This window comes from Enterobacter cloacae complex sp. SHL022 (assembly GCF_049237785.1).
In the GTDB taxonomy this organism is placed as follows: domain Bacteria; phylum Pseudomonadota; class Gammaproteobacteria; order Enterobacterales; family Enterobacteriaceae; genus Enterobacter; species Enterobacter hormaechei_C.
The window spans coordinates 57,333-172,349 of record NZ_JBMKJH010000002.1; the positions used below are offsets into that span (position 1 = coordinate 57,333).

Annotated in this window: 104 protein-coding genes and 6 tRNA genes (2 of these 110 running past the window's edge); 52 read left to right on the plus strand and 58 right to left on the minus strand. The window is 58.0% G+C overall.

Annotated elements, in window-relative coordinates:
- From ACOTZD_RS04490 to ACOTZD_RS04520, 7 genes are all read left to right on the plus strand, one after another.
- Positions 1-277, plus strand: the 3' portion of a protein-coding gene (locus tag ACOTZD_RS04490; protein ID WP_023323641.1) for a LysR family transcriptional regulator. The gene continues 641 nt to the left of window position 1, outside the view; 277 of the gene's 918 nt are visible here — the last part of the coding sequence; its start codon lies beyond the left edge, outside the window; its stop codon occupies positions 275-277.
- An 894-nt stretch (positions 278-1,171) separates the two neighbouring features.
- The gene (locus tag ACOTZD_RS04495) at positions 1,172-12,595 is read left to right on the plus strand and encodes a BapA/Bap/LapF family large adhesin (RefSeq protein WP_421636253.1); all 11,424 of its coding nucleotides are present in this window, start codon (positions 1,172-1,174) and stop codon (positions 12,593-12,595) included.
- An 82-nt stretch (positions 12,596-12,677) separates the two neighbouring features.
- Positions 12,678-14,081 (plus strand): TolC family outer membrane protein, encoded by a 1,404-nt coding sequence (locus ACOTZD_RS04500; protein WP_023295304.1) that lies wholly within the window; start codon positions 12,678-12,680, stop codon positions 14,079-14,081.
- Positions 14,078-16,270, plus strand: a complete 2,193-nt coding sequence (locus ACOTZD_RS04505; RefSeq protein ID WP_048210580.1) for a type I secretion system permease/ATPase — start codon at positions 14,078-14,080, stop codon at positions 16,268-16,270. The genes ACOTZD_RS04500 and ACOTZD_RS04505 overlap by 4 nt, the downstream gene beginning before the upstream one ends.
- Positions 16,251-17,450 carry an HlyD family efflux transporter periplasmic adaptor subunit gene (locus tag ACOTZD_RS04510; RefSeq protein WP_234903197.1) on the plus strand — a complete coding sequence of 400 codons (1,200 nt, stop codon included), beginning with the start codon at positions 16,251-16,253 and terminating at the stop codon, positions 17,448-17,450. The genes ACOTZD_RS04505 and ACOTZD_RS04510 overlap by 20 nt, the downstream gene beginning before the upstream one ends.
- Before the next feature lie 250 nt (positions 17,451-17,700).
- On the plus strand, positions 17,701-18,000 hold the full coding sequence (locus ACOTZD_RS04515; RefSeq protein ID WP_015571638.1) for a type II toxin-antitoxin system RelE/ParE family toxin: 300 nt from the start codon (positions 17,701-17,703) through the stop codon (positions 17,998-18,000).
- Positions 18,001-18,010: 10 nt separating this feature from the next.
- Positions 18,011-18,358 (plus strand): HigA family addiction module antitoxin, encoded by a 348-nt coding sequence (locus ACOTZD_RS04520; RefSeq protein ID WP_022651701.1) that lies wholly within the window; start codon positions 18,011-18,013, stop codon positions 18,356-18,358.
- 75 nt (positions 18,359-18,433) lie between these two features.
- On the opposite strand, the gene ACOTZD_RS04525 is transcribed toward ACOTZD_RS04520, so the two are convergent.
- Complete coding sequence (locus ACOTZD_RS04525; RefSeq protein WP_022651702.1) at positions 18,434-19,615, minus strand: PLP-dependent aminotransferase family protein; 1,182 nt, start codon at positions 19,613-19,615, stop codon at positions 18,434-18,436.
- A gap of 20 nt (positions 19,616-19,635) precedes the next feature.
- A complete protein-coding gene (locus ACOTZD_RS04530; RefSeq protein ID WP_048241982.1) occupies positions 19,636-20,523 on the minus strand; it encodes a LysR substrate-binding domain-containing protein in 888 nt (295 codons plus the stop codon).
- Between the two features lie 97 nt (positions 20,524-20,620).
- Here ACOTZD_RS04530 and ACOTZD_RS04535 point away from each other — a divergent pair, with 97 nt between their 5' ends.
- Positions 20,621-21,223 carry a short chain dehydrogenase gene (locus tag ACOTZD_RS04535; protein ID WP_050870896.1) on the plus strand — a complete coding sequence of 201 codons (603 nt, stop codon included), beginning with the start codon at positions 20,621-20,623 and terminating at the stop codon, positions 21,221-21,223.
- Here the strand turns inward: ACOTZD_RS04535 and ACOTZD_RS04540 are convergent.
- The 5 genes from ACOTZD_RS04540 to ACOTZD_RS04560 all read right to left on the minus strand — a co-directional run bounded on the left by ACOTZD_RS04540 (position 21,220) and on the right by ACOTZD_RS04560 (position 25,999).
- Positions 21,220-21,951, minus strand: coding sequence for a class I SAM-dependent methyltransferase (locus tag ACOTZD_RS04540; RefSeq protein ID WP_174401909.1), 732 nt, complete (start codon positions 21,949-21,951; stop codon positions 21,220-21,222). The two genes, ACOTZD_RS04535 and ACOTZD_RS04540, sit on opposite strands and share 4 nt — an antisense overlap.
- A 74-nt stretch (positions 21,952-22,025) precedes the next feature.
- Positions 22,026-23,024, minus strand: a complete 999-nt coding sequence (locus ACOTZD_RS04545) for a transketolase family protein (RefSeq protein WP_022651706.1) — start codon at positions 23,022-23,024, stop codon at positions 22,026-22,028.
- On the minus strand, positions 23,024-23,869 hold the full coding sequence (locus ACOTZD_RS04550; protein ID WP_032609986.1) for a transketolase: 846 nt from the start codon (positions 23,867-23,869) through the stop codon (positions 23,024-23,026). The genes ACOTZD_RS04545 and ACOTZD_RS04550 overlap by 1 nt, the downstream gene beginning before the upstream one ends.
- Before the next feature lie 12 nt (positions 23,870-23,881).
- Positions 23,882-24,631, minus strand: coding sequence for an SDR family NAD(P)-dependent oxidoreductase (locus tag ACOTZD_RS04555; protein ID WP_003862216.1), 750 nt, complete (start codon positions 24,629-24,631; stop codon positions 23,882-23,884).
- A gap of 36 nt (positions 24,632-24,667) precedes the next feature.
- Positions 24,668-25,999 carry an MFS transporter gene (locus ACOTZD_RS04560; RefSeq protein WP_050870892.1) on the minus strand — a complete coding sequence of 444 codons (1,332 nt, stop codon included), beginning with the start codon at positions 25,997-25,999 and terminating at the stop codon, positions 24,668-24,670.
- A 215-nt stretch (positions 26,000-26,214) separates the two neighbouring features.
- Between ACOTZD_RS04560 and ACOTZD_RS04565 the strand changes: the two genes are divergently transcribed.
- The gene (locus ACOTZD_RS04565) at positions 26,215-27,135 is read left to right on the plus strand and encodes a LysR substrate-binding domain-containing protein (protein ID WP_003862214.1); all 921 of its coding nucleotides are present in this window, start codon (positions 26,215-26,217) and stop codon (positions 27,133-27,135) included.
- An 18-nt stretch (positions 27,136-27,153) separates the two neighbouring features.
- On the opposite strand, the gene ACOTZD_RS04570 is transcribed toward ACOTZD_RS04565, so the two are convergent.
- From ACOTZD_RS04570 to ACOTZD_RS04595, 6 genes are all read right to left on the minus strand, one after another.
- Positions 27,154-28,533 carry an amidohydrolase family protein gene (locus ACOTZD_RS04570; RefSeq protein ID WP_023314699.1) on the minus strand — a complete coding sequence of 460 codons (1,380 nt, stop codon included), beginning with the start codon at positions 28,531-28,533 and terminating at the stop codon, positions 27,154-27,156.
- Position 28,534: 1 nt separating this feature from the next.
- Entirely contained in the window at positions 28,535-29,491 is a 957-nt protein-coding gene (locus ACOTZD_RS04575) for a carbamate kinase family protein (protein WP_022651711.1), read from the minus strand.
- Positions 29,488-31,068, minus strand: a complete 1,581-nt coding sequence (locus tag ACOTZD_RS04580) for a hypothetical protein (protein WP_022651712.1) — start codon at positions 31,066-31,068, stop codon at positions 29,488-29,490. The genes ACOTZD_RS04575 and ACOTZD_RS04580 overlap by 4 nt, the downstream gene beginning before the upstream one ends.
- A gap of 11 nt (positions 31,069-31,079) precedes the next feature.
- Positions 31,080-32,495 (minus strand): DUF1116 domain-containing protein, encoded by a 1,416-nt coding sequence (locus ACOTZD_RS04585; protein WP_414946668.1) that lies wholly within the window; start codon positions 32,493-32,495, stop codon positions 31,080-31,082.
- Positions 32,495-34,036 (minus strand): acyl-CoA synthetase FdrA, encoded by a 1,542-nt coding sequence (gene fdrA, locus ACOTZD_RS04590; protein WP_129329314.1) that lies wholly within the window; start codon positions 34,034-34,036, stop codon positions 32,495-32,497. Before fdrA ends, ACOTZD_RS04585 begins: the two co-directional genes overlap by 1 nt.
- Before the next feature lie 108 nt (positions 34,037-34,144).
- Positions 34,145-34,750, minus strand: coding sequence for an ankyrin repeat domain-containing protein (locus ACOTZD_RS04595; protein ID WP_023323649.1), 606 nt, complete (start codon positions 34,748-34,750; stop codon positions 34,145-34,147).
- A gap of 320 nt (positions 34,751-35,070) precedes the next feature.
- Between ACOTZD_RS04595 and ACOTZD_RS04600 the strand changes: the two genes are divergently transcribed.
- A complete protein-coding gene (locus tag ACOTZD_RS04600; protein ID WP_015571650.1) occupies positions 35,071-36,000 on the plus strand; it encodes a LysR substrate-binding domain-containing protein in 930 nt (309 codons plus the stop codon).
- Here ACOTZD_RS04600 and ACOTZD_RS04605 read toward each other — a convergent pair.
- A complete protein-coding gene (locus ACOTZD_RS04605) occupies positions 35,997-36,155 on the minus strand; it encodes a YqaE/Pmp3 family membrane protein (RefSeq protein WP_003862203.1) in 159 nt (52 codons plus the stop codon). The genes ACOTZD_RS04600 and ACOTZD_RS04605 overlap by 4 nt on opposite strands.
- Positions 36,156-36,334: 179 nt before the next feature.
- Between ACOTZD_RS04605 and ACOTZD_RS04610 the strand changes: the two genes are divergently transcribed.
- Entirely contained in the window at positions 36,335-36,853 is a 519-nt protein-coding gene (locus ACOTZD_RS04610) for a rhodanese family protein (protein WP_032609995.1), read from the plus strand.
- 82 nt (positions 36,854-36,935) lie between these two features.
- The gene (locus ACOTZD_RS04615) at positions 36,936-37,115 is read left to right on the plus strand and encodes a hypothetical protein (RefSeq protein WP_003862199.1); all 180 of its coding nucleotides are present in this window, start codon (positions 36,936-36,938) and stop codon (positions 37,113-37,115) included.
- Positions 37,116-37,152: 37 nt separating this feature from the next.
- Here the strand turns inward: ACOTZD_RS04615 and stpA are convergent, their stop codons facing one another.
- Positions 37,153-37,557: a DNA-binding protein StpA gene (gene stpA / locus ACOTZD_RS04620; RefSeq protein WP_022651717.1), complete on the minus strand. Its 405-nt coding sequence runs from the start codon at positions 37,555-37,557 to the stop codon at positions 37,153-37,155.
- 496 nt (positions 37,558-38,053) lie between these two features.
- On the opposite strand from stpA, the gene alaE reads away from it, so the two are divergent.
- Entirely contained in the window at positions 38,054-38,503 is a 450-nt protein-coding gene (gene alaE / locus ACOTZD_RS04625; protein WP_022651718.1) for an L-alanine exporter AlaE, read from the plus strand.
- Positions 38,504-38,535: 32 nt separating this feature from the next.
- On the opposite strand, the gene ACOTZD_RS04630 is transcribed toward alaE, so the two are convergent.
- A complete protein-coding gene (locus ACOTZD_RS04630; RefSeq protein WP_006811693.1) occupies positions 38,536-38,880 on the minus strand; it encodes a DUF2002 family protein in 345 nt (114 codons plus the stop codon).
- 158 nt (positions 38,881-39,038) lie between these two features.
- Here ACOTZD_RS04630 and ACOTZD_RS04635 point away from each other — a divergent pair, with 158 nt between their 5' ends.
- The 13 genes from ACOTZD_RS04635 (at position 39,039) to leuA (ending at position 53,846) form a co-directional block, all read left to right on the plus strand.
- Entirely contained in the window at positions 39,039-39,365 is a 327-nt protein-coding gene (locus tag ACOTZD_RS04635) for a DUF883 domain-containing protein (RefSeq protein WP_017382769.1), read from the plus strand.
- A 243-nt stretch (positions 39,366-39,608) separates the two neighbouring features.
- On the plus strand, positions 39,609-39,848 hold the full coding sequence (gene nrdH, locus ACOTZD_RS04640) for a glutaredoxin-like protein NrdH (protein WP_017382770.1): 240 nt from the start codon (positions 39,609-39,611) through the stop codon (positions 39,846-39,848).
- On the plus strand, positions 39,845-40,255 hold the full coding sequence (nrdI, locus tag ACOTZD_RS04645) for a class Ib ribonucleoside-diphosphate reductase assembly flavoprotein NrdI (protein WP_003862188.1): 411 nt from the start codon (positions 39,845-39,847) through the stop codon (positions 40,253-40,255). Before nrdH ends, nrdI begins: the two co-directional genes overlap by 4 nt.
- Complete coding sequence (nrdE, locus tag ACOTZD_RS04650; protein WP_022651719.1) at positions 40,228-42,372, plus strand: class 1b ribonucleoside-diphosphate reductase subunit alpha; 2,145 nt, start codon at positions 40,228-40,230, stop codon at positions 42,370-42,372. The genes nrdI and nrdE overlap by 28 nt, the downstream gene beginning before the upstream one ends.
- A gap of 9 nt (positions 42,373-42,381) precedes the next feature.
- Complete coding sequence (gene nrdF / locus ACOTZD_RS04655) at positions 42,382-43,341, plus strand: class 1b ribonucleoside-diphosphate reductase subunit beta (protein WP_022649130.1); 960 nt, start codon at positions 42,382-42,384, stop codon at positions 43,339-43,341.
- Positions 43,342-43,674: 333 nt separating this feature from the next.
- Positions 43,675-44,877: a glycine betaine/L-proline ABC transporter ATP-binding protein ProV gene (gene proV / locus ACOTZD_RS04660; RefSeq protein WP_022651720.1), complete on the plus strand. Its 1,203-nt coding sequence runs from the start codon at positions 43,675-43,677 to the stop codon at positions 44,875-44,877.
- Positions 44,870-45,934, plus strand: coding sequence for a glycine betaine/L-proline ABC transporter permease ProW (proW, locus tag ACOTZD_RS04665; protein WP_015571659.1), 1,065 nt, complete (start codon positions 44,870-44,872; stop codon positions 45,932-45,934). Before proV ends, proW begins: the two co-directional genes overlap by 8 nt.
- Positions 45,935-45,943: 9 nt before the next feature.
- Complete coding sequence (proX, locus tag ACOTZD_RS04670; RefSeq protein WP_174401910.1) at positions 45,944-46,939, plus strand: glycine betaine/L-proline ABC transporter substrate-binding protein ProX; 996 nt, start codon at positions 45,944-45,946, stop codon at positions 46,937-46,939.
- Positions 46,940-47,127: 188 nt separating this feature from the next.
- Entirely contained in the window at positions 47,128-48,312 is a 1,185-nt protein-coding gene (locus ACOTZD_RS04675) for an MFS transporter (RefSeq protein ID WP_174401911.1), read from the plus strand.
- Positions 48,313-48,626: 314 nt separating this feature from the next.
- A complete protein-coding gene (gene emrR, locus ACOTZD_RS04680) occupies positions 48,627-49,157 on the plus strand; it encodes a multidrug efflux transporter EmrAB transcriptional repressor EmrR (RefSeq protein WP_017694792.1) in 531 nt (176 codons plus the stop codon).
- 130 nt (positions 49,158-49,287) lie between these two features.
- The gene (emrA, locus tag ACOTZD_RS04685) at positions 49,288-50,460 is read left to right on the plus strand and encodes a multidrug efflux MFS transporter periplasmic adaptor subunit EmrA (protein ID WP_022651722.1); all 1,173 of its coding nucleotides are present in this window, start codon (positions 49,288-49,290) and stop codon (positions 50,458-50,460) included.
- Between the two features lie 16 nt (positions 50,461-50,476).
- The gene (gene emrB, locus ACOTZD_RS04690) at positions 50,477-52,024 is read left to right on the plus strand and encodes a multidrug efflux MFS transporter permease subunit EmrB (RefSeq protein WP_006811709.1); all 1,548 of its coding nucleotides are present in this window, start codon (positions 50,477-50,479) and stop codon (positions 52,022-52,024) included.
- Positions 52,025-52,190: 166 nt separating this feature from the next.
- Complete coding sequence (gene leuA, locus ACOTZD_RS04695) at positions 52,191-53,846, plus strand: 2-isopropylmalate synthase (protein WP_032610003.1); 1,656 nt, start codon at positions 52,191-52,193, stop codon at positions 53,844-53,846.
- Here leuA and ACOTZD_RS04700 read toward each other — a convergent pair.
- The 20 genes from ACOTZD_RS04700 to mltB all read right to left on the minus strand — a co-directional run bounded on the left by ACOTZD_RS04700 (position 53,833) and on the right by mltB (position 68,571).
- Entirely contained in the window at positions 53,833-54,597 is a 765-nt protein-coding gene (locus ACOTZD_RS04700) for an AraC family transcriptional regulator (protein ID WP_003862181.1), read from the minus strand. The two genes, leuA and ACOTZD_RS04700, sit on opposite strands and share 14 nt — an antisense overlap.
- Before the next feature lie 53 nt (positions 54,598-54,650).
- Entirely contained in the window at positions 54,651-55,166 is a 516-nt protein-coding gene (gene luxS / locus ACOTZD_RS04705) for an S-ribosylhomocysteine lyase (RefSeq protein ID WP_003862180.1), read from the minus strand.
- A gap of 152 nt (positions 55,167-55,318) precedes the next feature.
- Positions 55,319-56,863, minus strand: coding sequence for a glutamate--cysteine ligase (gene gshA, locus ACOTZD_RS04710; protein WP_022649137.1), 1,545 nt, complete (start codon positions 56,861-56,863; stop codon positions 55,319-55,321).
- Positions 56,864-56,946: 83 nt separating this feature from the next.
- A complete protein-coding gene (locus ACOTZD_RS04715; RefSeq protein WP_017692791.1) occupies positions 56,947-57,375 on the minus strand; it encodes a YqaA family protein in 429 nt (142 codons plus the stop codon).
- On the minus strand, positions 57,372-57,938 hold the full coding sequence (gene yqaB, locus ACOTZD_RS04720; RefSeq protein ID WP_015571665.1) for a fructose-1-phosphate/6-phosphogluconate phosphatase: 567 nt from the start codon (positions 57,936-57,938) through the stop codon (positions 57,372-57,374). Before yqaB ends, ACOTZD_RS04715 begins: the two co-directional genes overlap by 4 nt.
- Before the next feature lie 250 nt (positions 57,939-58,188).
- Positions 58,189-58,265: transfer RNA gene (locus ACOTZD_RS04725), tRNA-Arg, on the minus strand.
- Positions 58,266-58,330: 65 nt separating this feature from the next.
- Positions 58,331-58,407, minus strand: a tRNA-Arg gene (locus tag ACOTZD_RS04730).
- 64 nt (positions 58,408-58,471) lie between these two features.
- Positions 58,472-58,548, minus strand: a tRNA-Arg gene (locus tag ACOTZD_RS04735).
- A 64-nt stretch (positions 58,549-58,612) separates the two neighbouring features.
- A tRNA-Arg gene (locus ACOTZD_RS04740) sits at positions 58,613-58,689 on the minus strand.
- A gap of 64 nt (positions 58,690-58,753) precedes the next feature.
- Positions 58,754-58,830 (minus strand) — tRNA-Arg (locus tag ACOTZD_RS04745).
- A 4-nt stretch (positions 58,831-58,834) separates the two neighbouring features.
- Positions 58,835-58,927: transfer RNA gene (locus ACOTZD_RS04750), tRNA-Ser, on the minus strand.
- A gap of 342 nt (positions 58,928-59,269) precedes the next feature.
- Positions 59,270-59,455, minus strand: coding sequence for a carbon storage regulator CsrA (gene csrA, locus ACOTZD_RS04755; RefSeq protein ID WP_000906486.1), 186 nt, complete (start codon positions 59,453-59,455; stop codon positions 59,270-59,272).
- A gap of 241 nt (positions 59,456-59,696) precedes the next feature.
- A complete protein-coding gene (alaS, locus tag ACOTZD_RS04760; RefSeq protein WP_022651724.1) occupies positions 59,697-62,324 on the minus strand; it encodes an alanine--tRNA ligase in 2,628 nt (875 codons plus the stop codon).
- A 131-nt stretch (positions 62,325-62,455) separates the two neighbouring features.
- Positions 62,456-62,956 carry a recombination regulator RecX gene (gene recX / locus ACOTZD_RS04765; RefSeq protein ID WP_129329315.1) on the minus strand — a complete coding sequence of 167 codons (501 nt, stop codon included), beginning with the start codon at positions 62,954-62,956 and terminating at the stop codon, positions 62,456-62,458.
- A gap of 68 nt (positions 62,957-63,024) precedes the next feature.
- Complete coding sequence (gene recA, locus ACOTZD_RS04770) at positions 63,025-64,083, minus strand: recombinase RecA (protein ID WP_015571667.1); 1,059 nt, start codon at positions 64,081-64,083, stop codon at positions 63,025-63,027.
- 89 nt (positions 64,084-64,172) lie between these two features.
- Positions 64,173-64,670, minus strand: a complete 498-nt coding sequence (pncC, locus tag ACOTZD_RS04775; RefSeq protein WP_003862172.1) for a nicotinamide-nucleotide amidase — start codon at positions 64,668-64,670, stop codon at positions 64,173-64,175.
- 130 nt (positions 64,671-64,800) lie between these two features.
- Complete coding sequence (locus tag ACOTZD_RS04780) at positions 64,801-65,679, minus strand: metal ABC transporter substrate-binding protein (RefSeq protein WP_022651725.1); 879 nt, start codon at positions 65,677-65,679, stop codon at positions 64,801-64,803.
- A 14-nt stretch (positions 65,680-65,693) separates the two neighbouring features.
- Positions 65,694-66,554: a metal ABC transporter permease gene (locus ACOTZD_RS04785; RefSeq protein ID WP_015571669.1), complete on the minus strand. Its 861-nt coding sequence runs from the start codon at positions 66,552-66,554 to the stop codon at positions 65,694-65,696.
- Positions 66,551-67,204, minus strand: coding sequence for a metal ABC transporter ATP-binding protein (locus tag ACOTZD_RS04790; protein ID WP_023323655.1), 654 nt, complete (start codon positions 67,202-67,204; stop codon positions 66,551-66,553). The genes ACOTZD_RS04785 and ACOTZD_RS04790 overlap by 4 nt, the downstream gene beginning before the upstream one ends.
- Before the next feature lie 266 nt (positions 67,205-67,470).
- A complete protein-coding gene (gene mltB / locus ACOTZD_RS04795) occupies positions 67,471-68,571 on the minus strand; it encodes a lytic murein transglycosylase B (protein ID WP_057979986.1) in 1,101 nt (366 codons plus the stop codon).
- A gap of 251 nt (positions 68,572-68,822) precedes the next feature.
- On the opposite strand from mltB, the gene srlA reads away from it, so the two are divergent.
- From srlA to gutQ, 7 genes are all read left to right on the plus strand, one after another.
- Positions 68,823-69,386, plus strand: coding sequence for a PTS glucitol/sorbitol transporter subunit IIC (srlA, locus tag ACOTZD_RS04800; RefSeq protein ID WP_003862164.1), 564 nt, complete (start codon positions 68,823-68,825; stop codon positions 69,384-69,386).
- Positions 69,383-70,342 (plus strand): PTS glucitol/sorbitol transporter subunit IIB, encoded by a 960-nt coding sequence (gene srlE / locus ACOTZD_RS04805; protein WP_032610009.1) that lies wholly within the window; start codon positions 69,383-69,385, stop codon positions 70,340-70,342. The genes srlA and srlE overlap by 4 nt, the downstream gene beginning before the upstream one ends.
- Before the next feature lie 12 nt (positions 70,343-70,354).
- Positions 70,355-70,717: a PTS glucitol/sorbitol transporter subunit IIA gene (gene srlB, locus ACOTZD_RS04810; RefSeq protein ID WP_045346954.1), complete on the plus strand. Its 363-nt coding sequence runs from the start codon at positions 70,355-70,357 to the stop codon at positions 70,715-70,717.
- Between the two features lie 14 nt (positions 70,718-70,731).
- Positions 70,732-71,511: a sorbitol-6-phosphate dehydrogenase gene (gene srlD / locus ACOTZD_RS04815; protein ID WP_003862162.1), complete on the plus strand. Its 780-nt coding sequence runs from the start codon at positions 70,732-70,734 to the stop codon at positions 71,509-71,511.
- A 67-nt stretch (positions 71,512-71,578) separates the two neighbouring features.
- Positions 71,579-71,938 carry a transcriptional regulator GutM gene (gutM, locus tag ACOTZD_RS04820; RefSeq protein ID WP_023323656.1) on the plus strand — a complete coding sequence of 120 codons (360 nt, stop codon included), beginning with the start codon at positions 71,579-71,581 and terminating at the stop codon, positions 71,936-71,938.
- 63 nt (positions 71,939-72,001) lie between these two features.
- The gene (gene srlR, locus ACOTZD_RS04825) at positions 72,002-72,775 is read left to right on the plus strand and encodes a glucitol operon DNA-binding transcriptional repressor SrlR (protein ID WP_022651731.1); all 774 of its coding nucleotides are present in this window, start codon (positions 72,002-72,004) and stop codon (positions 72,773-72,775) included.
- Positions 72,768-73,733: an arabinose-5-phosphate isomerase GutQ gene (gene gutQ / locus ACOTZD_RS04830; protein WP_015571677.1), complete on the plus strand. Its 966-nt coding sequence runs from the start codon at positions 72,768-72,770 to the stop codon at positions 73,731-73,733. Before srlR ends, gutQ begins: the two co-directional genes overlap by 8 nt.
- Here gutQ and norR read toward each other — a convergent pair.
- Positions 73,730-75,244 carry a nitric oxide reductase transcriptional regulator NorR gene (gene norR / locus ACOTZD_RS04835; protein WP_022651733.1) on the minus strand — a complete coding sequence of 505 codons (1,515 nt, stop codon included), beginning with the start codon at positions 75,242-75,244 and terminating at the stop codon, positions 73,730-73,732. The genes gutQ and norR overlap by 4 nt on opposite strands.
- Positions 75,245-75,431: 187 nt before the next feature.
- Here norR and norV point away from each other — a divergent pair, with 187 nt between their 5' ends.
- A complete protein-coding gene (gene norV, locus ACOTZD_RS04840) occupies positions 75,432-76,880 on the plus strand; it encodes an anaerobic nitric oxide reductase flavorubredoxin (protein WP_022651734.1) in 1,449 nt (482 codons plus the stop codon).
- Positions 76,877-78,010 carry an NADH:flavorubredoxin reductase NorW gene (norW, locus tag ACOTZD_RS04845; RefSeq protein ID WP_023323659.1) on the plus strand — a complete coding sequence of 378 codons (1,134 nt, stop codon included), beginning with the start codon at positions 76,877-76,879 and terminating at the stop codon, positions 78,008-78,010. The genes norV and norW overlap by 4 nt, the downstream gene beginning before the upstream one ends.
- 126 nt (positions 78,011-78,136) lie before the next feature.
- Here norW and ACOTZD_RS04850 read toward each other — a convergent pair whose 3' ends face one another.
- The 4 genes from ACOTZD_RS04850 to ACOTZD_RS04865 all read right to left on the minus strand — a co-directional run bounded on the left by ACOTZD_RS04850 (position 78,137) and on the right by ACOTZD_RS04865 (position 83,074).
- Entirely contained in the window at positions 78,137-79,159 is a 1,023-nt protein-coding gene (locus ACOTZD_RS04850; protein WP_023314717.1) for a HoxN/HupN/NixA family nickel/cobalt transporter, read from the minus strand.
- A gap of 1 nt (position 79,160) precedes the next feature.
- Positions 79,161-81,377 (minus strand): carbamoyltransferase HypF, encoded by a 2,217-nt coding sequence (gene hypF, locus ACOTZD_RS04855; protein ID WP_421636254.1) that lies wholly within the window; start codon positions 81,375-81,377, stop codon positions 79,161-79,163.
- Positions 81,378-81,382: 5 nt separating this feature from the next.
- Positions 81,383-81,928 carry an electron transport protein HydN gene (gene hydN / locus ACOTZD_RS04860; RefSeq protein ID WP_017382793.1) on the minus strand — a complete coding sequence of 182 codons (546 nt, stop codon included), beginning with the start codon at positions 81,926-81,928 and terminating at the stop codon, positions 81,383-81,385.
- 132 nt (positions 81,929-82,060) lie between these two features.
- On the minus strand, positions 82,061-83,074 hold the full coding sequence (locus ACOTZD_RS04865; RefSeq protein WP_032610022.1) for a LacI family DNA-binding transcriptional regulator: 1,014 nt from the start codon (positions 83,072-83,074) through the stop codon (positions 82,061-82,063).
- Between the two features lie 214 nt (positions 83,075-83,288).
- Between ACOTZD_RS04865 and ascF the strand changes: the two genes are divergently transcribed.
- Both ascF and ACOTZD_RS04875 read left to right on the plus strand, forming a co-directional pair.
- Positions 83,289-84,740, plus strand: coding sequence for a PTS cellobiose/arbutin/salicin transporter subunit IIBC (gene ascF, locus ACOTZD_RS04870; RefSeq protein ID WP_023314719.1), 1,452 nt, complete (start codon positions 83,289-83,291; stop codon positions 84,738-84,740).
- Positions 84,741-84,758: 18 nt separating this feature from the next.
- The gene (locus ACOTZD_RS04875) at positions 84,759-86,183 is read left to right on the plus strand and encodes a 6-phospho-beta-glucosidase (RefSeq protein ID WP_045897694.1); all 1,425 of its coding nucleotides are present in this window, start codon (positions 84,759-84,761) and stop codon (positions 86,181-86,183) included.
- A gap of 88 nt (positions 86,184-86,271) precedes the next feature.
- Here the strand turns inward: ACOTZD_RS04875 and hycI are convergent, their stop codons facing one another.
- The 9 genes from hycI to hycA form a co-directional block, all read right to left on the minus strand.
- On the minus strand, positions 86,272-86,727 hold the full coding sequence (hycI, locus tag ACOTZD_RS04880) for a hydrogenase maturation peptidase HycI (RefSeq protein WP_003862145.1): 456 nt from the start codon (positions 86,725-86,727) through the stop codon (positions 86,272-86,274).
- Positions 86,720-87,130, minus strand: a complete 411-nt coding sequence (locus ACOTZD_RS04885) for a formate hydrogenlyase maturation HycH family protein (RefSeq protein WP_003862143.1) — start codon at positions 87,128-87,130, stop codon at positions 86,720-86,722. The genes hycI and ACOTZD_RS04885 overlap by 8 nt, the downstream gene beginning before the upstream one ends.
- Positions 87,127-87,894: an NADH-quinone oxidoreductase subunit B family protein gene (locus tag ACOTZD_RS04890; RefSeq protein ID WP_174401915.1), complete on the minus strand. Its 768-nt coding sequence runs from the start codon at positions 87,892-87,894 to the stop codon at positions 87,127-87,129. The genes ACOTZD_RS04885 and ACOTZD_RS04890 overlap by 4 nt, the downstream gene beginning before the upstream one ends.
- A complete protein-coding gene (locus ACOTZD_RS04895) occupies positions 87,894-88,436 on the minus strand; it encodes a formate hydrogenlyase complex iron-sulfur subunit (protein WP_129259213.1) in 543 nt (180 codons plus the stop codon). The genes ACOTZD_RS04890 and ACOTZD_RS04895 overlap by 1 nt, the downstream gene beginning before the upstream one ends.
- 9 nt (positions 88,437-88,445) lie before the next feature.
- Positions 88,446-90,155, minus strand: coding sequence for a formate hydrogenlyase subunit HycE (gene hycE, locus ACOTZD_RS04900; protein ID WP_022651741.1), 1,710 nt, complete (start codon positions 90,153-90,155; stop codon positions 88,446-88,448).
- 15 nt (positions 90,156-90,170) lie between these two features.
- Positions 90,171-91,094 carry a respiratory chain complex I subunit 1 family protein gene (locus ACOTZD_RS04905; protein ID WP_022651742.1) on the minus strand — a complete coding sequence of 308 codons (924 nt, stop codon included), beginning with the start codon at positions 91,092-91,094 and terminating at the stop codon, positions 90,171-90,173.
- 1 nt (position 91,095) lies between these two features.
- Complete coding sequence (gene hycC / locus ACOTZD_RS04910; RefSeq protein ID WP_112018041.1) at positions 91,096-92,910, minus strand: formate hydrogenlyase subunit 3; 1,815 nt, start codon at positions 92,908-92,910, stop codon at positions 91,096-91,098.
- Positions 92,907-93,515, minus strand: a complete 609-nt coding sequence (locus ACOTZD_RS04915) for a 4Fe-4S dicluster domain-containing protein (protein WP_017692772.1) — start codon at positions 93,513-93,515, stop codon at positions 92,907-92,909. The genes hycC and ACOTZD_RS04915 overlap by 4 nt, the downstream gene beginning before the upstream one ends.
- A gap of 73 nt (positions 93,516-93,588) precedes the next feature.
- A complete protein-coding gene (gene hycA / locus ACOTZD_RS04920; RefSeq protein ID WP_174401916.1) occupies positions 93,589-94,053 on the minus strand; it encodes a formate hydrogenlyase regulator HycA in 465 nt (154 codons plus the stop codon).
- Between the two features lie 210 nt (positions 94,054-94,263).
- Here hycA and hypA point away from each other — a divergent pair, with 210 nt between their 5' ends.
- The 10 genes from hypA (at position 94,264) to ACOTZD_RS04970 (ending at position 104,193) form a co-directional block, all read left to right on the plus strand.
- On the plus strand, positions 94,264-94,614 hold the full coding sequence (hypA, locus tag ACOTZD_RS04925; protein ID WP_022651745.1) for a hydrogenase maturation nickel metallochaperone HypA: 351 nt from the start codon (positions 94,264-94,266) through the stop codon (positions 94,612-94,614).
- A 3-nt stretch (positions 94,615-94,617) separates the two neighbouring features.
- On the plus strand, positions 94,618-95,481 hold the full coding sequence (gene hypB / locus ACOTZD_RS04930; RefSeq protein ID WP_023323665.1) for a hydrogenase nickel incorporation protein HypB: 864 nt from the start codon (positions 94,618-94,620) through the stop codon (positions 95,479-95,481).
- On the plus strand, positions 95,472-95,744 hold the full coding sequence (locus ACOTZD_RS04935; protein ID WP_003862132.1) for a HypC/HybG/HupF family hydrogenase formation chaperone: 273 nt from the start codon (positions 95,472-95,474) through the stop codon (positions 95,742-95,744). Before hypB ends, ACOTZD_RS04935 begins: the two co-directional genes overlap by 10 nt.
- Before the next feature lie 3 nt (positions 95,745-95,747).
- A complete protein-coding gene (hypD, locus tag ACOTZD_RS04940) occupies positions 95,748-96,869 on the plus strand; it encodes a hydrogenase formation protein HypD (protein WP_045346943.1) in 1,122 nt (373 codons plus the stop codon).
- Complete coding sequence (hypE, locus tag ACOTZD_RS04945) at positions 96,866-97,876, plus strand: hydrogenase expression/formation protein HypE (RefSeq protein ID WP_045331299.1); 1,011 nt, start codon at positions 96,866-96,868, stop codon at positions 97,874-97,876. Before hypD ends, hypE begins: the two co-directional genes overlap by 4 nt.
- Before the next feature lie 62 nt (positions 97,877-97,938).
- Positions 97,939-100,011: a formate hydrogenlyase transcriptional activator FlhA gene (flhA, locus tag ACOTZD_RS04950; RefSeq protein ID WP_022651748.1), complete on the plus strand. Its 2,073-nt coding sequence runs from the start codon at positions 97,939-97,941 to the stop codon at positions 100,009-100,011.
- A 149-nt stretch (positions 100,012-100,160) separates the two neighbouring features.
- The gene (locus ACOTZD_RS04955; protein WP_022651749.1) at positions 100,161-101,159 is read left to right on the plus strand and encodes an ABC transporter substrate-binding protein; all 999 of its coding nucleotides are present in this window, start codon (positions 100,161-100,163) and stop codon (positions 101,157-101,159) included.
- On the plus strand, positions 101,159-102,196 hold the full coding sequence (locus ACOTZD_RS04960; RefSeq protein WP_022651750.1) for a FecCD family ABC transporter permease: 1,038 nt from the start codon (positions 101,159-101,161) through the stop codon (positions 102,194-102,196). Before ACOTZD_RS04955 ends, ACOTZD_RS04960 begins: the two co-directional genes overlap by 1 nt.
- The gene (locus tag ACOTZD_RS04965; protein ID WP_048209525.1) at positions 102,196-102,957 is read left to right on the plus strand and encodes an ABC transporter ATP-binding protein; all 762 of its coding nucleotides are present in this window, start codon (positions 102,196-102,198) and stop codon (positions 102,955-102,957) included. Before ACOTZD_RS04960 ends, ACOTZD_RS04965 begins: the two co-directional genes overlap by 1 nt.
- A gap of 15 nt (positions 102,958-102,972) precedes the next feature.
- Positions 102,973-104,193, plus strand: coding sequence for an MDR family MFS transporter (locus tag ACOTZD_RS04970; RefSeq protein ID WP_059294520.1), 1,221 nt, complete (start codon positions 102,973-102,975; stop codon positions 104,191-104,193).
- Positions 104,194-104,198: 5 nt separating this feature from the next.
- Here ACOTZD_RS04970 and ACOTZD_RS04975 read toward each other — a convergent pair whose 3' ends face one another.
- Positions 104,199-104,543: a nitrous oxide-stimulated promoter family protein gene (locus tag ACOTZD_RS04975; protein ID WP_032610039.1), complete on the minus strand. Its 345-nt coding sequence runs from the start codon at positions 104,541-104,543 to the stop codon at positions 104,199-104,201.
- A 174-nt stretch (positions 104,544-104,717) separates the two neighbouring features.
- On the opposite strand from ACOTZD_RS04975, the gene ACOTZD_RS04980 reads away from it, so the two are divergent.
- A complete protein-coding gene (locus tag ACOTZD_RS04980) occupies positions 104,718-104,981 on the plus strand; it encodes a SymE family type I addiction module toxin (protein WP_023314732.1) in 264 nt (87 codons plus the stop codon).
- Here ACOTZD_RS04980 and ACOTZD_RS04985 read toward each other — a convergent pair.
- Positions 104,966-105,448, minus strand: coding sequence for a hypothetical protein (locus ACOTZD_RS04985; RefSeq protein WP_023314733.1), 483 nt, complete (start codon positions 105,446-105,448; stop codon positions 104,966-104,968). The genes ACOTZD_RS04980 and ACOTZD_RS04985 overlap by 16 nt on opposite strands.
- On the minus strand, positions 105,448-106,272 hold the full coding sequence (locus ACOTZD_RS04990) for a winged helix-turn-helix domain-containing protein (protein WP_023323670.1): 825 nt from the start codon (positions 106,270-106,272) through the stop codon (positions 105,448-105,450). The genes ACOTZD_RS04985 and ACOTZD_RS04990 overlap by 1 nt, the downstream gene beginning before the upstream one ends.
- Before the next feature lie 504 nt (positions 106,273-106,776).
- On the opposite strand from ACOTZD_RS04990, the gene mutS reads away from it, so the two are divergent.
- The gene (gene mutS, locus ACOTZD_RS04995) at positions 106,777-109,338 is read left to right on the plus strand and encodes a DNA mismatch repair protein MutS (protein ID WP_023323671.1); all 2,562 of its coding nucleotides are present in this window, start codon (positions 106,777-106,779) and stop codon (positions 109,336-109,338) included.
- A gap of 90 nt (positions 109,339-109,428) precedes the next feature.
- On the opposite strand, the gene ACOTZD_RS05000 is transcribed toward mutS, so the two are convergent.
- Genes ACOTZD_RS05000 through ACOTZD_RS05010 form a run of 3 tightly spaced genes read right to left on the minus strand, consistent with a single transcriptional unit; the run spans position 109,429 to position 111,680 of the window.
- On the minus strand, positions 109,429-109,650 hold the full coding sequence (locus tag ACOTZD_RS05000) for a non-oxidative hydroxyarylic acid decarboxylases subunit D (RefSeq protein ID WP_003862116.1): 222 nt from the start codon (positions 109,648-109,650) through the stop codon (positions 109,429-109,431).
- Between the two features lie 10 nt (positions 109,651-109,660).
- Positions 109,661-111,088, minus strand: a complete 1,428-nt coding sequence (locus ACOTZD_RS05005; protein WP_023314736.1) for a non-oxidative hydroxyarylic acid decarboxylases subunit C — start codon at positions 111,086-111,088, stop codon at positions 109,661-109,663.
- Positions 111,078-111,680, minus strand: coding sequence for a non-oxidative hydroxyarylic acid decarboxylases subunit B (locus tag ACOTZD_RS05010; RefSeq protein ID WP_003862111.1), 603 nt, complete (start codon positions 111,678-111,680; stop codon positions 111,078-111,080). Before ACOTZD_RS05010 ends, ACOTZD_RS05005 begins: the two co-directional genes overlap by 11 nt.
- Positions 111,681-111,853: 173 nt before the next feature.
- On the opposite strand from ACOTZD_RS05010, the gene ACOTZD_RS05015 reads away from it, so the two are divergent.
- Positions 111,854-112,261, plus strand: coding sequence for a MarR family winged helix-turn-helix transcriptional regulator (locus ACOTZD_RS05015; RefSeq protein WP_022651767.1), 408 nt, complete (start codon positions 111,854-111,856; stop codon positions 112,259-112,261).
- Here ACOTZD_RS05015 and ACOTZD_RS05020 read toward each other — a convergent pair.
- Positions 112,258-113,145 carry a LysR family transcriptional regulator gene (locus tag ACOTZD_RS05020; RefSeq protein WP_003862107.1) on the minus strand — a complete coding sequence of 296 codons (888 nt, stop codon included), beginning with the start codon at positions 113,143-113,145 and terminating at the stop codon, positions 112,258-112,260. The two genes, ACOTZD_RS05015 and ACOTZD_RS05020, sit on opposite strands and share 4 nt — an antisense overlap.
- Before the next feature lie 109 nt (positions 113,146-113,254).
- On the opposite strand from ACOTZD_RS05020, the gene ACOTZD_RS05025 reads away from it, so the two are divergent.
- Both ACOTZD_RS05025 and ACOTZD_RS05030 read left to right on the plus strand, forming a co-directional pair.
- The gene (locus tag ACOTZD_RS05025) at positions 113,255-114,457 is read left to right on the plus strand and encodes an MFS transporter (RefSeq protein ID WP_174401917.1); all 1,203 of its coding nucleotides are present in this window, start codon (positions 113,255-113,257) and stop codon (positions 114,455-114,457) included.
- Positions 114,454-114,831, plus strand: coding sequence for a DUF4440 domain-containing protein (locus ACOTZD_RS05030; protein WP_022651771.1), 378 nt, complete (start codon positions 114,454-114,456; stop codon positions 114,829-114,831). Before ACOTZD_RS05025 ends, ACOTZD_RS05030 begins: the two co-directional genes overlap by 4 nt.
- Before the next feature lie 50 nt (positions 114,832-114,881).
- Here the strand turns inward: ACOTZD_RS05030 and rpoS are convergent, their stop codons facing one another.
- Positions 114,882-115,017, minus strand: partial view of an RNA polymerase sigma factor RpoS gene (gene rpoS, locus ACOTZD_RS05035; protein WP_013098493.1) — the 3' end only. The gene runs 857 nt beyond the window's last position; only the last 136 of its 993 coding nucleotides appear in the window; its start codon lies off the right edge, out of view; it ends in the stop codon at positions 114,882-114,884.

Consider the following 115,017-nt stretch of genomic DNA (forward strand, 5'->3'; position numbering starts at 1 on the left):
TGTGGCAATTGAACCACAAATCACCACTAACGATCTGCGTCTTATGCTCAGCCTCGCGCTGGCCGGCGGTGGTATAACCTTTGCCACCGAGGACACCTTCACACCGTACATTGAATCAGGACAGCTGGTTTCCTTACTGGATGCGTTTCTTCCATCTTTTCCTGGTTTTTATCTCTATTTTCCCCAGCGCCACAATATGGCCCCCAAGCTCAGAGCCCTGATCGAGCACATCCGCCAGTGGCGACAGCTCCCCGCCACGCAACCCACACAGCGTTGAATGGTTCCAACCCTGAATGCAGATTTTCCTCAATCTGCTGCGTCCCTTTGATGAGCATCAACGACAGCACGTCATTACCATGGAAAATGACAACGGACACGATGGGCAGGACTTCACACAAGGATGGAACCTTAAAAATGTACAGACCAATAGTTGTTATCCTCTTTATTCTTTTGACATTAGCCGCCCTCGTGGAAATCGGCTTAATTTCTTTAGGCTAATACCGATTGCCTCTGAAAGGCCACGCTTGCGGCCTTTTATTTATTAAACATGAGAAGAAATCACGTTATTTTTGGAGTAGCAGAAATTAACCCGCACGTAAAAATATATTTTATAAATGAGAGAATTTAAAATATATCATACACCAGATATTTCACCCTAACTTAAATTACTATTAAGCAGAAATTAAACCTAACCAAAATTAAATATTTACCGCACATTTTAATTATTATTATCGCCCCACCAGCACCGTTTTAAGGGTTTCACCTTTAACGCCAAAACCCTTTTACCCACGCGCCCTCATAGCTAACGAAATATATTAATGCTATCAATTAATCGCCCCTGCAATAGCCGTGCTGGGTTTACGAACACTTAATTTGCATATTCAGACATTTATAGCTATATCATTTTCATAACGAAATAAATCAATACCTGCACAAATAATAAGGCTTATAAATCGCAAACATATAAATAAACAACTATTTCCTGTGTAAATAATTAGCTTTGCCCTGAGGTTGCCACTTTTAATCCTGGCGGGCATCGGTCGCGCTAAAGAAAGTAACGGTAAATCCTGTTTATTAAACAGTATTTTCGCCGGGAGCGCGTTCGTCTCTTCAGAAACGATGGCTTTGTTTTACACGCCGTAACCAATCACTCAGCTGGAGTAATAATTGTATGAGCCAAATATCTGTTATATCTAAATTAACTGGCGTGGAAACGACCACGGAAGGGACACAGATAACACTCGATCACTCCTCAATCGTTAAACTTAACGTGGATCGCGCCGACATCTCAGGTTACTCCCGCAGCGGAAACGATCTGGTGATTACCCTCAACTCGGGCGAAGTGATTACCCTCAAGAATTTCTACGTCACCGACGCGCAGGGCGTGAGCCAGCTGGTGCTTGAGGAGAGCGACGGTGCGCTGTGGTGGATTGAAGATCCAACCGGTGCCGCAACCTATGAATCCATCGCCTCCACCGATGCATTACTGGCGGCGTCAGGGAGTGATGCCGGCGGCGCCGCTGCGTGGCCCTGGGTGCTGGGTGGCCTGGCCGCCGCAGGTGGGATTGCCATTGCGGCGGGAACTGGCGGTGGAGGTGGCGGAGATGACGATAACAACAGCCCGAATCCCGGCAATCCGGGAAATCCTTCCGAGCCAGATACCACGCCTCCGGATGCCCCCACCAATCTACAGGTCTCACCTGACGGCAAAACCGTCACCGGTACCGCTGAGCCGGGCAGCACGATTACCCTGAAAGATGCCGATGGCAACACCATCGGAACGGGCAAGGCGGGCAGCGACGGAAAATTTACGATTGATCTCGGTACGCCACTCACCAACGGGGAACAGATCACCGCCACCGCCACCGATCCATCCGGCAATACCAGCCAGGGCGGTCAGGTCACGGCACCGGATCTCACCGCACCGGATGCCCCGGCCAATCTGGAGGTCTCCCCTGACGGCAAAACCGTCACCGGTACCGCTGAGCCGGGCAGCACCGTTACCCTGAAAGATGCCGATGGCAACACCATCGGAACGGGCAAAGCGGGTAGCGACGGGCAATTTACGATTGATCTGGGTCCGCCGCTCACCAACGGGGAACAGATCACCGCTACCGCCACCGATCCGTCCGGCAATACCAGCCCGGGCGTTCAGGTCACGGCACCGGATTTAACCGCGCCGGATGCACCGGAGATTGTCACCGTCAATGATAACGTAGGCGCCGAAACAGGCCCGCTGAGCAACGGACAACGCACGGACGATGCCCGCCCGACCTTCAGCGGCATTAGTGAAGCCGGCACCGTCATTACCTTCTATGACAACGGGAAACCGATTGGCACCGCCACAGCCGATGCCACCGGGAAATGGAGCTTTACCCCGTCGACCAACCTGTCTGAAGGCAACCACGCCATTACCACCACCGCGACCGATGCCGCAGGCAATACTAGCCCGGCGTCCACGGCGGTAAGCTTCGTGGTCGATACCGTCGCGCCTGGCGCGCCAGCGATCGTCAGCATCACCGATGATGTTGCGCCTGGCACCGGCACACTCGGGAGTGGAAGCAGCACCAACGACCCACGGCCACAGCTCACCGGTACGGCGGAAGCGGGCTCGACGATCACCATCTATGATAACGGCATTGCTATTGGCACAGCGATTGTGGGCAGCAACGGAAGCTGGAGCTTTACGCCGTCGGTGAACCTGAGCGAAGGCAGCCACCAGCTTACCGTGCGCGCCACCGACGTCGCCGGTAACACTGGCCCAGCCTCGCCGGTCTTTACCGTCACGGTAGATGTCACCGCGCCGCAAACGCCTTCCGGGTTTATCATTAACGACGACACGGGCGTACTGAAAGGAGCGATCGGTGCCGGGCAGTTTACCGATGCCTCAGAGCCACGTCTGACGGGCAGAGGCGAACCGGGCAGCACGATCACGGTTTACGATAACGGCGTTGTTATCGGCACCACCACCGTTCTGCCGAACGGCACCTGGAGCATCACGCCGACGAGTCCACTGGCAGAAGGCGCACACTCGATTACCCTGCGGGAAACCGATGCGGCAGGCAACCAGAGCGGTCTGTCTCAGCCGATCAACTTTACCGTCGATCTTACGCCGCCAGACATGCCGGTTGCGACGCTCAACTCCGCAGGCACCCAGATCACCGGTACCGCCGAGCCGGGCAGTAAAATCGTCATCACCAACAATGCCGGGCTGCAAATCGGGACCGCCACTGCCGACAGCAACGGCAACTATGTCGTCAACCTGAACCCTGCGCAGACCAACGGCGAGATTATCTCCGTGGTCGCCTCCGATGCCGCAGGCAACCAGAGCTCACCGGCGCTGGTCAACGCAGCGGATATCACCCCACCTGCCGCACCGGGCAACCTGGTGGTGTCGGAAGACGGGGCCAGCGTCAGCGGAACCGCCGAGCCAAACAGCACAATCATCATTAAAGCGCCGGACGGTACGATCATCGGCCAGGCCACCGCCGGACCGGACGGCACCTTCACCATCCCGATTTCGCCAGCCCAGACCAACGGCGAAGCCCTTGAAGTGACGGCCACCGACGGCAGCGGCAACACCAGCCCGTCGGGCTTTGCCGACGCGCCAGACAGCACCCCACCGCTGGCACCGGAAAACGTGGTGATCTCTGCCGACGGCACCACCGTAACCGGTACAGCCGAGCCGGGCAGCACCGTCACCATCCGTGAAAATGGCGTGAAGGTCGGGGAAACGGTCGCCGACGATCAGGGGAATTTCAGCGTTGAACTGATCCCGCCGAAAGCCAACGGCGAAGCCCTGACCGCCGATGCCACCGATACCGCCGGAAACACCGGCCCGACCGCGCCGTTTGACGCGCCGGACATCACCGCGGCACAAACCCCGGTCATCACGGGCGTGGTGGATGATGCCCCAGGCGTCACCGGTCCTGTCAGCCAGAACGGTCTCACCAACGACAACACGCCAACCATCAACGGAACGGGCGAGCCTGGCACCACCATTACCCTCTACAGCGGTACTACCGTGCTTGGCACCGCGCTGGTTTCGGCGAACGGTCAGTGGTCCATCACGCTGCAAACCGCGCTACCGGACGGCGGGCACGTGCTGACGGCGACGGCGGTTGACGCCAATAATAACCTCAGCGGGACATCGAACACCTGGAGCATCACGGTGGATACCGCCGCGCCGGGCGCGCCGGCCATTACGCAGGTCATTGATGACGTACCGGGCCGCACGGGTGCGCTCGACACCAATGAAACTACCAACGACACGCTCCCGACGCTGAACGGTACCGGTGAGCCGGGCTCCACCGTGACGATCCGCCTGGACGGACAGGATATTGGTACTGCCGTTGTTAACAGCGGTGGCGCATGGACCTTCACACCTGCTACCCCATTAGTGAACGGGCAGCATACGTTCACCGTCGTCGCGAGCGATGCGGCCGGTAACGCCAGCGCACCATCAGCCGGCTTTACCCTTACCGTCGATACCACCCCGCCACCAGCGGCCACCATTGACACCGTCTCCGATAACGTGGGGCCCGTGCAGCTTCCGCTTAACAGCGGGGACACCACCGACGACACGCTGCCGCAGTTGCAGGGAACCGCACCGGACGGCACCACCATCACGATCTATGACGGAACCACCCTGCTCGGCACGGCGGTGCTCGACGGCAGCGGCGGCTGGAGCTTTACGCCAACCACGCCGCTGACGGACGGCCCGCACTCGCTGACGGTCCACGCAACGGATGAGGCGGGTAACACCACCATTTCGCCGCCGTTTGAACTGGCGATCGACACGACCGCGCCTGCAACGCCGGATATTCCTGAGATCACCGTCAACCCGGACGGCGGCACGCCGGGGACGGCCCTGAATCCAGGGGAGACCACCCGGGATACCACGCCAACCCTGAGCGGCTCGGGCACGCCGGGGGATATCGTGAACATTTACGATGGCGCTACTAAAATTGGTGAAGCCGAGATCGATGGCGACGGTAACTGGAGCTGGACGCCGGATGATCCGCTCCCTGACGGCACCTACGATCTCTCCCTGACGGTCACTAACCAGGACAGCGCCGGGAACGAAAGCGCGCCGTCCACGCCGGTGACCATTACCATTGATACTGACGCGCCTGCCCAACCGGGAACCCCAACGGTGACAGACAGCGTAAGCCAGATCACCGGACCCGTGCTGGATGGCGAATCCACCAACGATCCGCGTCCGGTCCTGAGTGGCACCGGTACGCCGAATGACGTCATTACCATCTATGACCAGGTGGGTACAGGCGAGCCGCAGGCCGTGGGCAGCGTTACGGTGGACGGTAACGGTAACTGGAGCTGGCGTCCTGAGAGCAACATTGGCGAAGGGACGCACGAATACACGGCGACCGCCACCGATGAAGCCGGGAATGAATCTGTGCCATCAGCCGGTATCACGATAACGGTCGATACCCTCGCCCCGGATACTCCGGTTATCAGTGCCATTGGTGGCGTGCAGAATGGCGAGTCTACCAACGACACTACGCCAGGCATCGGCGGAACCGGCACCACCGGCGAGACGGTGATCATCTACAACAACGGCGTGGAAGTCGCGCGCGTAGAGGTCGTCAATAATGAATGGTCCTATACCCTGCCGACACAAACCGACGGCCCGCTGAATATCACCGTCGCCGCGGTGGACGATGCCGGTAACGTTAGCCCGGTAAGTCCGGTCTTTACGGTGGAGGTTGATACGCAGGCGCCAACCGTGCCGCAAATTGACGCCGTCTCTGACAGCCAGCTGACCAACAGCGTGCTTTACACCCGCGACGGTACGCCAACCCTCACCGGGATTGGCGAGCCGGGTTCGAGCGTCACCGTCTCCGTTGATGGTGTCGCCTCGCCGGTGGTCGTGGAGGTTCAGCCGAACGGGACATGGTCCTGGACCGCCGACCCTGCGCTCACCGAGGGGCCGCATACCTTCTCAGTGGTCGCGAGTGACGCGGCGGGGAATACCTCCGCCAGCTCCGGCGATCTCAGCGTGACGGTGGATACCCTGCCGCCTGCAACGCCAACGAATATGACCATTGCCGCGGAGGGCACCCCGCTGACCGGGACGGCGGATGACGGAACCACGGTGACGGTTCGTGACGCCAACGGCAATATCATCGGGACCGGGGTCGCGACGGGAGGCTCCTTCTCCATTGCCCTCTCCCCGGCCCAGTTGGATGCCGCGACGCTGACGCTGATCGCCACGGACCCCGCAGGCAATGCCAGCCCGTCAACCACCTTTGACGTGCCGGACTCTCCGCTCGAGCTGCCTGCGGTGCCGGTGATTACGGCGATCAACGATGACGTCGATCCCGTCACGGGCGACGTGAAAGATAAAACCACCAATGACACCACGCCTACCCTTACCGGCACCGCCGATCCGGGCAGCGTGATCGCCATTTATCAGGATGGATCGCTGCTTCCGGTGACCACTGTCGTTGCGGATACCAACGGCAACTGGAGCTACACGCCGCTGTTGCCGCTGACGGAAGGGCCACACACCTTCGCCGTGACCGCTACAAACACCACCACCGGCGCGACCAGCGGGCAGTCGCCTGTCGCGACCGTCACCGTCGACCTTACCGCCCCGACAGCGCCAGCCATCGGTGCGGTGACCGATGACGTAGGTCCGATCACCGGGCCAATCGCCGACGAGCAGAGCACCAACGATAACCGTCCTACCCTGACCGGGACAGGCACGGCCGGGGACACCATTACGGTGTACGATGACGGCGACCCGCTGGGCACCGTTATTGTCGGTCCGACTGGCACCTGGAGCTACACGCCGCCTGCGCTGGACGACGGCAGCCACACCCTGACCGTGACCGCCACCGATCCGGCAGGCAATGAGAGCACCCCGTCGGCCGGGATCACCATTGTGGTCGACACCGTCTCTACCACGCCGGTGATTACCAGCGTGACGGATAACGCAGGCAATGCGGCAACGCCTGTTCCAAGCGGCGATCCAACCAACGACACCACGCCAACCCTGACCGGTACCGCTGAGCCGAACAGCGTCGTCGCCATTTTTGATGGCACCACGCAGATTGGTACCGTGGCAGCAGACGGTACCGGCGCCTGGACATTTACTCCTGAAACCGCCCTCGGCGAAGGGACGCATGACTTTACCGTCAGAGCCACGGATCCGCAGGGCAACGTCAGCCAGCCGTCCAACGCCTGGAGCGTCGAAATCGATCTTACTGCGCCACAGGTGCCGACGATCGTTACGGTCAGCGACAACGCCCCGGGTGGCGTAACCGGCCCGCTTACCGCCGGGCAGGTGACAAATGACACCACGCCAACCCTGAGCGGCACCGGCCAGGCGGGCACCACTATTCACGTTCTGAATAACGGCGTGGAGATTGGTACCACTACGGTCGACGGCAACGGTAACTGGACCTTTACGCCGGATCCGGTCCTGACGGACGGGACGTATAACCTGCGCGTAAACGCCAGCGATGATGTTGGAAACGTCTCCGCCAACTCGCCAGTGTTCGCCTTTACGGTGGATACCACTGGCCCTGCGGCCCCGGTGGTCACCACGGTGATAGACGATGTCAGCCCGGGAACGGGAATCATCGCCAGCAACGGTTCCACCAACGACACCCGTCCAACCTTCAACGGTACGGGGGAAGTGGGCGCAACGGTGCACGTTATTGTCGATGATGTGGAAATCGGCACGGCGGTCGTCAACGCCCAGGGTAACTGGACCTTCACGCCGACCACCGCGCTGGGTGAAGGGCCGCATACCATTACCTTTAACGCCACCGATGCCGCAGGCAATACCGGGGTCACCTCGCCACCGTTCAACCTGACGGTGGATACGACGGTGCCCGAAGCACCGGTCTTTACCCCCGCCACCGACAATGCCGGTCCCGTGCTGGGCCCGGTCGCCTCGGGACAAAGCACAGACGACACCACGCCAACGCTGAACGGCACCGCGGCAGCCAACGCGACCATCACCATCTATGAGAATGGTCAGCAGGTGGGCACCGCCGTGGCGGATGCCAACGGCGTATGGAGCTTCACCACCGGCACGCTGGCAAACGGCAGCCACACCTGGACCGCCACGGCAACCGATGCCGCGGGCAACATCAGTCCTGCCTCACCGGGCTTTACGCTGGTTGTGGATACAACTGTGCCTGCCGCGCCGGTTATCACCCAGGCGATAGACGATGTTGGCACCATCACCGGGGCGATTGGCTCCGGCCAGACCACGAACGATCCTCTCCCGCGGCTGGTGGGGACCAGCGAGCCGCTGGCCACCGTGAATATCTACGAGGGCACTACGCTGGTGGGCACCGGTACTGCCGATGCTAACGGCAACTGGACCGTCGATATCACCGTGCCGCTGGGCACCGGGTCACACACCTTTACCGCAGAAGCAACGGATCAGGCGGGTAACACCGGCGCGCCGTCCGCCGACTTCAGCCTGATCATTGACACCACGCCGCCAGCGCTACCGGTGCTGACCAGTGTCACCGACGACGTCGGTAATGCTGCGACGCCTGTCGCCAACGGCGGGTTAACCAACGATGCACGACCAACGCTCACCGGTACGGCAGAAGCCGGCGCGACGGTAACCATCTACGACAATGGGGTACAGATTGGCACCGCGGTCGCCACCGGCGGCGCGTGGAGCTTTACGCCGTCCACCCCGCTGGCTGACGGGCCGCATAATCTGACCTTCTCCGCCACCGACGCCGTGGGCAACGCCAGCGCACAGACCGGGGGTTACACCATCAATGTGGATGCCACCGCCCCTGTCGCACCGGCAATCACCTCGATTGTGGATGATGTGGGAACCGTCACCGGCCCTGTCACCGGCACCAACCCAACCAACGACACCCGTCCGACCTTAAACGGTACGGCGGAAGCCAATGCCACCGTACGTATTTACGACGGCACGACGCTGGTGGGAACCGTCACTGCCGATGCCAACGGCAACTGGACGCTGCCGCAAACCAGCACCACGCTGATCGAAGGCGCGCATAGCTTCACCGCCACCGCCACCGATGCCGCGGGCAATACCAGCGCGCCATCGCCGATTATCACGATCAACGTTGACCTGACGCCGCCAGCAGCCCCAACCGGGCTGGCGGTGATCACCAACGGGACGCAGGTTACCGGTACGGCGGAAGCGGGAAGTACCGTCACCATCACCAGCAGCACCGGAACCGTGCTTGGCACAGCCGTTGCGGACGGCAGCGGAAACTTCAGCGCCACCCTCACCCCTCCACAGACCGGCGGGGAGTCACTGATTGTCTTTGCTACCGATAAGGCCGGTAACGCGGGTATCACCACCTCCGTGATTGCCCCGATCACCACGATCCCGAACGCGCCGGTTATCGCTAACATCGACGATAACGTCGGCACGGTGACGGGCAACCTGACCAACGGGAAAACCACCGATGACACCACGCCAACCCTGAGCGGCACGGCGCAGCCGAACGCGACCATCACCCTCTATAACAACGGGGTGCTGATGGGCACGGTCACCGCGAATGCCAGCGGCAACTGGAGCTTCACCACGCCGGTGCTGAGCGAAGGGCCACATGCCTTCACCGCCACGGCGAGCAACGGCTCGGGCACCAGCCCGATTTCCACGTCGACCACCGTCATTGTCGATCTCACTGCGCCAACGGCTCCAACCGGGACCTTCAACGCAGACGGCAGCGTACTGACCGGTAGCGCCGAAGCGGGCAGCACCGTCACCATCCGTCTGGCGGACAATTCAACGGTCACCGCCACGGCAGACAGCAACGGATCCTGGAGCTACACCTTCCTCAATAAACAGACGGAAGGCCAGACGCTGCAAATCACCGCCACCGATGCGGCAGGTAACGTCTCGCTGCCCGGCTCAGCCCTTGCGCCGGTGGTGCCGCTCTCTGCCAGCACCAACGTTGAAGAGCTGGCGCTGACGACCACCGCAACGGTGACCAACTCGCAGTACAGCGACTATGGTTTCCTGCTGGTGGGCGCCGTAGGTAACGTGCTGACGCTGCTCGGCAACGACACCGCGCAGGTAGGTTTCACCGTCGGCAACGGCGGCAGTGCGGATATTGCCGTGAACGCCAACGCCACGGGTGCCGTTCTTTCCCTGCTCAATACCCTTGAGCTGGTGGTACAGCGCTTTGACGCCGCCAACAACACCTGGACCACCGTGGTCGATACCGGACAGCCGCAGTTCGCTGACCTGCTGACCCTCGGCGCGACGGGGGTGTCGCTGAACCTGAACGGTCTGGCGGATGGTCAGTATCGCGTCCTGAGCTACAACACTAACCTGCTGGCAACCGGCTCTTACACCAGCCTCGATGTGGCGGTGAAAGAGACCAGCGCAGGCACCGTGTCCGGCGAAACCAACATTGTCGGTAACGTCATCACCGACGTGGATCCAACCGCAGGCAGCGACAACGCCCCGGCGGGCACCACCGTCACTGCGGTCACCAACGCCCAGGGCACCACCACCAGCGTTACGGCTGACGGCACGGTGATTCAGGGGCAGTACGGCACGCTGACCATCAACCTGGACGGCAGCTATACCTATAACCTGACCAACACCAGCGCCGCCGTCATTGGCCGCACGGAGAACTTTACCTACACCATCACCCACAACGGCACCAGCGCCTCGGCAAATCTGGTGCTGTCGCTGGGCGAAGGCACCAGCAGCAGCGGTATCGTGGCCGTGGACGATACCGCCTCGCTGACCTTCGATACCACCGTGGAGGCGATCAACAACGGCACCTCGTCGCAGGGCGGCTTTACCCTGGTGGGGATCAACCTTGGCAATACGCTGGGGCTGAACCTGCTGGACGATCTGGCCAACCCGATCATCTATAACGTGGAAGAAGGCACCACCCGCACCATGACCGTTCAGGCGTCCGTGGGCGGCGTCGCGCTGGCCTCGGTGTTCGACCTTTACATCTATAAGTTCAACAATGCGACGCAGACCTTCGAGCAGATGCGCGTTGAACCCGGCTGGCTGCGCGCGCCGCTGCTGGGCGGCACCTCCCCGCAGCTGACGCTGAATCTGCCCGCCGGTGAGTACCTGTTCCTGCTCAATACGGCGGCGGGGATCACCGCGCTGACGGCCTACACGCTGAACGTCTTGCAGGATCATGTCTACAGCGTGGCAAGCGTGAGCGAGAGCACCACCGGCGATGTGCTGGCGGATGATATTGCGCCAGCGGGTACCGTAGTCTCCGACGTTAACGGCGTGGCGGTGAACAGCAGCGGTCTGACGGAGATCACCGGCGAGTACGGTACGCTGCGGATCAACGCGGCCGGAGAGTACACCTACACCCTGAACAGCGGGGTCGGCGCGGACCATATCAGCACGCCGGATACCTTCGTTTACACCATCACCGCGCCTGACGGCTCGAAAGACACGGCATCGTTGAACATCACCCCAACCGCGCGCCCAATGGATGCGGTAAACGATGTCAGCACCGCGATGGACGTCACGTCGGTTCACCATACGGCCGCCTATTCCGATACGACGGTCGGGTCGGCGAGCTGGAACGCTGCGCTGCTTGCCTCAACCCAGGGCAGCGGGAGCGGGACCTTCGTGGTGGATCCTAATACCGCGCTGCATAACGTGGTTCTGTCGTTTAACGTCGCCTCGCTGCTGACGCTTACCGGGTTAACGGTGGACTGGACGCTGTCCAACGGCGCAACCACCGTCAGAACCGGCTCGTTTAACGGTGGGTTACTGCTGGGCGGCACGGCGACCATCAACCTGACGGGTCTCGATCTGGAGGCGGGAACCTATACGCTGAGCTATACGGGCAAAATGGGGCCATTGGGGGTAGGAAATATCACCATCACCCCAAGCGTGACCGGCACCAGCTACTCGCTGTCGCAGTTCGACGCGACGGGTACCCACACCGTTGACGGCAATATCTTCGACGGCACCGACTCCGCAGGGGCGATGGACCAGCTCCACTCGGTTGATACCCGCGTGAGCATTACCGGCTACGACGGCGTTACCACTACGCTGGATCCGTACACCGGCAGCACGATGTCAAACATCACGGGCCACTACGGGACGCTGGCGATTGCCGCTGACGGCAGTTACACCTACACCCTCAACCCGGGTATCTCGCTCTCTACCATTACCAGCAAGGAGGTCTTTAACTACACCCTGACCGATGCCAACGGTGTTAAAGATACCGCGTCGCTGACCATTGACATGGCGCCGAAATTTGTCAGTTCGGAGCATAACGATGTGATTAGCGGTACGGCCTACGGCGACACGTTGATTTATCAGGTGTTGAACAACACGGCGGGTAACGCCACCGCAGGTAACAGCACGGGCGACCACTGGACGAACTTCTCCCTCACGCAGGGAGACAAGATCGACATTGGCGATCTGCTGGTGGGGTGGAACGGTAGCGCGTCGACGCTGGGGAACTATGTCTCTGTTTCACAAAGCGGTAACAATACTGTGATCTCCATCGACCGTGACGGCACGGGAGCCGCCTACACTAAATCTACACTCGTTACGCTGGACAATGTTCAGACCACCTACGACGAGCTTGTAAACCAGCAACACATCATTACCTGATAGCACCTGCAAGAAATGACCCGGGCGCGCGCAGCGCCCGGGCATAAACAAAAAAGCAGTACTTTTTTATTAGGGACAAGACATGGGAAAGAAGATGCCTTACTGGTGGCTCTCGTGCTGCCTGATATCTGTGCCCGCTATCGCGGCAAACCCTGCGGCGATGATTAATACCGGACAATTAAGCGAAACGCAGGAACTCCCCTCTTTAAATGGCCGCGTGGCGCCCGTAGCCAGCAAAGCCGCCCCCGGCACGCTACAGCTGAATGAAGCGGTTAACCGCGCCGTGACCTGGCATCCGGCCATCAGTGAAGCCGTCGGCAAACTTTATCAGCAGAGCGAAAATGTGGACGTCGCTAAATCGAAATATTATCCGCAAATTAACGCTGGCATGGATAACGGCTATAGCCACGACGGTGACGATAATGGCTTTACCCCCTCGCTGGTGCTTTCTCTTTCGCAAATGCTGTACGACTTCGGCAAAGTCGCAAGCCAGGTGCGCGCGGAAAACGCGGGCGTCGCCCAGCAGCAGGCCAACGTGCTGGTGAGCATCGACACCATCGCCCACGATACCGCCATCGCCATGGTGCAGGTGCAGACCTGGCAGCAGATGGTCGAGACCGCCAAAGAACAGCTGGATGCCCTGTCCTCCATCGGCACCCTGACGAAACAACGTAATGATGAAGGCGCAACGTCACTCTCTGACGTGGTCCAGACCGATGCCCGTATCGAAGGGGCGCGTGCGCAGCTGATGCAGTATCAGGCGAGCCTCGACAGCTCGCGCGCCACGCTGATGAGCTTGCTGGGCTGGGACAGCCTGAACGCGGTCAGCAATGACTTTCCGCAAAGCCTGGCCCGCAGCTGCGACATCGCCGAGCCGGACGATCGTCTGGTGCCCTCGGTATTAGCGGCCTGGGCGCAGGCCAACGTCGCGCAGGCAAATCTCGATTATGCCAACGCGCAAATGACCCCTACCGTTTCTCTGGAGCCGGAAGTTCGTCACTACCTGAACGACCGCTACGCGGGCAACGAAACGCGGGACCGCACCCAGTACTCCGCGTGGGTTAAAGTGCAAATGCCGCTCTATCAGGGTGGCGGCCTCACCGCCCGGCGTAACGCCGCCGGACACGCGGTGGAATCCGCCCAGTCCACCATCCAGCGCACCCGTCTTGAGGTGCGGCAAAAACTGCTGGAAGCGCGCAGCCAGGTGATGAGCCTGATGAGCACGCTTCAGATCCAGGGCCGTCAGGAAGCGCTCAGCGCCCGCACCCGCGAGCTGTATCAGCAGCAGTATCTCGATCTTGGTTCCCGCCCACTGCTCGACGTGCTCAACGCCGAGCAGGAGGTGTATCAGGCGCGCTTTACCCAACAGCAAACCGCCGGACAGCTGCATCAGCTTCAGCTCAACTGTCTGTACAACACCGGGCGCCTGCGTCACGCGTTCGATCTTGAAAACCGCACCATCCAGACCGTGGAGATCCAGCCATGAAGCAACGCGATATCCCGCAGGGTGAAAACATGACGGATGAGGCGCTGGAGCAGTGGGCGCAGGCGTTTGGCTACGTGGCGACGCGCTATCGCGTTGCCTGCTCGCCAGGCTCGCTCGTCGCAGGCGCGCCGTGGCTGAAAGGCAAACCGATGGTGCCCGCGCTGACGCAGCTCGCCCGTGAAGCCGGGCTGACATTCCAGTTGCTGACGGCCGATCAGCACGCTATCAACAGCTGGCGTCTGCCGGTGGTGGTGGAGCTGAACGACGGTAAAATCGGCGTCATCGACAATTTCGACGGCGAGGATACGCTTGAGGTCAGCTTTTTCGACGACAGCACGCACACCAACCGCCTGTCGATGAGCGCGATGCTGCCTGCCATCCGCCACGTCATCGCCCTGCGTCCGCTGGCGGCGCTGAAGGACAGCCGCGTGGATGCCTATATATCAAAATACCGCCCGGACTGGCTCTACCGGCTGGTGATGCGCGACCTTCGCCCTTACAGCTGGGTGATGCTGGCTGCACTGTTCATTAACGTGCTCTCCCTCTCGGGCATCGTCTTTTCCATGCAGGTGTATGACCGGGTGATCCCCGCCCAGTCCTATCCGACGCTCTATGTGCTGACTATCGGGGTGCTGATCGCCACGCTGTTTGGCTTTGTGCTGCGCGTGGCGCGCGGACACATTATGGATCTGCTGGGCAAACGCTCGGATCTGCGCGTCTCGGATCGGGTGTTCGGCCACGCGCTGCGGCTGCGCCACAGCGCCATTCCGCGATCCACCGGCAGCTTTATCTCCCAGCTGCGCGAGCTGGAGCAGATCCGCGAGATGGTCACCTCCTCCACCATCTCCACCATCGTCGATCTGCCGTTTTTTATCCTGTTTGTGATTGTGCTGGCGATCATCGCGCCGCAGCTGGCGTGGATCGCTCCGGTGGCGGCGGTGATCATGGTCCTGCCTGGCCTGCTGCTGCAAAAGAAGCTGGCGGAGCTGGCGAAGCAGTCGGCGCACGAATCAACCCTGCGCAACGCGGTGCTGGTGGAAAGCGTGCAGGGGCTGGAGGACATCAAGCTGATGCAGGCAGAGAACCGCTTTTTGCAGCAGTGGAACAGCTATATCCAGATCACCGCCGAATCCGGCCTGCGCACCCGCGAACTGACGCAGAACCTGATCAGTTGGGGGATGACTATTCAGAGCCTGGTCTATGCCGGGGTGATCGTGGTGGGCGCGCCGATGGTGATTGACGGCACCTTAACCACCGGTTCGGTGGTGGCCGCCTCGATGCTCGCCTCACGGATGATCGCCCCGATGGCGACGCTGTGCGGCGTGCTGGCCCGCTGGCAGCAGGTGAAGGCGGCCAAAGAGGGGCTGGACAGCATTATGCAGCTGCCGACCGAGAACCAGCGCGAAGAGACGCCGATCCGCCAGGACGTGTTGCGCGGCCACTATCTTTTCGAGCAGGCGCAGTTCCGCTATCACCCGGAAGATCCCCGCATGGCGCTGCGCATTAACCGCCTGGAGATCAAAGCGGGCGAAAAAGTGGCGATCCTCGGGCGCAACGGCGCGGGCAAATCAACCCTGTTGCAGGCGATGGCGGGCGGGATGGATCTGGCGGGTGGTGAACTGCGGCTCGACAACCTCAGCCTGCCGCATCTGGACGTGGCTGACGTGCGGAGAAACGTCGGCTTTATGACCCAAAACGCCCGGCTGTTTTATGGCACCCTGCGCGAGAACATTACGCTCGGCATGCCGCGCGCCACCGATAAAGAGATCTTCGAGGTGCTGGAGATGTGCGGCGCGGCCAGCTTTGTGCAGAAGCTGCCAAAGGGGCTGGATTACCCGATTATGGAGAACGGCGTCGGGCTGTCCGGCGGGCAGCGGCAGTCTATTCTGCTGGCGCGGATGCTGCTGCGCGACCCGAATATCGTGCTGATGGATGAACCGACCGCCTCCCTTGATGAACATACCGAGCGGGAATTTATTCAACGTCTCGGGGCGTGGCTCGGCAACCGCACGCTGGTTGTCGCGACCCACCGCGTGCCGGTGCTGGAGCTGGTGGAGCGCGTGGTGGTACTCAAAGATGGCATGCTGGTGATGGACGCGCCAAAAGCCCAGGCGCTGAACAACAGCCGTATGCAGCAACAGCAGCAGGCAACCGGACGGGAGTGGAAAAATGAAAATCAGTCAGCGTGACGTTGCCGCAGTAGAAGATCTGGATAACGCGCTCGACTCCGAAAGCGGTTATACCGGCGCCCGGCGCATTGTTTTCTTCTCCCTGGTGATGTTTGTGGTGCTCGGCGTCTGGGCGTGGTTCGGCGTGCTGGACGAAGTCTCAACCGGCACCGGAAAAGTGATCCCCAGCTCACGCGAGCAGGTGTTGCAGTCGCTGGATGGGGGGATCCTCACCGAGCTGAACGTGCACGAAGGGGATCAGGTGCAGGCCGGACAGGTGCTGGCGCGGCTGGATCCTACCCGCTCGGAATCTAACGTCGGCGAAAGCGCGGCGCGTTACCGCGCGTCGCTGGCATCCAGCGCGCGTCTGTATGCCGAGGTGAACGATCTGCCGCTCAAATTCCCGCCGTCCCTGGAGAAATGGACCGACCTGACCGCCGCCGAAACGCGGCTCTACAACTCGCGCCGCGCCCAGCTGGAGGATACCCAGCGGGAGTTGCGCGCCGCGTTAGATCTCGCGAACAAAGAACTGGCGATCACCCAGCGGCTGGTGAAAACCGGGGCCGCCAGCCACGTGGAAGTGCTGCGCCTGCAACGGCAGAAAAGCGACCTGGAGCTGAAGCTCACCGACGTACGTTCCCAGTATTACGTGCAGGCCCGTGAAGCGCTGTCGAAGGCCAACGCCGAGGTGGATATGGTGTCAGCGATCCTGAAAGGCCGCGAGGATTCCGTTACCCGCCTGACGGTGAAGTCTCCGGTGCGCGGGATCGTGAAAAACATCAAGGTGACCACCATCGGCGGCGTCATACCGCCCAACGGCGAGTTAATGGAGATTGTGCCGGTGGACGATCACCTGCTGATTGAAACCCGCCTCTCGCCGCGGGATATCGCCTTTATCCACCCTAATCAGGAGGCGCTGGTGAAAATCACTGCCTACGATTACGCGATTTACGGTGGGCTGCACGGGGTGGTGGAGACCATTTCGCCGGACACCATTCAGGACGAAGCGAAGCCGGAGGTGTTCTATTACCGGGTATTTATCCGTACCAGCCAGGATTATCTGGTGAATAAGGCGGGCAGGCACTTCTCGATCGTGCCGGGGATGATAGCGACGGTGGATATTAAGACCGGAGAGAAAACGGTGCTGGATTATATGATCAAACCGTTTAACCGGGCGAAGGAGGCGCTGAGGGAGCGGTAGTCAAACGCCGGGTGGCGGCTGCGCCTTACCCGGCCTACATTCTCGCAGGCCCGCGCAAGCGCAGCGCCGCCGGGCATTAATCCGCACGCAAGACGTGGAATCCGCCTCGAAGAATTAACCTTTAGTCATGCATCACACTTCCCTTCAGCCATGACCAGGGTAATATTACTCGCAGAAAAAACGCACTTGCGCACAGTGCAGGAGTGCATTACTATCCACTCAGCTTCAAGGACTGGAGCTTACCAGCATTATGATTAATCATTTTCGGGATCAATGGCTTGAGGATTTTTTTCTCTACGGGAGATCGAGCAATGTTATTCCTTTGAATCTGGAAACAGCGCTTGCAAGAAAGCTCGACATCATCAATGCGGCCATGTCGCACCTGGATTTACGATCGCCACCGGGCAATATGTATGAAGCATTGAGTCCTCCGTTGAAGGGATACTCCTCTATCCGGGTAAACAGACAATACAGGCTTGTATTTCGCTGGTCAGAGGGAAAAGCAGACGATCTCTATCTCTCTCCACACAAGTACACGCAACACAAGTGAGGCATCACCTATGACACTTCAACAGGCACTCCGCAAACCCACCACGCCGGGCGAGGTGTTGCAGTATGAGTATCTTGAACCGCTCAATCTGAAAATCAACGATCTGGCAGAGATGCTAAATGTACACCGCAATACCGTAAGCGCGTTGGTCAATAACAATCGCAAACTTACTGCCGATATGGCGATCAAACTGGCAAAAGCCTTTAATACCACTATTGAATTTTGGCTGAACTTACAGCTAAACGTTGATATCTGGGAAGCGCAATCTAACTCCCGCACGCAGGAGGAGTTAAGCCGGATAAAAACCGTTGCGGAAGTCATGGCGAAGCGAAAATCCGGCAAGCCGGACGTTGCCTGATCCGCTCGCGCCACGCAATACGCTTACCCGACACGGGAACGGCGCATAACGGCATCTGCCATTATGCGCATCCGGTTACAGGGAAATTCTCAGGCGTCGAACCGCTTCTTTAAGCTGCTCATCCGTTGGGGTAACGAAAGACATGCGCAGCGTGGTGTGGTCCGGCTCGTTGCAGTAGAAGAACTCACCCGGCACAAACACGACGCCGTTGCTCAACGTTTTTTCCAGCCATTTCGTCGTATTGATGCCGTTATTCATTTTCGCCCACAGGAACATGCCGCCCTTTGGCTTGTGGAACGACATCACATCGCCCAGCTCCGCTTCCAGTCCACTGGCAAAGGTCTGGTATTTCTGGCGGTAGGCTTCGCGGATCATTTTAATCTGATTCGCCAGACGACCGGTTTTCAGATATTCGTACGTCATCAGCTGCGACAGCGTGCTGGTGTGCAGATCGGTGGTTTGCTTGAGGTTCACTACCGCGCGCTTTAGCCACTCCGGCACCAGCACCCAGCCCACGCGGGTGCCCGGCGCGAGGATTTTAGAGAAGGTGGAGGTGTACACCACGTTATCCTCATTGCCGATATCTTTGGCATGAGCAATCAGCGGGCGGAACGCTTCGTCGGTGTAGTTGATCTCGCTGTACGGGTCGTCTTCGATAATCACGAAGTCATAGCGCTTCGATAATTCCACCAGCTGTTTACGACGCGCTTCGGAGAGCGTCACGCCGCCCGGGTTACCAAAGGTTGGCACGATATAAACCGCTTTGATGGTTTTAGTTGCCACCAGCGCTTCTAGTTCATCCACTTTCATGCCGTCGCCGTCGGTACCGACGGATTCAAATTTCGCCTGCGCCAGGCCAAAGACCTGCAACGCGGCGAGGTAGGTAGGCCGCTCCACGACGACCGTATCGCCCGGGTTGATTAACGCCCGCGCCAGCACGTCAAGCGACTGTTGCGAGCCGGAAGTAATGACCACATCATCGGCTTTACAGGCGATGCCGCGACCTTCAGAGATGCGTTGGATCTCTTCGCGCAGCCCCGGGACGCCTTCCGTCAGACCGTACTGGAATGCTTCGCCAAAATGCTGAGACAGCACGGCATCAGCGGCGATTTTTAAACCTTCATGATCGAACAGGTCCGGATTTGGAATACCGCCACCCAGCGAAATCACGCCTGCCATTTTGCTATGTTTTAATAATTCACGGATGGCAGAGGATTGCAGGCCCTGCGCGCTGCTGGCGAGTTTGTTTGCAGACATTCTTTACTTACCTTCTTTTTTTATATTGTGCCCAATCTTAGCAGAATATGGGCAATAAATTCCGTTAGCTTAGGCAGCGGCCGCAAATCCTGGCGCCACAGTAAATGCACCGGCCTCGGCGCGGGCGTAAACGCTTCCAGAACCCGAACCAGCCTGCCGCTCGCCAGCTCTTCCGCCACCAGCACTTCCGGTTGCAGCAGAAGTCCCGCCCCGGCTCGCGCCGCCATGCGTAAGCCGTAGCCGTCATTGCATCGTAAGACGGCATCACGCTTCCAGCGCACTTCGCCTTCCACACCCGGCAGCCGCCACTCGTTACGCGCCGTCCATACCGTGTGCGACAGGCACAGGTGATCCACCAGATCGGCTGGCGTTTGCGGCGTACCGTGACGCGCCAGATAATCCGGCGCGGCGCAGATCGTCATGTTGTAGGGACACAGATATTTCGCCACCAGGTCCTCATTACGGATCTCACCGATACGAATGGCCAGATCGACCCCTTCCTCGACCAGATCAACCATTCGGTTGGTGAGATCCAGTTCGATGCGCACTTCCGGGTAACGCTGCAAAAACGTGGCCGTCAGAGGCGCGATAACGCAGCCGCCAAACGAGGTGGGCGCTGTCACGCGCAGGGTGCCGGCGGGTGTGGCTCGCAGGCGCTCAACCGCGTTTTCAGCAATCGAGACCTGCTCCAGCACGCGCCTGGCCTCTTCGAAATAAACGCGTCCGGCGTCGGTCAGGCTCTGGCGACGGGTGTTGCGCTCCAGCAGCCGCGTACCGAGCTGCGATTCCAGCTGCGTAATATACTTCCCGACCATCACCGCCGACATCTCCAGCCGGGCCGCCGCGCCGGTAAAGCTGCCGCTTTCCACCACCGTGATGAACGTCTCCATGCCGCGAAGCTTATCCATATTCCGAACCTCTGGTTAGCAATCTTCTAACATCAACCCAGTTTATCTGAATTTTTATTTATTAAAGAATGAAGGCTCACAACATAAGGAGTCTGCTATGAAAATCGTCATTATTGGTGCCAGCGGTACGGTCGGTCGTGCTGTGACAGATGAGCTAAGCCGTCGTCACGAGGTGATCAGCGTGGGTCGCACGCAGGGCGACCATCAGGTGGATATCACCTCGCAGGCGAGCGTACAGGCGCTGTTCGAAAAGATCGGCCCGGTGGATGCGATTGTCTCCGCCAGCGGTGGGGTACACTTCGGCCCGCTCGCAACCATGACCGACGGCGAGTTCAACCGGGGCTTACAGGATAAGCTGCTGGGGCAGATTCGTCTGGCGCTGACCGGCCAGCACTACCTGAACGAAGGCGGCTCGATTACGCTGATAAGCGGCATTGTGGCTCACGAGCCGATTGCTCAGGGCGTCAATGCCACCACGGTCAATGCGGCGCTGGAAGGGTTTGTGCGCGCCGCAGCCTGTGAACTGCCGCGCGGCATTCGCATTAATCTGATCAGCCCGACGGTGCTGACCGAATCCGCCGAAGCGTACGACGGCTTCTTCCCCGGGTTTGAAAGCGTTCCCGCTGCGACCGTTGCGCAGGCCTACCGCCGCAGCGTGGAAGGGGTACAGAGCGGGCGGGTATATAAAGTCGGCTATTAAGCCTTACGGGCGGCGATCAGCACCAGCATCGGGCGTTCCGCCTCTTCGGCCAGCGCGGGCCAGGCGTCAACCTGCGTCTGCGTTGGTCCCCACTCATTGACTTCGCTTATCGTTAACCCCGCTTTGATCAGTGCGTTAAGCGTGGTGCCCAGCGTGCGGTGGTATTTAATCACCCCGTCCGCCAGCCAGTTGCTGACGCGCTGGCTTTCGTCCTGATAATGGTTCACGCCCCAGAACCGCTCGCCGTTGTCGTCGGTGAGCCAGCCCTGACGGGTGGCGCAGGTATAAATCGGGTGCTCCATCGAGAAGACCAGGCTGCCGCCGGGTTTAAGCGCGCGCTGCACCCTGGCGAATAGCGTGTCCAGTTCCGGCAGATAGTGCAGCGCCAGCGAGCTGTAGACCAGATCGAGGCTATTCGCTTTCAGCGCCAGAGATTCCAGATCGCTAAGCTGATAGTGAATCCGATTGTCATCAGTCAGTTCAGCCGCGCGGGCGAGCATTTTTTCTGAAATATCAACACCCGTGACGTCAGACGCGCCCAGCTCGCGCGCTGCGCGACAGAACCATCCGTAGCCGCAGCCGAGATCGACAACCGCTTTACCGGTTAAATCTGGCAGCATTGCCTTGAGCGCGGGCCACTCCGGCGCGCCGTTCAGGCCCTGAACCGAGCGCGGAAGCTGGGTATAGCCTTCAAAAAATGCCGGGTTGTCGTAGATGTTTTGTGCCATAACGGACTCCTTTATCGCAACAGTGGCGAGGGTAAAGCACCCCTCGCCCGTTGACAACGTATCCGTCTTATAAATCACAGCCTGCGCCGGATTTTCTCCACCATGGCTGTGGTTGAGATCCCGTAGCGGTCATGGAGGGTGGGCAACGCGCCCGCATCAAGGAACGCGTCCGGCAGCGCGACGGTATCGAAATCCACGTTCACGCGGTTGCGCATCAACAGCGACGCGACGGCTTCGCACAACCCGCCTACGCTGCTGTGGTTTTCCGCCACGATGACCAGCCGTCCCGGCTTCGCAGCCTGCGCCAGGATCGTCTCTTCGTCCAGCGGCTTAATGGTGGGCGAGTGCAGCACCGCCACGCTGACGTTATCCTTACGCAGCTGCTTCGCCGCCTCCAGCGCACGCATGGTCATCAGGCCTGAGGCGACGATCAGGACATCGTTCCCCTCTTCCAGCAGCGCAGCTTTGCCAATCTTAAACTGGTAGTTGTACTGGTCCAGCACCACCGGCACCTTGCCGCGCAGCAGGCGCATATAGACAGGGCCATCGTGCGCTGCCATCGCCGGCACCGCCTGTTCGGTGTCGATTGCGTCACAGGGATCGATAATCGTCATGCCCGGAATACCGCGCATAATCGCAATATCTTCCGTCGCCTGGTGGCTCGGCCCGTAACCGGTGGTTAGCCCCGGCAGCGCCGCGCAGATCTTCACGTTCAGGTGCTCTTCAGCAATCACCTGATGGATAAAATCGTAGGCGCGGCGGGTGGCGAAGACGGCATAGGTGGTGGCGAAAGGAATAAAACCCTCTTTCGCCATGCCGCCCGCGGCCCCCATTAACAACTGCTCGGCCATGCCCATCTGAAAGAAGCGTTCCGGGTAGGCCTGAGCGAAAATATGCAGATCGGTGTACTTCGACAGATCCGCAGTCATGCCTACGACCTCCGGTCGCTGTTCCGCCAGCTTCACCAGCGCGTGGCCGAACGGTGCGGCTCGCGTCTCCTGGCCCTCTTCCGCGATAGAGGCAATCATCGCCGACGTGGTTAAACGCGGTTTTTTCTCCGTGGTCTGGCTCATTACAGCACTCCTTCAGGTTTGTTGGCATCCAGCACAGCGAGTGCCTTTTGCCACTCGTCAGCATCCACGCGAATAAAATGGTTCTTGTCACGCTTTTCGAGGAACGGCACGCCCTTGCCCATCAGCGTGTCGCACAAAATGACGCGCGGCTGGTTTTCCGGGTAGCGTTTGGCGTTATCAAACGCCGTTACCAGTGAAGGGACATCGTTGCCGTTGACGCGCTGCACGTACCAGCCGAAGGAGGTCCATTTATCTTCCAGCGGCTCAAAGCCGAGGATCGCGTGCGAGTTGCCATCCGCCTGCTGGCGGTTAATGTCCACCAGCACGATCAGGTTCGACAGGCCGTGATGTGCCGCCGACATCGCAGCTTCCCAGGTTGACCCTTCGTCCAGCTCGCCGTCCGACATGGAGTTAACGACCCATGCCGCGCTCTGCTTACGCTTCAGCCCCAGCGCCATGCCAACGCCAATGCTTAAGCCCTGCCCCAGCGAACCGCCGGAGATCTCCATGCCCGGCGTGTAGGTTGCCATGCCGGACATCGGCAGGCGGCTGTCGTCCGCGCCGTAGGTCTCCAGCTCCTCTTCAGGAACGATCCCCGCTTCAATCAGAGCGGCGTAACAGGCAATGGCGTAGTGGCCGTGAGAGAGCAAAAAACGGTCACGCCCCTCCCACTCCGGCTCGCCCGGCTTAAGGTTCATTCCATGGGTAAACGCGGTGGCCAGCACATCGGCATAGCCCAGCGCCTGCCCGATGTAGCCCTGCCCCTGCACTTCGCCCATGCGCAGCGCGTAGCGGCGAATGCGCCAGGCCGCGGCGGCAACCTGTTGAACTGTGGTATCCGTCATCGTCGTATCTCCTTAATGGATCAGCATCCCGCCGTTCACGTCGAGCGTGATACCGGTGGAGTAAGAAGAGAGGTCGCTGCCGAGGAACAGCGCGGCGCGGGCAATATCCTGCGCGTCTCCGAGGCGGTTAAGCGGAATGCCCGCCAGAATGGACGTTTTCATCTCATCGCTCAGCTTGCCTGCGGTAATGTCCGTCTGGATAAGACCCGGCGTGATGCAGTTTACGCGCACATTGTCGGGCCCCAGCTCACGCGCCATGGCTTTTGCCAGCCCCAGCACACCCGCTTTTGCAGCGCTGTAGTGTGGGCCGCCAAAGATGCCGCCGCCGCGCTGGGCCGATACCGATGAAATGCAGACGATGCTGCCCGACTTTTGCGCGCGCATAGTGGGAATAACCGCCTGGGACATTAGCAGCGTGCCGCGCAGGCTGACGTCAAGCACCGCATCGTAATTTTCGCGTTTGATATCCATCAGCTTGATCGGCTGAGTTATGCCGGCGTTATTCACCAGAATATCGATGCGCCCGTATTTCCCCAGCACCTGCTCAATGGCGGCATTAACCTGTAATTCATTGCTGACGTTCGCCGCAAGGCCCAGATGTTCGTCGCCAAGGCTCGCGGCGGCAGCCCGGCTGGCTTCAGCGTTTAAATCGATAATCACCACTTTCGCACCCTGTTCAGCATATAATTTCGCCGTAGCGAAACCCAAACCGCGTACGGAAGCCGCGCCGGTAATAACGGCGACTTTATTTTTCAGTAGCATACATTTACTCCATTAGGACAAGAGAGATTTAATGTTTTATTTCGGCTCTTCCAGCAGCATAATCATTATTAAGCCAATGGCTGCGCAAATACCGAAATAAATAAACACGGTATTAAAACTACCTGTTTTATCCAGCAGATAACCTGCCAGCATCGGGGAAACAAATCCGCCGAGATTACCGCCGCTATTGATAATGGACGCGGCAATCGGATAGGTTTTACTGTCCGCAACAGCCATTCCATAAGCCGTAAAAGCGGGCCAGCCGATATTCAGACAGAGGCCGACAAAAAATAACCCGACGCAAACCGCGACGGTGCTTTGCGGAATATTCAGCATAATAACCATCATTAAAACGGTGCTGATGGCGGTAAACATCATGGTCGGTTTACGTCGGCGGCCGAGCAGTTTGTCGGAGACGTAGCCGCCAAAAATCGCACCGATAAATCCACCGATGCACGGCATGCTGGCGACCAGCCCCATGCTCATAAACGTAAAGCCTTTCTCTTTCACCAGATAGAGCGGGATCCACGTCAACAGTCCGTACAGCACGCTGACCATCATAAAATAGGCCAGGCAGTCGCCGAGAATATTCTTCGAGGTAAACAGCCCTTTCACCGTGCTTACCGGGGCTAATTCCCGCACGCGGATCAGCCGATCGAGGCGTGCAAAGCCCGGTGAAATCACGATGTTTTCCCGTCTGGCGTCCGGCGTCTCCTGACCGGCGGTAATGGTCTCCAGCTCCGCTTTCGAGACGAATGCGCTCTCGGACGGCTTCGTGCGTACCAGCAGATACCACAGGACGGCAATGACCAGGCCGGGGATCGCAAAGGAGAAGAAGACCCAGCGCCAGCCCCAGGTCATGGCGATCCACACTGCCAGCGGCGGCACGAGGATGGGCGCGAACATGGTGGCGGCGATGTAGACGCCCGTGGCCGTGGCCTTCTCCTTTGGCGGAAACCAGTTATTGATGGTGGAGGCCAGCCCGACCGGGCACGGCCCCTCTGTTAACCCCAGCCCCAGGCGGATACACTTCAGGCCCAGAACCGAGGTTGCGGTGCCCATCAGCCAGGTAAAGGCAGAGAAGCCGAATATCGACAGTGCCACCATGCCGCGAATTCCCTTTTTGGCAATAAAAAAGCCCGCAGGAATTTGGCTCAGGGCGTATCCCAAAAAAAACATGCTGGCGATGGCACCGGCTTCGAAATTATTGATATGAAATTCGTCAATGATAAACGGCAGTACTGCACCAATATTTGTTCGGTCAGCATAGTTAATGGCATAAACAATAAAAATTAATGCCAGCACAACGAAACGGTAATTGGTTTTTTTAGTCTTTATGTAGGGGACAGCTTGTTCTATACGAGACATAACTTACCTCATTATTCGAACACCGTGAGTCGTTTTATTATTGCGTTCAACGTCAATATATCGGCTCACCCATGAAACGCCATTCAATAAAGCTCATTTATTGCTGAGATAAATTTGATTCGCGATACAGCTCAAAAAAATAACATCGGGATAAAATTGCCCGCTCGCAGTCTCAATGTTATGTTTTTTATCAATTATCGTGTAAGGAGTAGGCCATGTCCGCGCAGGATCGCCAGACGTTATCGCTGCCCTCGCTCAGAAATTTGCAGGCGTTTATCGCCGTTGCTAACGCCCTGAGCATCCATCAGGCGGCGGAACAGCTCAACGTCACGCCTTCGGCGGTAAGCCACCAGATCGCGTCGCTGGAATCGTGGCTGGGCAAGAAATTATTTATCCGCAGCGGCAAAGGGGTTCAACTCACCCCGACGGGAGAACAATATCTGCGGGAGGTCTCGGCGGCGATGAGCGCCATCGGGCGCGCCACCGATCAAATCGTGAAAGAAAAAGACAATGCTGTGCTTCGCGTGCACTCTTCCCCCACCTTCGGGCTGTCCTGGCTGTTGCGCCGTCTGGGCAGATTCCGCGCCGAATATCCTGATATCACCATCAATCTCACCTGCTCCTATGAGAACCTACAGTTCGCCAGAGATAATATCGACATTGATATCCGTCACGGTATTCCGGACTGGGACGCCTACCGGGTGATGACCATTAAAAACGACACGCTGGTGGTATTGGCCTCGCCGGACTATGCAGAAGAGCATCCCATCAGCACGCCCGCCGATCTGCTGCAACAGTCGCTTATCTCGTCCACCAGCACTCTGGTGAACTGGGAGAAATGGTTCGCCTGGCACAATATCGACAGGCCCTGGCTTAATTTCAGCCTCAGCTTCGACCGCTCCTACATGAGCTTTGAAGCGGCGCGCATGGGGCTTGGGTTTATTCTGGAGAGCAAAATGATGGCTACCGATCACCTGAAGGATGGCTCGCTGGTGCAGGTGCTGCCTGATGAAATGGGTATCGCCATCAACGCGCACCATCTGGTGATGCCGCACATGAACGAACGCGCGTGGAAGATCCAGCAGTTCGTCGAGTGGATTGACCGTGAGTTGCGATTGTCGGGGTATCACCTGTAGCGATACCCCAACGTGGCGTCAGGCGACCGTGCCCCAGACCAGATTCCCCTTGTGGAACGTCGCGGTGCGCGGAGAAATGCGCGCCACCGCCTCGGCGGAACAGGAGGCGTCAACCAGCACAAAGCTGGCGTCGTCCTGCGCTTTAGGCCACACGCGCTCACCTTTGTCGTTCAGCGGCAGCACGTCGCCGGTGGCGATGCCCAGCGCCCGCGAAAGCGTCTGCTCGTTCGGGCGAATATAGAGCTGGGCGTAGAGGTTGGCTTTCTCCAGCATGTCCCCCAGACCGTACGGCGACCAGTGGTCGATCACGCTGTCGGTACCGGTCATGACAAACACGCCTTTATCACGTAACTGCTTCAGCGGCATGTGCAGGGTGCCAATCGGCACGGTCGAGGCGATGGTTACCTGCTGTGCCGCCATGCGGGTGGCGATCTCATCCACCTGCTGTTCGTTAAGCGTGGCCAGCGCGAAGGCGTGGCTGATGGTCAGCTTCCCCTTCAGCGCCGGCGTTTTCTCCACGGTTTCTACCATGTAGTTCACCGCCGCCACGCCCGCCGGGCTGGTTTCATGCAGGTGAATATCCACCCCTTTGTCGTAATCCAGCGCAATCTGGAACATGGTATCTAGCGATTTCTCCATCGCGCCGTCGACGCTGGTTGGGTCCAGCCCGCCCACATAATGCGCCCCCGCCTGCATCGCCTCGCGCATCAGCTTTTCAGAATTCGACAGCAGCAGGCCGTGCTGCGGGAAGGCAACGATTTCGCAGTCAAAGCCTGCGCCCCGGCGCGCCAGTACCGCCTGCAAATTTTCCAGGTTTTTCAGGCCGGAAACCGGCTCTATGTTGCAGTGGCTGCGGGCGATGGTGGACCCTTTGGACTGGATCAGGTCGATCAGCTTTTCGGCGCGTTCTTGCGTGTAGGGCTGTAACTCCGGCAGCAGCTTCTGCTCCAGGCGGATCATGTCCTGAATGGTGGTGCCCGCCGGACGGTTCAGGGAGCGCCACGGGCCGCCGTAGAAGGTTTTATCCAGGTGAATGTGCATGTCGCGCATCGCCGGAAGCATCAGCTTTTTACCCGCGTCGTAGTGCGGCAGGGTCGCGTCGGCGTGGCTGCCGTTATCGCGCAGGGCGACGATTTTCCCGTCTTTGATCTCCAGCGTTTTCAGCTCGGTGCGGGTGCTTGTCGCCACGCTGCCGTCGTAGTTAAACCCGGCTTCCAGCAGCACGTTGTCGAGATAGTAATGTTTTGCGGTGATGTTCATCGGTTTACCCGTCTCGCAGGTTGCCTTTACAGAATCGGCAGCATACGCGACGGAACCCGTGGCGCCAAACAGCGCGCAGGCAGTAACCATTTTGCCGCTCTGGCTGATAAACTCGCGGCGGCTTTTATTCTCACTCATCTTATCTTCCTTCATTAATAATATGGGTACCCGTTTCACCGCGCAGCGCTGCGGGCAGGCAGTCCGGCGAGGTGATGATTACGCGCCTGCCGCCATGGCGTAAAAATTCCAGCGAAGCGACGATTTTTGGCAACATGCTACCTGCCGGGAAGTGGCCTTCATCCATGTAGCGCGTCATCTGCGCCACGTTGACGGTATCCAGCGCCTGCTGGTTCGGCTTGCCGAAGTTCACGCACACTTTCTCCACGCCGGTGGTGATCACCAGCACGTCGGCGCGGATCTCGCGCGCCAGCAGCGCGGTGGAGAGATCTTTATCGATAACCGCATCCACGCTCTGGTAATCGCCCTGTTCACTGCGCACCACGGGAATGCCTCCACCGCCCGCGCCGATGACCACAAAACCTTTCTGCGTTAGCGCCTTAATCGCATCCGCCTCGACGATGCGCCGCGGCTGGGGCGAGGCCACCACGCGGCGATAGCCCCGGCCTGAATCCTCGACAAAATGCCAGTCCGGGTGCGCGAGCTGTAGCTCGTCGCGCTGCGCCTCGCTGAAGAACGCGCCGATCGGTTTTGTCGGGTGCGTAAAGCCGGGATCGTTTTTATCCACCTCCACCTGGGTGACGACCGTGACCGCCTTTTGCTCGCCACGCGCCGCCAGGCGGTTGTTGAGCGCCTGCTGGATCAGGTAGCCGATGCCGCCCTGGGTATCCGCCACGCAGTTTGCCAGCGGGGTCAGCGGCAGCCCTTCCCGCTCGTGGGCGATTTCGGCGCGGCGCAGATCCAGCCCCACCTGCGGGCCATTGCCATGGGTGAGCACGATGTCATAGTCCGAGGCCAGCATTTCGAGCACCGACTCAGCCACCGCTTTGACCGCCTGCGCCTGATGCTCAATCGACTGGCTGGCGTTGTCTTTGATAATGCTGTTGCCGCCGATGGCGACGACCATAAGCTCTTTCATTTTGTTTCCTTTAGAAGGTGCGTTCTGGTGCCCTCACCCCGGCCCTCTCCCACAGGGAGAGGGGGATTAACAGAGGTATCCAGCACATGCTTCACCACAAACATCCCGCCCATCATCAGGTAGGCCGTGACAAACATCAGGGAACTGCCCTCGGCAAAGCCCACCACCGGGGCGTGGATCACGCCAAACAGCGCCAGCAGCGCGCCTCCTGCGGCGGCGACGGCCCCGCGCAGCGGTTTGTTGATAATGGCGAAGATGGCGATACAGCCCCAGAGCATGCTGGCGAGCGGCGCGCCGTTGCCGAGATGCATCAGGCCTTCGTAGTAGATCCCCTTGCTGTGCAGCACGTCGGTGCCGATTTTCGCCGCGCTGGTCCCCGCGGCGCTCATCACGCTGTTCATCATGGTCAGCGCCCAGTTGGCGATCCACGGGAACAGGCAGATGAAGATAACGGGCACCTCCACTTTCGGGGTTTCCCTCACCACCTGGTTGGCGGTGACGACGCCGATAAACACCAGAATCGGCACGATGGCGGTCATCGGTATGATGGCGAGCATAAAGGCCCCCAGCCCGAACAGCGGCACGATGAACATGGTCACGCCGGACGCCAGGGTGTAGCCGATGCTGGCGCCCATCGCTTTCCAGCCAGGATGGCCGACGTAGACCGTGACCGGGAACGGATTGCCCATCAGGCAGCCGAGCATCGAGGCCAGACCGTTCGCCAGCATTACCTTGCGGGTCGGGTATTCATCCCCTGCCGCGTGGGCGCTTTCGATGTTCTCCAGGTCAAAGATGTAGTTCGCCAGCCCCAGCGGTACGGCGGACGCCAGATACGGCAGCGCGTGCGGCAGCCCCTGCATAAAGCTGTCCACGTGCACTTCCGGCGGGTTAAAGCCGAAGGATGACATGGACGCTTTAATGGCATCCGGGCTTTGCAGGCCGGAGATCCACGCAAGTAGAGTACCGGCAATTAACAACAGCAGGCCGGTCGGGATACGGGCGAAAATCGGCTTTTTACCGAACCAGTTAATGAAGATCAGCAGCAGGACGATAAACGATACGGTCGGCGCTTCGAACGCCTGCAACATCGGGTTCATCGCCAGCAGCAGCAAGCCAAGACCGGACAGGCACGACAGCAGCACGGTACGCGGGATCATCTTGCGAATGGTTTCCCCAAGGAAGGAACCGCCCGCGAGGATCATCGCTTCCACAAAGCACCACACCAGGCCAATCTGAATCGCGAAATCCGCATCGCCGGTTTGCTGGTAAACCGGCATTAAGACCAGGAAGGTCACGGTAAAAATCGACGGCGCGCTCGGGCCGGACGGCAACGCGGTGACGTCCGTTCGTCCGGTAGCGCGCGCCATTTGCAGGCCAAACCACGTATAGCAAAGACTCGCCACCAGCACCGCCAGCCCGAAGGCTGGCGCGATGCGTCCATAAACAATCTCCTTCGGGATGCCGACGACAAAAATGAGCAACCCCATCATGGTCAGCAAATTGGTCAGGTTGTTGGTCATCAACCCGAAATAAGCTGCCCAGTCACCTCTTTTCCACTCCAGTTTCATGTTTTTCATGGATGCATGCCTTATAAAAAGTAGCGATCGCGGAAGGTCAACAGCGCCTTTTCAAAACAGCTAAACGGCGGGTGAACGATGCCCGCCCCAATCATGCCGATCCCGGCGTCCTTGTGGGCAATGGCGGTATTGATGACCGGCAGAATGCCGCTGCCCGCAACCTTCGTGATGTCGATGGCGGTCGGGATCCCCATAAAGGAGAGCAGCGGAATGGTGACGTTCGGGTTTTCGCCGAGGGTGATTTCGCGCATCTGGCGAGAAAAATCGATGGCTTCCTCCACCGTGCCGCCCACCAGTGCCACGATTGCCGGGGCCGTCGCCATCGCAAAGCCGCCGATGCCGTAGGTTTCGGTGATGGCGCTGTCGCCGATATCCAGCCCGGAGTCTTGCGGCTTATAGCCCGCGAACATCGGACCGATCACCTGCTGCGCCGGGCCGGTGAACCACTGCCCCGGCAGGCCAGAAACGCGCAGGCCGAACTCGTAGCCGTTGCGCGCCATGGTGGTGACGACGGTGCTGTACTCAATGCCGTGGGCAGCATCCAGCGCGGCCTTACACATCGCCATCCACGTCGGACCGGAGAAATAGTCGCTGCTGGCGACAAACTCGAACACTTCACGCTGCTGCGCCACCGAATAGCCCGCCTGGATCAGCCCCGGCGTCAGCGCCTGAATAAGCAGCGTGGTGCCCGCGTTGTTGCGGTTGTGGCACTCGTCGCCCATGTGCAGCGCCTGGGCCAGCATCAGGCGCAGGTCGATTTCGCCGATAATGTTCATGGCGTCGCGCAGCATCGGGCCGAGCACGTCGCACATCCAGTTCAGGCGCTCGATCACGCTCTGGTCGTTGGCCCCCATGCGCAGGATCTTCGCCATCTGCTCGCTGAGGTTGGTGAAGGCGCGGTTGCCGTAAGTTTTGTTCTCAACGATGTGCATAAACATCGACGCGGAGGTGACGCCCGCCATAGAGCCCACACAGTCGTGCTCGTGGCACGGCGAGAAGGTGATGTCGCCTGACGCCGCCAGCCTTGCGGCGTCCTCCAGATCCGTCGCCAGCCCTTCAAACACCAGCGCGCCGGTAACCGCGCCTTTCATCGCCCCGCACATGTTTTCCCAGGTAACTGGCGGACCGGCGTGCAGAATGGTCGTGCGGGTCATGCCCGGCACCACGTTGATGGCCTGGTCATAGCCCACCAGCACCGGATGGGACTGAATAATCCGCTCCAGGGCAATTTTGTTCGCGGCGGCAATTTTCTTCGCCAGCGGTTTTTCCGCCAGCTGGTCGAGCGCTTCAACAACCTGCATATTGCCCTGCCCCGGCGGCGTCCAGTCGAGCTGGGTCACGGGAACGTGCTGCTTTTTGAGGTCGTCGCTGAACATCGCAATGCCGACGTTAATGACGTTTAGCGGCTGGTTGAATAAAGTGGTCATTATGCTTTCTCCCCTTTGCAGACAAATTCGCGTGCCAGTAATCCGGTGTTGGTGCTGCTGCTGGCCCAGATGACGCCTGCGTCGGTCAGCAGCTGGCACTGCTGCGCCAGCGACTGCGGATCCTGATCGGTGCCGAGCACGTAGCCGAGAATTTCCAGCGGACGGTTGTCGGCGTTCGCGATCGCCTGTGCCTCTTTGATCGCCTCGATCATCACCCCCACCGGATCGTCGTGCGCGCCAAAGCCCAGCACGAAGTCCATCACGATGACGCCCACCTGCGGATCGCGCGCCTCCTGTAGCAGGCGGCTGATGCGGTTGGTCGGGTCGATCATTGGGTGTGGCTTGCCGTTGGTGAAATCATCGTCACCGAAATCAAGGAAGGTGTGGGCCTGGCTGACGCTGATATCTTTCAGACGCCTGGCCGGGTCCGGCTGGATGTTGCTGTAAACATCGTCAAACTTCTCCAGCGCGGCAAACATCGCTTCGTCGCACAGGGTGCCGCCGCAGAACAGGCCGCGAATGTATTTCTGCTGCGACGTCAGGCGGGTGCGTACCTCTTCGATCAGCGGCCAGTTGAGCGGATGTAAATCCAGGTCGTCTTTTTTAATGCCGGTAAGCAGCACCGCTTTCAGGGCCGCCTCTTTGGTGCCACGAGCAAACTGCAAACCGTCTTCATCGGCAGGCGGTTCGTTGCGGCCCAGGAAGCACACAACTACAGGCTTGCGGCAGGCGCGTGCCCGGGCCAGCACCTTCTCAGCCACCGCGGGTGCTGGCGGTTTGGAGATGAGCGCTATCACCCGAGTCGCGTCGTCCGCCTCCAGCATGTCGATGGCGTCGAGCATCATCAGGCCGCCGATCTTCTCGCTAAGATCGCGCCCGCCGGTGCCGATCAACTGCGACACGCCGCCGCCGAACTCATGAATGCGCACGCTCAGCTCCTGGCTGCCGGTACCGGAGGCGCCAACGATGCCAATCGGCCCGCGACGCACCGTGTTGGCGAAGCACAGCCCCGCGCCGTTGATAATGGCGGTGCCGCAGTCTGGCCCCATCATCAGCAGACCCTTTTCATGCGCCAACTGCTTCAGCGCCAGCTCGTCGTCGAGCGATACGTTATCGGAGAAAAGCATCACGTTAAGATCGTTTTCCAGCGCCTGACGCGCTTCCCGGGCGGCGAAGGTGCCGTTGACGGAAATCACCGCCAGGTTGCTGTCCGGACGATGGGTTTTGGCGCTGGCAATCGACGCGTAGCGTGCTTCATGGGAGCCCGTGCGCTCTTTACGCGTGAACAGCGCTTCAATGGCGGCCAGGGTTTCATCATTTGCCGCGTCGCCTTTAATCACGATCATCAGGTCGCCATTTTTCGCGTCCGCTAATTCCGGCGTTAATAGCCCGAGGTTTTTTAATACGCCTTTGTTCATTTCCGTCGCCATCGCCACAAACGCCTGCTCGACGCCCGGCAATTTATTGGCTTTGGTGGAAACCGACATTAAGGAAACCGAATCGAAATACGTATTCTTTTTTATGACGATTTTGGTTGGCATTATTTTCACCTGTTTAAGATAAAAGGGGGCCGCCGTCGTGCTAAATGCACGTCGGTAACAATGCGTTTTTTCAGTAACGGCCAGCCAGGGGAAGGCTGACCGAATGCGCTACGCGCCTGCCGCCAGCAGCAGGTCTGCGATCGCGTTGAAGCCTTTTTCCCGCGCCAGTTCGAGCGGGGTTTTGCCGTATTTATCGGTCATGTGCGGGTTCGCGCCGTGATCCAGCAGCAGCTTCACAATTTCTTGCTGCTTTGCGCCGCCGTCGTTTAATACGATGGCCTCCAGCAACGGCGTCCAGCCGACAAAATTGGTGTGGTTGACGTTGATGTCGGTTTTTTCCAGCAGCTCACGCACGATTTCAACGTGCCCTTTTTCACTGGCAGGGGTAATGCCCACGCCGCCAAAGCGCGTCAGACGGTCGAGATCCGGATCCGCCGGAAGGAGAATGCGCAGCAGGGTTAAATCATTGGTCAGGCAGCTGATCAGGAAGGGGTTAAAACAGGTCTGGTCCTGTTTATCAATATCCGCCCCGGCGGCAATTAAAAATTCCACACAGGCGTAATGCTTTTTCAGGCTGGCAATAATAATGGCGGTTCTTTTCTGGCGGTTGGTTACGTTAATATCCACGCCTTTTTCCAGGCAGGCTTTTAGCGCGTCGATATTGCCCTCTTCTGCCGCCAGCAGAAATTCTGTAACCAGTGCAGTTGCAGACATATTCAGACTCCCTATGTTTCACTTCTGATGACCTGAGAATAGCAACAGCCTGGTCATAAAAGAATCCGCTTAAAAATGATTCATCGACACGCAATTCATTGTTGAGTTAAATTCAACGGTCCGGCAGAAACGTGCGTCTGTGCAACCTTTTTCTTATGTTTTACCGCTTTTACACGCTTCAGGCTGCATTATCCTTATGGCTGAAAAAGCCTTACACAGCGCGGCCCTACGTAAAAATACAGAACTGTGACCAACATCAACTATGATGTAACGCCAGTGTTAAAATATGTTCAAAACTGATGGTCACCAGGAGCCATAATATGAATTCCATCTTTACCGAAGAGAATTTGCTGGCCTTCACCACCGCGGCACGTTTTGGCAGTTTTAGCAAAGCGGCTGCCGAGCTGGGCGTAACCACCTCGGCAATCAGTTACACCATCAAACGCATGGAGACCGGCCTGGACGTGGTGCTGTTTGTACGCAACACGCGCAGCATTGAGCTGACCGAATCCGGTTTTTATTTTTATCGTAAAGCGACCGACCTGCTGAATGACTTTCATGCCATCAAGCGCGGGATTGATACCATTTCTCAGGGCATTGAGACGCGAGTGCGCATCTGCATAAATCAGCTTTTGTATACGCCACGCCATACCGCGCGTTTGCTCCAGGTGCTGAAAAAACAGTTTCCCACCTGCCAGATCACGGTGACGACCGAGGTGTATAACGGCGTCTGGGATTCCATCATTAATAATCAGGCCAATATCGCCATTGGCGCGCCGGATACGCTGCTGGACGGCGGCGGCATTGATTATACCGAGATAGGCGCGATCCGCTGGGTATTTGCCATCGCGCCCACGCATCCGCTGGCGTTCGCCCCGGAGCCCATCTCCGAAAGTCAGCTGCGTCTGTATCCCAATATCATGGTCGAGGATACCGCGCATACCATCAATAAGAAGGTGGGCTGGCTGCTTCACGGTCAGGAGGCGATTCTGGTGCCGGACTTCAACACGAAATGCCAGTGTCAGATCCTGGGGGAAGGTATTGGATTTTTACCGGAATACATGACGCGTGAGGCGGTGGAGGATGGGCTGCTGGTAACGCGGCGAATCAATAATCCGCGCCAGGATTCGCGCATGCTGCTCGCCACGCAGCATGCGGCGACCGGTCAGGTCACGCGCTGGATAAAACAGCAATTTGGCCCCGAAGGCGTGCTGACCCGGATCTACAGTGACTTACTGTGGCGTACCTAGCTCTTCGTCTGAACCCAAAATGCGTGGATAAGACCGGGGAAGTAGCCCAGGATGGTCAGAAGGATATTCAGAATAAACGCCCAGCCCAGCCCCTTGCCAAGCAGCACGCCCAGCGGCGGGAGAATAATCGTAAAAACAACGCGCCAAAAACCCATAAATAACTCCGTGCAAGCTAACCAATTGAAAATTATAAAAGACACTTCTCTAAGCGTAGCCAGTTTACGGGTAACTGCCATTCGTCTCTCGCGCTTTTACCTGCCTTTACCCTCTTTACACTGGCTTAAACCCGGCCTTAAATGCTCTACTGTTTTGAAATTGACCGTAAGGAAACATAATGTCTCTTCCTCTTATTTCGCCGCAGCAGGCAAACGCGCTTATTGCTGAAGGCGCCAAACTTATCGATATTCGCGACCCCGACGAGTATGCCCGCGAGCATATTCCGGCGGCGCACTCCATTCCGCTGGATTCGTTACCCGGCGGGCTTAACGCGGCGCCGGGAGAAACGGTGATTTTCCACTGTCAGTCCGGCGCACGAACCTCAAACAATGCTGCTCGTCTGGCGCAGGCAGCATCCCCTGCGAACGCCTGTGTGGTTGAGGGAGGCATTCAGGGCTGGAAACAGGCCGGACTGCTGACCGTTGAAGATCGATCGCAGCCGCTTCCGCTGATGCGTCAGGTGCAGATCGCTGCCGGGCTGCTGATCCTCTGCGGCGTGGTGTTGGGTTACAGCGTCTCCAGCGGTTTTTTCCTGCTGAGCGGTTTTGTGGGCGCCGGGCTGCTGTTCGCCGGAGTGACAGGTTTTTGCGGTATGGCGCGACTTCTGAAAGTGATGCCGTGGAACCGACGTACCTGATAAGGAGTATCTGAAAGATTAGGCTGTACCCCGTCCCGGACGTGGGCTATGGTGAAGATCATGACAATGATGAGGAGGTGCTATGTTTTCTGTCGGTGATTATGTCCAACCGCGTCAGGGCGGTCCGAAACTGAAAGTGCTCGAAGTGAATGGTGAAAACATTGTGGCCGTGCAGGCCAGCGATGAGCAGGGCGAGAAATATCACCTGAAAGCGGCGGACGTAGTTCTGTACTCCGAAGAAGGTGACTTTGGCGTCTGCTAAGTCAATAATCGGGCGGAATACACCGCCCGAATAATCATCAGATCAGGAAATCGTCCAGCGATTTACCGTTTGCCAGTGCGGTCGCAATTGGCTTTGGCGTACGTCCCTGACCGGTCCAGGTTTTTTCTTCACCGTTCGCGTCAATAAAACGATATTTCGCCGCACGCGCTTTACGTTTTTTCGTCGGCTGACCCGCCTGCGCCAGGTCACTGCCTAACAGATCGCTCGGAGAAATACCGTCAGCTTTCATCAGTTCCAGCAGAGCATTAATTTTATCCTGCTGTTCAGCGCGTTGACGCTCTAATTCAGCCTGCTCGCTGCGTTTTTCTTCAGTGACAATCCGGAATTTTTCCAGCACTTCTTCCAGAACATCCATGGATAATTCACGTGCCAGCGCCCGGAGGGTACGAATATTATTAAGATTCTGTAACGTTAAAGCCATAATAATGAAAAACCTTTCTTCGTGTGTATAACATAAATCAGGCAACAGAATAATTGATTTTGGTTCTGATATCTACCCACCCTGACGTTTTGACATTATTGTAAATGTTTTAGAATATCCCGTAAATATAACCCTGAAATATATGTCTGTTTTAAAGCGTAATATACCGCCCTTCCCCAGGCCAAAAAACCCTGTTTTAAACCGTTCAAAAAGCCGCCTCCAAAATCCCACACAACAAAGGTTTCACACGCGCATAGATAATCTAATTCATTGATATATTTCACTAAAATAGGCACGAGGAGAGAAAATAACGAAGCGCGCAAAAAACGCACAATGTTAGAGAATTTTATGGCTAAAGCGCCAGTAAATAAAAATTAATCACTACTTGTTAGTTAAAAGTCAGAGAGATACGCTATACACTCAAAACAAACCAACCTAAAGCACTAAAGGCTGCAGGTAAAACGCCACTTTTTTGTCCTGTTCGAGGAGTTCAGACATGTTCTCACCGCAGTCTCGCCTGCGCCATGCGGTAGCGGATACGTTCGCGATGGTCGTTTACTGTTCCGTCGTGAATATGCTGATTGAAATTTTCCTGTCGGGAATGTCCTTTGAGCAATCTCTCTCGTCGCGCCTGGTGGCCATTCCGGTGAATATCATGATCGCCTGGCCGTACGGCCTGTACCGCGATGCAGTGATGCGTTTAGCCCGGCGTATTAGCCCGGCGGGTTGGGTAAAAAACCTGGCGGACGTGCTGGCTTACGTGACGTTCCAGTCCCCGGTGTATGTGTTTATTTTGCTGACGGTGGGCGCAGACTGGCATCAAATCGCCGCTGCGGTAAGTTCAAATATCGTGGTATCCATGCTGATGGGTGCGGTGTACGGTTACTTTCTTGACTACTGCCGCCGCCTGTTCAAAGTCAGCCCTTATAGCCAGGCAAAAGCGTAAGGTAAGGCGACTGGCTCATGCCAGTCGCAGAGTTATTGTACGTCGCCAAACAGCCCTTTCAGGAATCGCTCCAGCGCCATACGCGAGCTGAAACCGTGCGGAATACCATAATGTTCATGCGTCTCGCCGCCTAAATAGAGCGGAAATTGCTGATAATGATCGCAGGTTTTAATATCCGAGGCGGGCTCAGCAAATGACAGGCTTCTGTCTTTGAGTGTCGGGTGAATAATGAGAGCAGTACGCCCCATTCTTGCTTCACGGTTGACGTAAACATAATTCTCACCACGGCGATATCCGTATGCTTTTGATGTTACCTCATCCATGGTGAACCCTTCTTTTTCAAGAACGCGCGCCACCTCATCGGGTCGTAAATACATATCTTTTCCTCATTATCATTCCTGCCCGGCAACCTTACAGTATTCAGCATTAGCAGGGCTTTCAGAATATTCCATAAACTGCCCGATAAGCCGTGACTCGCTTCAGATATTACATTTCTGGACTAAACTAAACGGGAACACAAATTATGGAGGATCGTATGTTTAACAGACCGAACCGAAACGATATTAATGACGACACACAGGATATTCGTAACGATGTCAGCCAATTAGCGGACACGCTGGAAGCCGTATTGAAATCCTGGGGCTCTGACGCGAAGGACGAAGCAGATGCCGCGAAACGTAAGGCTCAGTCTCTGCTGCGTGAAACGCGGGCAAGGATGAATGGCCGCTCACGTACCACTCAGGCGGCCTGCGACATGGCCAGCTGCGCCACCACCTTCGTACGTGAAAAACCGCTTTGTACGCTGGGAACGGTCGCGGCGGTCGGGATTTTTGTCGGCGCCCTGCTTAGTCTGCGTAAGTAAGCGCGCGTTCTTAGCCCCGGTAGCCTCAGGCGCCGGGGCTTTTCTTTGTCTGACAACCTGAAAAAACCGTACAGCCCGCCCTGCCCCGCCAGGCTCATCATCGGGGCCTTATTAATCTGAATTTCCCATATCTTGTGTGGTTGAAACTTATATAAACTACATCTAGTATCCCCTTTAGTAAGACACACACAATATGACGCGTTTACTCGCGCCGTCCTCTCATTCTAAATGGAAATGCGAATCATGAGCATTATTATTTACACTCGTAACGATTGTGTTCAGTGCCACGCCACGAAACGGGCGATGGAGAGCCGCGGCGTGGCATTTGAGATGGTCAATATTGATCAGGTGCCCGATGCGGCAGACACCCTGCGGGCGCAGGGTTTCCGTCAGCTTCCGGTTGTGGTTGCCGGCGACACCAGCTGGTCTGGCTTCCGTCCGGACATGATCAACCGCCTTGCCGCTCAGGGCGTCAGTGCATGAGCACGCTGGTCTACTTTTCCAGCAGCTCGGAAAACACGCTTCGGTTTATGGAGCGTCTCGGGCTGCCCGCGATACGCATTCCGCTGAACGAGCGGGAGCGTATTCAGGTAGACGAACCCTACATTCTGGTGGTGCCCAGCTATGGCGGTGGCGGCACCGCAGGGGCTGTGCCTCGTCAGGTGATCCGCTTTCTGAACGATCCCCATAACCGACAGCTTATTCGCGGCGTGATCGCCGCAGGCAATCGCAACTTCGGCGAGGCCTTTGCCCGCGCCGGGGATGTCATCTCTCAAAAATGCGGCGTGCCGTATCTCTATCGTTTTGAACTGATGGGGACACAGCAGGACGTAGAGAACGTGCGTAAAGGAGTGAACGAATTTTGGCAACGACAACCGCAGAGCGCGTGATTCAGGCAACGCCGGATTACCACGCATTAAACGCCATGCTAAACCTCTATGACCGGGAGGGGCGCATTCAGTTTGATAAAGATCGTGAGGCGGTGGACGCCTTTTTTGCCGCTCATGTGCGCCCGAACAGCATCGTTTTTGGCAGCCAGCAGGAACGTCTCGACTGGCTGGTAAAAGAGGGTTATTACGAAGAGCGTGTCCTGACCCGCTACGACCGCGCCTTCGTGGTGGCATTGTTTGAACGGGCGCACGCCAGCGGTTTTCGCTTCCAGACGTTTCTCGGCGCGTGGAAGTATTACACCAGCTACACCCTGAAAACCTTTGACGGCAAACGCTATTTAGAAAGCTTTGAAGATCGGGTGGTGATGGTGGCGCTGACGCTGGCGCAGGGCGATGAAGTGCTGGCCGAAAGTCTCACGGAGGAGATCCTCTCCGGCCGCTTCCAGCCCGCCACGCCAACGTTCCTTAACTGCGGGAAAGCCCAGCGCGGCGAGCTGGTCTCCTGCTTCCTGCTGCGTATTGAAGACAATATGGAGTCGATTGGCCGTGCGGTAAATTCGGCGCTACAGCTTTCGAAACGCGGCGGCGGTGTGGCATTTCTGCTTTCGAACCTGCGGGAAGCGGGCGCGCCGATTAAGCGCATCGAAAATCAGTCCTCCGGCGTCATCCCGGTGATGAAGATGCTGGAAGATGCCTTTTCGTACGCCAACCAGCTTGGCGCGCGTCAGGGCGCGGGTGCGGTTTATCTGCACGCGCACCACCCGGACATTCTGCGTTTTCTGGATACCAAACGTGAAAACGCCGATGAAAAGATCCGCATTAAAACCCTGTCGCTCGGCGTGGTGATCCCGGATATCACGTTTAAGCTGGCTAAAGAGAATGCCGACATGGCGCTCTTCTCACCGTATGATGTTGAGCGGATTTACGGCAAAGCCTTTGGCGACGTGGCGATAAGCGAGCTGTACGACGAGCTGGTGGCCGACGATCGCATTCGTAAAAAAACCATCAACGCCCGGGATTTCTTCCAGACGCTGGCTGAAATTCAGTTTGAATCCGGTTATCCGTACATCATGTACGAGGATACGGTGAACCGCGCCAACCCGATTGGCGGGCGCATCAACATGAGCAATCTGTGCTCGGAGATTTTGCAAGTCAACAGCGCGTCCAGCTACGACGAGAACCTCGACTACGCGGACGTGGGCAAGGATATCTCCTGTAACCTCGGGTCGCTGAATATTGCCCACACCATGGACTCTCCCGATTTTGGCCGCACGGTAGAGACCGCCATTCGCGGACTGACGGCGGTATCAGACATGAGCCACATCCGCAGCGTACCGTCTATTGAAGCGGGCAACGCCGCGTCGCATGCCATCGGCCTTGGGCAGATGAACCTGCACGGCTATCTGGCGCGGGAGGGCATCGCCTACGGCAGCCCCGAAGGGCTGGATTTCACCAACCTTTATTTCTACACCGTCACCTGGCATGCGGTGCATACCTCGATGATGCTGGCGCGCGAACGCCACCAGCGGTTCGCAGGCTTTGAGCAGTCCCGCTACGCCAGCGGAGAGTATTTCAGCCAGTATCTGGAAGGCGACTGGCAGCCGAAAACCGAAAAAGTACGCGCGCTGTTTGCCCGCGCTGGCATCACCCTGCCGACGCGTGAGATGTGGCAACAGCTGCGTGAAGAGGTGATGCGCTACGGCATTTATAACCAGAACCTTCAGGCGGTGCCGCCAACCGGCTCCATTTCCTATATCAATCACGCCACGTCGAGCATCCACCCCATCGTGTCGAAGATTGAAATCCGTAAGGAAGGCAAAACCGGGCGCGTCTACTACCCTGCCCCGTTTATGACCAATGAGAATCTGGCTCTGTACCAGGACGCCTATGAAATTGGCCCGGAAAAGATCATTGATACCTACGCCGAGGCGACTAAACATGTGGATCAGGGGCTGTCGCTGACGCTCTTCTTCCCGGACACCGCCACCACGCGGGATATCAACAAAGCGCAGATCTACGCCTGGAAGAAAGGCATCAAAACGCTGTACTACATTCGCCTGCGCCAGCTCGCGCTGGAAGGCACCGAAATTGAAGGCTGCGTGTCCTGCGCGCTGTAAGGAGAAAGGATGAAACTGTCACGCGTAAGCGCCGTTAACTGGAACAAAATTCAGGATGATAAAGACCTGGAGGTATGGAACCGCCTGACCAGCAACTTCTGGCTGCCGGAAAAGGTGCCGCTCTCCAACGATATTCCGGCCTGGCAAACTCTGAGCCATGCCGAGCAGCAGCTGACAATCCGCGTCTTCACCGGCCTGACGCTGCTGGACACCATTCAGAATACCGTGGGTGCGCCCGCGCTGATGAGTGATGCGCTGACCCCGCACGAGGAGGCGGTAATGTCGAATATCAGCTTTATGGAGGCGGTGCATGCCCGCTCTTACAGCTCGATTTTCTCCACTCTGTGCCAGACCAGGGACGTGGACGCCGCCTACGCCTGGAGTGAAGAGAGCGCGTCATTGCAGCGCAAGGCAGATCTGGTGCTGGAATATTACCGGGCCGACGAGCCGCTGAAGAAGAAGATCGCCAGCGTATTCCTGGAATCTTTCCTCTTCTATTCCGGCTTCTGGCTGCCTATGTACTGGTCGAGCCGGGGCAAGCTCACCAACACCGCCGATTTGATTCGCCTCATCATCCGCGATGAAGCGGTACACGGGTATTACATCGGCTATAAGTACCAGAAAGGACTGGAGAAAGTCACCCCGGAAAAACGCGAGGAACTCAAAGGTTTTGCCCTCGATTTACTGATGGATCTGTATGACAACGAGCTGAGTTATACCGAGGAGCTGTACGCCGGAACGGGCTGGGAAGAGGACGTAAAAGCCTTCCTCTGCTACAACGCCAACAAGGCGCTGATGAACCTGGGCTACGAAGCGTTATTCCCACCGGAAATGGCGGAAGTGAACCCGGCGATCCTCGCGGCGCTGTCGCCCAACGCCGATGAAAACCACGACTTCTTTTCCGGGTCCGGCTCGTCGTACGTGATGGGTAAAGCGGTGGAGACGCAAGACGAGGACTGGGATTTTTAATGAATGAATTAACGTTCATTAATTAACTCTGCATTTCATTATTTTCAGCCGAATATTCCACTACGTACTACACTGTAATTTCCCCGTCATATTCGCCTGAATCACACCGATTCAGGCGAAATTTCCCCATGCAGCAGCAAAAAATTGAGAAAAATTCAAACCGCCCTCAGCCCTTTATTCATGGGAAATTCAGCCGTTTCGCTTGCGGCAAAATTCTGGCCTTCGGCTGGCCCAGGGTTGTCTCAGATTCTGAGTATGTTAGGGTAATGCCAGTTAACTATTTACCATGGTAATCATATCGACATAAACAAATAACAGGACACTCTCTATTGCATGGCAATTAAATTAGAAGTGAAAAATCTTTATAAAGTATTTGGCGAGCACCCGCAGCGTGCTTTCAAATATATTGAGAAAGGCCTTTCGAAAGAGCAAATTCTGGAAAAAACCGGGCTATCGCTTGGCGTTAAAGACGCCAGTCTGGCCATTGAAGAAGGCGAGATTTTTGTCATCATGGGATTATCCGGTTCGGGTAAATCCACTATGGTTCGCCTTCTCAATCGCCTGATTGAACCCACCCGCGGACAGGTGCTGATTGACGGCGTTGATATCGCCAGAATATCAGACGCGGAACTCCGCGAGGTGCGCAGAAAGAAAATTGCGATGGTGTTTCAGTCATTTGCACTGATGCCGCACATGACGGTACTCGATAATACCGCCTTTGGCATGGAGTTAGCCGGTATCCCCGCTCAGGAACGTCAGGAAAAAGCCCTTGATGCACTGCGTCAGGTCGGGCTGGAAAATTATGCTCATGCGTATCCGGATGAACTCTCCGGCGGTATGCGTCAGCGTGTGGGATTAGCGCGCGCATTAGCGATTAATCCGGATATTTTATTAATGGACGAAGCCTTCTCGGCGCTCGATCCCTTAATTCGCACCGAGATGCAGGATGAGCTGGTAAAATTACAGGCCAAACATCAGCGCACCATTGTTTTTATTTCTCACGATTTGGATGAAGCCATGCGTATTGGTGACCGTATCGCCATTATGCAAAATGGTGAAGTGGTGCAGGTCGGCACACCGGATGAAATTCTCAATAATCCGGCGAATGATTATGTGCGCACCTTCTTTCGCGGCGTGGATATTAGCCACGTATTCAGTGCGAAAGATATTGCCCGTCGAACACCAAACGGCATTATTCGAAAAACGCCAGGTTTTGGTCCGCGCTCCGCGCTGAAGCTGTTGCAGGACGAAGACCGTGAATACGGTTATCTGGTTGAACGCGGCAATAAATTTGTCGGCGTTGTCTCCATCGACTCCCTGAAAACCGCCCTGAGCGAAAACCAGGGAATCGATGCAGCGTTGATTGACGCTCCGCTTGCCGTGGACGCCGAAACGCCGCTCAGCGAGTTGCTCTCTCACGTGGGTCAGGCGCCGTGCGCCGTGCCGGTCGTCGGTGAAGAACAACAGTACGTTGGCATCATCTCAAAACGGATGCTGCTACAGGCTTTAGATCGCGAGGGGACAAACAATGGCTGATCAATCAAACCCATGGGGCACCACTGAAGCAGCGGACAGCGCGGCGCAATCTGCCGATGCGTGGGGTTCGACGCCTGCGCCTGCCGATGGCGGCGGCGCGGCAGACTGGCTCAACAGCGCACCAGCGCCTGCCCCAGAGCATTTCAATATTATGGATCCGTTCCACAAGACGCTGATCCCGCTGGATAGCTGGGTAACGGAGGGGATTGACTGGGTCGTTACCCACTTCCGTCCGGTGTTCCAGGGGATCCGCATCCCGGTGGATTACATCCTGAACGGCTTCCAGCAGCTGATGCTGGGCATGCCCGCGCCGGTGGCGATTATCCTGTTCTCGCTGATCGCATGGCAGTTCGGCAGCGCGGGTATGGGGATCGCCACGCTGATCTCCCTGATTGCCATCGGCGCGATTGGCGCGTGGTCTCAGGCGATGATCACCCTGGCGCTGGTGCTGACCGCCCTGCTGTTCTGCGTGGTGATCGGCCTGCCGATGGGGATCTGGCTGGCGCGCAGCCCCCGGGCCGCGAAAATTATCCGCCCGCTGCTGGATGCGATGCAGACCACGCCAGCGTTCGTTTACCTGGTGCCTATCGTGATGCTGTTCGGCATCGGTAACGTACCGGGGGTGGTCGTGACCATTATCTTCGCCCTTCCGCCAATTATTCGTCTGACCATTCTGGGCATTAACCAGGTGCCTGCGGATCTGATAGAGGCATCGCGCTCGTTCGGCGCCAGCCCGCGTCAGATGCTGTTTAAGGTTCAGCTTCCGCTGGCGATGCCGACCATTATGGCAGGTGTTAACCAGACGCTGATGCTGGCGCTGTCGATGGTGGTGATCGCCTCAATGATTGCCGTTGGCGGGTTAGGTCAGATGGTACTGCGCGGCATTGGCCGTCTCGATATGGGGCTGGCGACCGTCGGCGGCGTCGGGATTGTGATCCTCGCCATCATTCTTGACCGCCTGACCCAGGCTGTCGGTCGTGATTCACGCAGTCGCGGCAACCGTCGCTGGTACACCACCGGCCCTGTCGGGTTACTCACCCGCCCATTCACAAAATAAGGAACAACGATGCGACATAACGTACTTTTTGCCACAGCGTTTGCGACCCTTGTCTCCACCAGCGCAGTTGCCGCTGACCTGCCGGGCAAAGGCATTACCGTGCAGCCGGTGCAGAGCACCATTTCGGAAGAGTCCTTCCAGACCCAGATTGTCAGCCGTGCGCTGGAGAAACTGGGCTATACGGTGAATACCGCCAGCGAAGTGGATTACAACGTGGGCTATACCTCCATTGCCTCCGGCGATGCCACCTTTACCGCCGTGAACTGGCAGCCGCTGCACGACGATATGTATGCCGCCGCAGGCGGTGACAAGAAATTCTACCGTGAAAGCACCTTTGTGACCGGCGCTGCGCAGGGATATTTGATCGACAAGAAAACCGCCGATAAGTATCACATCACCAATATTGAACAGCTGAAAGATCCGAAGATCGCCAAACTCTTTGATACCAACGGTGACGGTAAAGCCGACATGATGGGCTGCTCGCCGGGCTGGGGCTGTGAAGCGGTGATTAACCACCAGAACAAAGCCTTCGATCTGGCTAAGACCGTCGACGTGAGCCACGGCAATTACTCTGCGATGATGGCCGACACCATCGCCCGCTTTAAAGAAGGCAAGCCAGTGATCTACTACACCTGGACGCCGTACTGGGTGAGCGACGTGCTGAAGCCGGGCAAAGACGTGGTGTGGTTGCAGGTGCCCTTCTCTTCCCTGCCGGGCGAGCAGAAAGATATCGACACCAAACTGCCAAATGGCATGAACTATGGCTTCCCGGTGAATACCATGCATATCGTGGCGAACAAAGCCTGGGCCGAGAAAAACCCTGCGGCGGCGAAGCTGTTCTCGGTGATGAAACTGCCGCTGGCTGACATTAACGCCCAGAACGCGATGATGCACGCGGGTAAATCATCCGAAGCAGATATCAAAGGCCACGTGGATGGCTGGATCAAAGCCCACCAGCAGCAGTTCGATGGCTGGGTGAAAGAGGCGCTTGAGGCGCAGAAGTAAGGTACTTTCCCCTCACCCCAGCCCTCTCCCGAAGGGAGAGGGTGTTAGCGTTCTCTCTCCCTTCGGGAGAGGGTTAGGGTGAGGGGCTTAACCGCACAAACACACACATAACAATTCCCCAACATTCACCACCATTGGTTATTATGTTTCCGGAAAAATAATCACTTAACTCACGATTCCTGAAACTAATGACAAAAACAACTCAAGGGCTTAGCCCCGCACTCATCCTTTTAATGTCCGTGGCAACGGGTCTGGCCGTCGCCAGCAACTATTACGCACAACCACTGCTCGACACCATCGCACGCGCCTTCGATCTTTCAGCCAGCTCCGCCGGCTTTATTGTCACCGCAGCACAGCTCGGCTATGCGGTTGGGCTGCTGTTCCTGGTGCCATTAGGCGATATGTTTGAGCGCCGGATGCTTATCGTCTCCATGACGCTGCTGGCGGCGGGCGGAATGTTGATCACCGCCAGCAGCCAGTCGTTAACGATGATGATTATCGGCACCGCGCTGACGGGGCTGTTCTCGGTGGTGGCGCAAATTCTGGTTCCCCTCGCCGCGACGCTGGCTTCCCCGGAAAAACGCGGCAAAGTGGTCGGTACTATCATGAGCGGCCTGCTGCTGGGCATCCTGCTGGCGCGAACCGTTGCCGGGCTGCTGGCGAGCCTCGGCGGCTGGCGCACCGTTTACTGGGTGGCGAGCGTGCTGATGGTTATCATGGCGCTGGCCCTGTGGCGCGGCCTGCCAAAGGTGAAGCAGGAAAATCACCTGAACTATCCGCAGCTCCTCGCCTCCGTTTTCAGCCTCTTCACCCGGGATAAACTCCTGCGCACGCGCGCCATTCTGGGGTGTCTCACCTTCGCCAACTTCAGCATCTTATGGACGTCGATGGCGTTTCTGCTCGCCGCGCCACCGTTTAACTACTCAGAAGGCGTGATTGGCCTGTTCGGGCTGGCAGGCGCGGCTGGCGCACTGGGCGCGCGCCCGGCGGGTGGGCTGGCCGATAAAGGTAAATCTCATATGACCACCTCCGCAGGGCTGGTTTTACTCCTGCTCTCCTGGGCGGCCATCTGGTACGGACACGTCTCCGTGCTGGCGCTGATTGTCGGTATTCTGGTGCTAGACCTCACCGTGCAGGGCGTACACATCACCAACCAGACCGTGATTTACCGCGTGAAGCCGGACGCCCGTAACCGTCTGACGGCCGGGTACATGACCAGCTACTTTATCGGCGGCGCGGCGGGCTCGCTCATCTCAGCCTCCGCCTGGCAGCATGCGGGCTGGACGGGAGTGTGCGCCATCGGCGCCATCGTCGCGGCGATAAATCTGCTGGTATGGTGGCGCGGCTATCACCGTCAGGAAGCAATTCACTAAGTTTTACATTGCTTTGGGTCCCCTGGGGTGTAAAGGGGGCCTGCATCTGTTAAGGTAACAGCAATCATTTATCCCAGAAATTTTATTGTGGGTGACATATTTACTACCGGCATGAATAGTTCAGACCCCTGTCCTCACATCCCCTCTTTCGCGGGTACACACCCCACACTCTCTGTGCTCACCGGGTCACGGATTTACCCGGCGCTTTCTGATGGTGACATACGTTTGGCGGATATAACCGCACAAATAATTCATTTACATTATTTGTCACTGTCGTTACTATATCGGCTGTAATTAATGAGGTTATGCCCAAAATGGATAGTTCGTTTACGCCCATTGAACAAATGCTTAAGTTCCGCGCCAGTCGTCATGAGGACTTCCCGTATCAGGAAATTCTGCTGACCCGCCTGTGCATGCACATGCAGGGTAAGCTGCTGGAAAATCGTAACAAGATGCTGAAAGCGCAAGGGATTAACGAGACGTTGTTTATGGCGTTGATTACGCTGGAGTCTCAGGAAAATCACAGCATTCAGCCATCGGAACTGAGCTGTGCGCTGGGGTCATCCCGTACCAATGCAACCCGTATCGCGGATGAACTGGAAAAGCGCGGCTGGATTGAACGACGTGAAAGCGATAACGATCGCCGCTGCCTGCATCTGCAACTGACCGAGAAAGGTCACGAATTCTTGCGCGAAGTGCTGCCACCGCAGCACAACTGCCTGCACCAGCTCTGGTCTGCCCTCAGCACCGCCGAGCGCGACCAGCTTGAGCATATTACTCGCAAGCTGCTCACCCGTCTGGACCAGATGGATGAAGATGGCGTCATCCTTGAGGCGCTGCGCTAACGCGACGATCCGCTCAACATTCCAGATTGCTAAAAAGAAAAACTGACAGGCCAGCACGTGAAACTGCTGGCCTTTCTGACAACAGGTCGGCTCAGCCGATGTGAAAATAAAAAGATCGTGGAGAACAACAATGAGCGCAAATGCGGAGAACACCCCCCCGCAGCAACCGGTCAACAAAAAGGGCAAACGTAAGAGCGCCCTTATTCTGCTGACCTTGCTCTTTATTATTATTGCCGTGGCATATGGGATCTATTGGTTTTTAGTCTTGCGTCATGTTGAAGAGACAGACGATGCATACGTGGCAGGGAATCAGGTTCAAATCATGGCCCAGGTGTCAGGCAGCGTGACGAAAGTCTGGGCTGATAACACCGACTTTGTGAAAAAAGGCGATGTGCTGGTCACGCTCGATCCAACCGACGCCCAACAGGCCTTTGAAAAAGCACAGACGGCGCTGGCCTCCAGCGTTCGCCAGACCCGCCAGCTGATGATCAACAGCAAGCAGCTTCAGGCCAATATCGACGTGCAGAAAACGGCGCTGGCTCAGGCGCAGAGCGACCTCAATCGTCGTGTTCCTCTCGGCACCGCCAACCTGATTGGCCGTGAAGAGTTGCAGCACGCCCGCGATGCGGTGGCCAGCGCACAGGCGCAGCTGGACGTGGCGATCCAACAGTACAACGCTAATCAGGCGATGGTGCTGGGTACTTCTCTGGAAAACCAGCCGGCGGTGAAACAGGCGGCGACCGAAGTGCGTAACGCGTGGCTTGCCCTGCAACGTACCAAAATCGTCAGCCCGATGACCGGCTACGTTTCCCGTCGTTCCGTACAGCCAGGGGCGCAGATTAGCACCACCACGCCGCTGATGGCGGTCGTTCCGGCGAACAATCTGTGGGTCGATGCGAACTTCAAAGAGACCCAACTGGCGCATATGCGTATCGGCCAAACCGCAACCGTGGTCAGCGATATTTACGGCGATGACATCAAGTACACCGGGAAAGTGGTCGGTCTGGACATGGGGACCGGCAGCGCGTTTAGCCTGCTGCCTGCACAGAACGCCACCGGCAACTGGATCAAAGTGGTACAGCGCTTGCCTGTGCGTATCGAACTGGATCCTAAGCAGCTGGCAGACCATCCGCTGCGAATTGGCCTTTCCACGCTGGTGACGGTCGATACCGCCAACCGCGACGGTCAGATCCTCGCAAGCCAGGTGCGCAGTACGCCAGCTTATGAAAGTAACGCCCGTGAAATTAGCCTCGATCCGGTCAATAAGCTGATCGATGACATCGTGAAGGCAAACGCCGGTTAAGCCGAAGGTGAGCGTTATGCAACAGCAAAAGCCGCAAAAACCGCTGGAGGGGGCGCAACTGGTCATTATGACCATTGCGCTGTCGCTGGCGACATTCATGCAGGTGCTGGACTCCACCATCGCAAACGTGGCGATCCCTACGATCGCCGGGAACCTTGGCTCATCGCTGAGCCAGGGGACCTGGGTCATTACCTCGTTCGGGGTGGCGAACGCCATCTCCATTCCCATCACCGGCTGGCTGGCGAAGCGCGTCGGTGAAGTGAAGCTGTTCCTTTGGTCGACGATCCTGTTCGTGCTGGCCTCCTGGGCCTGCGGCATGTCCAGCAGCCTGACGATGCTGATTTTCTTCCGCGTCATCCAGGGGATTGTCGCCGGGCCGTTGATTCCGCTGTCTCAGAGTTTGCTGCTGAACAACTATCCGCCCGCCAAACGCTCCATCGCGCTCGCGCTGTGGTCGATGACGGTGATCGTCGCTCCGATTTGCGGGCCAATCCTCGGCGGCTATATCAGCGATAACTATCACTGGGGCTGGATCTTCTTCATCAACGTGCCCATCGGTGCGCTGGTGGTACTGATGACGCTACAGTCTCTGCGTGGTCGCGAAACGCGGACCGAACAGCGGCGGATCGACGGCATCGGACTGGCACTGCTGGTTGTCGGCATCGGCAGCCTGCAAATCATGCTCGACCGCGGTAAAGAGCTGGACTGGTTCGCCTCTACGGAAATCATCGTACTGACGGTGGTCGCTGTGGTGGCCATCAGCTTCCTGATTGTCTGGGAGCTGACGGACGATAACCCGATAGTCGACCTCTCGTTGTTTAAATCGCGAAACTTCACCATCGGCTGCCTGTGTATCAGCCTCGCCTATATGCTCTACTTCGGCGCGATTGTTCTGCTGCCGCAGCTGTTGCAGGAGGTGTACGGCTATACCGCAACCTGGGCGGGGCTGGCCTCCGCGCCGGTGGGGTTAATTCCGGTTCTGCTGTCGCCGATTATTGGCCGTTTCGCCCATAAGCTCGACATGCGCAGGCTGGTGACGTTCAGCTTCATCATGTACGCCGTGTGCTTCTACTGGCGCGCGTATACGTTTGAACCGGGAATGGACTTTGGCGCCTCCGCGTGGCCACAGTTTATTCAGGGCTTCGCCGTAGCGTGCTTCTTCATGCCGCTAACCACCATTACGCTTTCCGGCTTGCCGCCTGAGCGGATGGCGGCGGCATCGAGCCTGTCGAACTTCACCCGTACGCTGGCGGGCTCCATCGGGACATCGATCACCACCACGCTGTGGACCAACCGGGAATCGATGCACCATGCTCAACTCACCGAAGCGGTGAACCCGTTCAACCCTAACGCTCAGCAGATGTATAGCCAGCTTGAGGGGATGGGGATGACGGAGCAGCAGGCGTCCGGCTGGCTTGCCCAGCAGATCACCAACCAGGGGCTGATTATCTCGGCAAACGAGATTTTCTGGATATCGGCGGGGATCTTTATCGTCCTGCTGGGGCTGGTGTGGTTTGCCAAACCACCGTTTGGGGCCGGTAGCGGGGGCGGTGGGGCGCATTAGCCCTCATTACAGGACGCCTTACCCGGCCTACGATCGTAGGCCCGGTAAGCGCAGCGCCACCGGGCAACTTCTACGGTTGTCCAAAACGCGACAGCGATTGTCAGTTCCGATAAAGCAGCGCGCCTGAAATCGATTCACGATAGTGAAAAGACAACAGGAGCGCACCATGCTGAACACACCCGCCGACAAATACCAGCCTTACCCCACCCTTTCGTTGCCCGACCGCCGCTGGCCGGAGCAGATTATCACCTGCGCCCCGCGCTGGCTCTCGACCGACTTACGCGACGGTAACCAGGCGCTGGCCGAGCCGATGGACAGCGCGCGCAAGCTGCAATTCTGGGATCTGCTGCTGACCTGCGGGTTTAAAGAAATAGAAGTCGCCTTCCCGTCCGCCTCGCAGACGGACTTTAATTTTGTACGTCAGCTGATTGAGGAGAACCGCATCCCGGATGACGTCACCATTCAGGTGTTAACGCAGGCGCGGGACGATCTTATCCATCGCACTTTCGACTCCCTGCGCGGCGCGAAGCAGGCCACCGTTCACCTGTATAACGCTACCGCCCCGCTGTTCCGCCGTCTGGTATTCGGCATGGAGAAAGCGCAAATCGTCGAGCTGGCGACGCGCGCGACGCGCCTGATTCGTCAGCTGTGTGAAGAGAACCCTGACACCCGCTGGCAGTACGAATACTCCCCGGAAACCTTCTGCTTTACCGAACCGGAGTTTGCGCTGGAGATTTGTGAAGCCGTGGCGGAGATCTGGCAGCCGTGCGCGGCGCGTCCGATGATCGTCAACCTGCCCGCTACCGTCGAAGTGAGCACGCCGAACGTCTATGCTGACCAGATCGAGTATTTCTGCCGCCACTTCAGCCGCCGCAGTGACGTCTGTATCAGCGTACATCCGCATAACGATCGCGGAACGGGCGTCGCCAGCGCGGAGCTGGCCGTCATGGCCGGGGCTGACCGCGTGGAGGGCTGCCTGTTTGGCAACGGTGAGCGCACGGGCAACGTCTGCCTGGTGACGCTGGCGATGAACCTCTACAGCCAGGGCATTAGCCCGAATCTGGATTTCAGCGATATGAATCGGGTGGTTGAAACGGTAGAAACCTGCAACCAGCTGCCCGTCCATCCGCGCCATCCGTGGGCGGGTCGTCTGGCTTACACCGCCTTCTCCGGCTCGCACCAGGATGCCATCAAGAAAGGTTTCGATGCCCGTAAGCCTGGCGAACGTTGGGAGATGCCCTATCTGCCCGTCGACCCGCAGGATATTGGCTGTACCTATGAAGCGGTGATCCGCGTGAACAGCCAGTCAGGAAAAAGCGGAAGCGCCTGGCTTATTGAGCAAAACCACGGCCTGAAATTGCCTCGCGCCCTGCAACAGGATTTTAGCCAGCACGTGCAGCAGGAAACGGATAACCATGGAAAAGAGATGACGCAGAATGCGCTCTGGCAGCTGTTCCGCGCCCGTTACGGCCTGGTGGCGAGCCCGCCATTAGCGCTGCAATCGTACCGCAGCGACAGCCAGCAGGACGGCCAGCTGCGGCTGACGGCAAGCGTCGCCACGCATGGGGGCACCCGCCAGCTGGAAGGCCAGGGAAACGGTTTGCTCTCCGCCGCCGCTCACGGCTTAAGCCGCTGGATCAACGCGTCGTTTGTGATCAAGGATTATCACGAACATACGTTAGGCGAACGCAGCGACAGCCGCTCGGTGGCCTATATCCGCTGCCTGTTCCAGGATGGGACCAGCCGCTGGGGCGTGGGCATCGACAGCGACGTGGCACGCGCGTCGATTCAGGCGCTTTTTAACGCGGTCAGTCGTTCCTGAAGTAATCGCTGGGTGAGAGACCCATAACCCGGCGAAACATTGCCGTAAAGGCGCTGTGGCTGCCATACCCCAGATCCAGCGCCACGCGTAATACCGGCTGGCCCTGCGCCAGCCGCACTAAGGCTTCCAGCAGTCGCGCCCTTCTCACCCATTCGCCGTAGCTCAGGCCTGTCTGCTGCTGAAAATGACGGTTCAGCGTGCGTTCGCTCATCCCCACAATACCTGCGGCCTGGGCGCTGCTCCAGCTTTCTCCCGGGGCCATTCGAATCTGCTGGCAGAGATGGCGCAGCGCTTCGCTTTCCGGCTCGGGCAGGTGAAACGGCAGCACCGGCATGAGACGAATTTCATCGAGGATCAGCTCATAAACACGTTCATCGCGGCTTCCGGGTGCGTAAGATTCAGGAAGCGTAAGGGAGGTCAGGATCAGCTCGCGCAGCAGGGGCGAGATCTGCACGATCTGGCAGGTCGCCGGGAGATCGGCGCGCGCCAGCGGGTCGATAAACAGCGTGCGGGCGGCAACGTTGCCGGTGATGCGCAGGGCGTGCTGCGTACCCGCAGGTAGCCAGACGCCGCGACCGGGCGGCACCACCCAGCAGCCGGATGCGGTATCCACCCGCACGACGCCGGTGAGGCTGTGCAGGAGCTGCGCGCAGTCGTGCTGATGCCACGGCTCGCTGTCGCCATGAGCATAATCATGCGAAAACGGCACAAGCGGGCGATGGGTAAAGGAGAAGGTGGTGGTTGTCGTCATCAGGATTGTAGGCCCGGTCAGCGAAGCGCCACCGGGCATCCACAGGCACGATACTAAATGTGCAGTTCCTGAAGTTTTTCTTTTGGCAGGGCCAGCTCGTCGTTGCTGTTTACACGAACATCACGTTCGATGATATGACGGGCAATCTCCTGAGCTTCTTCCAGAGAGTGCATCTGGTAAGTGCCGCACTGGTAAACGTTCAGCTCAGGGATCTGGTTCTGCTCTTTCACCTTCAGCACGTCTTCCATTGCTGCTTTCCACGCATCCGCGACGCGTTTTTCTTCAGGCTGACCAATCAGGCTCATGTAGAAACCGGTGCGGCAGCCCATCGGAGAGATATCGATGATCTCCACGCCGTTGCCGTTCAGGTGGTCGCGCATGAATCCGGCGAACAGGTGTTCCAGCGTGTGAATGCCTTTCTCTGGCATCACTTCTTTATTCGGCACGCAGAAGCGCAGGTCGAAAACGGTGATCGTGTCGCCGTGCGGCGTGTTCATGGTCTTCGCCACGCGGACTGCTGGTGCTTCCATACGGGTATGGTCGACAGTAAAGCTATCTAATAACGGCATACGTCACCTCCGATAGTGATTTTTTTTAAAATAAACTGAACTCTTCTACAGAATGCGCGTCTGAGTATATGAAAGACGCGCATTTGTTATCATCATCCCTGAATTCAGAGATGTATATTTTGGCCACAGCGATGTGGCCTTTTTCTTTTGGTTCAGGCCTGCTTCGCCAGAAACGCCTCAAACGACTCAGTATCTGCCGCTTCGACCTCTTTCTGACGCACAACCGACGCATCGCGCTCTGCCACAAAATCCGCTTCGCTCAGGATCTCTAACGGCTCCTGCATCAGCATCTCACGGTACTCCGCTGAGAGTGAACGCCCTGTGCCACCAATTCCCTGCTCAATCATAGAACGCAGAATACGTGCTGAGAATGTCAGTTCCGGGTTATCAAAGCTTTCAACCAGTTCGTCGCAGACCTTCTGGTAAGCTTCGCCGCCGTACACGCTATCCAGCGTCTGGGCTACGCGCTTCAGGTCATGGAACAGATCCTTCCCTACCTTAGACAGTGGGAACTGAGCCGTTTCACAGCCAATACCTAACGTCAGGCCCGGCTTGCGCCCTTCCAGAATCACGCGATTCCAGTTGGCACGGGTACACAGCAGTTCGTCGGAACTCATTTCCGGCGCATCCGCCAGTACGCACCAGACCATAAACAGGTCAAGGAAACGAACCTGCTGCTCGTCAACGCCAATCGGTGAGAACGGGTTGATATCCAGCGAGCGCACTTCAATGTATTCGATCCCGCCGCGCTGTAGCGCATCCGACGGCGTTTCACCGCTGCGCGTCACGCGCTTCGGACGAATCGGCGCATACAGTTCATTTTCAATCTGCAACACGTTGGTGTTAATTTGCAGGCGTTTGCCGTCTTTTTCGAGGCCGATTTTTTCGTACTCTTCCGACGGGGTTTTTATCGCCCGCTTCAAGCCTGCCACATATTCGTGCAGATCGTTAAACGTAATTCCGAGATTGCTTTGCGATTTATTGGTATAGCCAAGGTCGCTCAGGCGCAGGGAGGTCGCGTATGGCAGGTAATACATGCCACATTCGGTCTTCTCGAACGGTAGCGTGGTCGGTTTCCCTTGCAGGAACGATGAACAGATAGCCGGGGACGCGCCGAACAGATACGGAATAACCCAGCCAAAACGGTAGTAGTTGCGGATCAGGCGGAAGTAGCCCGCGGAGATCGCTTCTTTATCCGTTTCACCGCACTTCGCCTGCCAGAACGCCATCGGCAGAGAAAAGTTGTAGTGCACGCCAGAGATCGTCTGCATCAATGCGCCGTAGCGGTTTTTCAGTCCTTCGCGATACAGCGTTTTCAGCCGACCAATATTCGAGGTGCCGTACTGCGCCAGCTCGATATCCTGCCCCTGCTCGATATAGCACGGCATGCTGAGCGGCCACATACGCTCGTCGCCGAGGTTGCGGGCGGTGAAGCGATGCACGTCGCGCATGATCGTCAGCATATGATCAATATCACCGTCTACTGGCGTGATGAACTCCAGCAGCGCTTCGGCGAAATCGGTTGTGATCCATTTATGTGTCAGCGCCGAGCCTAACGCCTTCGGGTGTCCCGTAGTCGCTAAGCTACCATCCGCATTTACGCGCAGCGTTTCGCGCTCAAGCCCACGCTGAATCCCCTTCAGTGCCTGAGGGTGATTTTCCAGCCAGGCCAGCGCCTGTGATACGTCCGGGATCAATTTGACCTCCCGCCTGTCAAAAAATTGTCACTCAGCATAATTGTAATGGTTGACGATTGAAGGTCGCGAATTCATTCCACCAATTAGTGCCACCACGTCATACCCTGTAGTGTTACCCATGCCAGTAAAACATAGCGTAACGCCTTGCCAAGGCACAAAAAAAAGAGCACCGGTCCCCAGGAGATGCGCATCCATCCCGCCAGCAGACACAGTAAATCGCCTATTACAGGCATCCAGCTTAATAACAGCGTGGCAGCGCCATAGCGTTTTAGCCAGCCCACTGCCTTTTCCTGCCAGCGAGATTTTTCGCGTAGCGGAAAGAAACGTCCAAGAATAACGTTAGTCAGCCCTCCAAGGCTATTACCCATTGTTGCTATTAAGACCAGCAACCAGGGCTGACTTACGCCGGACAACAGCATCGCCACCAGCACCACTTCCGAATTCCCCGGTAAGAGGGTGGAGCTTAAAAAACTGCTGGCGAATAATGAAGCGAGTGACAGCGCGTCACTCACAGTAAGCGAACGTCCACCGCCGCCATTCCGGCATCACGCGCGGCCTGAATGCCAAAATCAGCATCTTCGAACACCACGCATTTTGCAGGTGGAACACCCATTAATTCTGCACAGAGCAGGAAGGTATCCGGTGCGGGTTTGTGATGTTTAACATGATCGGCGGCAACGACGGCAGAAAAATAGTGGCGCAGGCCAAGGTGATTGAGTAGCGCTTCAGCAATCGCGCTCTCGCTGCCCGTACCGACAGACATAGGACGACGGCCGTGCCACTCCTTGACGACGTCAATGAGTGGTAAAGGCTGCACGGTGTCTAACAGTATGGCTTTTACCGCGTCGGTTTTTTCACGCGCGAGCTGATGAGGGTCGAGATCGGCCTGATTCAGCTCAATCACGGCCTGTGCGATACGCCAGGTGGGCGATCCGTTGAGGGCAATCATCGCCTGTAAATCGAAACGCATACCGTAACGGCCCAGGACTTCGGTCCAGGCCTGACGATGCGTGGGTTCGGTATCCAGGAGGGTGCCGTCCATGTCGAAGATCAAACCGTCATACTGTGCGTACATCGTGCTCTCGCTAAACGATTAACAAAGCATTACTTTATCGTAAAAGGGGATTTTTGTCGCTGACAGAGAGCGTGATTGCTGACGAAACGTCGAAGGAATGAACAAAGAAGGAGAAGATGGTGCATCCGGGAGGATTACTCGGCTTACGCCTCGCCCTGCGGGCCGTTGCTAAAGCAACGTTATCCTCCCTGGTGCTTGCGATTAACTCGCAGACCTTAAAACAACAGCATCGCTGTTATCCAGGAGAATATGGTGCATCCGGGAGGATTCGAACCTCCGACCGCTCGGTTCGTAGCCGAGTACTCTATCCAGCTGAGCTACGGATGCATCGGGATTTACTACTGTTACTGCTGATACTCGGTATCGCTTCAAAAGCAACACAAAGTAAAATATGGTGCATCCGGGAGGATTCGAACCTCCGACCGCTCGGTTCGTAGCCGAGTACTCTATCCAGCTGAGCTACGGATGCATCGGGATTTACTGCTGTACTTCTCGATACTCATATCACTTCAAAAGCAATATGAAGTAAAAAATGGTGCATCCGGGAGGATTCGAACCTCCGACCGCTCGGTTCGTAGCCGAGTACTCTATCCAGCTGAGCTACGGATGCATCGGGATTTACTACTGTACTGCTCGATATTCATATCACTTCGAAAGCAATATGAAGTAATAGATGGTGCATCCGGGAGGATTCGAACCTCCGACCGCTCGGTTCGTAGCCGAGTACTCTATCCAGCTGAGCTACGGATGCATCGGGATTTACTACTGTACTGCTCGATATTCATATCACTTCGAAAGCAATATGAAGTAATAGATGGTGCATCCGGGAGGATTCGAACCTCCGACCGCTCGGTTCGTAGCCGAGTACTCTATCCAGCTGAGCTACGGATGCAAAATGGCGGTGAGGCGGGGATTCGAACCCCGGATGCAGCTTTTGACCGCATACTCCCTTAGCAGGGGAGCGCCTTCAGCCTCTCGGCCACCTCACCACACAACGCCTCTTTCGAGTGCTTCGAGCAACTCGTTAAGAGCTTCTCGTCGCTGCGTGGCGCATATATTACTTTCTGGGACTTATAAGTCAAACAATTTTCCACATGCTTTTTTCGTTTGCACAATTCGCACGCAATTCGCATGTAAAAGCCGCAAAGAGAGTGTTTTATAAGCGGATTTTGCAGACATCTTCACAGAATTCTGTTGAGAGAAGCGCGTCATTTGGATGAGATAAGGTTATGAGAGTGGTCAAAAACGAAGCGTTTGAAATAGAACGGTAACTTTATGCAGGAAAAATAACAGGAGGGTTGCGTCTCGCCCGACAGCGAGACGCGACAATATCAGTAACTGGACTGCTGGGATTTTTCAGCCTGGATACGCTGGTAGATCTCTTCACGGTGGACAGATACTTCTTTAGGAGCGTTAACACCAATACGTACCTGGTTACCCTTTACCCCTAAAACTGTCACGGTGACCTCATCCCCAATCATGAGGGTCTCACCAACTCGACGAGTCAGAATCAGCATTCTTTGCTCCTTGAAAGATTAAAAGAGTCGGGTCTCTTGTATCCCGGCATTATCCATCATATAACGCCAAAAAGTAAGCGATGACAAACACGTAAAGTGTAAGCAGTCACGGCATCACATTCTGTTAAACGTAAGTTTAGCCGATATACACAAACTCAACCTGACTTTATCGTTATCGATAGCGCAGTGAGCAAGACGCCATAACGTTACCGCTATGGCGTCTGCTTGTGCTTTGTAGTTATTACAGTTTCGCGCTTACCCAGCTTTCAACGCTGGCTAATGCCGCGGGAAGTGCCGCCGCATCCGTTCCACCGGCTTGCGCCATGTCCGGACGACCGCCACCTTTGCCACCCACCTGCTGGGCGACCATGCCAATCAGTTCCCCTGCTTTGACACGATCCGTCACATCCTTAGAGACGCCCGCAATCAGAGAAACCTTACCCTCTGCGACCGTTGCCAGCACGATAACCGTCGAACCAAGCTGGTTCTTCAGATCGTCGACCATGGTACGCAGCATCTTAGGCTCAACGCCCGCCAGATCGCTGACCAGCAGTTTGACGCCCTTAATGTCTACCGCTTTGCTGGAGAGGTTTGCGCTCTCCTGCGCCGCAGCCTGTTCTTTCAGCTGCTGGAGTTCTTTTTCCAGCTGACGGGTACGATCCAGCGCGACACGCACTTTTTCGCCCAGGTTCTGGCTATCGCCTTTCAGCAGCTGCGCGATCTCGTGTAGCTGGTCGCTCTGCGCATGCAGGCTGGCAATTGCGCCTTCCCCGGTCACCGCCTCAATACGACGCACGCCTGCCGCCGTCCCCGACTCGGAAACGATGCGGAACAAGCCGATGTCACCGGTGCGGGATGCGTGAGTACCGCCACACAGTTCGGTAGAGAAGTCGCCCATGCTCAGCACGCGAACGCGGTCGTCATATTTCTCGCCAAACAGCGCCATCGCACCTTTCTTCTTCGCTGCCTCGAGATCCATGATGTGGGTTTCGATTGGCAGGTTACGGCGGATCTGGGCATTCACCAGGTCTTCCACCGCACGAATTTCAGATGGCTTCATCGCTTCAAAATGTGAGAAGTCGAAACGCAGCACTTTGTCATTAACCAGAGAACCTTTCTGTGCAACGTGCGTACCCAGCACTTCGCGCAGGGCTGCGTGCATCAGGTGGGTTGCCGAGTGGTTCAGACGAATGCGCGCGCGGCGAGCTTCGTCAACGTTGGCCTGAACGCCCTCGCCCACTTTCAGAGAACCGGAAACCAGTTTGCCCTGGTGACCAATCGCCTGACCGTATTTCTGGGTATCGCTTACGCTGAAGCTGAAGCCATTGCCTTTCAGTTCGCCTTTATCGCCAACCTGACCGCCCGATTCCGCATAGAACGGCGTTTTATCCAGGATAACAACCGCGTCCTGACCCGCGCTAATGCTGTCTACGGCTTTACCGTCAACAAACAGCGCGGTTACGTTGCTGGTCAGGGCCAGCTCTTCGTAGCCTTTAAATTCAGACGCGCTATCAACGCGGATCATCGCGTTGTAGTCTGCGCCAAAACCGCTGGATTCACGCGCACGACGACGCTGCTCTTCCATTGCGGCTTCAAAGCCTGCTTCGTCAACTTTGATGTTGCGCTCGCGGCAAACGTCCGCCGTCAGGTCAACCGGGAAGCCGTAGGTGTCGTACAGGCGGAAAGCGGTTTCGCCATCCAGCGTGTCGCCCTTGAGTTTCGCCAGCTCGTCGTCCAGCAGCGCCAGACCGCGCTCCAGCGTACGGGCAAACTGCTCTTCTTCGGTTTTCAGAACCTGTTCAACCTGCGCCTGCTGGCGTTTCAGCTCGTCGCCGGCAGAGCCCATCACGCCAATCAGTGGCCCAACGAGTTTATAGAAGAAGGTGTCCTTCGCGCCCAGCATGTTGCCATGGCGGATCGCACGACGAATGATACGACGCAGCACATAGCCACGGTTTTCATTTGACGGGATAACGCCGTCAGCAATCAGGAACGCACAGGAACGAATATGGTCTGCGATAACGCGCAGTGATTTGTTGCTCAGATCGGTTGCGCCCGTTACCTCAGCAACGGCTTTGATCAGGGTGCTGAACAGGTCAATCTCATAGTTGGAGTTAACGTGTTGCAGAACGGCCGCGATACGCTCAAGGCCCATACCGGTATCTACGGACGGTTTTGGCAGCGGCTCCATGGTGCCGTCGGCCTGACGGTTGAACTGCATGAAGACGATGTTCCAGATCTCAATATAGCGATCGCCATCTTCTTCCGCGCTTCCCGGAGGGCCGCCCCAGATGTGGTCGCCATGATCGTAGAAGATCTCGGTGCACGGACCGCAAGGGCCGGTGTCGCCCATCTGCCAGAAGTTATCAGACGCGTAAGGCGCGCCTTTGTTGTCACCGATACGGATGATACGTTCGCGAGGGATACCCACTTCTTTTTCCCAGATGTCGAACGCTTCGTCATCGGTCTCATACACGGTCACCCACAGACGCTCTTTCGGCAGATTGAACCAGTTTTCACCGGTCAGCAGTTCCCACGCGTATTGAATGGCGTCGTGTTTGAAGTAGTCGCCGAAGCTGAAGTTACCCAGCATTTCGAAGAAGGTGTGGTGGCGCGCGGTGTAACCGACGTTTTCCAGATCGTTGTGTTTACCGCCCGCACGCACGCAACGCTGTGAGGTTGTGGCGCGGGAATAATTACGCTTGTCGAGACCAAGGAACACATCCTTGAACTGGTTCATCCCGGCGTTGGTAAACAGCAGAGTCGGGTCATTGTTCGGTACCAGGGAGCTGCTGGCAACAACCTGGTGTCCCTTACTATGGAAAAAATCGAGAAACGCCTGACGGATCTCAGCGGTGCTCTTGCTCATAATTATCCTGAAATCAAGCTAACGAAATGTCGCAGCAGATCTGTATCTGTAAACAGTTGGACGGACCAGCTACTGGAAAAAGTGGGAATAAGATAAGTTTTCTTTAGTGGGAAGTAAAATCCCGCATGCGTTCAATCGGTAAAATTACGCCAGATATCCTGAATATCTTCCATCAGGAAGCCGCGGTAGAGCAAAAAGCGCTGGATTTTAACTTTTTCTGAAAATTCACGCGGCAGCGGCTCACCGTACTTTCGTACCGCCTGCTCACGCGCCAGTTCGCACCAGTCAATTTCACTTTCGCGCATGGCTTTTTCAATCGATTCACGGGCAACGCCTTTCTGGTTCAGCTCCTGGCGGATACGCGCTGGCCCATAGCCTTTACGACCACGACTGGCAAGAAAGCGAGCGGCAAAACGGCCGTCATCCAGATAGTGATGCTCGTAGCACCAGGCAACCACGCGGTCATAATCTTCCGCGGTGGCATCAATGACTTCCGGACCGTTTTTGCTCATGACGGGCGCTGACAGTTTCCGCCGCAGCTCCTGTTCGCTATGGTCACGCACGGCAAGAATACGCACGGCCCGATCCAGCAAGCGTGAGTAGGCTGGTCGGCGTGATGTCGGTTCACTCATAAAAAACCTGTCGATTCAGAAATGCAAAAAGGGCCGCATCAGCAGCCCTTCATTTTTATCCGAGAGGATTAAAAGTCTTCGTTGGTTTCTTCAGCATCCGCGCCGTCGACCACGAAATCAGGTTTAGAGTCCTGGTTGTTCAGCAGGAGTTCACGCACCTTCTTCTCAATCTCTTTCGCCGCCGCCGGGTTCTCTTTCAGCCAGGAGATAGCATTCGCTTTACCCTGACCAATCTTGTCACCGTTGTAGCTGTACCATGCGCCCGCTTTTTCAATCAGCTTCTCTTTCACGCCCAGGTCAACCAGCTCGCCGAGGAAGTTGATACCTTCGCCGTAGAGGATCTGGAACTCAGCCTGTTTGAACGGTGCTGCGATTTTGTTCTTCACAACCTTCACGCGGGTTTCGCTACCGACTACGTTATCCCCCTCTTTCACCGCGCCGATACGGCGGATATCCAGACGGACAGAAGCGTAGAATTTCAGAGCGTTACCGCCGGTGGTAGTTTCCGGGTTACCGAACATTACACCAATTTTCATACGGATCTGGTTGATGAAGATCAGCAGCGTATTGGACTGCTTCAGGTTACCCGCCAGCTTACGCATCGCCTGGCTCATCATACGTGCCGCGAGGCCCATGTGAGAGTCACCGATTTCACCTTCAATTTCCGCTTTTGGCGTCAGCGCCGCAACGGAGTCGACGATGATCACATCAACCGCACCTGAGCGCGCCAGCGCGTCACAAATTTCCAGTGCCTGCTCGCCGGTGTCCGGCTGGGAGCACAGCAGGTTGTCGATATCAACGCCCAGTTTACGGGCATAGACCGGGTCCAGCGCGTGCTCGGCATCGATAAACGCACAGGTTTTACCTTCGCGCTGTGCCGCCGCAACAACCTGCAACGTCAGGGTGGTTTTACCCGAGGATTCCGGACCGTAGATTTCTACGATACGGCCCATCGGCAAACCGCCAGCGCCCAGTGCGATATCAAGAGAAAGCGAACCAGTGGAGATAGTTTCCACATCCATGGAACGGTCTTCACCCAGGCGCATGATGGAGCCTTTACCGAATTGCTTTTCGATCTGGCCCAGTGCTGCCGCCAACGCTTTCTGTTTGTTTTCGTCGATAGCCATTATTACTCCTGTCATGCCGGGAGAAGCAACTGCGCTTCACCATGGACTTCTGTTCTGTTGAGGCAATTATACTGTATAGTCATACAGTATCAAGTGTTTTGTAGAAATTGTTGCCAGAGCGTTTTTAACGCGTATTCCGTTGCCTGACGACGCACGCTTTCGCGATCGCCGCTGAAGCATTCCCGGCGGGTGATCCCTTCACCTTTTGAGGTGGCAAAGCCAAACCAGACGGTGCCGACAGGCTTCACGTCGCTGCCGCCGTCCGGCCCCGCGATACCGCTGATGGAGATAGCGTAATCTGCGCGCGCCTCTTTCAGCGCGCCAATCGCCATCTCGATCACCACCGGTTCGCTGACCGCGCCATGCTGCTCAAGCGTGGCTTCACGCACGCCAATCATCTGCGCTTTAGCCTCGTTACTGTAGGTCACAAAGCCGCGTTCAAACCAGGCGGAACTGCCAGCAATATCGGTAATTGCTTTCGCCACCCAGCCGCCGGTGCAGGATTCTGCGGTCGTGAGAGTCGCGCCGCGCTGTTTCAGCGCCAGCCCCACCACTTCGCTTAGCTGCATCAATTCATGGTCAGTCATTCTCGCTCCAGGCCTTAGAAAAACATGCAGCACAAGATAGCACTTTCTCATCAAATATGGGGATGCGCGTCGGGTTTTACGAGGGGGCTTCAGAAAAAAGCCGATGCGGGCGCACCGGCCAGAGAGACGCTTATTTCATGCTGTTAGCGAGGGTGTCCACATTGTGGCGAAACGCCTTGACGTAGGTGTCCGCCACGCCGCCCTTCGCGGACAGCGCTTCCGGGTAAAGTTCACCGCCCGGCTGGGCGCCCGTGGCGGTCGCAATCTGCTTCACCAGGCGCGGGTCAAGCTGGTTTTCCATGAACCAGGTTTTCACGCCGTCAGCTTTAATCTGGTTGATGATCTCCGCTACCTGCGCCGCGCTGGCTTCACTCTCAGACGACAGCCCCTGCGGCGCCATAAACGTCACGCCGTAGGCGCGGCTGAAATAGCCGAAGGCGTCGTGGCTGGTCAGCACTTTGCGCTTCGCCTGTGGGATGTCGCTGAAACGCTTTTTAGCCCAACCGTCCAGCTGAGAGAGCTGCGCAATATAGGGTTTACCGGTAGCTTCAAGCGCCGCCGTATCTTCAGGATCGGCCTTCACCAGCCCTGAGAGAATATTTTGCGCATACAGCGCGCCGTTCGCCGCGCTGTTCCACGCGTGCGGATCGGTCACGGTTTTACCGCCCTCTTCCAGCGTGTGCGTTTTCACGCCGTCCGAGGCAACCACCAGCTGGCCTTTGAATCCAGAAGCTTTTACCAGACGGTCGAGCCAACCCTCCAGCCCCAGCCCATTGACCACCACCACGTCAGCTTTACTCAGCGCCGCGCTGTCTTTGGGCGAGGGTTCGAAAGTATGGGGATCACCGTCCGGCCCCACCAGCGTCGTCACCTTCACACGATCGCCGCCAACCTGCTGCGTGATGTCTCCCAGGATGGAAAAGCTGGTCACCACATTAAGCGTTTTCGCCATTACGCCGTGCGTCATCATGCCGAGCGCGAGCGCCACGGCTAACCCTGTACGTTTCATCGTTTCCCCTTGCGTTAAAAAAGCGCCCGCAGGCTATCCGCCAGCCTGCTGCGCGTGCCAAATAAAACTGAAATAAAGAACAATGCGCTGGCGGTCAGCACAATGGAGGGCCCGGCGGGCAGACTCACTGCCCAGGAAAGACTTAAGCCCAGCCACGCGCAAAAAATACCGCTGATACCCGCCATCAAAAGTAACCCTGGCAGTGTGCGCACCCAGCAGCGTGCCGCCACGGCGGGTAACATCATCAGCCCGACGGCCATCAACGTGCCGAGTACCTGAAAACCGGCCACCAGGTTGAGAACCAGCAGCGCCAGAAACAGACCGTGTAACATCCCGGGCAGCCAGCGCGCGTTCACCTGCAACCACGCAGTGTCGAACGCTTCGCTGACCAGCCCACGATAAAAAATCGCCAGCGTGAGGAGCGTGAACATGCAAACGCCCGTCACGAACAGGGCTGACGCGCTATCCACGGCGAGAATGGAGCCAAACAGAAGATGAAGCAGATCGACATTTGAACCGCGCAGCGACACCAGCGTGACGCCCAGCGCCAGGGAACCCAGGTAAAACCCCGCGAAGCTGGCATCCTCTTTAAGAGGTGTACGGCGGCTGACCAGCCCGGCCACCAGCGCAACGGCGATACCGGCAATAAACCCGCCGACAGTCATTGCCAGCAGCGACATTCCGCTGAGCAGATAGCCCACCGCGACACCCGGCAAAATGGCGTGAGAAAGGGCGTCCCCCATCAGGCTCATCCGACGCAGCTGAAGGAATACACCCAGCGCAGTGGTACTGACGGAGAGCGCCAGGCAAACCACCAGCGCGCGCCGCATAAAGCCGTACTCAATAAACGGCTGGAAGAAGAGATGCCAGATCATGCCACCCTCACCCGCTCGGTTTTCCAGTGCGGCGTATCAGCGTCCAGCCGCAACGTTTGTGGGAAGTGGCGCGAGACGCGTTCGCTGTCGTGCAGTACCGCCAGCAGGGTCTGCCCCTGCATATACATCTCCAGCATCAGATCCATCAGCACGTTGCAGGTCGCTTCATCGACGCCAGTGAAGGGTTCGTCCAGCATCACCAGCGGTGCCTGCTGCACTAAAACGCGGGCAAACAGCATGCGCTGGAATTGCCCGCCGGAAAGTTCATCAATAGTGGAGAACGCCATGGACTCCAGCCCCACGCGCTCCAGCGCGCCGGCAATGCGCATGCGGGCATCCCGACGAAAACCGGCAAACAGAGAGATTGCTGGCCAGCAGCCCATGCTCACCACGTCCTGCACGGTCAGAGGAAATTGCGCCTCCAGCGCGTGACGCTGCGCCAGCCAGCCCACCACCGGACGTCTCCCCTGCCAGCGAAACGTACCGCTGACGGGCGGAATAAAGCCAGCGAGCGTTTTCAGCAGCGTGGATTTGCCGCAGCCGTTGGCCCCGACGATGGCGGTCATGCTCCCGCGTTCAATCACGCCGGACAGCGCGCGCGTAACGGGCTGGCGATCGTAACCCGCCACCAGGTCGTTCATCACGATCATGGCAACGCCACCGCCCAGCGCACGGCCAGGCCGAGAAACAGAATGAGCACCAGCGCCAGCAGCAGCCGAAGCGAGGATGAGAGAGAAAACAGGGACATGGATATCTCAATTCAATAATGTTATAACATAACAATAATGAAAGGCGATTGAGATGTAAACGGCGGGAGTTAAATGGGAGTGTGGCGAAATGTTTCTGCGGGAAACAGGTGCGGGCGGGTGCCCTCACCCCAGCCCTCTCCCACAGGGAGAGGGAGGCATAAGGGGACTTACTGGCTAAACGGTGACGCTGCTGGCACACGCGCCTGAGACACCGCCAGCCCCAGCTGCCACACCGCCATCGCATAGTGCGTGCTGTGGTTGTAGCGGGTAATGGTGTAGAAGTTCGGCAGCCCGAACCAGTACTGATAACCGGTTCCGACATCCAGGCGCAGCAGGCTCACCTGGTCAACATTGCCCAGCGGCTGAGACGGCGTTAAGCCTGCCGCTGCCAGCTGCGCCACGCTGTATTTGGTTTTAAATCCGTTTTCCAGACCAAACGCTTCGCCGTTCGCCTGTACCGCCACCTGGCCGCCCGGCGTCCAGCCATGCGCTTTGAAGTAGTTGGCCACGCTGCCAATAGCGTCTTCGGGATCCCACAGGTTGATGTGACCATCCCCGTTAAAATCTACCGCGTACTGCTTATAGGAGGACGGCATAAACTGGCCGTAGCCCATCGCACCGGCGAACGACCCTTTCAGATCTAACGGATCGTCCTGTTCGTCTCGCGCCATCAGCAGGAAGGTTTCCAGCTCGGAAGAGAAATACTCCGCGCGACGCGGATAGTTGAAGGAGAGCGTCGCCAGCGCATCGAGGATGCGGGTTTTACCCATAATGCGTCCCCAGCGGGTCTCAACCCCAATAATACCGACGATGATCTCCGGCGGCACGCCATAGACCTGCCACGCGCGGTTCAGGGCGTCTTCATACTGATTCCAGAACACCACGCCATTTTGCACGTTGTCCGGGGTAATAAACTGTTTGCGATAACGCAGCCACGCCCCGTTTGGCCCGGTCGGCACCTGGGCCGTCGGCGCCTGCCTGTCCATCAGGCGCAGCACGTAGTCCAGACGCTTCGCCTGAGACAAAATGGCATGCAGCTGCTGGCGATCAAAACCGTGCTTGCTCACCATTTTATCGATGAACTGTTCGGCCGCAGGGTTATTCGCGAAGTCGCCTCCCATCTGCATCATATTGTGCTGCGGCTCCAGCAGGAATCCTCCGGAAGGCGCGCCCGCCGTTGGCTGAACGGCTTCGGTCTTGGGTTTGCTACTACAGGCGGACAGGAGAATAAGCGCAGGCAACAGCGCTGCATAACGACGCTTGAACATGTGGCATCCATTTAACGAGTTCGGTAAGAACCCAGTATGGTAAAGCATCCCCAACTCCTCAAGGAAGCGGTACGCACCTCCCCAACGCAAATCCGTGCCTTTTTCCACCAAAAATTATTCACCTCGCCAATAAACTTTCAAAATAATACATTTTTCTTTCATTGTGAGATCTAACTAACACTTTAAAACCTTTCAAAGTGATTATTATTAGCCGCAGATAGACAAAAACAAACGCCCTACAGGAGAGAAGAATGATAGAAACCATCACCCATGGCGCCGAGTGGTTCATCGGGCTGTTTCAGAAAGGCGGAGAAGTGTTCACTGGCATGGTGACCGGGATCCTGCCCCTGCTGATCAGCCTGCTGGTGATCATGAACGCGCTGATTAACTTTATCGGCCAGCAGCGCATCGAGCGCTTCGCCCAGCGCTGCGCCGGAAACCCGCTGTCCCGCTACCTGATACTGCCCTTTATCGGCACCTTCGTGTTCTGCAACCCGATGACCTTAAGCCTCGGCCGCTTTATGCCAGAGAAGTACAAGCCGAGCTATTACGCCGCCGCCTCCTACAGCTGCCATTCCATGAACGGCCTGTTCCCGCACATCAACCCCGGCGAACTGTTTGTCTATCTCGGGATCGCCAGCGGCCTGACCACGCTTGGCCTGCCGCTCGGCCCGCTGGCGGTGAGCTACCTGCTGGTCGGTCTGGTGACCAACTTCTTCCGCGGCTGGGTGACTGACCTCACCACCGCCATTTTCGAGAAAAAAATGGGCATCCAGCTTGAACAGAAAGTCCATCTTTCAGGAGCCACAGCATGAACCGGATCCGCATTGAGAAAGGCACGGGCGGCTGGGGCGGCCCGCTGGAGTTCGACGCCACCGAAGGCAAAAAGATTGTGTACATCACCGCGGGCACGCGCCCGGCGATCGTCGACAAGTTGCGCGAGCTGACCGGCTGGGAAGCGGTCGACGGCTTCAAGGAAGGCGAACCGCCGGAAGCGGAAATCGGCGTGGCGGTGATCGACTGCGGCGGCACGCTGCGCTGCGGCATCTATCCGAAGCGCCGCATTCCGACGGTAAATATTCACTCCACCGGGAAATCCGGCCCGCTGGCGCAGTACATCGTTGAAGATATTTATGTGTCAGGCGTGAAGGAAGACAACATCACGCTGGTGAATGGCACATCTGCGCCGCAAAAAGCGGCCCCGCGCGAGTACGACACCAGCAAAAAAATCACCGAGCAGAGCGATGGCCTGCTGGCGAAGGTCGGGATGGGGATGGGGTCCGCCGTGGCGGTGCTGTTCCAGTCCGGGCGCGACACCATCGACACGGTGCTGAAGACCATTCTGCCGTTTATGGCATTCGTCTCGGCGCTGATCGGCATCATCATGGCCTCAGGCCTGGGCGACTGGATTGCCCACGGCCTCGCCCCGCTTGCCAGCCACCCGCTCGGCCTGGTGACGCTGGCGCTGATCTGCTCCTTCCCGCTGCTGTCGCCGTTCCTCGGCCCGGGCGCGGTGATTGCTCAGGTTATCGGCGTGCTGATTGGCGTGCAGATTGGTCTGGGGAATATTCCTCCGCACCTCGCCCTGCCCGCCCTGTTTGCCATTAACGCCCAGGCAGCGTGCGACTTTATCCCCGTGGGGCTGTCGCTGGCGGAAGCACGCCAGGAGACCGTGCGCGTGGGCGTGCCGTCCGTGCTGGTCAGCCGCTTCCTGACGGGCGCGCCGACGGTGCTGATTGCCTGGTTTGTTTCCGGCTTTATTTATCAATAAGAGGTGCCTGCCATGACTGTGATTTACCAGACAACCATTACCCGCATCGGCCAGAGCGCGGCGGATGCGCTGAGCGACCAGATGCTGATCACCTTCCGCGAAGGGGCGCCTGCGGATATCGAAGAGTTTTGCTTTATCCACTGCCACGGCGAGCTGAACGGCGAGCTGAAGGCCGGAAGCCAGCTGGAGCTGGGCAAGGCGCGCTATGCGGTAACCGCCGTCGGTGACGTCGCCGAGCAAAACCTGCGCGAGCTGGGGCATATCACCCTGCGTTTCGACGGCCAGCCGCAGGCGGAGTATCCCGGCACGGTTCACGTTGAGGGTCCGGTTCCGCAGGCTGTCACCCCAGGCTGCACGTTAAAATTTATTTCGTAATAAAGGAGAGACACATGAGTCAGGTTGCCGTTGTCATTGGTGGGGGACAAACCTTAGGCGAGTTCCTCTGCCATGGGCTTGCCGCAGAGGGCTACCGCGTGGCGGTCGTGGATATTCAGAGTGAGAAAGCCGCCCGCGTAGCGGACGCCATCAACACCGAGTTTGGCGAAGGGATGGCGTACGGATTTGGTGCCGACGCCACCAGCGAGCAGAGCGTGATGGCGCTGGCCCGCGGCGTGGACGAGATATTTGGACGTATCGACCTGCTGGTCTACAGCGCGGGGATCGCGAAAGCGGCGTTTATCAGCGATTTCGAGCTGGGAGATTTTGACCGCTCGTTGCAGGTGAATCTGGTGGGCTATTTCCTCTGCGCCCGTGAGTTTTCCCGGCTGATGATCCGCGACGGTATTCAGGGTCGCATCATTCAGATCAACTCAAAATCGGGGAAAGTGGGCAGCAAGCACAACTCCGGCTACAGCGCGGCGAAGTTTGGCGGCGTCGGGCTGACGCAGTCTCTGGCGCTGGATCTGGCCGAATACGGCATTACCGTTCACGCGCTGATGCTGGGTAACCTGCTGAAATCCCCGATGTTCCAGTCCCTGCTGCCGCAGTACGCCGCCAAACTTGGCATCAAAGCTGAAGAAGTGGAGCAGTACTACATCGACAAAGTGCCGCTCAAGCGCGGGTGCGACTATCAGGACGTGCTGAACATGCTGCTGTTTTACGCCAGCCCGAAAGCCTCGTACTGCACCGGACAGTCGATTAACGTCACCGGTGGGCAGGTGATGTTCTGATCGAGCAGGGTGATGCCCTCACCCTCCCCCTCTCCCACCGGGAGAGGGAATATAACAAGGAGCCGATATGGTAACCGCACTCATCACCGTCGCCGCCCTCGCCTGGATCTGCCAGATGGCGTTTGGCGGCTGGCAGATCTACCAGTTTAACCGCGCCTTTGATGCGTTGTGTCAGAAGGGACGCGTCGGCGTCGGGCGTTCCGGGGGGCGCTTTAAGCCGCGCGTGGTGGTTGCCGTTGCGCTGGATGAACACAACCGGGTGAGCGATTCCCTCATCATGCGCGGCGTAACGGTGTTTGCCCGTCCGACCAAAATTCAGGCGATCAACGGCATTTCGCTGCATGAATTACAACCTGATGTGATCTTCCCCCACGATTCACTCTGTCAGAATGCACTATCATTAGCGCTTAATCTGAAACATGGATAATTTCGTTGTGAAAGTTATAAACTTGCGGAATTATCATTTCGCAACGTAAGGAACGAAGCGCCTATGAAACCACGTCAGCGGCAGGCGGCCATACTTGAGCATCTGCAAAAGCAGGGAAAGTGCTCGGTAGAGGATCTGGCCCACTACTTTGACACCACCGGCACGACAATACGCAAGGACCTGGTGTTGCTCGAAAACTCCGGCGCCGTCATTCGTACCTACGGCGGCGTGGTGCTCAATAAAGACGAAGCCGACCCGCCTATCGACCACAAAACGCTGATCAATACTCACCAGAAAGCGCTGATTGCCGAAGCCGCCGTCAAATTTATCCATGACGGCGATTCCATTATCCTCGACGCAGGCAGTACTGTCCTACAGATGATCCCGCTGCTCAGCCGCTTTAATAACATCACCGTGATGACCAACAGCCTGCACATCGTCAATGCCCTGTCAGAGTTCGATAGCGAGCAGACCATCCTGATGCCCGGTGGCACCTTCCGTAAAAAATCGGCGTCGTTTCACGGGCAGCTGGCGGAGAATGCCTTCGACCACTTCAGCTTCGATAAGCTGTTTATGGGCACCGACGGCATCGACCTCAACGCGGGCGTGACTACCTTCAACGAGGTGTTCAGCGTCAGCAAAGCGATGTGCAACGCCGCACGGGAAGTAATTTTGATGGCGGACTCGTCGAAGTTTGGCCGTAAAAGCCCCAACATTGTCTGTAGCCTTGAAAGCGTCGATAAGCTGATTACCGACGCAGGTATCGATCCGGCATTTAAAAAAGCGCTGGAAGCGAAGGGCATCGACGTGATCGTAACCGGAGAGAAAAATGAGTGATTTTCTGTTAAACGCAGGCCGTCAGACCCTGCTGCTGGAGCTACAGGAAGCCAGCCGCCTGCCGGAGCGTCTGGGTGAGGATTTTGTTCGTGCAGCCAACACCATTATCCACTGCGAGGGTAAAGTGATCGTGGCGGGTATCGGTAAATCCGGTCATATCGGCAAGAAGATTGCCGCGACGCTTGCCAGCACCGGCACCCCGGCGTTCTTTGTGCATCCTGCCGAAGCGCTGCACGGCGATCTGGGGATGATCGAAAGCCGCGACGTGATGCTGTTTATCTCCTACTCCGGTTCAGCCAAAGAGCTGGATCTCATCATCCCTCGCCTGCAAGAAAAATCGGTGGCCCTGTTAGCGATGACCGGCAAATCCCGATCGCCGCTGGCGCTGGCCGCGAAAGCAACGCTGGATATTTCCGTTGAGCGCGAAGCCTGTCCGATGCACCTGGCACCGACCTCCAGCACCGTCAACACCCTGATGATGGGCGACGCGCTGGCAATGGCGGTGATGCAGGCGCGCGGTTTTAATGAGGAAGATTTCGCCCGCTCCCATCCTGCGGGCGCGCTTGGGGCACGTCTGCTCAACAAGGTTCACCACCTGATGCGCACCGACGATGCCATTCCTCAGGTCAAACTCGACACCAGCGTGATGGACGCCATGCTGGAGCTGAGCCGCACCGGGCTGGGGCTGGTTGCGGTATGCGACAATGACCGCCAGGTGAAGGGCGTCTTCACCGACGGCGACCTGCGCCGCTGGCTGGTGGGCGGCGGCAAGCTGGAGGCGCGGGTATCCGAAGCAATGACCCAGGGCGGACTGACGCTGAATGCCGACAGCCGCGCCATTGAAGCCAAAGAGGTGCTGATGAAGCGCAAAATCACCGCCGCGCCGGTGGTGGACGAGCACGGCAGGCTGTGCGGCGCGATCAACCTGCAAGACTTCTACCAGGCGGGGATTATTTAACCCTTCAGCCCCAGACGTTTCGCCAGCCTGTGGAGGTTGGCGACGTCCATCTCCAGCGCCCGCGCGCACGCCGCCCAGCTGCGGTTATTCTGCTCCAGCGCGCGGGCGATCATCTGACGCTGGAACGCATTCGTCGCCTCGCGCAGGTTTTCGTTCACGCTCTCAGGTATCACCGGCTTCACGGACGGCGTCGTTTCCTCATGCAGCGCGAAATGGCGCGCATGAATTACCACTTCATCCCCCGAACGCGTAGCCCGCGCCAGCACCACCGCGCGGTGAATCGCATGTTCCAGTTCACGCACGTTACCTGGCCAGCCGTAGCTCAGCAGGTGCGTCCTCGCACCGGGGCTTAGCACCACGCGGGAAAGCCCCATTTTGAGCCGACACTGTTCGCAGAAAAAGCCCGCCAGCAGCACCACATCCTCGCCCCGCTCGCGCAGCGGCGGCACCGTGAGCGGGAACACGCTCAGACGGTGGAACAGATCGGCGCGGAAATTCCCCGCCAGCACCTCTTCGCGCAGATCGCGGTTCGTCGCCGCCAGCACGCGCACATCCACGCGTAAGCTGCGATCGTCTCCCACGCGTTGAATATCGCCATACTGCAACACCCGCAGCAGTTTGGCCTGGAGCGAAAGGGAGAGTTCGCCAATTTCATCGAGGAACAGCGTGCCGTTATCGGCCATTTCGAACTTGCCGCTGCGGTTGCTGATCGCCCCGGTAAAGGCCCCTTTGACGTGTCCGAACAGCTCACTTTCCGCCACGCTTTCCGGCAGCGCCGCGCAGTTGAGATAGACCAGCGGATTCACCGCACGGGGCGAGGCTTCGTGGATCGCTTTCGCCACCAGCTCTTTACCGGTGCCGGTCTCTCCGAAGATCAGCACGTTCAAATCAGACGCGGCGACAATCTCAATCTCTTTTTTGAGCTGCGCCATGCCTGGCGAAAGGCCGATCATTTCGGTGTGTGCCACCTGCTCAAACGCCGTCGGGCTACCCGGAAGAATATTCTGGCTCTCCAGCTGTTCTATCAGCAGGGCGTTGTTCAGCGCCCCGGCCGCCAGCGCAGCAATCAGCCGTAGCTCTTCGTCGCTGAAGGTATCGAACTGATCCGGCGACATGCCGTCGAGGGTTAACGCACCAATCAGGTTCTGCCCGGCAAACAGCGGCAGGCCGATACAGGCGTGCACCTTCAGGCTCTCCTGCCCGGGGATCAGGCCGTCGTAAGGGTCGGGCAGATCGCTGTCCGCCGGGAAACGCACCACGTCACCCGCACGGGCGATGGTTTCCAGACGCGGGTGGCCCTCCAGGGTAAAGCGCCGCCCGAGTACGTCCTTCGCCAGACCGTCGATAGCCAGCGGAATAAACTGCCGCCCTTCGTAACGCAGCAGCGCCGAGGCATCGCAATCCAGCACGTGACGCAACGTGGAGATCAGCCGCTGAAAGCGGTCCTGATGACCAATACCGGTTTGCAGTTCTATGGCGATCTTCGCCAGCACATCTACGGAAAAGCTCATCTCTGCCTCACTGTCATTTTGACAATACATAGTGTCATATTGACAATTTTTAAGATAGTCAAAATGACTACCTATTTGGGAGCATCAAAATATAAATCCATTATTTTCAATAATTTAAAAAGTTGGCACGCAACTTGATATATGACAGTCATCTTATTTGAAAACGCCGTATTAAGTTGAGGTTGCTATGTCTATTCTGGTTAAAAATAACATTCATTGGGTGGGTCAACGTGACTGGGAAGTACGTGATTTTCACGGGACGGAATACAAAACGCTGCGCGGCAGCAGCTACAACAGCTATCTCATTCGTGAAGGTAAAAACGTCCTGATCGATACCGTCGATCACAAATTCAGCCGCGAGTTCGTGCAGAACCTGCGCAGCGAAATCGATCTGAATGAGATCGACTACATTATCATCAACCACGCGGAAGAGGATCATGCCGGGGCGCTGACCGAGCTGATGTCCCACATTCCGGATACCCCGATCTACTGCACCACTAACGCCATTGACTCCATCAACGGCCACCACCACCATCCGGAGTGGAACTTCCACACTGTGAAAACCGGCGACACGCTGGATATCGGCAACGGCAAACAGCTGATCTTCGTGGAAACCCCAATGCTGCACTGGCCGGACAGCATGATGACCTACATGACCGGTGACGCGGTGCTGTTCAGTAACGACGCCTTCGGCCAGCACTACTGCGACGAACGTCTGTTCAACGACGAAGTGGATCAGACCGAGCTGTTCGAACAGTGCCAACGCTACTACGCCAACATCCTGACCCCGTTCAGCCGTCTGGTCACGCCAAAAATCACCGAGATCCTCGGCTTCAACCTGCCGGTGGATATGATTGCCACCTCCCACGGCGTGGTATGGCGTGAAAATCCAACCCAGATTGTCGAACTGTACCTGAAATGGGCGGCGGATTATCAGGAAGACCGCATTACGATCTTCTACGACACCATGTCCAACAACACCCGCATGATGGCGGACGCCATTGCCCAGGGCATCAACGAAGTTGACCCGAACGTGGCGGTGAAAATCTTCAACGTGGCGCGCAGCGATAAGAATGAGGTATTGACCAACGTCTTCCGCTCCAAAGGCGTGCTGGTGGGTACCTCCACCATGAATAACGTGATGATGCCGAAAATTGCCGGACTGGTGGAAGAGATGACCGGCCTGCGCTTCCGTAACAAACGCGCCAGCGCCTTTGGTTCACACGGCTGGAGCGGCGGCGCGGTAGACCGTCTCTCCACCCGTTTACAGGATGCCGGTTTTGAGATGTCCCTGAGCCTGAAGGCGAAATGGCGTCCGGATCTCGACGCGCTGGAAATCTGTCGACAGCACGGTCGCGACATTGCCCGCCAGTGGGCGCTTGCGCCACTGCCGGAAACCGCACCCGCCGCGGCTGTTGCGCCGGAAGCCGTAGCAGAAGCCGCTCCTGCCGCTGCCGACCTCGGCCCTTGCATGCAGTGCAGCGTCTGCCAGTGGATTTACGATCCTGAGCTGGGCGAGCCGTTGCAGGATGTCGCGCCGGGTACGCCATGGAGCGAGGTGCCGGACAACTTCCTCTGCCCGGAATGTTCCCTCGGGAAAGACGTCTTTGATGAACTGGCAACGGAGGCAAAATGAGCCACGGCATCGTCATTATCGGCTCGGGCTTTGCCGCCCGCCAGCTGGTGAAAAATATCCGCAAACAGGATGCTAACGTGCCGTTGACGGTAATCGCCGCCGACAGCATGGATGAGTACAACAAGCCTGATTTAAGCCACGTCATTAGCCAGAATCAGCGCGCCGACGATCTCACCCGCCAGACGGCGGGGGAGTTTGCAGAACAGTTTAACCTGCGTCTGTTTCCGTACACCTGGGTGACCGATATCGACGCCGACGCCCACGTGGTGAACGCGAAAGATAAAACCTGGCACTACGACAAGCTGGTGCTGGCGACGGGGGCATCGGCGTTTGTGCCGCCGGTTGAGGGCCGCGAACTAATGGTCACGCTCAACAGCCAGCTGGAGTATCAGGCCAGCGAGACCCTGTTACGCGACGCCACGCGGGTGATGATTGTCGGCGGCGGGCTGATTGGCACCGAGCTGGCGATGGACTTCTGCCGGGCGGGAAAATCCGTCACCCTGGTTGACCACGCGGCCAGCATTCTGTCAGCGCTGATGCCGGCAGAAGTAAGCAGTCGCTTACAGCATCGTCTGACCGACATGGGCGTGCATCTGCTGCTGAAATCGCAGTTGCAGAGCCTGAGCAAAACCGAAACCGGCATTTGTGCGACGCTCGACCGCAACCGCAGCGTGGAAGTGGATGTGGTTATTGCGGCGACGGGGTTGCGCCCGGAAACCGCGCTGGCGCACCGCGCGGGCGCAGAGATCAATCGCGGCGTGAAGGTGGACAGCTACCTGCAAACCACCCAGCCGGATATTTATGCCCTGGGCGACTGCGCGGAAATTAACGGCCAGGTGCTGCCGTTCCTGCAACCGATTCAGTTAAGCGCCATGTTCCTGGCGAAAAACCTGCTCGGCGGCAACGCCCCGGTGAAATTACCCGCCATGCTGGTGAAGGTAAAAACGCCGGAACTACCGCTGCATCTCGCAGGTGAAACGCAGCGTCAGGATCTGGACTGGCAGATTGCCCTTTCGCCTCAGGGCATGGTGGCGCGCGGCACCGATACTGCCGGTCAGATGCGCGCCTTTGTGGTCAGCGAAGACAGAATGAAGGAGGCCTTCGCGCTGCTGAAATCGTTACCTGCTTAACCCTCGTCATGCCGGGCGGCGCTCCGCTTACCCGGCCTACAGTACTGCCACGCTTACTTAACCTTTGGATTTTATTGTCCACCGCCCCGATGTCCCGGGGCTTTTTTTATGGCTACCCTTTCAGCGTCAGGAGCGCACCACCAGCGCGTCATAACCGCGCCAGCGGTAGTTCGCCATCGAGATCAGCCAGCAGGCGACAAACAGCCCGACCACCACAAATCCGGCATCGCCCAGGTTATCGTTCACCGCGCCAATCAGATCCCACACGCCGCCGCTGAGGGAGAACTTGTCCATCAGCAGACCCAGCGCTTCCAGGCCGCCGATAAACAGCGCCACCACCACCGAAGTGCCGGTGATGGTCATGTTGTAGTACAGCTTGCGCTGCGGTTTGTTAAACGCCCAGCCGTAGGCACCCACCATCAGCAGGTTATCGAGCGTATCCACCAGCGCCATGCCGCTGGCGAAGAGCGCCGGGAAGATCATGATCGACCACACCGACATCCCGCTGGAGGCGCTGGCGGCGGAGATCCCCAGCACGCCGATTTCGGTGGCCGTGTCAAAGCCGAGGCCAAACAGGAAACCGACCAGGTACATCTGCCAGCTTTTATTGACGAGGCGGAAGGTTTTGCCGAACAGCCAGTTCATGACGCCACCCTGTGCAGGCAGCGTGATGTCGCCCTGCGCCGGCCTGCCGTGTTTCAGTGCCTGAAAACTGCGCCAGACGCCGCGCAGGATCACCATATTCACCAGCGCCATCGCCAGCAGGAAGGTGGCGGAGACGGCGGTGCCAATCAGGCTGCCGGTTTCGTGGAACCATGCCATGTTTTTCTGAAACGCCGTGGCGGTAGCGGCGATAGCAATGGAGGCCAGCACCACGATGGTGGAGTGTCCGAGGGAAAACCATGCGCCCACGCCGGACGGGCGCTTGCCCTGCTGCATCATCTTACGCGTCACGGTATCAATCGCGGCGATATGGTCGGCATCCACCGCATGACGCAGTCCGTAACACCAGGCCAGCAGGCTGGCCGCCATCAGCGCCGTACTGTCGCTAAAGGTGTGCCACGCCAGCCCCCAGGCCAGCAGGTTAGCCATCCCGAGAGCCAGCAGCAGGCACGCTGCACGAGGTTCATTGCGTAACAGTCGTAACATTTTAAATCCTTTGTGAACATGATCGGGCGGCAGCAACCACCGCCTGCCCGAAGGAGATCGCTCCGTCGCCTGCGGGCAGGCGCGAAGGAAAAAGAAGCGTGAAATCAGAAAGGTAATGACGAAGGCGCGCGCGCAGCAGGCGGTTGTGAAGGACGCCGCCGCTGAAGCACACCGTAGAGAGCGTCCGTCGGCGGACATGCGTTGCCGCCAGTTCGCTCAGCCCTTTTGCCAGCGCATCGTGAAAGGCCCAGGCGCGCTCGCCGGGCTCCGCCCGCCAGGCCAGCCACTGCTGCCAGAACAGCGCAAGGTTATCCGTCTTGAGCGTCACCGGATGATCACCCCCTGCACAGCGTTCGGCCAGCGCCTCCAGCCGGCACGCGGCTTCGCCCTCATAGCGTTGCGTTTCAATGCCCAGCGCACAGGCCACGGCGTCGAACAGACGACCACAGGAGGAGGCCCGCGGCGCATTGATACCGCGCGACACCGCCGTTGCCAGCAGCGGCCAGTTTTGACGCTGTACCGCCTCCGTTTCCGGGTACTGCTGCCAGTCAGGTACGAACGCCAGACAGTGGGCGAGCAAATTGCGCCACGGCTGTTTTGCCGCCAGATCGCCACCCGGTAGCGCAACGGCTGGCAGACCGCCCAGCCGTTCGCAGTCGCGATAGTTCACCCGCAGGCACTCGCCGCCCCACAGCGCGCCGTTCTCGCCCATGCCGATCCCGTCCAGCGTCAGGGCAATAACATCCCCGCCGTCGAGCGGCCAGCCGTTCTCCGCCAGACACGCTACCGCATGCGCATGATGATGCAGCACGGTCTCAACGGGCAGCGCTTGCGTCCGGGCCCACTGTCGGGCGTGATATCCCGGATGGGCATCGCACACCACACGCTCTGGCTGGAAAGCGTAGATCTCCTGCATCGTCGAGAGCGCACTGCGCCACTGCGCCTCTACGCCCTCGTCGCTCAGATCGCCAAAATGCTGGCTCAGCACCGCCTGGTTGCCACGTACCAGGCAGAAGGTATTTTTCATCTCCGCGCCGGTGCATAACATGGGCGGGATGTCGCGGAATCCGGCGGGCAATGTGATGGCATCCGGCACAAAACCGCGTGCGCGACGCAACATCGTGCCCTCCTGGTCCATCACTGAATCATCCATCCGTTGCAGGATGTCGCGGTTGTGCAGCAGGAAGCCGTCAGCGATGTCACTGAGTTCTTCCAGCGCCTGCTGGTTGCTTATGGCGGGTGGATGGCCACTGAGGTTGGCGGAGGTCATCACCAGCGGACGCTGACAGTCCAACATCAGCAAATGCTGGAGCGGGTTCGCAGGCAACATCACACCAACCGTATTCAGCCCCGGCGCAATCTCCTCAGGAAACGCAGGAAGGCAGGCTTTTGGCGTCAGCACAATCGGCGCAGCGGGTGAACGTAACAGCGTCTGGATGGCCTTCGGCAGATCGTTCGCATGCGGGATCATCACCGCCAGCGGCCTGGTCGGGCGCTGCTTGCGTGCCCGTAATTTCCGAACCGCCTGCGGGTTAAGCGCGTCGCAGACCAGGTGAAAACCGCCCAGCCCTTTGACCGCCACAATCCCGCCGCCTTCCAGCATCGCCACCGCCGCGCTTAACGCCGATTCGCGGGCAGCAGCAGCCTCCCCGGCTCGCCACTCCAGCTGCGGCCCGCAGTCCGGGCAGGCCACTGGCTGGGCGTGAAAACGCCGATCAGCCGGGTTGCGGTACTCCGTTTCACAGGGCACACAGAGCGGGAATGGCGCCATTGACGTGGCCGGGCGATCATAGGGCATGGCGCGGATAATGGTAAACCGCGGCCCGCAGTGGGTGCAGTTGATAAACGGGTAGCGGTAGCGACGTTCGCGGGGATCGCGCATCTCCGCCAGGCACGCGGGACAGGTGGCGGCATCCGGGACGATTTGCGTGTCCATCGCCCCGCGATCGCTGTGGCGGATGGTAAAGTCCTCAGGCATGTCCGCCCAGGTGAACGGCTGCGTTTCAACGCGATCGATGCGCGCCAGCGGTGGGCAGTCCTGATGCAGCCTCGCGGTAAAGTCCCCCCCATTACCCGCGAGACGCACCAGGACACCCTCTCCGTCGTTGCAGACATCGCCCACAAGCTTCAGCCGGTGCGCCAGCTGCCAGACGAAGGGCCGAAACCCCACGCCCTGCACCTTGCCGCGCACCCGCAGCTGAACGCCGTTGCTGCTCATACGGTTCAGAACAGCAGTGATGACGAGGTGTCGAACGCCGCGCGGCGACGTTTTTCGGCACTCATCTGTTCGAGCTTGTCTCGATCGACGCAAACCAGCGCATGCGTCGGACAGGCTTCCATACACGCCGGACCGGCGTCGCGGTGGTAGCAGAGGTCACATTTATTGGCTTCGGCTTTCTCCGCGCGCACGCTCAGCCCGATACCGCTGTTGCGAACCACCGGGCGAACCACCACCTCCATCGCGCCATACGGACACGCCACCACACAGGTTTTGCACCCGATGCAGCGCTCCTGCATCACATGCACGAAGCCTTTCTCGCGCTTAATCGCCCCGTTCGGACAGACGTTGGCGCACGGCGCGTCTTCACACTGGCGACAGATAGCGGCGGTAGAAATATTCACGCCTTTAATGACGTGGATGCGCGGCAGAAAGGTATCAGGGGTGAGAGAGGCGCAATCCTGCTCTGCCTGATGGGACACCACGCACGCCACTTCACAGGTACGGCAACCAATGCATTTGCTGGCATCGGCCATAATAAAACGGTTCATCTGCTTCTCCGGCATAACTGTTATGCGCGAAGCTATTCATAAACCGTGCCAATATTTAATTCGTTGATTTTAAAGCGAAATAAAAAGAAGTAGTTCTGTCATCGTCATTAGTGACGATGACAGATGTCGACGTCAGCGATGCGGGCCGTCAATAACGGAGTCGCGCAGGATAAGCTCGCCGGAGAAGGTTTGCTGAAGCTTAAACTCACCGCCGTCGAGCATGAAAATCAGGCGGCTGATGGTCTCCTGGATCATCTCCGTTACCGGAATACGCACGCTGGAGAGGGACGGCACGATATAGGGCGCGATTGCCACGTCGTCAAAGCCGATGACGGACACCGCGCCCGGTGTGGCGACGCCGCTCTCGTGCAACTGCCTGATGGCGCCAATCGCCATATCGTCGTTACTCGCCACCAGCGCGGTAAACGCTTCGCCGCGGGTGAGCAGCTGAGAGACCGCCGTCGCGCCGCTGGCCGGGCTCCACTTCCCTTCGGCGATCAGCGCGTCACGAACTGCAATCCCGTGCTGCGCCAGCGCGTCCCTGTAACCGGAAAGACGCTCCACGCCGGTGGGGGAATCCAGCGAACCGGTGATAAACGCAATCTCCCGGTGGCCTTTCGCGATCAGCTGCGATACCGCGTCCTGACACGACGCTTTATGATCGGACCAGACGCTATGGCTGCTGTTTTTCCGCAAACGGCGGTTGAGCACCATGATCGGCTGCTCGCATTTCTCAATGATCTCGTCCAGCGCTTCCACGCTCAGAAAACGCGGGTAGATGATCACCGCGTCGCAGCGCATGTCGAGCAGGTACTGGATCGCCTCGCGCTCCTCTTCGGCGCTGTGCTTGCCGTCCGCCAGGATCAGCTGGCGCCCCTTCTCTTCCGTCATCCGCGCGGCGTTAAACAGCAGCTCGCTAAAGTAGACCCCATGGTACAGGGTGTTCGTCACCACCAGCCCCAGGGTCTGGGTGCGTTTGGTCGCCAGGTTTCGCGCCAGCAGATTGGGGCGATACCCGCTTTCTTCGATGGCCTGAAACACGCGGTCTTTCGTCTCCTGGCTGACGTAACCGTTCCCCGACAGCACCCGGGAGACCGTCGCTTTCGACACGCCTGCCCGCTTCGCCACTTCCAGCATGGTGGTCATAGTGTTATTCCATTCAAAACCGATGAGCCGCAGTGTACTTCACCGCAGAAAAATTGTCGCAGCGACGTTATCACGCTTTTTACGGCCACGAGTGATCGTCATCACGAAACGAAAAAATGCATAAAAAGTGGTCTTGTTTCATTAAAAGAAACTCATGATGATTATGTGAAACCGGTTTCCTACACTTCTCACAACGATAACAGGATCACATCCGATGGCAAAAAATTACGCTGCGCTGGCAAACGACGTTGTTAGCGCGCTGGGCGGTAAAGAGAACATCGTCGCCGTCACCCACTGCATGACGCGCCTGCGCTTCGTTCTGAAAGACGAAAGCCTTACCGACACCGCGCGCCTGAAAAGCATCAGCGGCGTGCTCGGCGTGGTGCGCAACGACAACCAGTGCCAGGTGATCATCGGCAACACCGTGTCCCAGGCATACCGTGAAGTGGTGAGCCTGCTGCCCGCTAACCTGCAACCTGCCGTAGCGGAAGGTCCACAGAAGCTCACGCTGCGCCGGATTGGCGCCGGGATCCTCGACGCGCTGATCGGCACTATGTCTCCGCTGATCCCGGCGATCATCGGCGGGTCGATGGTCAAGCTGCTGGCGATGATCCTTGAGATGACCGGCGTGCTGGGCAAAGGCGACCCGACACTGACGATCCTGACCGTTATCGGCGACGGCGCGTTCTTCTTCCTGCCGCTGATGGTGGCGGCTTCCGCAGCGGTGAAGTTCAAAACCAACATGTCCCTGGCAATCGCCATCGCGGGCGTGCTGGTTCACCCGAGCTTTATCGAGCTGATGGCCAAGGCCGCGCAGGGCGAGCACGTTGAGTTCGCGTTCATTCCGGTGACGGCGGTGAAATACACCTATACCGTTATCCCGGCGCTGGTGATGACCTGGTGCCTGTCGTACATCGAACGCTGGGTGGATCGCATTACCCCGGCGGTGACGAAAAACTTCCTCAAGCCGATGCTGATCGTGCTGATTGCCGCCCCGCTCGCCATCGTACTGATTGGCCCGCTCGGGATCTGGATCGGCAGCGCCATCTCCGCGCTGGTCTACACCATTCACGGCTATCTGGGCTGGCTCTCCGTTGCCATTATGGGCGCGCTGTGGCCGCTGCTGGTGATGACCGGGATGCACCGCGTGTTTACGCCGACCATCATCCAGACCATTGCCGAAACGGGCAAAGAAGGGATGGTGATGCCGTCGGAAATCGGCGCCAACCTGTCGCTCGGCGGTTCATCGCTGGCGGTAGCGTGGAAAACCAAAAACCCGGAGCTGCGCCAGACGGCGCTGGCCGCGGCGGCCTCCGCCATCATGGCGGGGATCTCTGAACCGGCCCTGTACGGCGTGGCGGTACGCCTGAAGCGTCCGCTGATTGCGAGTCTGATCAGCGGCTTTATCTGCGGCGCGGTGGCAGGAATGGCCGGTCTTGCCAGCCATTCGATGGCGGCGCCGGGGCTGTTTACCAGCGTGCAGTTCTTCGACCCGGCCAACCCGATGACCATCGTCTGGGTGTTTGGCGTGATGGGTCTGGCAGTGGTGCTGTCGTTTGTGCTGACCCTGCTGTTAGGGTTTGAGGATATCCCGGTAGAAGACGAAGCCGAAAAAGCACGCGCCCTGCAAACCGCACCGGTACAGAACAAAGCAGCAGAAGCATAAACTGAAAGCGAGGTAAGAATGTCTGTTTTTCCACAAGGATTTTTATGGGGCGGCGCGCTTGCCGCCAACCAGAGTGAAGGGGCTTACCGTGAAGGCGGCAAAGGACTGACAACGGTCGATATGATCCCCCACGGCGCAAACCGCCTGGCGGTAAAAGTCGGCAAGGAAAAACGGTTTTCGTTGCGGGACGACGAATTCTACCCGAGCCACGAGGCGATTGATTTTTACCATCGCTACAAAGAAGACATCGCCCTGATGGCGGAGATGGGCTTTACGGTGTTCCGCACCTCGATTGCCTGGAGCCGCCTCTACCCGAACGGCGACGAACCGCTGCCGAATCAGGAAGGCATTGCCTTCTACCGCGCGGTGTTCGAGGAGTGCAAAAAGTACAACATCGAGCCGCTGGTGACCCTCTGCCACTTCGACGTGCCGATGCACCTGGTGACGGAGTACGGCTCCTGGCGCAACCGTAAGATGGTCGATTTCTTCGCCCGCTACGCCCGTACCTGCTTCGAAGAGTTTAACGAGCTGGTGAAATACTGGCTGACCTTCAACGAAATCAACATCATGCTGCACAGCCCGTTTTCCGGCGCGGGGCTGGTGTTTGAGGAAGGTGAAAACGAAGACCAGGTGAAATACCAGGCCGCGCACCACGAGCTGGTGGCGAGCGCGCTGGCGACCAAAATTGCCCACGAGGTAAACCCGGAAAACCAGGTCGGCTGCATGCTGGCGGGCGGTAACTTCTATCCCTACTCCTGCAAGCCGGAAGACGTGTGGATGGCGCTGGAGAAAGACCGCGAGAACCTGTTTTTTATCGACGTGCAGGCGCGCGGCAGCTATCCGGCCTACTCTGCCCGCGTATTCCGCGAAAAAGGCGTCGTGATTGTGAAAGACCCGGGCGATGACGAACTGCTGAAAAATACCGTCGACTTTGTCTCGTTCAGCTACTACGCCTCGCGCTGCGCGTCGGCGGACATGAACGCGGGCAACACCAGCGCGGCGAACATCGTGAAGTCCCTGCGCAACCCGCACATTCAGGTGAGCGAGTGGGGCTGGGGTATCGACCCGCTCGGCCTGCGCATCACTATGAACATGATGTACGACCGCTACCAGAAGCCGCTGTTCCTGGTGGAAAACGGTCTGGGGGCGAAAGATGTCGTTGATGAAAACGGTGAGATTAACGACGACTACCGCATCAGCTACCTGCGCGAGCACATCCGCGCGATGGGCGACGCGATTGAGGACGGCGTTCCGCTGCTGGGCTACACCACCTGGGGCTGCATTGACCTGGTCTCGGCCTCAACCGGGGAGATGAGCAAGCGCTATGGATTTGTCTACGTCGACCGCGACGACGCCGGGAACGGCACGCTGGAACGGAAACGCAAGAAATCGTTCGGATGGTATAAGAAGGTGATTGCGAGTAACGGGGGGGATCTCGAGTAGCCTGTTGCCCTCACCCCAGCCCTCTCCCACAGGGAGAGGGAGATGGGTTTGGTAGGCCGGGTAAGGCGAAGCCGCCACCCGGCACTGCTCAGAGCGGAGAAAAACCTCCATCCCCAACCCACCCTGCAAGCCGTGAATACACCCCCTCCACCGCCTCTTTCACCGGCGGCGTCATCGGGTAATAAAACCCGACAATATCCGGCTGAATGCCCAAAAACAGCACCTCGCCCACGTCGTCTTTGATCTGATCCACCAGGTAGTTCAGCGGCATATTGTGGGTGGTCATCATAAACATCTCGGCGATGTCGTCCGGGTCAATCAGGCGGATCTCGCCGGGATTAAGCCCCATATCGGTGGCATCGACGATTAACAGCCTGTCCGGATGCAGTTCACGGATGGCGACCACGTCGTTTTCCGGCGCGCTGCCGCCGTCAATCACCACCCAGTTGCCCGGCGGGTTTGCGGCGCACAGTTCCGCCAGCAGCGGACCCGCGCCGTCGTCGCCCATCATGCTGTTGCCGACACACAGTAAAACGTCAGTCACGTAATCTCCTCACCATCAGGTAGATGGCGCTCTCCTGATGAATATCGTGCAGCATGCCGAGCAGCGTTTTGCTCCACGCCTGCTGCGCCGGGGTTTGTACGCTCAGCGCCGCGTCAAAGGCGTTAGCGAGCATCGCAATGTGGTTGGCGTCGATGACGATCTCGCCATACTTCGGCACGCCCTCCATCTTGCGCCGCGCCGTACTGCCCTCCTCCAGCGTGGCGATCCACGCCAGGTATTCCGGCCACGGGCAGGTTAACGCAGCCTCCAGGCAGTCGATCACCCCGAGGTGGTGCCCAATCGCCAGGCTGTAATAGACCACCTGCTGCGCCGCATCCGGCGTGGCATCGTTCTCATCAATAAACTTACGGCTCAGCTGGCTGAACACCACCGTTTCACTCATCGGATACACGCCTCATCCACAATGTTGTTCAGGTTCGCCACGATCTCATTGAGACGCGGATCGTTCTCGGCCTCCAGCCAGCGCGCTACCTGATGGTCGCCCTGGCTGAGCAGACGCAGATAATCGTCGGCAATCTGGCGTCCGTAGCGGTAGCCCGCCAGCCTGCGTGCCGTGCGGTCGATCTTCACCCGCAGCGGTTGCACCATATCCGGGTGCAGGATAGTGGCTGGCTGGTTGTCCAGCTCGCCTGGCTCGCGGGCGTGGATCTTCTGCTCCAGCAGGCCGAGCGCCATGGCAAAACCGTACAGCGTGGCGGCGGGCGTCGGCGGGCAGCCCGGAATGTAGACGTCCACCGGCACGATTTTGTCGGTACCGCCCCAGACGCAGTAAAGATCGTGGAAGATGCCGCCGCTGTTGCCGCAGGCACCGTAGGAGATGCAGATTTTCGGATCCGGCACAGACTGCCAGGCGCGTAGCGCAGGCGAGCGCATCGCGCGGGTGACCGCGCCGGTGAACAGCAGGATATCCGCGTGGCGCGGGGACGGCACCACCTTGATGCCGAAGCGCTCGGCGTCAAACAGCGGCGACAGCGTAGCGAAGATCTCAATCTCGCAGCCGTTGCAGCCACCGCAGTCCACGCGATAGACGTAGGCCGAGCGTTTGATTTTTTTCAGCAGCGACGCCTTCATGCTGGCGATGGACTCCTCCACCGTCAGCGGCACCGGAATGCCGTTAGCGTCGCGCGGGCCGAGTAAGTTTTCCATCAGCTGGCCTCTCTCATATGGCGGGTTAAATCGATGCGGTCAGACGGCAGCAGGCATTTCTGACGCTTGCACTCCGGGCAGGTTTCGAAGCTTTCACGGTGATGCTCCGCGCGGACGTCGCCGTTGTGCTTCAGCAGCGCGATGGCGTAGTCGATCTCTTTTTGCACGGCGAACGGACGCTTGCAGACGCGGCAGTTGCACAGCGCAAAGCGCGATTGCTGGAGGAAGTCCTCTTTTTTCCACACCGCCAGCTCGTACTCCTGAGACAGGCGAATGGCGACCGTCGGGCAGACCTCCTCGCAGCGGCCGCAGAAGATGCAGCGCCCGAGGTTAAACTGCCAGGCCAGCTCGCCGGTTTTCAGGTCCGTTTCCACCGTTAAGGCATTCGACGGGCAGGCGTTGACGCAGGCCGCGCAGCCGATGCACTGCTGCGGGTTGTGCTCCGGCTTGCCGCGAAAGTTTTTATCAACCGGGATCGGCTCCAGCGGATAACCGCTGGTCTGCGCGCCGGTTTTGATCACTTTTTTGATAAAGGTAAACATGGCGAATCCTTATTTCAGCGGCGAGTTCTTACGTTCGATGCTGTAGCGCTCAAGCTCTTTGTACGGCACCACCTGGCTTTTCTTCTTGCGCACGTCCACGACGGTCATGCGGTCGGTGCAGGAGTAACACGGGTCGAGGCTGCCGATGATCAGCGGCGCGTCGGAGACCGTGTTGCCGCGAAGCATGTAGCGCAGGGTTGGCCAGTTGGCGTAGGTCGCCGCACGGCAGCGCCAGCGGTAGAGCTTCTGGTTGTCGCCGGTCATGCTCCAGTGGATGTCGTCCCCGCGCGGCGCTTCGGCAAAGCCGAGGGCAAAGCGGTTTGGAATGTAGGTGAAGCCTTCCACCATCAGCGGGCCGCCCGGCAGGTTATCGAGGCCGTAGTCGATCATGTTCAGCGCGGTGAATACCTCGTTGATGCGCACCTTCAGACGGGAGATGACGTCGCAGCCCTGCTCGCTGTGCACGGTCATCGGCAGCAGGCCGTAGCCGACGAACGGGTGATCGGCGCGGGTATCGCGGGCGTGGCCGCTGGCGCGCACCATCGGACCAACGTTACTGAAGTCGCGGGCGATTTCCGGGTCAAGACGACCAATCCCGACGGTGCGCTGCTCAATGTTGGGCGTGCTGAGCAGCATATCCACCAGCTCCTGCACGTCCCGGCGCATCTGCTGCGCCAGCTGGCGGGTCTGGATCATGTCGTCTTTCAGCAGGTCGCGGCGGATCCCGCCGATCAGGTTCAGGCCGTAGGTTTTACGCGCCCCGGTAAGGATCTCCGCCATCTTCATCGACGCCTCGCGCACGCGGAAGAACTGCATAAACCCGGAGTCAAATCCGACGAAATGGCAGGCCAGGCCGAGGTTCAGCAGGTGCGAGTGCAGGCGCTCCACCTCCAGCAGAATGGCGCGGATCATCTGCGCGCGTTCCGGCACCACGATCCCCATGCCGTTTTCCACCGAGGTGGTGTAGGCGGTGCTGTGGGCAAAGCCGCAGATGCCGCACACGCGGTCAGAAAGAAACGTGACTTCGTTGTAGCCCATGCGGGTCTCCGCCAGCTTCTCCATGCCGCGGTGGACGTAGAACAGGCGGTAGTCGGCGTCGATAATGTTCTCGCCGTCGACGAACAGGCGGAAGTGGCCCGGTTCGTCAGAGGTAACGTGCAGCGGGCCAATCGGCACCACGTTATTCTTCTTGCTGCCCAGCTCGTTGATGAACTCGTAGGTTTCGCTGTCGGTGGTTGGGGCCGGGCGCTGGCGGTAGTCCATGCTGTCCTTGCGCAGCGGATAGAGTTCATCCGGCCAGTCGTCCGGCAGCACCAGGCGACGCTCGTCAGGCAGGCCAACCGGCACCAGGCCGTACATGTCGCGCACTTCGCGCTCGCCCCAGACGGCGGCAGGCACGCGCGGCGTGACGGACGGGTATTCCGGTTTATTCGGGTCGACCTCGACGCGCACGGTGATCCAGCACTTCTCGCCCTGCTCCATCGACATCACGTAGTACACCGCGTAACTGCCGCACAGCTGGCGCTCGTCGTTACCGAACAACACCGACAGCCAGCCGCCCTGCTGGTAGTAGAGAAACTCCACCACTTCCGGCAGATAGTTCACCTTAATGGTGACGGTGATCTGGTCTTTGGTTTGCCAGGACTCCTCCAGCACCACGCCCGGGAAAGCCTGATGCAACGCGGCGAGATACTGCTGACCTTTCTTTTCTTCAGACATAAACACTCTCTTTAATCACGCCACCAGCAAGGAGACGAACGCTAAAAATGCAAAACCAAAACCAGCCCAGGTAATGCGTGACGTTTCGACAAAACGCAGGCGCGCCATGCTGTTTTCAAACAGGGCAATGACCAGCACGCCGATAAGCAGCTTGAGCACAGCCACCACCACGGCCAGCAGCAGGCCGCCCGCAGAGAAGTGCGTCATCTGCCCCCACGGGAAGAAAACGCCGACGAACATCTGCAACACCACCAGCTGCTTGAGGCTGATGCCCCACTTCAGCACCGCAAAGCCGTAGCCGCTGTACTCGGTGAGCGGCCCCTCCTGTAATTCCTGCTCCGCTTCCGCGAGATCGAACGGCAGCTTGCCCATCTCGATAAACGTGGCGAACGCGCAGGCGCAGAGCGCCAGCACCAGCGGTAGCGAACGTGAAACCGGCCAGTGGTAAACGGTGTCGGTGATGAAACTGATGTGGGTCGAGCCTGCAACCTGCGCGGCGACCCACAGCCCCAGCAGCAGAATTGGCTCAACCAGCACGCCGAGCATCGCCTCGCGGCTGGCACCGATACCCGTAAACGGGCTGCCGGTGTCCAGGCCCGCAATCGCAAAGAAGAAACGCGCGATGGCGAAGAGGTAGATCAGCGTAATCAGATCGCCCAGCACCGGCAGCGGCGACGCCACCGTCACCACCGGCAGCGCGGTGGCGATGGTCAGCATCACGCCCACCATCACAAACGGCGTCAGGCGGAACACCCAGCCCGCGGCATCCGGCGCGACGCTCTGACGGGAGAGCAGTTTGAAGAGATCGCGGTACTCCTGGAGCACGCCAGGTCCGCGACGGTTGTGCAGCCGGGCGCGCGCCACGCGCGTGATGCCCGACAGCAGCGGCGCGGCGGCGAACAGCACCAGCGCCTGAAGAATTGCCAGTAACAGACTCATGTCAGGCTCCTCGTGAAATGACAATCACCACCAGCACCGCCAGCTCGATCAGCGCCAGGCGGCGGAACAGTACGGGCACGGCGGCCCCCTGCCAGCCCGGCACCCAGCCCACCGGGTTCAGCCAGTGGCGCAGCTTCAGCACGGCGGCAAAGTTCTCTTTCACCGGCATGGCGAAACCGTGGGCGGTGATGACCATCGACTGCTCGTGTTCGTAGCCGCAGGCCCACGCCGCGCCGCGCGAGCGGGAGGCGAGACGGTCGCGTCTGAAGAACAGCATCAGCACGAACGGCAGGAGCGGCGCGGCAATCAGCAGCAGCGCCATCATCGGCTGGGAAACGACGGTATGCGCCGTGACCAGCGGCAGCGGAATAGCCTGGCCCAGCTGCGGCAGCAGCCACGGCGCGGCAACCCCGCCCGCGATGCAGCACAGCGCCAGCGCGACCACGCTGGTGGTCATCAGTACCGGGGCGCAGCAGGCGTTTTCCGCTTCTCGGGTGCGCGGCGCGCCCAGGAAGGTGACACCGTAAACTTTAGCCATACACATCACCGCCAGCGCCCCGGTGATCGCCAGGCCCACCGCCAGCAGCGGGCCGAGTAAACGCCCGATAAACGCCTCGCTCTGGCCGAGGGCGAAGAAGGACTGATAAATCACCCACTCGCCGGCAAAGCCGTTCAGCGGCGGCAGCGCAGCCATCGCCATCAGCCCGACCAGCATCGCCAGCGAAATGACGGGCATTTTTTTGCCAATCCCGCCGAGCTTCTCAATATCGCGGTGCCCGGTGCGGAACCAGACGCTGCCCGCGCCGAGGAACAGGGTGCTTTTAAACAGGCTGTGGTTGATAAGGTGATACAGACCGCCAATAAACCCGGCGGCAATCAGCGCCGGCTGGTTGAGCGCCAGCCCGGTGACGCCTGCGCCCATGCCGAGCAGGATAATCCCGATGTTCTCCAGGGTGTGGTACGCCAGCAGACGCTGGATGTTGTGCTCCATCAGCGCGTAGAGGCCACCGACGAACGCGGTGATCATCCCCGCAATCAGCAACGCCACGCCCCACCACAGCGGCGGCTGATTGCCCGTCAGGGTTATCGTCAGGATGCCGAACAGACCGACCTTCATCACCACGGTGGAGAACAGCGCAGCGGCCGGGGCTGAGGCATTGGCATGCGCCTGCGGCACCCAGCCGTGCAGCGGGATTATCCCGGCCAGCAGGCCAAAACCGACTACGCCCAACAGCCAGACGTCGTTGCCCAGCGGCTGGCCGTTAAGCGCGGCGAAATCCAGTGTGCCGAAACGCTGCCACACCAGCCAGCAGGCCAGCGCCAGCAGCAGCGTGCCGAGACGTCCGAGCGCAAACCACAGCTTGCCGGAGGCGCTGCATCCGGTCAGGAACACGCCGCACAGGGCCATGATTTCAGCCATCACCACCAGCGCGCCGAGGTTGCTGGCGACAACGGTACAGACCGCGGCGGCCATCAACAGGTTAACCAGCAGGCCGTTGGCTTTGGTGTGCTGATGGCGGTGCCAGTCGATATTAAACAGGCTGATAAACAGCCCGCACAGGCCAAAGGTTATCAGCCAGATGGCGTTCAGCGGCGTAAGCTCAACGGCGTGGTGAATCAGCGGGATGAGGGTGTCGACGGATTGCCCGTCGATCAGGACAACCCCGCCCGCCGCCAGCGTCATCAGGCTGCCGACCGCCCCGCCGATACCGGCGATCACGCCGCTCAGCGTTTTATGGAAGGCGAGGAGCAGCGCCAGGACAGCGGCGGCGGCAAACCAGGCCACGCCGCTGGTCATCATAACTATCGCGTTCATTTCGCCCCCTCGTTAAGCGCCCGCAGCAGCGAAAGATCGCCGACGTCGGTATTGATGGTCAGCTCACGCTTGCGTTTGCTGGTGCGAGCGATGTCGCGGATGTTGACCAGGACCAGCGCCCGGGTCGGGCAGGTCCGCACGCAGGCCGGACCCTGCTCATCGAAGCTGCACAGGTCGCACTTCACCGCAACGGCGCGAATGCCCGGCACCCAGTCCAGCAGCGTGCTCACGCGTGCCGGAGCCGGCGGCGCAGGCGGCGCTTTCGGGGTATTGGCATTCGCCGGAATATGCAGCGGACGGCTGCCGGAAAACTCAATGGCGCCGAACGGACAGGCGATGCCGCACAGTTTGCAGCTCACGCACAGGCTTTCGTTCAGCTGTACCGCGCCGTCAACGCGGGTGATGGCATTGACAGGACAAACGCCCGCGCACGGGGCGTCTTCACAGTGGTGACAGAGCTGCGGGGCAGACTCTTTCTCATTACGCATGACGCGCAGGCGCGGCATGGACTGTAGCCCGTGCAGGCGGTGCGTTTCCGAACACGCCGCCTCACAGGTCCGACAGCCAATACAGACCGTCGAGTCAGCAATTACAAAACGGTTCACCGGGTCATCCTCTGGTGATGGTCATTTTTGACGAAAAAAAACTGTCTTATCGACACTTCTCGACACTCGCTTTTCAGGCCACGTTCGCGGAGGATTTTCCGTCGATCAGCTGTTTCAGGTTGATCGACTGATCGTGCTCAACGGCGGCGTAGAGGCCGTTATAAACCGGCGCTATTTTCTCCAGATAGTGCTCCAGCACCTGCTGGCGATCGCGGTTGCTGACGTGACCGTCCACCATGCCGTCGGCCATCAGTTGAGCTTTCGCAATACACTGTTTTTCACCCTCTTTTGTCTCAACGTAATACTCAATGGTGTGGCTGTTGAAGCTCTCCGCCAGGGTGACAAAAATCGTGAAGTGATCAAACAACACAAAGCGCATGTCCCCCTGCGCCGCGCAGCTCATGGCATGGTGCAGACGGGCTTTTGACAGGGTGATCCCCTGAATCAGAGAGTTGCAGTAGAGGTGCCACTGATCCTGAAGCTGCTGATGACGTTGCGCGATGTAATCCGCTTTTTCGCTAATTTCCCAAATAGTCATAAAAGGTATCCGGTTAATGGAGTTAGCGGCTGTTAAGCAGTTTTCGTGCCAGTTTTTAATCTGTTGATTTAAATAGCTTTTAACAAGAGACGTACTGTCACCGCCGCGGTGTCGACGTGTCATTTCGACAGCGTTGACATCGTCACGCCGTAACGCAAATCAAGCTGGCACTGTTATTGCATTGAAGGGGCAATTCATTAAGGAGGCGTCATGCACGAAATCACCCTCTGCCAGCGGGCACTGGAACTTATCGAACAGCAGGCTGTGCAGAACCATGCGAAGCGCGTGACCGGCGTCTGGCTGAAGGTCGGGGCGTTTTCCTGCGTCGAGACCAGCGCCCTCACCTTCTGTTTTGAGCTGGTGTGCCGCGGCACGCTGGCGGAAGGTTGCGCACTGCATATCGAGGAGCAGCAGGCGGAGTGCTGGTGCGAACAGTGTCAGGAGTACGTCACGCTGTTGTCATCGAAGGTACAGCGCTGTCCGCAGTGCCAGAGCAGCGGGCTGCGCATCGTGGCGGATGACGGTATGCAGATCCAACGCCTCGAAATCGAGAAGGAGTAAAGTATGTGTAGTACCTGCGGTTGCGCTGAAGGCAACCTGTATATCGAAGGGGATGAACACCGCCCCCACTCCGCGTTTCGCTCCGCGCCCTTTTCCCCTGCCCCGCGTCCCGCGGCGGCACTGACCGGCATCACCTTCGCGCCGCAGCGTTCCGACGCGGGTGACCTGCATTACGGCCGCGGCGAAGCGGGCACCCACGCGCCGGGCATCAGCCAGCGCCAGATGCTGGAGGTGGAGATTAACGTGCTGGATAAAAACAACCAGCTCGCCGTCCGCAATCGCGCCCGCTTTGCCGCGCGCGAACAGCTGGTGCTGAACCTGGTCTCCAGCCCCGGCTCCGGTAAAACCACGCTGCTGACCGAAACCCTCAAACGGCTGAATAAACGTGTCTCCTGCGCCGTTATCGAAGGTGACCAGCAAACGGTAAACGACGCCGCGCGCATCCGCGAAACCGGTACGCCTGCGATTCAGGTCAACACCGGGAAAGGGTGCCATCTGGACGCGCAGATGATTGCCGACGCCGCCCCGCGCCTGCCGCTGGCGAACAACGGCATCCTGTTCATTGAAAACGTTGGCAACCTGGTCTGCCCGGCAAGCTTCGACCTCGGCGAGCGGCATAAAGTGGCGGTACTCTCCGTGACCGAAGGGGAAGACAAGCCGCTGAAATATCCGCATATGTTTGCCGCCGCCTCCCTCATGCTGCTGAACAAAGTCGACCTGCTGCCGTACCTGAATTTCGACGTGGATAAGTGCCTGGCTTACGCCCGCGAAGTGAACCCGGACATTGAGATCCTGCTGGTTTCCGCCACGCGCGGCGACGGGATGGACGCCTGGCTGAACTGGCTGGAGAACGAACGATGTGCATAGGCGTCCCCGGGCAAATTCATTCCATCGACGGCAATCAGGCCAAAGTGGAGGTATGCGGCATCCTGCGCGATGTCGACCTGACGCTGGTAGGCAGCCACGATGAGACCGGCGCATCGCGTCTCGGCCAGTGGGTGCTGGTCCACGTGGGTTTTGCCATGAGCGTGATTAATGAGGAAGAAGCCCGCGACACGCTGGACGCGCTACAGAATATGTTTGACGTCGAGCCGGACGTGGGCGCCCTGCTGTATGGGGAGGAACGATAATACATGCGTTACGTTGATGAATATCGCGCGCCTGAGCAGGTGTTGCAGCTTATCGATCGCCTGAATTCCCGCGCGTCGCTGCTGGACTACACGAAAGAAAAACCGCTGCGGATCATGGAGGTGTGCGGCGGACACACCCACGCCATCTTTAAATTTGGCCTCGACCAGCTGCTGCCGGAAAACATCGAATTTATCCACGGCCCCGGCTGCCCGGTGTGCGTGCTGCCGATGGGGCGCATCGACAGCTGTCTCGACATCGCCAGCCGCCCCGGTGTGATTTTTTGTACCTTTGGCGACGCCATGCGTGTACCGGGAAAAAATGGCTCGCTGCTCCAGGCGAAGGCGCGCGGCGCGGACGTGCGGATCGTCTACTCACCGATGGATGCCCTGACGCTGGCGATGGCTAATCCTGAGCGTAAGGTCGTCTTTTTCGGGCTTGGTTTTGAAACCACCATGCCCGCCACCGCCATTACCCTCCAGCAGGCGAAAGCCCGCAACGTCACTAACTTTTACTTTTTCTGCCAGCACATCACGCTTATTCCCACGCTGCGCAGCCTGCTGGAAGCGCCGGATAACGGTATCGACGCGTTTCTGGCGCCGGGCCACGTCAGCATGGTGATCGGCACAGAAGCCTACGGTTTTATCGCTGAACAGTACAATCGTCCGTTAGTGGTGGCTGGTTTCGAGCCACTTGATCTACTGCAAGGCGTGACCATGCTGGTTGAGCAGAAAATAGCGGCCCTGAGCGCGGTGGAAAATCAGTATCGCCGCGTGGTGCCCGATGCAGGTAACAGACGGGCACAGCAGGCCATAGCCGACGTGTTTAGCGTCGAAGGCGACAGCGAGTGGCGCGGACTGGGGCTGATTGCCGAATCCGGCGTACACCTGACGCCCGCGTATCGCGCCTTCGACGCCGAAGCGCATTTCCGACCGCAGCCGCAGCAGGTGTGCGACGATCCCCGCGCCCGCTGTGGCGACGTACTCACCGGAAAATGCAAACCTCATCACTGCCCGTTATTTGGCAACGCCTGTAACCCGCAAACCGCGTTTGGCGCGCTGATGGTCTCTTCAGAAGGGGCATGCGCCGCGTGGTATCACTATCGCAACCAGGAGTGTGAAGCATGAACACGGTGGAAATGGCGCACGGAAGCGGTGGACAGGCGATGCAGCAGCTGATTAACCGGCTGTTTATGGACGCCTTTGACAACCCCTGGCTCGCCGAGCAGGAAGATCAGGCGCGCATTGCGCTCTCAACCCTCACCGCACACGGTGACAGGCTGGCGTTCTCTACCGACAGCTACGTGATTGACCCGCTGTTCTTCCCGGGCGGCGATATCGGCAAGCTCGCCGTCTGCGGCACGGCAAACGACGTCGCCGTCAGCGGCGCGATCCCCCGCTACCTCTCCTGCGGGTTTATCCTCGAAGAAGGGTTACCGATGGAAACGCTCACGGCGGTGGTCAACAGCATGGCGCACACCGCCCGCGAGGCGGGGATCGCCATCGTCACCGGGGATACCAAGGTGGTGCAGCGCGGCGCGGCGGATAAGCTTTTTATCAACACCGCCGGGATGGGGGCGATCCCCGCCGATATTCACTGGGGCGCTCAACAGCTTTGCGCAGGCGACGTGCTGATTGTCAGCGGCACGCTGGGCTGCCACGGGGCAACCATCCTGAACCTGCGCGAAGGCCTGGGGCTGGACGGGGAACTGCGCAGTGACTGCGCGGTACTCACGCCGCTGATCCAGACGCTGCGCGACATGCCGGGCGTAAAAGCCTTGCGCGACGCCACGCGAGGCGGCGTGAATGCCGTGGTGCACGAATTTGCCGCAAGCAGCGGCTGCGGAATTGAGCTGACCGAGCGCGGCCTGCCTGTCAAAGGCGCCGTGCGCGGGCTATGCGAGCTATTAGGGCTAGACCCGCTTAACTTTGCCAACGAAGGCAAGCTGGTGATCGGCGTGGAACGCACGGCGGCGGAAGCCGTACTTGCACAGCTGCGCGCGCATCCATTAGGGAAAGACGCGGCCATCATCGGCGACGTGGTTGAGCGCAAAGGGGTGCGCCTGACCGGGCTTTACGGCGTGAAGCGTACGCTGGATCTGCCGCACGCTGAACCGTTACCCCGAATTTGCTAGACCGCGCCAAAAGCGGTCAGCGCTGAATTTCTCTTTTTGCCAGTTTCTATTGGAAAGCAACAATGCCGTATACACCGATGAGCGATCTTGGACAGCAGGGCCTGTTTGACATCACGCGCACACTTTTACAACAGCCCGACCTCGGCGCACTGAGCGATGCCCTGACGCGGCTGGTCAGGCAATCTGCGCTGGCGGACAGCGCCGCCATTGTGCTCTGGCATAGCGCAACCCACCGCGCGAGCTATTTCTCAACGCGTGATAACGGCAAAATCTTCGAATATGAAGATGAAACGTTTCTTGCCCACGGCCCGGTGCGGCGTATTCTCTCCCGCCCGGAAGCGCTGCACTGCAATTTTGACCAGTTTCGCCAGGCCTGGCCGAAGCTGGCAGAGAGCAACCTTTACCACCCTTTCGGCCACTACAGCATGCTGCCGCTGGCGGTGGAAGGGCAAATTTTTGGCGGCTGCGAGTTTATCCGCGATACCGACCAGCCCTGGAGCGAGGCGGAGTACGAACGCCTGCACACCTTTACCCAGATTGTGGCCGTTGTCGCGGAGCAGATCCAAAGCCGCGTCACCAATAACGTGGACTACGACCTGCTGAGCCGCGAGCGCGATAACTTCCGCATTCTGGTTGCCATCACCAACGCCGTGCTCTCCCGCCTGGACATGGATGAGCTGGTCAGCGAAGTATCAAAAGAGATCCATCACTATTTTAAAATCGATGCCATCAGCATTGCGCTACGCGGCAACCGGAAAGGCAAGCTGAACATCTACTCCACCCACTACCTTGATGAAGCTAACCCGGCGCACGAGCAGAGCGAAGTGGACGAAGCGGGAACGCTGTCCGAGCGGGTATTTAAAAGCAAAGAGATCCTGCTGCTCAATCTCAATGAACAGGATCCGGTAGCCCCCTACGAGCGGATGCTCTTCAACACCTGGGGCAACAAGATCCAGACCCTGTGCCTGCTGCCGCTGATGTCCGGCAACACCATGCTCGGCGTGCTCAAACTGGCGCAGTGCGATGAAGCCGTATTTACCACCGCCAACCTGAAGCTGCTGCGCCAGATCGCCGAGCGCATCTCCATCGCGCTGGATAACGCCCTCGCCTATCAGGAGATCCACCGCCTGAAGGAGCGGCTGGTGGACGAAAACCTGGCGCTGACCGAGCAGCTCAACAACGTGGACAGCGAGTTTGGCGAAATCATCGGGCGCAGCGATGCCATGTACAGCGTGCTCAAGCAGGTGGAGATGGTGGCGCAAAGCGACAGCACGGTGCTGATCCTCGGTGAAACCGGTACCGGGAAAGAGCTGATTGCCCGGGCGATCCACAACCTGAGCAACCGCAACAGCCGCCGGATGGTGAAGATGAACTGCGCGGCGATGCCTGCTGGCTTACTGGAAAGCGACCTGTTCGGCCACGAGCGCGGTGCCTTTACCGGCGCCAGCAGCCAGCGGCTGGGCCGTTTTGAGCTGGCGGATAAAAGCTCTTTGTTCCTCGACGAAGTGGGCGATATGCCGCTGGAGCTCCAGCCCAAGCTGCTGCGCGTGCTGCAGGAGCAGGAGTTTGAGCGCCTCGGCAGCAACAAGCTGATCCAGACCGACGTGCGTCTGATTGCCGCCACCAACCGCGATCTGAAAAAAATGGTCGCAGACCGTGAGTTCAGAAGCGATCTCTACTATCGCCTGAACGTGTTCCCGATCTGCCTGCCGCCGCTGCGCGAGCGCCCGGAAGATATTCCGCTGCTGGTGAAAGCCTTTACCGCGAAGATTGCCCGCCGGATGGGGCGAAATATCGACAGTATTCCTGCCGAAACGCTACGCACACTCTCGGCGATGGAGTGGCCGGGGAACGTGCGCGAGCTGGAAAACGTCATCGAGCGCGCGGTGCTGCTGACGCGCGGGAACGTGCTTCAGCTGTCCCTGCCGGAGGTTTCTCTTGCGGAAACGACCGTGGCCGCAACCGAGGTTGCGAAGGATGGAGAGGATGAATATCAGCTCATTATGCGAGTGCTGAAGGAGACCAACGGCGTGGTAGCCGGGCCGAAAGGCGCGGCGCAACGGCTGGGGCTGAAGCGTACCACCCTGCTCTCGCGCATGAAGCGTCTGGGAATCGATAAAGAGAGCCTGAATTAACCCGTCATTCCGGCGCCGTATATGGCGCCGCCTTTCATCACTCTGCGTAATTGTCTCACATTGACACAATATATTTTCCTCTGTATAAAATTCCGCCTTAATAATGCGTTTCATTTGCATCAAAATAATTTTAATGAAGGTAGCGTTTAATGAAAAAGGTTCTCTGCGCGTTAGGCCTGGCGGTTGCATCAATGAGTACAGCTCTGGCTACCACGTACCCGCTCACGATAGAAAACTGCGGGTATAAAGAAACCTTCACCAAAGCGCCGGAACGCGTTGTGGCCCTGGGGCAGAATACCGTCGAGATCCTGCTTCTGCTGGGTCTGGAAGATAAGGTGAAAGCCAGCGCGTTCTGGCCGACCAAAGTATTGCCGCAGCTGGCTGAGCAGAATGCAAAAATCAAAACCCTGACCGTCGAAATTCCGACACTTGAATCCATTCTTGCGCAAAACCCTGATTTTGTTCCTGCACAGCTGCCGCTGCTGCTCGGACCGGAAAGTAAGGTCGCAAAACGCGAAGACCTGGCCACCGTTGGGGTAAACAGCTATTTATCTCCGGGCATGTGCGCCACCAAAAAAGCCGCAGGGGACATGTACGGCAGCCGCCAGACGCTGTGGGACATGACCTACCTTTATCAAGAGATTGAGGATTTCGCCAAGATTTTCAACGTGGAAGCGCGTGGTCAGGCCGTTATCGCCGACTTCAAAAAACGTGAAGCCGACCTGCGCCAGGAGTTTGGCAAAAACAACAAAGACCTCTCCTTTGTTTTCTGGTTCTCAAGCTCCTCACCTTCGGCTGATGCCTATGTCGGCGGCAAAAACAGCGCCTCTGGCTTTATTGCTAACGTGCTGGGCGGCCATAACGCCATTACCTCTGAGACCGAATGGCCGACCGTGGGCTGGGAAAGTATTATTGCCGCTAATCCGGACGTGATTGTGGTCTCCAGCCTGGATCGTAACCGCTGGGCGCTGGACAACGCCGAAGAAAAAATCAAATTCCTGAAAAGCGATCCAGCCGTCAGCCAGATGGAGGCGGTGAAGAAGGGTCATATTGTGGTGATGGACGGCCAGGCCATGAACCCGACGATTCGCACGCTTTACGGTGCTGAGCAGGTCGGCGAACAGCTCAGAAAACTGGGACTGAACTGATGACCACCGCCGTACTTCAGATGCGGCAGGGGGTGCTCCTGACCACGTCATGCCTGCTCGCCTTCGTGCTGTTGTTTCTGGTGATCGCCCTTGGCGTCAGCATCGGTGAGTTGTCTATCCCGCTCAATAACGTGTTCTACGCCATCAGCAATAAGCTGGGGCTGACTGACGTTCCGCTCAACCGCATCTACGAGAGCGTCATCTGGGACTTTCGCCTCAGCCGCGCGCTGGTGGCGGCCTGTTGCGGAGCCGGGTTGGCCATCTGCGGGGCCGTATTGCAGAGCCTTTTGAAGAATGCGCTGGCGGAACCTTACGTGCTCGGCGTGTCGGCGGGAGCGTCAACCGGGGCGGTGTCAGTCGTCGTATTGGGTCTCGGCACCGGCGCAGTATCGCTTTCTGCGGGCGCGTTTGCCGGAGCCTTCGCCGCCTTTGCCTTCGTCGCCTTCCTGACCAACGGCGCGCGCGGCGGCAATGAACGCACGATCCTGGCGGGCGTAGCGGCCTCTCAGCTGTTTAACGCCATTACCGCCTATACCATCAGCACCTCTGCCAGCGCGCAACAGGCGCGCGACGTGATGTTCTGGCTGCTGGGCAGCTTTAGCGGCGTACGCTGGCCGGAATTCCAGCTGGCGCTGGTAGTGGTACTGGCGGGGCTGGCCGTCTGTCTTTATTATTCCCGTGCGCTGGACGCCTTTACGTTCGGTGATGATGCCGCCGCCTCGTTGGGCATTGCCGTGCCCTGGGTGCGCCTGGCCTTGTTTACCACCACCGCCCTGATCACCGCGACCATCGTCAGCATGGCGGGCTCTATTGGTTTTGTCGGGCTGGTCGTGCCGCACGTTATGCGTTTCCTGTTCGGGCCGCTGCACCGCACGCTGCTGATAGCCAGCGCGCTGGCGGGGGCGATCCTGATGGTGCTGGCCGACATCGCCTCGCGGATGCTGATTGCTCCGCAAAGCCTGCCGGTTGGCGTCGTTACCGCGCTGGTTGGCGTACCGTTCTTCGCCGTGATTATCTACCGCTCAAGGAATAAGTAATGAGCATCTGCGCCGAGAAAATCACCTGGAAGGTAGGTAAAAAGATCATTGTGAATAATGTTTCGCTGACGGTTTCCCGGGGCGAAACGGTGGGCCTGCTTGGCCCTAACGGCTGCGGTAAATCCTCGCTGTTGCGCATACTGGCAGGTCTGCGCCGCCCGGATGCCGGGTGCGTGACGCTGGACGGACAGGACATTGCCCGCATTGCCAAAAAGCAGCTGGCGCGGCGCGTGGCGTTTGTTGAACAGCACGGAATGACCGACGCCAATATGCGCGTGCGTGACGTCGTCAAACTGGGGCGAATTCCGCACCATTCGCCCTTCTCAAACTGGAGCGCGCAGGATGACGAAACCGTCACCGCCGCCCTGCAACGCGTGGATATGCTGGATCGCAGCGAACAGGGCTGGCTGAGCTTATCCGGCGGCGAGCGTCAGCGGGTACATATCGCCCGCGCGCTGGCGCAAGCGCCAACCGAAATTCTGCTGGATGAACCGACCAACCACCTGGACATTCATCATCAGATACAGCTTATGCATCTCATCAGCGAGCTGCCGGTGACCAGCATCGTCGCCATTCACGATCTTAACCACGCATCCATGTTCTGCGATTCGTTGATTGTGATGCAGCAAGGGCAGATTGTGGCGACCGGAACGCCGCAGGAAATCTTATCCGAGGAACTACTCTGGGACGTCTTCAGGGTGAAAACCAGAATCGAGATCTCGCCGTACCACGGCAAAAAACACATCCATTTTATCGTGTAGGGGTGAGTTAAAACGATGCCTCTTCGCACTGCCAACACCCTCTGGCCGCCCGTTCTGCTGGGCAGCCAGTTTGTGTTTAATATCGGCTTTTACGCGGTCGTCCCCTTCCTGGCGATCTTCTTACGTGACGATATGCTGCTCTCCGGCGGGCTGATTGGGCTGGTGCTGGGGCTGCGCACCTTCTCCCAGCAGGGGATGTTTATTGTCGGCGGCGCGCTTTCAGATCGGTTTGGCGCGAAGAGCGTGATCCTCAGCGGCTGCATCGTCCGCGTGGTGGGTTATTTACTGCTGGCCTTTGGGCAATCCCTGTGGCCCGTCATTCTGGGGGCCTGTCTGACGGGCGTCGGCGGCGCGCTGTTCTCACCGTCGATAGAAGCCCTGCTGGCCAAAGCGGGAACGCAAAGCGAGGCGAAGGGTAAACGCAGCCGCGCGGAGTGGTTTGCGCTGTTTGCGGTGTGCGGTGAACTTGGCGCCGTTCTTGGCCCGGTGATGGGGGCCCTGCTGACGGAGCTGGGCTTTCGTCAGGTTGCGCTCGCAGGCGCAGGGATATTTATCGTTGCGCTGGTGGTGCTCTTTTTCTGCCTGCCTGCGGCACATCACAGCACGAAGCCGCTGAAAATTCTGCCCTGGTGGACGACGTTCCGTCAGCCGCGTTTCGTCGCCTTTATCATTGCCTACAGTTCATGGCTGTTAAGCTATAACCAGCTCTATCTGGCGCTGCCGGTGGAGATCCAACGCGCCGGCGGGAACGAAAAAGATCTGGGGCCGCTGTTTATGCTGGCCTCGGTGCTGATTATTGTTCTGCAGCTGCCCCTTGCCCGTTTCGCCCGAAACGTCGGCGCGGTCCGGATCTTACCGGTGGGCTTTTTGCTGCTTTCCGCCTCGTTTGCAAGCGTGGCGCTCTTTGCCGCGACGGAGCCGCCGGAGGGCTGGCTGCGCCTGCTGCCCTCTGCAAGCCTTGTCACGCTGCTGACGCTCGGACAAATGCTGCTGGTGCCGTCGGCTAAAGATTTGATCCCGCGCTTTGCCGAGGAGTCAACGCTTGGAGCGCACTATGGCGCACTCTCAACCGCCGGCGGCATCGCGGTGCTGGTGGGGAATTTAGGTTTAGGCAGCCTGCTGGATAAGGCGCTGGTGCCCTCGACGGAGGCCATTTACCCGTGGCTGCTGCTGGCGGTGTTTCCACTGTGCAGCGCGGTCGCGCTGAGCGTGATTTGCCGCCCGCTGCGGCGCTGAAGCGCCTATTTTTTAGGTCGATACTTTTCAGGCAGTTCCGGAACCGGACGGCGATCGTCAATAAGGTGGCGAAGAGTCAGAATCGGATGACGCCATAGCATTCGTGGCCCCGCCCAGCGCATCACCTGCTTCATCTCCTCACGTCTGGCGGGCTGATAGCAGTGCACCGGGCACTGTTTGCAGGCGGGTTTTTCCTCACCAAAGATGCATTTATCCAGGCGCTTATCCGCGTAGGCATTCAGCGCCTGATAATGGCCCTCATCCTTTACCGCCTGCGGACAGTTTTTTTCATACAGGGCGATCATTTTCGCGATCGTCTCTTTTTCGCGCGCAATGCGTTTCCCCGCCATTTTCATCCCCCCTCAATAACACGCATTCAGAATACCATTTTAAAAAAGGGATTTCAGTCGTTGCATTCTGTTTTCTGAAGGCGCCTTCCAGTCTTCGCTCTTTCCTGACGCGTTTTTACTGTTATTTTATACAGGCAGTCTGAACACACGTTGCCAACAGTTACCGGAGGATCTATGCAAGGAATGGCTATCACCAAACCGTATCGTCACTTAAAAGTGGGTTATTTCAGAAAGCGTCATGAAGATCGTAAAACCAAGATCCCAACGCGTTACAGCGTACACGCAGCCCTGAATCTGAAAGGGGACTGGCTCGAAAAAGCAGGCTTTTTAACCCATTCGCAGGTTCGGGTGGAGGTCGGGCCGGGTAAAATAATTATCGAACTCATTAAAGAGCCGGATGATGGACATCCCGGCCATGTCGTTCAGCGAGAGCAGTAAAAAATAGGGCGTTTTCCGACAGAAAACATAAACCCACGGGGCCCCTGCTGCGTAATGGAATAATTCAGGTTTTTCTTCGGATACAGAAAGAAGTCAGGGAGAATTTCATTCATAATCTCATTTGGTGCGGTTTGCTGACCATTAATGTCATGTATATTTACCGATGTAAAATGGAATGAGTCTTTATTTTCTGTCCATACATAGGAGACATCTCTGCGGATAACGCCAGCAAGTTTATCATTTTTATAATAGGCTCCGCTTAGCGCAATGACGCCAGTCTGCTTCTTCATCGTGTACATGAAGTCCATCGTCAGGTTAGCGCGAATATCCTCATGATAGACGACGATTGACGCTGAACAGGCCTCCGTATTTTCACTGTTTTGCTGGTGTAGACGGTATAGCCATGCGGCCAGTGCGCCAGCGAGGAAGAATACCAGAAACAACAGAACGGTTGCCTTTTTGGTCATCAGAGATGTCCTCTAAAATAGAGCGAAATACATCCGGCATTTGCTTTTATTTCAAAGGGTTCTCTGCAAGCAAGAACGGAAAGCGCCGGAGCATGGCTGGATGAGGAAAAATAGACCCACGGATATTTTTTACAATCAAGCCCCGTGTCTAAAATGATTTTTATAAATCGCCTGAAGTTGCCGACGCCACGAATATCATCGTTTTGCGAGGAAAAATGACAGCCGTTCTGTGTAAGAGTAATTGGATAATCCCTGAAAAAATCTTTTTCCGGGTTATCATGTAAAAGGTATTGAAACGCAAAGAAACCGGCACAAAACGCGATTATCATTAAAGCTGTCGAGAAAATATACTGGCGTAATTGACGCTGTTTTTTCCTCCCACCCGGCATTACGGGAATATTTTCGACAGGTTTATCCTTTGTTTCAACCGGAGAGGTTTCCACTCCCGTCGCTGTCGCTTTTTTTCCGTCATCAACACAGTCCGTGTCAACGCGGGTTACCCTGACATTTTTCTCTATCTGGAATCCTTTTCTCGGCACCGTCGCCACCAGCGTATCGTCCGTCTCTCCTGTGGTCCGGAGCCCGCGTCGAATTATAGAGATATTCTGATAAAGCGTATTTGCCGGAACCAGCATGCCGTCCTCGCCCCAGACTTTATCAAAGAAGTATTTCTGCGTAACGACTTCTGGAAATGATTCTAAAAGAAGGTTCAGACAACGGCTGGCAGGGGTTGTCAGAATTACATTTAAGTCAGGACGGGTCAACGAAATCAGCAAATTCCTCTCTGGACAAAATTTAATTTTATCGTTAATTATCCAGAACATATGCCGCTCGCTTACGATAAACAGAATAGTTAACTGCCGGGGTGAAGTGTAATTATACTCTGCGATCAACCCTTGTCAAAGCAGGGGGTTATCACTTTTTCCTTCCGCATTTACCTGTTCCGACAGAACATTAATGCCGCGGATAAGGACCAGATTTACAGTCAATCGCAATATTTAATAGTCGGGCCTCTTTTTAAAGTATATTCACCCGCGGGATGAACGTAATAACGAGTAACGGACGCTAAATGCGATGTATGCGTGGATTAACGCTGTACAGCGCGACAGCACCTTGAGTGCCGGATTAGCTACAAGGATGGAATGAGGTACGCATTTTACAGAAAGAGCCCTTTCCTGCTGTTTTCCTGCCATACAGACTTCGTTATCATGGTCGCCATACATCGATGAATGAAACGCAGGATTCATGAGTTCCAATGAGCGGATATGTAACCAGACAACAAAAAAATACAACTCATTGAAATTTAAGAACATGGACACCAGGATTTTATGAGCACACTTGAGAATTTTGACGCCCACACGCCAATGATGCAGCAGTACCTGAAGCTGAAAGCGCAGCATCCGGAAATCCTGCTCTTTTACCGTATGGGCGATTTTTATGAGCTTTTTTATGACGATGCGAAACGTGCGTCTCAGCTGCTCGACATTTCCCTGACGAAACGTGGCGCGTCGGCAGGCGAGCCCATCCCGATGGCGGGTATCCCGCATCACGCGGTTGAAAACTATCTGGCGAAGCTGGTGAACCAGGGCGAGTCTGTCGCTATCTGCGAACAAATTGGTGACCCGGCCACATCGAAAGGCCCCGTTGAGCGCAAGGTCGTACGCATCGTCACGCCGGGAACCATCAGCGATGAGGCCCTGCTTCAGGAGCGCCAGGATAACCTGCTGGCGGCGATCTGGCAGGATGGTAAAGGGTTTGGCTACGCCACGCTGGATATCAGCTCCGGTCGTTTTCGCCTGAGTGAACCGGCTGACCGTGAAACCATGGCGGCTGAACTACAGCGCACTAATCCGGCAGAACTGCTTTATGCAGAGGATTTCGCCGAGATGGCGCTGATTGAAGGTCGCCGCGGCCTGCGTCGTCGTCCACTGTGGGAGTTCGAAATTGATACCGCGCGCCAGCAGTTAAACCTGCAATTTGGCACGCGCGATTTGATTGGCTTTGGCGTGGAAAACGCCCCGCGCGGGCTGTGTGCCGCAGGCTGCCTGTTGCAGTACGTTAAGGATACGCAACGTACCGCCCTGCCCCATATTCGTTCCATCACCATGGAGCGTCAGCAGGACAGCATCATCATGGATGCCGCCACGCGCCGCAACCTGGAGATCACGCAGAACCTCGCTGGCGGCATGGAAAATACGCTGGCGTCGGTTCTTGACAGCACGGTTACCCCCATGGGAAGCCGTATGCTCAAACGCTGGCTGCATATGCCGATCCGCAATACCGAAACGCTGACTGGCCGCCAGCAAACCATTGCCGCATTGCAGGATCGTTACACCGAATTGCAGCCGGTGCTGCGTCAGGTGGGTGATCTTGAGCGTATCCTGGCGCGCCTGGCCTTGCGCACCGCGCGTCCACGCGATCTCGCCCGTATGCGGCACGCGTTCCAGCAGTTGCCGGAACTGCGCGCTCAGCTGGGAGAGATCGACAGCGCGCCAGTGCAAAAGCTGCGCGAAACCATGGGCGAATTTACCGAGCTTCGCGAACTGCTGGAACGCGCCATCATTGATGCGCCGCCTGTTCTGGTGCGGGATGGCGGGGTTATTGCTCCGGGTTACAACGAAGAGCTGGACGAATGGCGTGCGCTGGCCGATGGCGCGACGGATTATCTGGATAAGCTGGAAATCCGCGAGCGTGAACGTCTGGGGCTCGACACCCTGAAAGTCGGCTACAACGCGGTACACGGTTACTATATCCAGATCAGCCGTGGGCAGAGCCACCTGGCCCCGATTCACTACGTTCGCCGCCAGACGCTGAAAAATGCCGAGCGCTACATTATACCCGAGCTGAAAGAGTACGAAGACAAAGTGCTCACGTCGAAAGGTAAAGCGCTGGCGCTGGAGAAACAGCTGTATGACGAGCTGTTCGACATCCTGATGCCGCACCTGGCTGACCTGCAACTGAGCGCCGCTGCGCTGGCCGAGCTGGATGTCCTGGTAAACCTGGCTGAGCGCGCCGACACGCTGAATTACACCTGTCCGACCTTTACTGACAAACCCGGCATTCGCATTACCGAAGGCCGCCACCCGGTGGTTGAGCAGGTGCTGAACGAGCCGTTTATTGCCAACCCGTTGAACCTGTCACCGCAGCGAAGAATGCTGATCATTACCGGCCCCAACATGGGCGGTAAAAGCACCTATATGCGCCAGACAGCCCTTATCGCTCTGCTCGCCTACATCGGCAGCTACGTTCCGGCGCAGAAGGTTGAGATTGGCCCTATCGACCGTATCTTCACCCGTGTGGGTGCGGCGGACGATCTGGCGAGCGGTCGCTCTACCTTTATGGTCGAGATGACCGAAACCGCCAACATTCTGCATAACGCGACAGAGAACAGTCTGGTGTTGATGGACGAAGTAGGACGCGGTACCTCCACCTATGACGGCCTGTCTCTGGCCTGGGCGTGCGCGGAAAGTCTGGCAAATAAAATCAAAGCGCTGACGCTGTTCGCAACGCACTATTTCGAACTGACACAGCTGCCAGAGAAAATGGAAGGCGTGGCTAACGTCCACCTTGATGCGCTTGAGCACGGCGACACCATCGCCTTTATGCACACGGTGCAGGACGGCGCGGCAAGCAAGAGTTATGGCCTGGCCGTCGCGGCGCTGGCGGGCGTGCCAAAAGAGGTGATCAAGCGCGCGCGTCAGAAATTGCGTGAACTGGAAAGTTTGTCACCGAATGCGGCAGCTACGCAGATAGATGGTACGCAGATGTCACTGCTGGCGGTCCCGGAAGAGACCTCTCCGGCCGTGGAAGCGCTGGAAAATCTCGACCCGGATTCGCTGACGCCGCGTCAGGCGCTGGAGTGGATTTATCGGTTGAAGAGTCTGGTTTAGTTCTCTGCGGTCTTTTGCCCGGTGGCGGCTTCGCCTTACCCGGCCTACAAAACCCGTAGGCCCGGTATGCGTAGCGCCACCGGGCTTTTTTTACAGCAGCGGCGGGATCGTCGGCACCTGCGGTGCTTCATCAATATCCTTCTGGGTCATGCGGAACGCTTCCGGGTAATGCTCGCGGCTGGTACGGCGCAGCGGTTCGGTATCGCGCCAGGTATACAGACAGTGCTGACACTGATATACCGTCCAGACACCTTTCACCGGTGATGTTGCCATCACTTCAATATGTTCATCGGCACAACGTGGACAAATCATTTTTTCCTCCTTATTGACGTGCCGCCAGCATCGCGGTCAGTTTTTCGGCCCAGGCTTTGGTTTCAGGGAGATCCTGTACCGGCTGGCTGTAGTGACCACGGTTGTCCGGGGCAACCGGGGTGGTGGCATCAATGATCAGCTTGTCAGTGATCCCCGCCGGGCTGGAGCCGGGGTCAAGCTCGAGCACAGACATATTCGGTAGCTGCACCAGATCGCCTGCCGGATTGACCTTTGATGACAGCGCCCACATCACCTGCGGCAGGTTAAACGGATCGACGTCTTCATCCACCATAATCACCATTTTCACGTAACCCAGACCGTGTGGCGTGGTCATGGCGCGGAGGCCGACCGCACGGGCAAAACCGCCGTAACGCTTTTTAGTGGAGATAATCGCCAGCAGACCGTGGGTGTACATGGCGTTTACCGCCTGCACTTCCGGGAATTCCGACTTTAGCTGCTGATAGAGCGGTACGCAGGTGGCGGGCCCCATCAGATAATCAATCTCGGTCCACGGCATGCCGAGGTAAAGGGATTCGAAAATGGGTTTGGTGCGGTAAGAGACTTTATCAATGCGTACGACCGTCATGTTGCGCCCGCCGGAGTAGTGTCCGGTAAACTCACCGAATGGCCCTTCAATTTCACGTTTCCGGCCTTCAATCACCCCTTCGAGGATCACTTCCGACCCCCACGGCACATCGAAACCGGTCAGCGGAGCCGTCGCAATCGGATACGGGCTTTCGCGTAGCGCACCGGCCATCTCATACTCGGATTGATCGTATTTCAGCGGCGTGGCGCCCATCAGGGTGATGATCGGATCGTTACCCAGCGTAATGGCAATAGGCAGGTCTTCGCCGCGCTCTTCTGCCTTATGCAGATGCAGCGCGATATCATGCATCGGCACCGGTTGCAGGCCGAGCTTACGCTTGCCCTTCACTTCCATACGGTAGATCCCGACGTTCTGTTTGCCGAAGTGATCGGGGTCGAGCGGATCGCGGGAGACAACGCACGCTTTATCGAGATAAAAGCCTCCGTCACCGTCGTTCAGGCGGAACAGCGGCAGAATGTCGAACAGGTTGATGTCTTCCCCGTCCACCGTGTTCTGCGCCCAGGCCGGATTTGCACGACGCTCTGGCGAGACGGGGAATTTGTCCCAGCGACGAATAAACTCGTCGATCTGTTTTTTCACCGGGGTATTCGCTGGCAGCCCCATCGAAATAGCGTGGTTTTGCCACGAGCCGATAGTGTTCATCACCACACGGGCATCGGTGAAGCCGCGAATATTATCGAACCACAGCGCAGGCGCACCATCGCCAATGCGTCCGGTAGCGTTGGCGGCCGCCGCTAAATCCGGCTCAGCGTTTACCTCTTCCTCAATTTTCAGCAGTTGCCCTTGCTCATCGAGCGCCTGCAGGAAGCTTCTCAAATCATCAAATGCCATCTTTATTCTCCTGTGAAAAATGTTTCGCTGCCTGCAAACCTTCCCAGCGTCGGGCTTTTTTATGCTCCAGACCAAACTGGTCGAGAACACGGGTCACGATATGCTGGGTAATGTCATCGGCGGTTTGCGGGTGGTTGTAGTACGCAGGCATAGGCGGCACCATCGCCACGCCCATACGGGAAAGAGCAAGCATGTTCTCGAGATGGATGGTGCTGAGCGGCGTCTCACGGGGAACCAGCACCAGCTTGCGCCCCTCTTTCAACACTACGTCTGCCGCACGCCCTACCAGCCCTTCGGCGTAGCCCGCGCGGATACCCGCCAGCGTTTTCATGCTGCACGGGATGACGATCATGCCGTCGGTGCGAAACGAGCCGGAGGAGATGGTGGCAGCCTGATCGGCCGGGCTATGGACGACATCCGCCAGTGCAGCAACGTCATGCGCAGTGAATGGCGTTTCCAGCTCAATCGTGGTTTTTGCCCACTTCGACATCACCAGGTGCGTTTCCACCTCCGGCATTTCCCGCAGCGCCTGTAACAACGCCACGCCTAATGGCGCACCCGTCGCGCCCGTCATTCCCACAATCAATCTCATTCAGCACCTCAATTAATTTGTTCGTATACGAACATATTAATTAAACTACGCCTTGATCCTGCTGCTGACAAGATCGTTCGCATACGATCACACTAATCGCTAAAAAACTCTCGCGTTAAAATTCAGCCCAAGAGCGGCTATCATAGAGGGAGTATTTTTCCGTCGGAGTGTCCATGGAGTTAAGACAAGAAGCTTTCCACCTGCTACGTCAGCTTTTTCAACAGCATACCGCCCAGTGGCAGCACGCATTGCCCGAACTGACCAAGCCACAATATGCGGTGATGCGGTCAATTGCTGAAAATCCTGGTATTGAGCAGGTTGCCCTGACTGAAGTCGCGGTGAGCACCAAAGCGACGCTGGCAGAAATGCTGAGCCGCATGGAAGCACGCGGCCTGGTCAGGCGCGAGCACGATCCGGCAGACAAACGCCGTCGGTTTGTCTTTCTGACTGCCGAAGGAGAGGCCCTGCTTGAGAGCAGTAAACCGATTGGAAATGAGGTGGATGAGGCATTTCTGGGGCGCCTTAATGGCGCGGAACGAGAGCAATTTTCAGCGCTCATTAAAAAAATGATGCAGGGTTAAGTCACCCTGACGCGCATAAAATCAATAAATGTTCGCACTTTCGCGGGCACATGCCGGGCATCGGGATAAACGGCATAGATGCCCTGCTGAGCAAACGTGTATGCCGGTAACAGCGAGACCAGTTCCCCCGCATCCAGTGCGTTACGCACCAGCCACTCCGGCAGCAGCGCCACTCCACATCCCGCGAGGGCAAAAGCCATCAGCGCCTGGGCGCTGTCTGCATACAGGCGCGGCGCTTTCTTGATCTCAAAGGAAACCGGATGTCCATCAACACCTCTCACCTGCCAGCGCAGCGGCGACGTTAAACGCTCGTGAATGATCCAGTCCGCTTCCGCCAGTTGTTCCAGCGAGTCAACTGGATGGTTTGCCAGCCAGCCTGGCGTTGCCACGGGCAGGATGGTGAAGGAGGTCATCAACGCGGCGTGGTAGCGCGAATCTGCAAGCGTGCCGAGCCGGATAGCGACATCGAAGCGCTCGGCGATAAGATCGGCATGCAAAGAGGACGAGACATGCCGCACGCGAAGGTCCGGGTGCAACTGGCTAAATTCAGCCAGCAAAGGCACCACCACCTGCGAGCCATATTCGGGCGTGGTGGTGATCCGCAGTTCTCCCGTCAGCCCGGCGTGGTTGGCGCGAACGTCATCCTGCAATCGCTCTGCATCCCGTAACAGCATCACGCTTCGTTGATGAAAGAGCTTCCCCGCCTCGGTCAGCGTCAGGCGTCGGGTGGTTCGCAGCAACAGGGTGACGCCCAGCTCCTCTTCAAGCTGACGAATATGAAAGCTGACCACCGCTTTTGTCAGCCCCATCGCCTCCGCCGCGGCGGTGAAACTGCCGGTGTCCGCTACGGCGATAAACATTGCCGTACGCTGTAAATTAAGCATCGCTTGCCTGGTTAACTGTCAAAATAATGTTGACAGTATATCGTGCTTTGTCGCGTTTATCCGTAACGTGCGGGCCGATACGATACGCCACCTCACCGGAGGAACTTCCATGACGTATCGCAGCAAAATCGCCGTCGTCTTTCTGCTCGGCTTTTTCCTTGATTTGATAAACATGTTTATTGCCAGCGTTGCCTTTCCGGCGATGGCTCGCGCTTTCAATACCACACCTTCCGCGCTTGCCTGGGTAAGTAACGGATACATTGCCGGGCTGACGCTAGTCATCCCTTTCAGCAGTATCCTGACGCGCCGCGTCGGGCCGAAGCGCGTTATCCTGCTCTCACTGCTTCTCTTTAGCGCGGCCTCCGTTGCGGCGGGTCTCTCATCTTCGCTGGAAAGTCTGATTGCCTGGCGAGTCGTACAGGGCGCCGGAGGGGGTTTACTGATCCCGGTTGGTCAGGCGCTGACCTGGCAACAGTTTAAGCCTCATGAGCGGGCCAGACTCTCCTCGGCGGTGATGCTGGTCGCACTGCTTGCCCCCGCGTGCTCACCGGCTGTGGGCGGTATGCTGGTTCAGACATTCAGCTGGCGCTGGATATTTTTTGCCACCCTGCCCGTCGTCATTGTCACCTTTGCTTTGGCCTGCGCGTGGCTTAAAACAGAACCGTCGCCGATAACCCCCACCAGGACAGTAAACCTGTCTTTGCTGACGGATCCGCTGTTGCGCTTATCCATGCTTATCTATGTGTGCGTACCCGGCATTTTTATCGGCGTGAACGTAACGGGCATGTATTACCTCCAGAGCGAGGCCAATATGACACCCGCCGCAACGGGCATGCTTATGCTGCCGTGGTCTGTGGCTTCGTTTTTGGCTATCACCGCGACAGGACGCTATTTCAACCGTATCGGCCCCCGGCCGCTGGTGGTCATCGGTTGCCTTTTGCAGGCGACGGGCATTCTGCTTTTAGTTAACGTCGGCCCGGCAATGCTGCTACCTGCCGTTGCGTTTGCGCTGATGGGCGCGGGGGGAAGCCTTTGCAGCAGTACGGCTCAGAGCAGCGCGTTTTTGACGATGCGACCGGAAAATATGCCTGATGCCAGCGCGCTATGGAATCTGAATCGTCAGTTGAGCTTTTTTGCGGGTGCCCTGCTGCTGGCGCAGGCGCTGAGCTTCATGCAGGCTTATCTCTCGCAGCTGGCAGCCTGGCACGGGATGTTTGTTTTTGCCGCAGTCATCACTCTACTGCCCGTACTGTACGTCTACCGTCTTAACAACACGCAGTTACTTGCGCAACTGCAACAGGAGCAACCATGACCCATTTCGAACAAGAGATCCTCGACATTCACGTCGCCCTTGAAAACTGGTTAGGTGCAGGCGAAGGCAATCGGGACGCCCTGCTCGCCCGTTTCCGTCCGGATTTTCTGATGGTTCCACCGAGTGGCAACCCGTTAGATCATCACGCGCTTGCCCAATTTTTATATGCGCAGCGGGGAACCCGACCGGGGCTCAGGATCGGTATTGACGCGTTAACAACGCTTCAGACATGGGACAACGGCGCGGTGCTCCATTACCGGGAGACGCAAACCCGGCCAGGCCAGCCCGTCAACGTGCGCTGGTCAACCGCGGTGCTTAATCAGGAAGGGGATAACATCACCTGGCGTTTGCTGCACGAAACGGCGCAGCCGTAAGGCATAAAAAAGGCCCGTCTCACGACGGGCCTTTTCTGACGAATGGTTGCTTACTCGCGGAACAGCGCTTCGATATTCAGACCTTGCCCTTGCAGGATTTCACGCAGGCGGCGTAGGCCTTCAACCTGAATCTGACGAACACGTTCACGGGTCAGGCCAATCTCACGGCCGACATCTTCCAGTGTC

Bases quoted from the DNA above. Each gene is read 5' to 3' on its own strand.
- ACOTZD_RS04985 (WP_023314733.1), bottom strand. From the start codon at position 105,448: ATGACCAAAAAGGCAACCGTTCTGTTGTTTCTGGTATTCTTCCTCGCT.
- ACOTZD_RS04990 (WP_023323670.1), bottom strand. From the start codon at position 106,272: ATGTTCTGGATAATTAACGATAAAATTAAATTTTGTCCAGAGAGGAAT.
- ACOTZD_RS04790 (WP_023323655.1), bottom strand. From the start codon at position 67,204: ATGATCGTGATGAACGACCTGGTGGCGGGTTACGATCGCCAGCCCGTT.
- ACOTZD_RS04565 (WP_003862214.1), top strand. From the start codon at position 26,215: ATGTCCGCGCAGGATCGCCAGACGTTATCGCTGCCCTCGCTCAGAAAT.
- srlB (WP_045346954.1), top strand. From the start codon at position 70,355: ATGACTGTGATTTACCAGACAACCATTACCCGCATCGGCCAGAGCGCG.
- norR (WP_022651733.1), bottom strand. From the start codon at position 75,244: ATGAGCTTTTCCGTAGATGTGCTGGCGAAGATCGCCATAGAACTGCAA.
- yqaB (WP_015571665.1), bottom strand. From the start codon at position 57,938: ATGTACGCACAGTATGACGGTTTGATCTTCGACATGGACGGCACCCTC.
- hydN (WP_017382793.1), bottom strand. From the start codon at position 81,928: ATGAACCGTTTTATTATGGCCGATGCCAGCAAATGCATTGGTTGCCGT.
- hypF (WP_421636254.1), bottom strand. From the start codon at position 81,377: ATGAGCAGCAACGGCGTTCAGCTGCGGGTGCGCGGCAAGGTGCAGGGC.
- nrdF (WP_022649130.1), top strand. From the start codon at position 42,382: ATGAAACTGTCACGCGTAAGCGCCGTTAACTGGAACAAAATTCAGGAT.
- luxS (WP_003862180.1), bottom strand. From the start codon at position 55,166: ATGCCGTTATTAGATAGCTTTACTGTCGACCATACCCGTATGGAAGCA.
- ACOTZD_RS04935 (WP_003862132.1), top strand. From the start codon at position 95,472: ATGTGCATAGGCGTCCCCGGGCAAATTCATTCCATCGACGGCAATCAG.
- ACOTZD_RS05015 (WP_022651767.1), top strand. From the start codon at position 111,854: ATGGAGTTAAGACAAGAAGCTTTCCACCTGCTACGTCAGCTTTTTCAA.
- gutM (WP_023323656.1), top strand. From the start codon at position 71,579: ATGGTAACCGCACTCATCACCGTCGCCGCCCTCGCCTGGATCTGCCAG.
- gutQ (WP_015571677.1), top strand. From the start codon at position 72,768: ATGAGTGATTTTCTGTTAAACGCAGGCCGTCAGACCCTGCTGCTGGAG.
- ACOTZD_RS04980 (WP_023314732.1), top strand. From the start codon at position 104,718: ATGCAAGGAATGGCTATCACCAAACCGTATCGTCACTTAAAAGTGGGT.
- ACOTZD_RS04970 (WP_059294520.1), top strand. From the start codon at position 102,973: ATGCCTCTTCGCACTGCCAACACCCTCTGGCCGCCCGTTCTGCTGGGC.
- ACOTZD_RS04535 (WP_050870896.1), top strand. From the start codon at position 20,621: ATGAAAATCGTCATTATTGGTGCCAGCGGTACGGTCGGTCGTGCTGTG.
- flhA (WP_022651748.1), top strand. From the start codon at position 97,939: ATGCCGTATACACCGATGAGCGATCTTGGACAGCAGGGCCTGTTTGAC.
- ACOTZD_RS04525 (WP_022651702.1), bottom strand. From the start codon at position 19,615: ATGTCTGCAAACAAACTCGCCAGCAGCGCGCAGGGCCTGCAATCCTCT.
- srlD (WP_003862162.1), top strand. From the start codon at position 70,732: ATGAGTCAGGTTGCCGTTGTCATTGGTGGGGGACAAACCTTAGGCGAG.
- ACOTZD_RS04975 (WP_032610039.1), bottom strand. From the start codon at position 104,543: ATGGCGGGGAAACGCATTGCGCGCGAAAAAGAGACGATCGCGAAAATG.
- ACOTZD_RS04580 (WP_022651712.1), bottom strand. From the start codon at position 31,068: ATGAAAAACATGAAACTGGAGTGGAAAAGAGGTGACTGGGCAGCTTAT.
- ACOTZD_RS04495 (WP_421636253.1), top strand. From the start codon at position 1,172: ATGAGCCAAATATCTGTTATATCTAAATTAACTGGCGTGGAAACGACC.
- ACOTZD_RS04700 (WP_003862181.1), bottom strand. From the start codon at position 54,597: ATGACGACAACCACCACCTTCTCCTTTACCCATCGCCCGCTTGTGCCG.
- ACOTZD_RS04960 (WP_022651750.1), top strand. From the start codon at position 101,159: ATGACCACCGCCGTACTTCAGATGCGGCAGGGGGTGCTCCTGACCACG.
- proX (WP_174401910.1), top strand. From the start codon at position 45,944: ATGCGACATAACGTACTTTTTGCCACAGCGTTTGCGACCCTTGTCTCC.
- ACOTZD_RS04570 (WP_023314699.1), bottom strand. From the start codon at position 28,533: ATGAGTGAGAATAAAAGCCGCCGCGAGTTTATCAGCCAGAGCGGCAAA.
- ACOTZD_RS04585 (WP_414946668.1), bottom strand. From the start codon at position 32,495: ATGACCACTTTATTCAACCAGCCGCTAAACGTCATTAACGTCGGCATT.
- nrdI (WP_003862188.1), top strand. From the start codon at position 39,845: ATGAGCACGCTGGTCTACTTTTCCAGCAGCTCGGAAAACACGCTTCGG.
- ACOTZD_RS04885 (WP_003862143.1), bottom strand. From the start codon at position 87,130: ATGAGTGAAACGGTGGTGTTCAGCCAGCTGAGCCGTAAGTTTATTGAT.
- ACOTZD_RS04540 (WP_174401909.1), bottom strand. From the start codon at position 21,951: ATGGCACAAAACATCTACGACAACCCGGCATTTTTTGAAGGCTATACC.
- ACOTZD_RS04610 (WP_032609995.1), top strand. From the start codon at position 36,335: ATGTCTCTTCCTCTTATTTCGCCGCAGCAGGCAAACGCGCTTATTGCT.
- ACOTZD_RS04850 (WP_023314717.1), bottom strand. From the start codon at position 79,159: ATGTTACGACTGTTACGCAATGAACCTCGTGCAGCGTGCCTGCTGCTG.
- hypA (WP_022651745.1), top strand. From the start codon at position 94,264: ATGCACGAAATCACCCTCTGCCAGCGGGCACTGGAACTTATCGAACAG.
- ACOTZD_RS04890 (WP_174401915.1), bottom strand. From the start codon at position 87,894: ATGGAAAACTTACTCGGCCCGCGCGACGCTAACGGCATTCCGGTGCCG.
- srlR (WP_022651731.1), top strand. From the start codon at position 72,002: ATGAAACCACGTCAGCGGCAGGCGGCCATACTTGAGCATCTGCAAAAG.
- ACOTZD_RS04785 (WP_015571669.1), bottom strand. From the start codon at position 66,554: ATGATCTGGCATCTCTTCTTCCAGCCGTTTATTGAGTACGGCTTTATG.
- ACOTZD_RS04595 (WP_023323649.1), bottom strand. From the start codon at position 34,750: ATGTCTGCAACTGCACTGGTTACAGAATTTCTGCTGGCGGCAGAAGAG.
- emrB (WP_006811709.1), top strand. From the start codon at position 50,477: ATGCAACAGCAAAAGCCGCAAAAACCGCTGGAGGGGGCGCAACTGGTC.
- ACOTZD_RS04500 (WP_023295304.1), top strand. From the start codon at position 12,678: ATGGGAAAGAAGATGCCTTACTGGTGGCTCTCGTGCTGCCTGATATCT.
- ACOTZD_RS04560 (WP_050870892.1), bottom strand. From the start codon at position 25,999: ATGTCTCGTATAGAACAAGCTGTCCCCTACATAAAGACTAAAAAAACC.
- ACOTZD_RS04555 (WP_003862216.1), bottom strand. From the start codon at position 24,631: ATGCTACTGAAAAATAAAGTCGCCGTTATTACCGGCGCGGCTTCCGTA.
- ACOTZD_RS05030 (WP_022651771.1), top strand. From the start codon at position 114,454: ATGACCCATTTCGAACAAGAGATCCTCGACATTCACGTCGCCCTTGAA.
- stpA (WP_022651717.1), bottom strand. From the start codon at position 37,557: ATGGCTTTAACGTTACAGAATCTTAATAATATTCGTACCCTCCGGGCG.
- srlE (WP_032610009.1), top strand. From the start codon at position 69,383: ATGAACCGGATCCGCATTGAGAAAGGCACGGGCGGCTGGGGCGGCCCG.
- ACOTZD_RS04505 (WP_048210580.1), top strand. From the start codon at position 14,078: ATGAAGCAACGCGATATCCCGCAGGGTGAAAACATGACGGATGAGGCG.
- ACOTZD_RS04530 (WP_048241982.1), bottom strand. From the start codon at position 20,523: ATGGATAAGCTTCGCGGCATGGAGACGTTCATCACGGTGGTGGAAAGC.
- ACOTZD_RS04895 (WP_129259213.1), bottom strand. From the start codon at position 88,436: ATGTTTACCTTTATCAAAAAAGTGATCAAAACCGGCGCGCAGACCAGC.
- hypB (WP_023323665.1), top strand. From the start codon at position 94,618: ATGTGTAGTACCTGCGGTTGCGCTGAAGGCAACCTGTATATCGAAGGG.
- mltB (WP_057979986.1), bottom strand. From the start codon at position 68,571: ATGTTCAAGCGTCGTTATGCAGCGCTGTTGCCTGCGCTTATTCTCCTG.
- ACOTZD_RS04875 (WP_045897694.1), top strand. From the start codon at position 84,759: ATGTCTGTTTTTCCACAAGGATTTTTATGGGGCGGCGCGCTTGCCGCC.
- ACOTZD_RS04865 (WP_032610022.1), bottom strand. From the start codon at position 83,074: ATGACCACCATGCTGGAAGTGGCGAAGCGGGCAGGCGTGTCGAAAGCG.
- ACOTZD_RS04965 (WP_048209525.1), top strand. From the start codon at position 102,196: ATGAGCATCTGCGCCGAGAAAATCACCTGGAAGGTAGGTAAAAAGATC.
- nrdH (WP_017382770.1), top strand. From the start codon at position 39,609: ATGAGCATTATTATTTACACTCGTAACGATTGTGTTCAGTGCCACGCC.
- recX (WP_129329315.1), bottom strand. From the start codon at position 62,956: ATGAGTGAACCGACATCACGCCGACCAGCCTACTCACGCTTGCTGGAT.
- ACOTZD_RS05020 (WP_003862107.1), bottom strand. From the start codon at position 113,145: ATGCTTAATTTACAGCGTACGGCAATGTTTATCGCCGTAGCGGACACC.
- ACOTZD_RS04520 (WP_022651701.1), top strand. From the start codon at position 18,011: ATGACACTTCAACAGGCACTCCGCAAACCCACCACGCCGGGCGAGGTG.
- srlA (WP_003862164.1), top strand. From the start codon at position 68,823: ATGATAGAAACCATCACCCATGGCGCCGAGTGGTTCATCGGGCTGTTT.
- ACOTZD_RS04515 (WP_015571638.1), top strand. From the start codon at position 17,701: ATGATTAATCATTTTCGGGATCAATGGCTTGAGGATTTTTTTCTCTAC.
- ACOTZD_RS04575 (WP_022651711.1), bottom strand. From the start codon at position 29,491: ATGAAAGAGCTTATGGTCGTCGCCATCGGCGGCAACAGCATTATCAAA.
- ACOTZD_RS04635 (WP_017382769.1), top strand. From the start codon at position 39,039: ATGTTTAACAGACCGAACCGAAACGATATTAATGACGACACACAGGAT.
- ACOTZD_RS04780 (WP_022651725.1), bottom strand. From the start codon at position 65,679: ATGAAACGTACAGGGTTAGCCGTGGCGCTCGCGCTCGGCATGATGACG.
- norV (WP_022651734.1), top strand. From the start codon at position 75,432: ATGTCTATTCTGGTTAAAAATAACATTCATTGGGTGGGTCAACGTGAC.
- proW (WP_015571659.1), top strand. From the start codon at position 44,870: ATGGCTGATCAATCAAACCCATGGGGCACCACTGAAGCAGCGGACAGC.
- ACOTZD_RS04905 (WP_022651742.1), bottom strand. From the start codon at position 91,094: ATGAGTCTGTTACTGGCAATTCTTCAGGCGCTGGTGCTGTTCGCCGCC.
- emrA (WP_022651722.1), top strand. From the start codon at position 49,288: ATGAGCGCAAATGCGGAGAACACCCCCCCGCAGCAACCGGTCAACAAA.
- hycE (WP_022651741.1), bottom strand. From the start codon at position 90,155: ATGTCTGAAGAAAAGAAAGGTCAGCAGTATCTCGCCGCGTTGCATCAG.
- ACOTZD_RS04955 (WP_022651749.1), top strand. From the start codon at position 100,161: ATGAAAAAGGTTCTCTGCGCGTTAGGCCTGGCGGTTGCATCAATGAGT.
- ACOTZD_RS04600 (WP_015571650.1), top strand. From the start codon at position 35,071: ATGAATTCCATCTTTACCGAAGAGAATTTGCTGGCCTTCACCACCGCG.
- emrR (WP_017694792.1), top strand. From the start codon at position 48,627: ATGGATAGTTCGTTTACGCCCATTGAACAAATGCTTAAGTTCCGCGCC.
- ACOTZD_RS04510 (WP_234903197.1), top strand. From the start codon at position 16,251: ATGAAAATCAGTCAGCGTGACGTTGCCGCAGTAGAAGATCTGGATAAC.
- hypE (WP_045331299.1), top strand. From the start codon at position 96,866: ATGAACACGGTGGAAATGGCGCACGGAAGCGGTGGACAGGCGATGCAG.
- csrA (WP_000906486.1), bottom strand. From the start codon at position 59,455: ATGCTGATTCTGACTCGTCGAGTTGGTGAGACCCTCATGATTGGGGAT.
- norW (WP_023323659.1), top strand. From the start codon at position 76,877: ATGAGCCACGGCATCGTCATTATCGGCTCGGGCTTTGCCGCCCGCCAG.
- hypD (WP_045346943.1), top strand. From the start codon at position 95,748: ATGCGTTACGTTGATGAATATCGCGCGCCTGAGCAGGTGTTGCAGCTT.
- ACOTZD_RS04605 (WP_003862203.1), bottom strand. From the start codon at position 36,155: ATGGGTTTTTGGCGCGTTGTTTTTACGATTATTCTCCCGCCGCTGGGC.
- fdrA (WP_129329314.1), bottom strand. From the start codon at position 34,036: ATGCCAACCAAAATCGTCATAAAAAAGAATACGTATTTCGATTCGGTT.
- proV (WP_022651720.1), top strand. From the start codon at position 43,675: ATGGCAATTAAATTAGAAGTGAAAAATCTTTATAAAGTATTTGGCGAG.
- ACOTZD_RS05000 (WP_003862116.1), bottom strand. From the start codon at position 109,650: ATGATTTGTCCACGTTGTGCCGATGAACATATTGAAGTGATGGCAACA.
- ACOTZD_RS05005 (WP_023314736.1), bottom strand. From the start codon at position 111,088: ATGGCATTTGATGATTTGAGAAGCTTCCTGCAGGCGCTCGATGAGCAA.
- mutS (WP_023323671.1), top strand. From the start codon at position 106,777: ATGAGCACACTTGAGAATTTTGACGCCCACACGCCAATGATGCAGCAG.
- ACOTZD_RS04545 (WP_022651706.1), bottom strand. From the start codon at position 23,024: ATGAGCCAGACCACGGAGAAAAAACCGCGTTTAACCACGTCGGCGATG.
- pncC (WP_003862172.1), bottom strand. From the start codon at position 64,670: ATGACTGACCATGAATTGATGCAGCTAAGCGAAGTGGTGGGGCTGGCG.
- ACOTZD_RS04550 (WP_032609986.1), bottom strand. From the start codon at position 23,869: ATGACGGATACCACAGTTCAACAGGTTGCCGCCGCGGCCTGGCGCATT.
- ascF (WP_023314719.1), top strand. From the start codon at position 83,289: ATGGCAAAAAATTACGCTGCGCTGGCAAACGACGTTGTTAGCGCGCTG.
- ACOTZD_RS04675 (WP_174401911.1), top strand. From the start codon at position 47,128: ATGACAAAAACAACTCAAGGGCTTAGCCCCGCACTCATCCTTTTAATG.
- hycC (WP_112018041.1), bottom strand. From the start codon at position 92,910: ATGAACGCGATAGTTATGATGACCAGCGGCGTGGCCTGGTTTGCCGCC.
- ACOTZD_RS04615 (WP_003862199.1), top strand. From the start codon at position 36,936: ATGTTTTCTGTCGGTGATTATGTCCAACCGCGTCAGGGCGGTCCGAAA.
- alaE (WP_022651718.1), top strand. From the start codon at position 38,054: ATGTTCTCACCGCAGTCTCGCCTGCGCCATGCGGTAGCGGATACGTTC.
- recA (WP_015571667.1), bottom strand. From the start codon at position 64,083: ATGGCTATCGACGAAAACAAACAGAAAGCGTTGGCGGCAGCACTGGGC.
- alaS (WP_022651724.1), bottom strand. From the start codon at position 62,324: ATGAGCAAGAGCACCGCTGAGATCCGTCAGGCGTTTCTCGATTTTTTC.
- ACOTZD_RS05010 (WP_003862111.1), bottom strand. From the start codon at position 111,680: ATGAGATTGATTGTGGGAATGACGGGCGCGACGGGTGCGCCATTAGGC.
- leuA (WP_032610003.1), top strand. From the start codon at position 52,191: ATGCTGAACACACCCGCCGACAAATACCAGCCTTACCCCACCCTTTCG.
- ACOTZD_RS05025 (WP_174401917.1), top strand. From the start codon at position 113,255: ATGACGTATCGCAGCAAAATCGCCGTCGTCTTTCTGCTCGGCTTTTTC.
- hycA (WP_174401916.1), bottom strand. From the start codon at position 94,053: ATGACTATTTGGGAAATTAGCGAAAAAGCGGATTACATCGCGCAACGT.
- ACOTZD_RS04630 (WP_006811693.1), bottom strand. From the start codon at position 38,880: ATGTATTTACGACCCGATGAGGTGGCGCGCGTTCTTGAAAAAGAAGGG.